The organism is Pseudomonas sp. GW821-FHT11D10, assembly GCF_058808435.1.
In genome coordinates, this window is the sequence record NZ_JBXARR010000001.1 from 1119556 (window position 1) to 1234898 (window position 115343).

Here is a 115343-nt window from a genome sequence, read left to right on the forward strand (position 1 = left end):
TTGCTGCGCGCTGTACAGGCTGCGCTGCGCATCAAGGGTATTGAGGAAGGTGTCGACGCCTTCTTGATAGCGGCTTTCGGCCAAGCGATAACTGCGCTCGTTGGCCTGCACCAGCAGGCTTTCGGCCCGGACTTGCGTGTCGAGCGAATCGCGCGCGACCAGTCCATCGGACACTTCGCGGAACGCCACCTGAATCGCTTTCTGGTAATTGGCCACTTCAATCGAACTCTGGACTTTCGCCGCATCCAGGTTGGCCTGATTGCGTCCCCAATTGAAAATCGGCAGGTTGATCGCCGGCACAAAGGTCCAGGCTCCCTGCCCTCCGGCAAACAATTGGCCGAGATCGGTACTGGCGGAGCCGGCAGAAGCCGTCAGGCTGATGCTCGGAAAAAACGCCGCCCGGGCTGCGCCGATGTTGGCGTTAGCCGCTTTCAACGCATGTTCGGCCGCGAGAATGTCCGGACGGTACGCCAATAGTTGCGACGGCAGGCCTACCGGCAACTCGGTCGTCACGCTCAAATCATCAAGGGTGATGGCCGCGAAGGTCGGTGCCGCCAGTGGTTTGCCCACTAAAAGCACCAACGCATTCTTGTCCTGCTCGACCAGGCGTTCATACCTCGATTGACTGGCTTCAGCAGTGCGCACGATGCTTTCGGCCTGGCTCAAATCCAGCTCGGTGGCGATGTCCATGTCGTATTGGCTGCGTACCAGGTCGTAACTGCTGCGCTGACTCTTCAAGGTCTGTTGAGCGATCGACAGTAACTGCTGATCCGCCTGCAACTGGTAATAACCGCTCGCCACTTGCGCTATCAACGCCAGCCGCACGCTGCGCTGGACTTCGATGATGCCCAGATAATTCTCCAGCGCCTGTTCGTTGAGGCTGCGCACTCGACCGAACACGTCCAGTTCGTACGCCGTGAAGCCAATGCCGGCGCTGTACTGGTGAGTGGTTCCGGTCGTGCCTGTCGGCGCTACATCACCCGGCAATCGTTGGGCTGTTCCTGATCCCGACGCATCAATGGAGGGCAACAGGTCGGAACGGGCAATGCGGTATTGCGCCTGCGCCTTTTCGATATTCAGGCTGGCAACGCGCAAGTCTCGGTTGTTCTCCAGGGCTTGAGCGATCAACTGGCGCAGCCCTTCATCATGGAAAAAGGCTTGCCAGCTGACCCGTTGCGCGTCCTGCAGCGTGGTGCCGGCCGGCGCTGTCCAATGGTTGTCTACCGGTGCTTCGGGACGCGTCACCGCCGGGGTGCGTTACGACGTGTTCGACGGCAATGCCGACGATCACCCGTTCGGCGCCGGACGCGATCGAACCCAACTGACGGGACTGGTCGAGGCCCTGATCTATTTCTAAGCCACAGGCGGCTGCGGTCGCCTCCCTCAACTCCATCGAGTCACAACCATGAATAACAATAAGCACACGTGGGATGTTCGTTACGAGTTCAAAGCGGTGGCCTTGCTGGCCCTGGGTTTCGGTCTGGTGGGCCTGGACCGGTTCATCATCCTGCCGCTGTTTCCGGTGATGATGAAGGACCTGGGCCTGAACTATCAGGATCTGGGCAACGTGACGGCAATCCTCGGACTGGCCTGGGGGATTTCGTCGATTTTCATGGGCCGACTGTCTGACCGCATCGGCAGGCGCAAAGTGTTGATCCCGGCGGTGCTGGTGTTTTCGCTGTTGGCGGGACTTTCCGGTCTGGCCACCGGGATCGGCGGGCTGATGCTGATTCGCGCGATCATGGGCATTTCCGAAGGCGCGTTCACGCCGACCGCGCTGGCGGCCACGGCAGAGTCGTCGCACCCGGCCCGGCGCGGCATGAACATCGGCATTCAGCAAGCGTTTTTCCCGATCCTCGGTTTGGGGCTGGCACCGATCCTCGCCACCCAATTGTTGTTGGTGGTGCCGTCGTGGCGCTGGGTATTTGTGATCGTTTCGCTGCCGGGTTTCCTGCTGGCCCTGGCGATGTACCGACACTTGAAGGAAACCCGTGCCCCTGCGCCACAGGAAAACCGCACTCAGAACACCGGCGATCAACCGCGCTGGCTCGATGCCCTGCGTTATCGCAACGTGTGGCTGAACATCGTCGGCATGTTCTGCATGCTGACCTGCCTGTTTGTCGTCAGCGTGATGATGCCCAATTACCTGATGGACCATTTGCATCTCGACGTGCAACAGATGGGCTTTGTCATGTCGGCTATCGGTCTGGGAGGGTTTCTCGGGCAGTTGATCATGCCGGCAGTGTCTGACCGCATTGGGCGCAAACCGGTGGTGCTCATCTCCTTCGTCGCCACGGGAGTTTTCCTGTGGCTGCTGATGGGCACGGGCGCCGAACCGATGAAGCTGTTCGCCCTGCTGTTCCTGACGATTTTCTTCAACTTCAGCATGATCTGCATGACGGTCGGGCCACTGACCAGTGAGTCCGTTCCGGCGGCGCTCACCTCCACCGCCACGGGGCTGGTGGTCGGCATTGGCGAGATTTTCGGTGGCGGCGTAGCGCCGGCCATCGCCGGTTACATTGCCCAGCACCACGGCATCGAAAACACGCTGTACCTGGCACTCGGCGCCGTTCTGGTCGGGCTGCTGGTCGCAACCTGTTTGTGTGAGACCGCCCCGGCCAGGGTGTCTGCATCTGCCGTCGAGGGTGCCGATAGCGTTTGAGCCATCACCCCCACCAGGGAGCGACAGGGTTTCGGATGCTGATGGTGCGCTGAAATCCGGGCTCGCTCCCCAGTGCCTTGCTCAGCGCGGTGATGGGCTCGTCCGTGCCGTGTGCGGCGTAAACAATTTATAGATCTCGGAAACCACCTGCATCGTAGCGCCTTCGATCGTTCCTTCATTACGGCACAAAACCCAGCCGTGATCGGCAGCCGCTTGCTCGAACATTTCCGTACACGCGACATGCTCTGCGTGTTTTTGAATCACAGTACCGCCCAGTCCTCTGGATCGGGTGGTTGCCCTGGCCCATGAAATATCCGGTGCGGTGACGACTCCGACATGCAGGTCTGGCACCCGCACGTTTCGCTCGATATTCAATTGGAGAATCTCTGCAAACGGGACGGTATGGCGAAACGCGGCGTCAGACGGATACCAGCGATCGATCAGGACAATGCTGCCCAGCGGCTGCTTAGTCAGCACGTGCCGGGAGATCCAGCTGCGGCTATCAGCAAAGCGCTGACACACCGCCCACTCCAGATCCCGGGAGGGACTTCTGGCAAGTTCGTTAACGAGGGCCATGGTGGCGCCCCGGTACGGATCGCTTTTTCTCTCGCAAAGCCGGATGACTTTCTTGTTGGCGGCCCTCAGTACTGCCGTAACCGCTTCCAGTAATGTGGTTTTGCCGGTTCCTTTTGGCCCATCCAGAGAAATAAACAGCGGACGATTCATTTTTCACACAACGATTGAGGCATTGATGACCACTCTATCCTCATTTCTGCAATTCAATCAGCTCATCCCTGCCCTTTGCCTAGACTTGCTTCCCAATGATGGTCGCCAGACCTTTTGACTGTCAGGGAATCACATAAGGAGCCACCCCATGTCAAAGCTATATCCCGGAATCGATCCTGAAGGGCTTATCGAGTACTCAGTGGTTTACACCGACCGCTCGCTCAACCACATGTCGCAGTCATTTCAGGCCGTGATGAAGAACATTTCCAAGACGCTGAAACAGGTCTACAACGCCGAGGCGGTTGCGGTGGTTCCGGGCAGCGGCACATTCGGCATGGAAGCGGTGGCACGGCAGTTCGCCACCGACCAGCAATGTCTGGTGATACGCAACGGCTGGTTCAGTTATCGCTGGAGTCAGATCCTTGAGACGGGCAACATCCCGGCGGCCACTACGGTACTGAAAGCCCGACCGGTCGAAACGGGTCGCCAGGCTGCCTACGCCCCGCCACCTCTGGACGAAGTGCTGGCAGCCATTGCGGCTTCGAGGCCGCAGATTGTCTTCGCTCCCCACGTTGAGACCTCATCAGGAATCATCCTGCCCGACGAGTACCTGCGGGCCGTCGGCGACGCCGTACATGCGGTAGGTGGCCTGTTCGTGCTGGACTGCATCGCTTCCGGCACGCTTTGGGTTGATATGCACAAATGCGCCGTCGACCTGCTGATCAGCGCGCCGCAGAAAGGCTGGAGCGCCTCCCCGTGCTGCGCCCTGGTGATGTTCAGTACTCTGGCCCTCGAACGCATCGAGCAGACGCAAAGCACCAGCTTCGCCTGCGACCTGAAAAAGTGGCTGCAGATCATGCAGGCCTACGAACAGGGCGGACATGCCTACCATGCGACCATGCCCAGCGATTCCCTCGCTCGGTTCAACGACGTAATGAAAGAGACGCAAGCCTACGGTTTCGACAGGATCCGCGGCGAACAACAGGTCCTGGGCGACCGGGTGCGCGCCATGTTGACCGGCAAAGGCTTCAAAAGCGTGGCCGCAGCCGGCTTTCAGGCCCCAGGCGTCGTGGTGAGCTACACCGATGATGCCGATATCAAAAACGGCAAGAAATTTGCCAGCCACGGCCTGCAGATCGCCGCCGGAGTACCGTTGCAGTGCGACGAACCGGCCGACTTCCAGACCTTTCGTATCGGTCTGTTCGGACTCGAAAAGCTGCACAACATCGAGCGTACGGTCAGCACCCTTGAGCAGGCACTGGATGAGGTGATGGTTAGCTAAGCTTTCATCTCGGCCGCAGCCAATACCGTTCCCGCCGATTCTGTTCGGCGGAAACCACCACTGATCAACCTGTCATAAATTCCATATCCGCTGGCAAATAGAAGACTTTTCCACCGTTTCAATAGTCCCTGAGGGTCCGCGAGGACAAGGCCAGCGTCGATCCGTCGCACCATTGAGCGCCAAAACACCTTTCATTCTGATTTAGTGATTTAACTAGGTAGTTACCTAACTATATAATGCCCTCCTCATTTCAACGGGACATTCAACGTGAAGCAGAGTCAACGCCTCTCGGGCATATCAACATTCATTCTGGTCGGGTTGGGCGTGATCATCGCCCTGCTCGGCCTGGCACTGGCCGCTGGCGGTGTGAAATTGGTCAGCCTGGGAGGCTCCTGGTACTTCCTGGTGGGTGGTCTGGCGATGGCCATTTCCGGGCTGCTGATCGCACGCCGCAAGCCTGCCGGCGCCTGGTTGTTCGCAGCGTTCCTGCTGGGGACGGCGATCTGGGCAGTGATCGATGCAGGGCTGGTGTTCTGGCCGGTGTTCTCGCGTCTGTTCATGTTCAGCGCCGTGGGCCTGGTGGTCGCGCTGGTCTATCCGCTGCTCAAACGCGCCAATGGCGGCGTTGCGGGTCGTGGTGCTTACGGTGTTGCCGCTGTTCTGGCGGTTGGACTGGCCGTGGCTGCTGGCAACATGTTCGTCGCGCATCCGACCGTCGCCCCTACCGGCACCGGCCCGGGCCTGACGCCGGTCGAGCCGGAAAAGGCGCAGAAAGACTGGGCGCACTACGGTAATACCGAGGGTGGCAGCCGCTTCGCCGCGCTGGACCAGATCAATCGCAGCAACGTCGACAAGTTGAAAGTCGCGTGGACCTACCACACCGGCGACATCGCCGAGAGCGACGGCAACGGCGCCGAAGACCAGCTGACTCCGCTGCAGATCGGCAACAAAGTCTTCATCTGCACCCCGCACAACAACCTGATTGCTCTGGATGCCGATACCGGTAAAGAACTCTGGAAAAACGCGATCAACGCTCAATCCAAAGTCTGGCAGCGTTGCCGTGGCATGGCGTACTTCGACGCCAGCGCAGCGGTCGCCAAACCGGCCAGTTCGCCAGTGACCGAGACCCCGGCCGCTCCTGCTGCCAACTGCACGCGTCGTCTGCTGACCAACACCATCGACGCCCGCCTGATCGCGGTCGATGCCGACACCGGCGAGTTCTGCCAGGGTTTCGGCAACAACGGCCAGGTTGATCTGAAGGCCGGTCTGGGTGATGTCCCGGACAGCTACTATCAACTGTCCTCCGCGCCGCTGATGGCCGGCACCACCGTGGTGGTTGGCGGTCGTGTGGCCGACAACGTGCAAACCGACATGCCGGGCGGCGTGATCCGTGGTTTCGACGTCATGACCGGCGCCATGCGCTGGGCATTCGACCCGGGCAACCCGCAGGATAAAAACGCACCGGCAGACGGCAGCACCTACGTGCGCAGCACTCCGAACAGCTGGGCGCCGATGTCCTATGACCCGGCGACCAACACGATCTTCCTGCCGATGGGCAGTTCCTCCACCGACATCTATGGTGTCGAGCGCAGCAAACTGGACCACACCTACGGCGCTTCGATCCTGGCGCTGGACGCCAACAGCGGCGAAGAAAAGTGGGTCTACCAGACCGTGCACAACGATCTCTGGGACTTCGACCTGCCGATGCAGCCAAGCCTGATCGACTTCACCAAGGACGGTAAAACCGTGCCGGCGGTGGTGATCGGCACCAAGGCCGGGCAGATTTACGTGCTCGACCGCGCCACCGGCAAACCTCTGACCGACGTTAAAGAAGTACCGGTCAAGGCGTCGAACATCCCGAACGAACCCTACTCGCCAACCCAGCCGAAATCGGTCGGCATGCCGCAGATCGGTGCCCAGCACCTGACCGAATCGGACATGTGGGGTGCCACGCCGTACGACCAGTTGCTGTGCCGGATCGACTTCAAGTCGATGCGTTACGACGGGCTGTACACCGCGCCGGGCACTGACAAATCCCTGAGCTTCCCGGGTTCGCTGGGTGGCATGAACTGGGGCAGCATCTCGACTGACCCGGTACACGGTTTCATCTTCGTCAACGACATGCGTCTGGGCCTGTGGATTCAGATGATCCCGTCGCAGAACACCGGCAAGGCAACCTCCGGTGGCGAAGCGTTGAACACCGGTATGGGCGCTGTGCCGTTGAAAGGCACGCCTTACGCGGTGAACAAGAACCGCTTCCTGTCGGTCGCCGGCATTCCGTGCCAGGCCCCGCCGTTCGGTACCCTGACCGCGATCGATATGAAAACCCAGAAAGTCGCCTGGCAAGTTCCGGTCGGCACCGTTGAAGACACCGGCCCACTGGGCATCCGCATGCACCTGCCGATCAAGATCGGTCTGCCAACCCTCGGCGGCACGCTGTCGACCCAAGGCGGCCTGATCTTCATCGCCGGCACCCAGGACTTCTACCTGCGCGCGTTCAACAGCGGCAACGGTGAAGAAGTCTGGAAAGCACGTCTGCCAGTCGGCAGCCAGGGCGGCCCGATGACGTATGTGTCGCCGAAAACCGGCAAGCAATACGTGGTCATCACCGCCGGCGGCGCTCGTCAGTCGACCGACCGTGGCGACTACGTGATGGCGTACGCCCTGCCGTAAACCGCAGCGCCCTCCTTCACTTCATTTGTGCGCGGCACCTTCGGGTGCCGCGTCGTTTCATGTCCTTCGCTCTGGATTTCAGCAATGTCATTGGCTGTTCGCTTTTCTCACGCCGGGGTCTTCACCGGCATGCTGTTCGGTCTCACCTGCGGCACTGCCCTGCCCGCCTTCGCCGATACCGATTCGAACGTGTTCACCCGCAACACCCTGACCGGCGACTGGGGCGGCTTGCGCCACCAGCTCGACGAAGACGGCATCAAGTTCACCGGCGACTACACCGGCGAAACCGCCTACAACGCCGACGGCGGCCTGCATCGCTCGGCGCGTTACTCGCAAAACATCAAGCTCGGTGCGCAGTTCGACCTGAGCAAACTGTACGGCGTCGACAACGCCGGCAAGATCCAGCTGAGCATCAACGACCGACGCGGCAATAGTGCTTCCGAAGATCTGGTCGGCAACCGTCTGCCCATCCAGGAAAACTACGGCGGCCTCTACACCCGCCTCACCGAGCTCAGCTACGAGCGTAGCCTGTTTACCCCGGCGCTGAACGTCAAACTCGGCTACATGGCCATGGGTAACGATCTCGGCGGGCTGGACAGCGGCATCCTCTGCAACTTCATGAACGCCGGTTTCTGCGGCCATCCGCTGAACATGTCCGGTGGCAGCGGCTGGACCAACTACCCCAACGCCCACCTCGGTGTGCGGGTGAAGTACGACCTCTCCCCAGCCTGGCAACTGCGCGTCGCCGCGTTCAATGTCGACCCGGAAAGCAACGGCAACTCCAGCCGTGCCTGGCACCTGGGCCCGAAACACACTACCGGCACCGTGGTGCCGATCGAACTGGTCTACAAGCAGGCAGGCAAACTGCCCGGCGAGTACAAGGTCGGTTATTACTACGACAGCTCCGACGTCAAACGCATTGGCAGTGACAAGGAGGTGTCCGGACGCGGCGGTCATTACGTCCTGATCGACCAAGCCGTCTGGGCTTCGGACGCCTCTGAAGGTCGCAGCCTGCACGCCTTCGGCCAATATTCGGCCGCCAGCGAAGCAGCTTCGCCGTTCAGCAAGTGGTATGGCACCGGCCTGGTGCTGTACAAACCGTTCGAAGGCCGCCCTCGCGACACCGTTGCCCTGGGCTACGGCCGCGCAGTACCGAACCCGCGCAGCCGCGATGTGCAGCAGGACGCCGCGCTGAACAATGGCGCAGCGTTTCCAAACCTGGACAGCGCCGAGCAATTGATCGAACTCGGTTACGGCTATCAGGCCACGCCTTGGCTGACGCTGCGCCCGAATATGCAGTACATCATCGAGCCCGGCGCGTTTTCCGGGAAGGACATCGACAATGCATTGGTGTTTGGATTGCAGGTGAAAGCCGCGCTTTGACGCCAACATTTGCCAATCAGGCGTTAAACAGGAAAAGCACCTTCGGGTGCTTTTTTTGTTCATGGATTATGGGGAAACTGACTCAGAAGATAATCATCGCCATGAATAATCATCTCGCAAGGGTTAAAAGACTCTCCGCGATTGAAAAAAAACAGCATAAAAAACGTAAATGATCGATTGTCAGACAGGCTTCTATAACCGTTTAGTGCCAAAGAACTTTTATCAACTTTCCTGACTGCTCGGCCAATAACGGCAGAAAAAATAACCCTCGCAGCCACCGTTCGGCCATTTCATTCAAACATGACTTTCTTATAAGCTTCGCCGCCTTAATAGCCCCTGGCCATCAATTCTGTGAAGACAGTGTTCTCTTGAAGAAAAAATCTGCGACACATCTCGCCCTGAAAAACGCCGGTACAACCCCGAACACTGAGTTCCCTTCCGCCCGATCCTGAACTGCCAGCCTGACACTTTCCGCATGGATGCTCACTATCGCCAACCCTTTCCTGGCTGTCCGGGACAGAGGAGGATTTTTTGCTTCGCAAGTTTGCACCGCCTCATGGTTTGAAAACGATCCTGACGACAGCACTGGTCTTTCAATGTGCAACGTTAGTGCTCAGCTTCTGGTTAGCGACCAGCAACCAATCCAGCATCGGAAACCTTTCAAGTGTGGCCGTCGACCAGGTCGATGCGGTAGCGGAAACCGTTCAGCATTTGATGGAAGCACGCCTCTCCCTGTCGCGCGCCAACACCCGCATCGCCCTGTTCAATACGGTTCCGCAGGACATGGTGCAACACGCCCGCATGGAATTGATCCTGGCGAACGAATCGTTCGATCGGTTTCTCACACGCACCCGGGTGGACGAAGAAAACCATGTGCGGGTCCAGGCATTGAAAGACGTGTATTCACGCTACGTGAACGTGCTCCATCGTCTGGTTCAGTACACGGGCGCTGGCGACGTGCAATGGGCACTTGCGCAGCCGGTACAGGAAATTCAGGAGCAACTTCTGCAGGAACAGAAGAACTTCATCAAGTATGGCAACAGCATCAGCCAGACTTCACTTCAGTCCATGGGCGATCGCTTCAGGATATACATCGCGGCAGCGGCGATGATACTTCTGCTGGTGTTGGCCACCACGTTCTTCCTGCTGTACGTGATCAAGAAAGTCGAGAAAAGCCGACTGCTGAAAATTGCCGTCAACCGGACGGACAGCGCCATCATCGTCACGGATTCAAACAGCGTCATTACCTACGTCAACGAAGGTTTTGTGCGCATGCTGGGTTATGAAACAGCCGATCTTGTGGGCAAGAAGCCAGACCAGGTGTTTTACGGCCGTCATACGGATACGCAAACGGTTCTCTCGTTCCGAAACAGCATCCAGAAGGGAGAAAGTCACACCACGGAGTTACTGGTCTACAACAAATCAAAACAACCGCTGTGGGTTCGCGTGGTCGCTAATCCGGTACTCGACCCGCAGGGTGTTCAGCAGGACGTGGTGGCCATTGTCACGGACATCACCGAAGCCAAGATGAATGACGAGTTGCAGTTCAAGGTACTAAGCGCCATGGCCCGCGAAGAACCTCTGGGCGATGTCATGCAGTTGTTGTGTCTGGAGATCGGCCGTATCGCGCCGGAAATCGGTGTTTCCATCCGCCAGTTTGATGAGCGCGGTTGCCTGCCGCTGATTGCCGAATTCAACTTGCCTGACGGACTGCTTCAGTCTTTGGAAAGTCTTGCCGAGCGCTCCATCCTGCAAAAAATGGATGCCAAAGAAAGCATCATGCTGAACTTCACCGACCCGGGATCTTACGACGGTGAATGCGTTGATCCGCATCTTTCGCAATCGCTGGGTTTCACGGCCGGCTGGGTCAACACCATTCGCTCCAACAACGGGCGGACACTTGGCACGTTCACTTTTTACTATCGCGAAAACCACCTCCCTGCGGCGCAACATCAACGGTTGCTGCAAACCAGTCTCAAGCTCTGCGCACTGGCTCTGGAGCGGGACAGTTTCATCCACGATATCGAACGGCTGGCCTATTACGACAGCCTGACCCTGCTGCCCAATCGACGGCTGTTGATGATGAAAGCCAACACGATGATCGCCAATGCCCAGCGCTCGCAATCATCCCTGGCCGTGTTGTTCATCGACATCAACAAGTTCAAGCAGATCAACGATTCCCTCGGGCATGCGGCCGGGGATCTGCTGTTGTCTGAAATCGCCAGAAGACTTCAGTCTTCCGTGAGGGGCAATGATGTTGTCAGCCGACTTTCGGGGGACGAGTTCGTCATTATTCTGTCCCCGTCCAGCGCCGAACAGGCGGTTGCCTTTTCGGAACGCATGCTCAGCCAGCTCTCGGAGCCGATGATGTTGGCCGATGTCAGTGTCTCGCCTTCCGCCAGTATTGGTATCGGCATTTACCCGGACCACGGCAATGATATTCAGGCGTTGCTGTTGCATGCCGACCAGGCGATGTACAAGGCCAAGTCCGCAGGTCGCCAGGCTATCGAAGTGTTTGATCCGGTGGTGGTTGACTCAACCGACGACGAACTGGCTTTGAGTATGGCGCTCAAGCAGGCGTTGGAGTCCGATCAGCTGACGCTGCATTACCAACCCCAGATGATGCTCGACGGCAACCAGCTGTTTGGTGTCGAGGCGCTGGCCCGCTGGTCTCATCCGGAGCTTGGAAACATCCCACCCAACCGTTTCATTCCGTTGGTGCGTGACACCCGAATGATGCCCAGGCTCAACCAATGGGTGCTCACCGAAGCCTGCCGGCAAATGGCGCAATGGCGCGGCGCCGGGGTCGAAGTGCCGCAGATCTCGGTCAACATTTTCCCCATCGCCTTTCGCGACCGGGCCATTATCGAACTCATCGAAACGCTGCTGGCACAGTACGGGCTCCCGCCCTCCTGCCTGACACTGGAAGTCACGGAGGACTTCATCCTCGACGCCACCGACACGGTCATTTCGGTGATCAGCGAAGTCCGTCAATCCGGTGTCAGCCTGTCCATCGACGACTTTGGAACCGGTTATTCCAGCCTGAGCTACCTGCTGCGACTGCCCGTCAACGCCATCAAGCTCGACAAGAGTTTTATCGACGATCTCGAAACCAGTGAAAGTGCACGGACGCTGGCCCAATCGATTGCCGGGATCTGCAAGAGCCTGCAACTGAACATCGTCGCCGAAGGGGTTGAAAGCGCCGGGCAACGGGACATTCTTCTAGCGCTGGGTTACCCGATAGCCCAGGGCAATGTGTTCTCCCGTCCTTTGGCCCCAGAGGATCTGGCGCAATGGGTGCGGGAGCGATCACGCTGATACGCGCCTGGCCTGCAAACGAAAAAAGCACCCGAAGGTGCTTTTTTTGTGCGTGCCGCCAACGGAATCAACCCGCGAAGTTGGCCCGCGCTGCGTGCAGTTTCTTGTAGCTCTCGATCAGACGCAGGTGCCGATCCAGCCCTTCCAGCTTCATGCTGGTCGGCGTCAGACCGTAGAAGCGCACGCTGCCGTTGACCGAGCCGATCGCCGCATCCATGCGTTCGTCGCCGAACATGCGGCGGAAGTTGGCTTCGTAGTCTTCCAGCTCCAGATCTTCGTCCAGCTCCATTTCCAGCACGACGTTGACCGCCTGATAGAACAAGCCGCGCTCGACGGTGTTGTCGTTGTATTGCAGGAAGGCTTCGACCAGATCCTTGGCCTGATCGTACTTCTGCAAGGCGAGGTAGATCTGCAGGCGCAGTTCGAGGATGGTCAACTTGCCCCATGGGGTGTTGTCGTCGAACTCGATGCCGATCAGCGTGGTGATGTCGGTGTAATCGTCCAGTTCGCTGTGTTCCAGGCCTTTGGCGAGGTTGCGCAGACCGACTTTGCTCAAGTTGTGCAGGTTGAGGATGTCGGCACGGAATTGCAGTGCTTTGTTGGTGTTGTCCCAGATCAGGTCTTCTACCGGATAGATCTCCGAATAGTCCGGCACCAGAATGCGGCAAGCCTTGGCGCCGATGTGCTCGTAGACCGCCATGTAGACTTCCTTGCCCATGTCTTCAAGGATGCCGAACAGCGTCGCGGCCTCTTCGGCGTTGGAGTTTTCGCCATTGCCGGAGAAATCCCACTCGACGAATTCGAAGTCGGCCTTGGCGCTGAAGAAGCGCCACGACACCACGCCGCTGGAATCGATGAAGTGCTCGACGAAGTTGTTCGGCTCGGTCACGGCCTGGCCCGAGAAGGTCGGCTGTGGCAGATCGTTGAGACCTTCGAAGCTGCGGCCCTGCAGCAACTCGGTGAGGCTGCGTTCCAGCGCCACTTCGAAGCTCGGGTGCGCGCCGAACGAGGCGAACACGCCGCCGGTGCGCGGGTTCATCAGCGTCACGCACATCACCGGGAATTCACCGCCCAGCGACGCGTCCTTGACCAGCACCGGGAAGCCCTGCTCTTCCAGCGCCTTGATCCCGGCGAGGATGCCCGGGTACTTCGCCAGCACCTCTTGCGGCACATCCGGCAGGGCCATTTCGCCTTCGAGGATTTCGCGTTTGACCGCCCGCTCGAAGATTTCCGACAGGCACTGCACCTGCGCTTCGGCCAGGGTGTTGCCGGCGCTCATGCCGTTGCTGAGAAACAGGTTTTCGATCAGGTTGGACGGGAAGTACACGACCTCGTTGTCCGACTGACGCACGAACGGCAGCGAGCAGATGCCGCGCTGGGTGTTGCCGGAGTTGGTGTCGTACAGGTGCGAGCCGCGCAGTTCGCCGTCGCGGTTGTAAATGCCCAGGCAATATTCGTCGAGAATTTCCGCAGGCAACTCATCCTTGGCGCCCGGCTTGAACCAGCGCTCGTCCGGGTAATGCACGAACTCGGCATTGGCGATGTCTTCGCCCCAGAACTGATCGTTGTAGAAGAAGTTGCAGTTCAGCCGCTCGATGAACTCGCCCAGCGCCGAGGCCAGCGCGCTCTCTTTGGTCGCGCCCTTGCCGTTGGTGAAGCACATCGGCGACTGCGCATCGCGGATGTGCAGCGACCAGACGTTGGGCACGATGTTGCGCCACGAAGCGATTTCGATCTTCATGCCCAGGTCGGCCAGAATCCCCGACATGTTGGCGATGGTCTGTTCCAGCGGCAGGTCTTTACCGGCAATGCAGGTGCCCGCGCCGGACGTGGAAGCCGGCATCAGCAGGGCCTGGGCATCCGCGTCGAGGTTCTCGACTTCCTCGATCACGAACTCAGGCCCGGCCTGCACCACCTTCTTCACCGTGCAACGGTCGATCGAGCGCAGGATACCCTGGCGATCCTTCTCGGAGATGTCTGCCGGCAGCTCGACCTGGATCTTGAAGATCTGGTTGTAGCGGTTTTCCGGATCGACAATGTTGTTCTGCGACAGACGAATGTTTTCGGTCGGGATATTGCGGGTGCTGCAGTACAACTTTACGAAGTAAGCCGCGCACAAGGCCGACGACGCCAGGAAATAGTCGAACGGACCCGGTGCAGAGCCATCGCCCTTGTAACGGATCGGTTGGTCGGCCACCACCGTGAAGTCATCGAACTTGGCTTCGAGTCGGAGGTTGTCGAGAAAATTGACCTTGATTTCCATGCGGGTTACCAGAATAGCGGGCTAAACAAATTGGCCGCCATTATCCGGCTTTTGAGCGTGAAGTCTTGTGCTTTGAGCAATCAATCCTCCGCCGGCCGCTGGAACACCAGCAGTTTCCCCGTCGCCCGCTGCACCACCTTGTCATGCTGGTTGCGCGTCTCCATCAACATCGTCACCACGCCCCTGTCCGCTTTCGAGGCCGAGTGGTCGATGGCCAGCACGGTGCAGTTCAAATGCAGCACATCGTCGGGATAAGTCGGCGTCGGCCAGGCCAGTTCGATGCCCAGACCGATGATGCCATTGCCCAGCGGCACGCTGGCCACCAGCATTTTCATGGTCAGCGCTGCGGTGTTCCAGCCGCTGGCGGCCAGGCCACGGAACAGGCTCACTTCAGCTTCGGCGGGGTCGAGGTGAAAAGGCTGCGGGTCGAACTCCCGGGCAAATGCCAGCATCGACTCGCGTTCGACGGTCACGGGGTCGCTTTCAAAGGTTTGTCCGACGCTCAAGTCATCCAGGTAGAGTTTTTCCCACTCATGAACGGTCATGATCTCGCCCTCTGGCGGTTTCCCTTGAGGCTAGTCCATGCCTCGGCGGGCAGGCGCGTTCCGTGACGTTTGGTCACAAATCAACTCAGCACATGCGCTCAATCACCAGAAGCCGATCCGCGTGACCATGGCGTCACCTTCCGCCAATGCTGGTCGCTGACTCATGATGGTTTTATCCACGCCGCGCCTCGCGCTGGCCTTACTGATTGGCGGGCTCGCCGATACCGCGTCCGCCAGCGGGTTTCTCGACGACGCCAAGACCGAAGTGCTCAGCCGCAACTTCTACCTGAGCAACGACTATCGCTCGCCCTCTCCGTCCGGGAAAAACTACAAACAGGAATGGGCTCAAGGGTTTATCGGCAATTTCGCATCTGGTTTCACCGTAGGAACCGTTGGATTTGGCCTCGATGCCCACGCCTTTTATGGTCTGAAACTCGATGGCGGCAAGGGGCATTCCGGCACGGGACTGTTGCCGGTGGACAGCGATGGCCGTAGCGAAAGCGACTATTCCAGCGCTGGCGGTGCGCTGAAATTGAAGACTTCGAAAACCACCCTCGCCTTCGGTGAAATGACCGTTGAAACGCCGGTGTTCGACACCTCGGACAAACGCCTGCAACCGGAATACGCCACGGGGTTTCTGCTCGACAGCCGCGAGATCGATAACGCGCGTCTTGTCGCCGGGCGCTTCACGGCGTTCAAGAACCAGGACAGCTCTTCCGGCAAAGGCGATTTTCAGGGCTATGGCGCCAGCACCCGGGGCGAAAGCATCAGTTTTATCGGCACCGACCTGTTCAGCGACAGCCCGGTGGGCGGCGCGTTATATGCGTCCGATCTGAGCGACACCTGGCGCCAGTACTACGCCAACCTGCATTTCAAACAGTCCGGTCTGTTGCTCGACGCCAACGTCTACCACACCCGCGACACCGGGCAGGCACTGGCCGGCGACATCGACAACACCGCGTTCAGCCTGTCGGGCAAATACACCTTTGGCGCCCATGCGGTGATGCTCGGCTGGCAGCGCATCAATGGCGACACGCCGTTCGATTTCGTCGGCGGCGACTCGATCTACCTGGCCAACTCGATCAAATACGCCGACTTCAACGGCGCCCACGAGCGCTCCTGGCAAGCGCGTTACGACCTGGATCTCGGCGCCTTCGGCATTCCCGGGCTGAACTTCATGACCCGCTACGTCGCCGGCAGCCATATCGACGGCACCCACGCGCCCAAGGGCGGCGCCTATAACCCGTTTGACGCGGACAGCGGGCAATACCAGCCGCAGCAAGGGGACGGCGGCAAACACTGGGAACGGGACATCGATCTGCGCTACATCGTCCAGTCCGGCGCGGCCAAGGATCTGTCGCTGCAGCTGTCCCATGTTTCGCACCGGGCCAACAGCGCCCAGGCCGGCGATGACATCGACCGGATCTACATGGTGATCCAGTACCCGTTGGGCTTTTGAGGGAAATTGGCGGAAGGCAGCCGGAGTCGAACCTGCCCGGGAACGGATGCCGTCCCCAACCGGGTTTGAAGCCCGGCCGCGCCACCGGGCGCGATTGCCTTCCTTGAACTCAGTCGGCGCCGGGGTTGGCCAGCGCACTGTCGGTACGGATTTGCCGGCCTTCGCCGACGCGCCGGGTCAGGCCCAGCCGATCGAAGTATTCGAGGATCTGAATACTGCGCTTGCGTCCCAAGCCTAGCGCATCGCGGAATGCCGTGACTTCGATCTGCGGATTTTCTTCGGCCAGGCGCAGCAGCACCGCCGCCATTTGCCGCAGCGTGATGTCGGTGACAAACAGGTCGCGCACCACTTGATGCATCACGCCAAGGCGCGCCAGTTTGCGCAGCAGCAAACGCACAGTCGCATCCTCCTGACCGACGACTTTCGCCACGTCGCGTACCCACGGCGGATCGAAGCCGGCCTGTTCGAACAACGGTTGCAACGCCTGCCACAGGGTTTCGTCGTCGGCGCTCAGGCGCACTTGATGGTCGGGCAAATGCAGCCACGGGCCGCTGGCGACCAGCGAGCCGGCGCCGAGCAGTTCTTCCAGCAGGCTGATAAAGGTCGCGCGTTCGAGGCTCAAACCGCTGAAACGCCGCAGACGGTCGCGATCCGGGCCCATCTGATCGGGCTCCAACTCATGAAAGCGCGCCAGTTGTTCCAGCAGGGTGAACTTGAGCATGCCCCAGCGCTGCGCATTGAACAGCACCGGACCCTGACGGGTTTCGATCAGGCGGACGTTGTCCGGCAGCGTCCAGCCCTCACGCGGACGATTGAACTGGCGTTCCAGGCGCTGCGGATCGAGGCCGCTTTCGCTGTATTCCAGCAGCGTCGGCAAGGCCTGTTCCAGCTCGGAGCTGATCGCCAGCACACGCAGTTGCGCCAGCCGTTCCGGGCTGCGCCGCTGGCGGGCCGGGGCAAAGGGATCGAGCACGCGACCACCGCCGAGCGTTCGCTGGGCGCTGGCGTCACGCAGGATCAGCGGATCACCGTGGACGCCGTGCACCGGGACGTTGGTCAGCAGTTGCGCAAACATGCGCTCGCCGGGTGCCAGGCTCGAACCCTCCAGCAAGGCGACCCGGGCGATCACGTCCTGAGTGCCGAGATGCAGGTGCACCGGCTGGAAATGCTCGAAAACCCGTTCGCCCGGCAATAGCCGGAAATCGATGTCCAGCCGCTGGGTCGGTGCGTGCAGCCATTCGGCGAGCAACCATTGGCCGCGATGGATCTGCCCGAGTTCCAGGCGATCCGCATTGATGTTCAGGGCCACGCGCTGGCCCGCGAAGGCTTGTTCGGCGGCCTGATTCTGCGCGTGCAGGCCCCTGGCCCGGACGATTTTGCCCGCCGGGCCGAGGCTGAGCTTGTCACCCACGGCGACCGAGCCCGAAAGCGCCGTCCCCGTCACCACGATACCGGCGCCAGCGACACTGAACGCCCGGTCGATGGCCAGGCGAAATCCGCCTTCGCGACTGCGCTCCTCGCCTTCTATCTGCAGCAACGCCTCGCGCAGCGCGTCGACGCCCTCGCCCGTCACGCTGGAAACCGTCAGCAACGGCGCCCCGGCGTAGGGTCCCGGCGCCAGAAGGCTTTCAACTTGCCGGCGAACCTCTTCCACCCTGCCCGCCTCGACCCGGTCGCATTTGGTGATCGCCACCAGCGCCCGTGGAATGCCCAGCAGCTCGACTATCGCAAGATGCTCGCGGGTCTGCGGCATCACGCCGTCATCCGCCGCCACCACCAGCAACACCAGATCGATGCCCTGCGCGCCGGCGAGCATGTTGTGGGTGAATTTCTCGTGGCCCGGCACGTCGATGAAACCGGTCAGCCCGGCGCCGGGCGCCAGTTCTGCGTACAGATAACCGAGGTCGATGGTCATCCCGCGTTCGCGTTCCTGCGGGCGGCGGTCGCCGGTTTGCCCGGTCAGCGCTTCGAGCAGTGACGTCTTGCCGTGGTCGATGTGCCCTGCCGTGCCGACGATCACGTTTGCAACTGCCCGAGTTGCGCCTGCCACGCCGGTTCATCGTCGAGTTGGCGCAGATCCAGCCACAACGCGTCGTCATCGATCCGCCCGAGCACCGGGATCGGCAAGGCGCGCAGCGCGGCTTCCAGGTTCAACAGGCAACGTCCGCGCAGGCGTTTCGATACTTGCGGGCGCAAACACAATGCCGCGCTTGGCAGACGCGCCACCGGTTGGCTTCCGCTGCCGATCATGCCCAACGCGGGCTCCGCCGTGACGGTCCAGTCCTCGCCCAACAATTCGGCCAAGGCCGGTTGCAGGCGTTCGGCCTGGGCCAGAATGTCGGCTTGCGGGCGGGTCAGCAGACGAAGGCTCGGCAAACGCTCGGCCAGCCGGTCCGGGTCGCGATAGAGCCCGAGCACCGCTTCGAGTGCGGCCAGCGTCAGTTTGTCGACACGCAATGCGCGCTTCAGCGGGTTCTTCTTGATCTTCGCGATCAAGTCCTTGCGCCCGACGATCACCCCCGCCTGGGGCCCGCCAAGCAACTTGTCGCCGCTGAAAGTGACGATGTCGGCGCCATCAAGCAGCGCCTGACGTACCGTCGGTTCCGCCGGCAAACCCCAGCGGGTCAGGTCCAGCAGACTGCCGCTGCCAAGATCTTCCAGCAACGGCAGGTCATGCCGATGAGCCAACACGGCCAGTTCGGAAGTCGGCACCCGGGCGGTGAAGCCTTCGATGCTGTAGTTGCTCGCGTGCACGCGCATGATCAGGCCGCTGCGTGGGCTGATTGCCGCTTCGTAGTCGCGGGCATGGGTGCGATTGGTGGTGCCGACCTCGTGCAGGCGCACGCCGGCGCGGCTCATGATGTCGGGGATGCGGAACGCGCCGCCGATCTCGATCAGTTCGCCCCGGGAAATGATGCCTTCCTTGCGCGCGCCGAGGCTGTTGAGGGTCAGCAGCACGGCGGCGGCATTGTTGTTGACCACCGTCACGGCTTCGGCGCCGGTCAGTTCGCGGATCAGGCCTTCGATCAGGTCGTCGCGGTCACCGCGCTTGCCGCTGGCCAGGTCGAATTCCAGATTCAAGGGATAGCGCGCCGCCAGTTGCACCGCTTCAATGGCTTCTTCGGGCAACAAGGCGCGGCCGAGGTTGGTGTGCAGCACCGTGCCGGTCAGGTTGAACACCCGGCGCACCTGACTGCGCTGCTTCAGCGCCAGACGTTCGGCAACCCTTCCGGCCAGCGCTTCAGGGCTGATTTCAACGGCGGTCAATTGCCCCGCCACCACCGCTTCGCGCAAGTCATCCAGTAACTGGCGAAACCCCGTCAACAGCGATTCGCGCCCGTAACGCTCGGCCAATGGCTGGCACGCGGGGTGGCGTAACAGGCTGTCAATCGACGGTAACCGCAGGGCAACACTCACGGACATCAGGCACTCCCGAAATCGAAATACGCCTGATGATGTTAGACCACCCTGCTTCTAGCGCAGCGCGGCCCTCTGAACCGGCACATAGGTTTGACTCAGGTCCGTCGCCCATCCATCGAGTACGGCTTTCACGTTATCGGGCTTCATGACCTGTTTGTCGTTCTCCAGCGGTATACCCTTGCCCTTGCGCACCACCTCGGCCACGACTTCCCCGGTCGAGCCGTCCTCGAAGGACACTTCCGTGGCAATCTCGCTGTCGCGGTCACGAATGCCGGTGGCGGTGCTCACGCCGGCCGCAACCAGCGTCACCGGCAGCCATTCATAAAAGCGCAGGCCCTGAGTACTGGCGGCGACCTGGGTGATGGCCGGTTTGACGATCAGCGTGTTCGGGCCGGGTTTCGACGCCAGCGGCAGCACCTTGCCCAGCTCCAGTCTGAGGGCAGCGTCGTAGTAGTGGGTCACGCCCGACAAGGTACTTTGGGGAATGCGCGGCGAAGGCTGGGGCCGTGGATAGAACTGGCTCGGCGCCAGATAAACCTGGGTGTAACGGCCTCTGGCCAGAGTCGGGCTGACCCAACTCAGAATCTTCTGCCCCGAAGCGGTCTGCCCTTCCTTGAGCACGCTGTAATCCCGGAGAAACCCGGCCTGCGGCTCGGTCGGAAGCTTCTTGCTGCTGCACGCCGACAGGCTGAGGGAGGCGGCAAACAACACGGCCAGTGAGCGATGGTTACTCATCGAGGGTGTTTCCTTTTTCAGGCGTGGACGTGGCTGTGCGGGGTGTTGTCGGAGCACTCGATGCGCAACTGGCCGTGGGTCATGATCCATTGGATGAATTCGGCGGTAGGAATCGTGTGCAGGTATTCGACCCAATGGGCCTCGGTCGGGCTGAACCGTTCGAAATAGCGGCGCAGGATCAACTGGCTCTGATCGTTGGCCAGCCCCAGGCACGTCTCCTGAAACAGGATCGGTGTATCAGGGCCCGGTGCGGTGGTGCGCTGGGTCAGGATCAACGGGCGCACGGCGCCATGGTCCCGGGTGATGTAGCCGCTGTTCATGTCCTTCATGTTGAGCCCCCTTGGTTGGAAGGCGTGCAGAGTGCCTGCGGATGTTTGCCCGACGATGTCCGGCTGATGTCGGCGCTGAAGGAATGTTGCAGGATTGAAATATATGACCGGCGCATCGAAATGGTTTTAGATGCGCTTCTTTTGGGTTCATGGATTGCGCAAACGTGAGCAGATTGCTGATCGTCGATGACGACGGGGAAATTCTGTCCTTGCTGAAGAAGTTCTTCGTTCAGCACGGCTATCAGGTCGATGTCGCCGCCCATGGCGAGGCCATGTGGGCGGCCATTGCGCAGGCACGGCCGGACACGATCATCCTCGACCTGATGCTGCCCGGCGAGGGTGGTCTGAGCCTGTGCCAGAAGGTCCGTGCGCAGATGGGCATCCCGATCATCATGCTCACGGCCATGGCCGAGCTGAGCGACCGGATCGTCGGCCTGGAATTGGGCGCCGACGACTACCTGACCAAGCCCTTCGCCCCGCAGGAACTGCTGGCCCGGGTGCGCGCCCTGCAACGTCGGGTCGGTGAGAGCACGCCGTCCGGCGCCGAGCCTTCACGGCCGGTCATGGCCTTCGCCGGTTGGCATCTGGACATTACCTGCCGTGAACTGCGCTCGCCCGAAGGCGTGATGATTCCGATGTCGGCCGGCGAATTCGACCTGTTGCTGGTGTTGCTCGAACATCCGCAACGCATCCTGACCCGCGAGCAACTGATCGACCTGACCCACGGCCAGGGCCACGACGCCTATGACCGCAGCATCGACGTGCAGATCAGTCGGCTGCGGCGCAAGATCGAACCGGACAGCAAGCGCCCGGACCTGATCCGCACCGTGCGCAACGGCGGTTACATGTTCACCGCCAAGGTCAGCCGCTCATGATCGGCCGAATGCTGCGGCGCGACACCCTCAGTCGGCGGATTGCCCTGACGATCGTGGCTGCCATGCTCGCTTCGCTGCTGCTCAATGCGCTGTTCGTTCAGGTCGCGGGGATCTGGGCCCGACCGCCGATCGAGCGCACCGGGTTGCTGGAACAGATCGCCGCCACCACGCGGGTGATCGAGGCTGCGCCGGCAAACTTGCGCCCGCAACTGGCCAGTGCCGCCAGCAGCCCGATGCTTGAAGTGTTATGGAAACCCCGTCGGGTCGACTTCGGTCTGCCGGGGGACGGCGAACAGGTCGAGGCCGGAAAAGTGCCGGCGCTGCGGCAATTGCTTGGCGATGACCGACAGATCGACGTGTTCAACCCCGACGACTGGCCCGCCGGCAGCCCTCGAGCGCATTACATGGCGCTGGTGCGGTTGGCGGATGACAGTTGGCTGTCGTTCACGCCGCCGGAGCGCAGTTGGGGCTTGAGCCTTAACGTACGGATTGCCGTGATCGTTGCTCTGGGACTGGTCGCCACGTTGCTGGTCGCCTGGCTGGCCACGCGGCAACTTGCCCAGCCGTTGCAGCGCTTTGCCCATGCGGCGCGGCGTTTCGGCGGGGACCTGAAAGCGCCGCCGATCCCCCTAGAAGGTCCGCACGAAATCCGTCAGGCCATCGTCGCCTTCAACACGATGCAGGCGCAGATCCAGCATTTCATCGGCGAACGCACCCACATGCTAGCCGCTATCTCCCACGACTTGCGCGCACCGCTGACCCGGATGCGCCTGCGCAGCGAGTTCATGGAAGACCTCGACCATCAGGGCAAACTGATCCGCGACATCGAGGAAATGCAATCGATGATCAACGCCGCCCTGGCGTTCTTCCGTGAAGACACTCACTTGGAGCAATCCACCGCGTTCGATCTGTCGGAGTTGCTGCAAACCATCGTCGATGACTACCGCGATCAGCACCTGGACATCGGTTTCATCGGTCCGGCGCATGTGGTGTACGACGGCAGGCCGCTGGGCATCAAACGGGTCATCGTCAATCTGCTGGATAACGCGGTGAAATACGGACAGCGCCCGAGCGTGGTGCTGAGCAGCGATGACACGTCGATCCGCATCGAGGTGATTGACGAGGGGCCGGGGATTCCCGAGGACGCGCTGGAGCGGGTGTTCGATCCGTTCTTCCGACTCGAGACCTCGCGCAACCGCGACACCGGTGGCGTCGGGCTCGGTCTTTCGGCGGCACGGGGAATCATTCGTGAACAGGGTGGCGAACTGAGTTTGCGCAATCGCCGCAGCGGCGGCTTGTGCGCACGGGTTGAATTGCCCCATCGCTGAGGCCTATTCGTCGCCGGGCTCCAGCAACAGATTTGGCGCCAGCCGCTGATAACCGTCTTGAGCCAGGCGCATGTCGAGCAACAGACTGCCCAGATCCGCCGACAGCGCCTCGCCCTCCCCGTCGTTCTCCAGATACAGCAACTTCAGGTAGCTGTTGCAGCCCGGACAGACTTCGGCGCGCAACGGCGCCTGATTGGCCGCGTGACGGTCATCCTCAAGGCTCAGGTATTCAAGCCCTTTGCTCTGCTCGCAATACACGCACTTGACCCGCACCACATGCCATTCGCAGGCGCACAGCGAACACACCAGATAACGCAGGCCGTTGTGCTTGCCGCGATGGCGGATCACTCCGGCCATGGCCGGCGAGCCACAGGCCGGGCACTGGCTGAGGCTGTCGCCGGGCGTCAGTTGCAGGTTCGGCGCACTGAGCAGCCAATGACTCCACGCCGCTTGCAGCGCCGCCCCGAGAAACGGCACCAGCGCCGCCGGCACCAGCGAATACTGGCCGCTGACCAGCGCCACGGCCCAGGCGCGCAACTGGCCGGGGCTGGCGATGCGCAGCGTGGTCACGGCCTCGACCACCGCCGGTTGCTCGGGGGCGACATAACGCTGGAGCAAAGCCTCGAGATACAGCTGCCAGGTGTCCTCGCGAATCAGGGTGTCGGCGGCGAACGGTGGCATGCCGTGTTGCCGGCAGACGTCCAGTCGCTGTTCATCAAGCGGCGCGGTCGAGGGCGGGTCGTCGAAGACCTGCTGCTGGACACGGCACAACCCGGCAATCAAATGCAGATAGTCGGCCAGCGGATGCCCTTCGGCCAGACGCTCAAGACGCTGAGCCCGCAACGTGAACAGGTTGTGCGGCGGCAGGTGCAGAAACGGCGGCGAACTGGCCGCCGCTTCGATTTCTCCGGGTTCGAGGATGGTTGGCAACTGTCAGCCCTTTTTCGTGACCGGTCGCTCTGGCGGATCTTTGCTGTCCACCTCGCGATACCAGAGTGCATGGTGTTTCCTGGCCCAGGCGCGGCTGACCCAGCCGTGCATCATCGCGTCCACCGAACCCTTGATCCAGATCCCGGCGTAGATGTGTACGATGATGCTCAGGATCAGCACAAACCCCGCCAGTGCGTGCAGCAACATCGCCCAGCGAATCGTGGTGATGCCGAAGTAATGACTGAAATACGCGCGCCAGATCACCAGCCCCGTGAACAACAGCCCGAGCATGCACAGCAGTAAAGTCCAGAACAGCAGCTTTTGCCCGGCGTTGTACTTGCCCACCGCCGGCACGGTTTCCTCGTCGTTTACCAGCACCCGGTCGATGCGTCGCAGCCATTTCCAGTCGTTGTCGATGAAGAAGTTCGAGCGCCAGAAGCGAAACACCAGGCCAAGGAAGAACACGAACATCAGCACGCCCATGAACGGGTGCAGGATCCGCGTCCACGGCCCGCCGCCGAACAGGTGGGTCAGCCAGAACATCGACGGATGAAACAGTGCCAGCCCCGATAGCCCGGCCATGAAGAACAGAATCGCCACCAGCCAGTGATTGGTGCGCTGGTTGGCGGTGTAGCGCAGGATCGTCTTGTTGCTCATGGCCGGCCCTCCCCGCGTGGGTCGAAGGTGTGCACCGCCGGATCGACGACGTGCACCGAGGTGTCGGGCGGTTCGGGATGTTCATCTTCCTCGACCCGGTTCGGGCCGATCCGCACGTAATGGAAGAACCCGGCCAGCACTGCCGCGCCCATGGCCAGCAACGCCAGCGGTTTGCTGATGCCCTTCCACAGGCCTACCAGAGGACTGATCTCGGGGTTGTCCGGCAGACCGGCGTAGATTTTCGGGGTGTCGGCGTGGTGCAGCACGTACATGACATGGGTGCCGCCGACGCCTGCCGGGTCATACAGGCCGGCGTTGTCGAAGCCACGGCTTTTCAGGTCGACGATGCGTTCGGCGGCGTGGGTCTTCATGTCGTCCTTGGTGCCGAACACGATGGCGCCGGTCGGGCAGGTTTTCACGCAGGCCGGTTCCAGCCCCACCGCCACCCGGTCGGAACAGAGCGTGCATTTGTAGGCCTTGTGATCCTTCTGCGAAATGCGCGGGATGTTGAACGGGCAGCCGGTGATGCAATAACCGCAGCCGATGCAGTGGTCCTGATCGAAATCGACGATGCCGTTGGCGTGCTTGATGATCGCGCCGGGGCTGGGGCACGCCGCCAGGCAACCGGGTTCGGCGCAGTGCATGCAACCGTCCTTGCGGATCAGCCATTCGAGGTTGCCGGCGTCGGTTTCATGCTCGGTGAAGCGCATCAGCGTCCATGAATCGGCGCTCAGATCCTGCGGATTGTCGTAGGTGCCGTGGTTGTGGCCAACCTCGTCGCGCAGCTCGTTCCATTCCGAGCACGCGACCTGGCAGGCCTTGCAGCCGATGCATTTGGTGGTGTCGATCAGCTTGGCCACCTGTTCCTGACCGCGTATCGAAGGCGCCGGGGTCGTGGTGGCCGAGCGGGCAATGATGTCTTGGCTGGCCATCTAAAGATTCTCCATCAGAGCTTCTCCACGTTGACCAGGAATGACTTGGATTCCGGGGTCTGTGTATTGCCATCGCCGAGGAACGGCACCAGGGTGTTGGTCAGGTAACCGTGGCGTGTCAGGCCGGTGAAGCCCCAGTGCAGCGGAATGCCGATCTGGTGCACCACCTGGTTGTTGACCTGCAACGGCCGGATCCTTTTGGTCACCACCGCCACCGCTTCAATGAACCCGCGCTTGCAGCTGACCCGCACCCGGTCGCCGGCAGCGATGCCCTTCTCCTTGGCCAGCACTTCGCCGATTTCCACGAACTGCTCGGGTTGAGCAATCGCGTTCAACTTGCAGTGCTTGCTCCAGAAGTGGAAATGCTCGGTCAGCCGGTAGCTGGTCGCTGCATACGGATAATCCTTGGCCACGCCGAGGCTGTCCCACACCGAATCGAAGATCCGCGCCGCCGGGTTGCTGGTGGCTTTCTTGTTGTCCGGGTGCAGCGGGTTGATGCCGATCGGCGTTTCGAACGGCTCGTAGTGCTCGGGGAATGGCCCTTCGTTCATCTTGTCGACGGCGAAGAACCGCGCCACGCCTTCGGGGTTCATGATGAACGGGTTCATCCCGGCTTCCGGCGGTACGTCGGCCTTGTAGTCCGGCACGTCGGTGCCGCCCCACGTCTTGCCGTTCCACCAGACCAGGCGTTTTTTCGGATCCCACGGCTTGCCGGCGACGTCCGCCGAGGCGCGGTTGTACAGAATCCGCCGGTTGGCCGGCCAAGCCCACGCCCAGCCCTGATGCTGGTGCATTCCGTAAGGGTCGTTATTGTCGCGGCGGGCCATCTGGTTGCCGGCTTCGGTCCAGCTGCCGCAGAAGATCCAGCAGCCAGACGCGGTGCTGCCGTCATCCTTGAGCTGAGCGAACCCGGCCAGTTGCGAATTGCCCTTGATCGCCGCACCCGTGGCGTCGGTGAAATCGGTGGTGGCGTAGCCGTTGACCTCTTTGGCGATTTCTTCCGGCGAGGGCTCTTCGGCGATCTTGTACGGCCACGACAGCTTCAACAGCGGATCGGCGAACTTGCCGCCCTCGGCCTGATAGCGCTCACGCAGGCGCAGGAACAGCGCGCTCATGATCTGCACGTCGGTGCGCGCTTCGCCGGGGCCGTCGGCACCTTTCCAGTGCCATTGCAGCCAGCGGCTGCTGTTGACGAGCGAACCGTCCTCTTCGGCAAAACAGGTGGTCGGCAGGCGAATCACTTCGGTCTGGATGTCGGCGCTCTTCACATCGTTGAACGGCCCGACGTGTTCCCAGAACTGCGAGGTTTCGGTGGCCAGCGGGTCCATCACCACCAGCCATTTGAGCTTGGCCAGCGCCGCCATCACCCGGTTCTTGTCCGGCAACGCGGCAATCGGGTTGAAGCCCTGGCACATGTAGCCGTTGACCTTGCCCTGCCCCATCAGATCGAACACCTTGAGGATGTCGTAGTTGGGGATGTCGAGTTTCGGCAGATAGTTGTAGGCCCACTGGTTCTCGGCGGTGGCATTGGCGCCGTACCAGGCTTTCATCAGGCTGACGTGGAACTTGCTGTAGTTCTGCCAGTAGGACAATTGCCCCGGCCGCAGCGGTACTTGCGTGCGTTTATGGATGTAGGCCGCGTAATCCTGCTCGGCGTCGGTGGGCAGGGTCAGGTAACCCGGAAGCGCGTTGGACAGCAGGCCGAGGTCGGTCAGGCCCTGGATGTTCGAGTGTCCGCGCAAGGCGTTGACCCCGCCGCCGGGCATGCCGACGTTGCCGAGCAACAGTTGCACCATCGCCGCGCTGCGGATGATCTGCGAGCCAATCGAGTGCTGAGTCCAGCCCAGCGCATAGAGAATGGTCATGGTCTTGCCCGGGATCGAGCAAGTGGCGATTTCCTCCCAGATTTTCTGCATCGCATCGACCGGCATCCCGCAGATCTGGCTCGCCAGGTCGATGTTGTAGCGGCTGTAATGCTGCTTCATCAGCTGATAGACGCAGCGCGGGTCCTGCAGGGTCGGGTCGACTTTGACGAAGCCGTCATCCCCCAGTTCGTAACCCCAGGTGGATTTGTCGGTGTAGCTGCGTTTGGCCGCGTCGTAACCGGTAAACAGTCCGTCCTCGAAGCCGAAACCGGCTTTGACGATGAACGACACGTCGGTGTAGTTGCGCACGTATTCGTGCTGGATCTTGTCCTCGGTCAACAGGTAGTTGATCAGCCCGCCCATGAACGCGATGTCGCTGCCGGTGCGAATCGGCGCGTAGTAATCGGCCACTGACGCGGTCCGGGTAAACCTCGGATCGACCACGATCAGCCGCGCGGCATTGTGCGCCTTGGCTTCGGTCACCCATTTGAAGCCGCAAGGATGGGCTTCTGCTGCGTTGCCACCCATCACCAGGATCAGATTCGCGTTGGCGATATCGGTCCAGGTGTTGGTCATGGCTCCACGGCCGTACGTCGGGGCAAGACTTGCCACCGTCGGGCCGTGTCAGACACGCGCCTGGTTATCGAACCCCAGCATGCCGAGACTGCGAACCACCTTGTGGGTGATGTAACCCGCTTCGTTGGACGCTGCCGACGCTGCGAGGAATCCGGTGGTCAGCCAACGATTCACCGTCTGGCCCTGGGCGTTCTGCTCGACGAAATTGGCGTCGCGGTCGGCCTTCATCAGGTCGGCGACGCGGTCGAGGGCTTCGTCCCAGGTGATTCGGGTCCATTCGCTGCTGCCGGGTTTGCGTACCTGCGGGTACTGCAAGCGGCCGGGGCTGTGAATGAAGTCCAGCAGGCCGGCGCCTTTCGGGCACAGGGTGCCGCGGTTGACCGGATGGTCGGCGTCGCCCTCGATATGGATGATGTTTTGCGCAACGTTCTTCGCGGCATCGCCCTGGCTGTACATGATCAAGCCGCAACCGACCGAGCAATACGGGCAGGTGTTGCGGGTTTCATGGGTGTGGGCAAGCTTGAAGTGGCGCACCTGCTCGGCGAAGGCCGGCGTCGGGGCCATGCCCAACGCGCCCAGGCTAGAGCCTGCAAGGCCGATACCGGTGACCTTGAAGAACTGACGACGGCTGAGATCCATCGTGCACTCCTGATCAGGTGGAACCCGGTACTTGAGCCGGGTTTGTTCTGGACAATCACGGTTGCGGCAAACGAATGCCGACCTTTTCACTGTAGACAACGCCCCCGCTGCCTGTGTGAAAACCGACCGTCGGCCACCCTCGGGTCACAAGTTCGCGCCCACAGGGGATGGGGGTTTATCATCGCCGGCACGACCCATCTCCGCCTTCAGAGACCGCGCATGACTTTCGATTTTGATCAGGTATTCGACCGCCACGACACCGGCAGCACCAAGTGGAGCCGCTATCCGGCCGACGTGTTGCCGATGTGGGTCGCTGACATGGATTTCGCCGCGCCGCCGGTGGTGATCGAGGCGCTGCAACGACGCCTGCTGCACCCATTGGTTGGCTACAGCGTGGCCCAGGACAACCTGCGCGAGGCCATCGTCGCCGACCTCTGGAACAAGTTCGCCTGGCGGGTCAAACCGCAAGAGCTGATCTTCCTGCCGGGTGTGGAATCGGGTTTCAACATGGCGCTCAAGGCGCTGGTGCAACCGCAGCAGAACGTCGTGGTGCAAACACCGAACTACCCGCCGCTGCGCCATGCACCGGGCCATTGGGGCCTGAACAAGGTCGAACTGGAATTCAACGCCCAGGCCGATGGCAGCTACGCCACCCCGCTGGACGCATTGCGTGAATCCCTGACCGGTGGCGGCGCCCTGCTCCTGAGCAACCCGCACAACCCGATCGGCAAGGTCTTTGGCCGTGAAGAACTGCAAGCCGTGGCGGACATCTGCGTGGCGCAGGACGCCTGGATCATCTCCGACGAGATCCACGCCGAGCTGTGCTACGACGGCCGCGTCCACATTCCGACTGCCTCCCTGAGCCCGGAGATCGCCCGCCGCACCATCACCCTGATGTCGGCCAGCAAGGCCTACAACATCGCCGGTCTCAAGACCTCGTTCATGATCATCCAGGACGCCGCATTGCGCGAACGCGTCAACCACGCCCGTTGCGGCATGGTCGACAGCGTCAACCCGCTGGGCATGGAAGCCACGCGCGTGGCCTACAGCGAAGCCGGCCCATGGCTTGAAGCGCTGAAACACTACCTGCAAGCCAACCGTGACTGGCTGGTGGACGCCGTGCGCAACCGCTTGCCCGGCGTGACCATCAATGTGCCGCAAGGCACATACCTGGCCTGGCTCGACTGCTCGGCGCTGGATCTGGACGACCCGCAAAAATTCTTCCTGGACCACGCCCGCGTCGGCCTCAGCCCGGGCCTGGATTTTGGCGATCAAAGCCAACAGTTCGTGCGCCTGAACTTCGGCTGCCCGCGTTCGATGCTCGAAGAAGGCATTGCGCGGATGGCGCGCAGCCTGGCCGAACGCAAGGCCTGACGCTGCCGTGATCTGAATGCGGAGGCTGTTCCAGACAGTGGCCGCAGGAAAAAGTGAACCGGCGCACCGGACGCGTCTCAATACATTCAAGGCCCCCAAACGGGTCGCGAGGGTGAGGACGGGCCGGCAACCATGACATTTATCATCTGGGTGGCAGTACTCGGCGCCGTGCTGCTGACCCTCGCCCTGACGTCGTCCTACCTGCGCTGGATGCCGGTGACGACGTCGGCGGTGTGTCTGTTGCTGGGTATCGGCATCGGTCCGGTCGGGCTCGATCTGCTGGAGTTGCCGCTGGATAAAGCCTCTAAGTGGATGGAGCACCTGACCGAAGTCGCGGTGCTGTTTTCCCTGTTCGTCTGCGGTTTGAAGTTGCGTTTGCCATTGCGCGACAAACGCTGGCGGATCGCATTCGGCCTGGCGGGCCCGGTGATGGTGCTGACCATCATCGGCGTGTGTCTGCTGTTGCACTTCGGCCTGCACATGCCTTGGGGGCCTTCGTTGCTGATCGGCTCGATCCTCGCCCCGACCGACCCGGTGCTGGCGGCGCTGGTGCAGGTCAACGATGCGCGGGACGTCGACAGCGTACGGTTCGGCCTGTCCGGCGAGGCCGGACTGAATGACGGGATAGCCTTTCCCTTCGTGATCCTCGGCTTGTTACTGCTTAACGGTGAAGGTTTTGCCGCCGAATGGCCCGACTGGGTGCTGCGCAGCCTGCTCTGGGCCGTGCCCGCCGGATTGCTTTGCGGTTACTGGATGGGCCGCGGCATCGGCCGCCTGACCTTGTCACTGCGCATCCGCAACGATGACAGCACCCTCAGCCCCAATGACTATCTGGCGCTGGCGTTGATCGCGCTGGCCTACGTGGTGGCGGAATCCATCGGTGGCTACGGGTTTCTGTCGGTGTTCGCCGCCGGCCTGGGGTTGCGGCAGGAGGAAGTCAAATCCACCGGCGCCCACCAACCGCCCGCCGAGCATCTGGTGCAACCGGTGGTCGGCCATCAGAACGTCGAGCCGCAGCATGCGGTGCACGGCGATACCGAACGACTGGAAGACAGCCAGGTGGCCGCCGGCATCATGATGGGCGACATGCTCGCCTTCGGCAGTCTGGTCGAGCGGGCGATGGAAGTGTTTCTGGTCACGCTGCTGGGCGTGGTGCTGGTCAGTCACTGGGATTGGCGGGCGCTGCTGGTCGGCGGCGTGCTGTTCTGTGTCATTCGCCCGGTCTGCGTGGGGTTGATGCCGTGGGGATCGCTGCTGGCTGGGCGCCAACGGTTATTGATCGGCTGGTTCGGCATTCGTGGAATCGGCAGTCTGTTCTACCTCTTTTATGCGCTGAATCATGGACTGGGCGACAGCGTGGGCACGCTGTGTACCGACCTGACCTTGTCGGTGGTGGCGCTGAGCATTCTGCTGCACGGCGTCAGCACCCAGCCAATTCTGGCCCGCTACGAGGGGCGTCAAAAACCGGGCAAAGCCGAAGAGCACGGTGGTGCTTCAGCTTCCCGGGTTGGTCACCTGAATGTAGAAGGCGTAACTGCCCAGCAACATCCAGAACGTGGCAAAGATCCACGGCGTACGAATGGAAAACAGCAGTGACTTGCGATACCCCTTGTGGCTCGACTCCATTTCGCTGAACAGCGGCGATTCGTCATATGCCAGGCCCATCAGGGGTTCGCTGCGCAGCAATTCACTCTGCTTGAAGTGCCAATGATCGATGATGTCGTAGGCGGCACGAATCCCCGGCCAGGCATTGAGCGAACTGAGCAGGCCGAGCAAGGCCAGGAACGGTGGCACCACCAGGGTGAACAACTTGCCCCACTCGGGGTTGAGGTTGGCCATGCAGGACGCGAAGGCAATCACCAGAAACGATTGCGCCGCCAGGTAGGCATCGGTGCGGTTGGCCAGGATGCTGGTTTCGTACTGGATTTCCCGTCGGTAGAAATCCAGCCGTTCCTTGGGTGAACCGAACATTTTGGCGTTATGTTCGTTCAGGGTCTCTTCGGCGGTCGGTTGGGTCAATATGCGTGGCACGATGGAACGCTCCGAAACAAAGCGTTTGGAGGCACCACGCCCCGGACAAGTTCAGCCCGATTGTGCCCCCCGGTTCACTTCATCGACTGGGCAATGATCTCCACCAGATTCAGCTGATTGAACGGTTTCGACAGTCGCGGCAACCCCGCTGCAAAGCCTTCGAGGCGTTCGGCATAACCGGTGGCGAGGATGATCGGCAGGTCCGGCTTGAGCAGGCGCACGGCGTGAGCCAGTTGCGCGCCGCTCATCTGCGGCATGGCCATGTCGGTGATCATCAGGTCGATGACCTCGCCCTGATCGAACAGCTCCAATGCCTTGGCGCCGGAACTGGCGCTGATCACCCGATGGCCGAGGTCTTCCAGCAGCAGGACCGTGCTGGTGCGCACCAGACTGTCGTCGTCCACCACCAGCACGCTGAGGCGCGGCACCGTATCGGTGGACACCATCGGGCCAAGCGGTTTGGCGACAACACCGTCGATGGCCACCGGCAACCACAGTTCAGCGGTGGTGCCCTGCCCCTGGGTGCTTTTCAAAATGAAGCGGCCACCCAGTTGCTCGATGAAGCCATGGACCATCGACAACCCCAGCCCGGTGCCCTTGCCCAAGCCTTTGGTGGTGAAAAACGGATCGGTCGCCGACGCCAGCGTTTCAGCATCCATGCCCTCACCGGTATCGGTCACCCGCAGACAGACATAGCGTCCTGCCGCCATCGTCGAATCGTGCTGTTCAAGCACCACTTCGGGTTCGGCACTGATGGTGACGCTGCCGCCCTCGGGCATGGCGTCGCGGGCGTTGGTCGCCAGATTGAGTACCGCCAGTTCGAGCTGGTTGCTGTCGGCCAGCACCGCTTGCAGGTCTTCGGGAAACTGCGTTTCGATGCGGATCCCCGGCCCCAGTGAGCTGCGCAACAGCCCGGTGATGCCCTGCACCAGTTTCGGGATTTCGATCGGTTCGGTCTTGAGCTCCTGACGCCGGGCGAAGGCCAGCATGCGTTGGGTCAGCGACACGCCGCGCAATGCGCCCTGCGTGGCGTTCTCCAGCAGTCGGCTGACTTTCGGGTCATCGCCCAGGCGCTTGCGCACGATTTCCAGGTTACCGAGGATCACCGTCAGCAGATTGTTGAAGTCATGGGCGATACCGCCGCTGAGTTGGCCGATAGCCTGCATTTTCTGCGCCTGGAACAGCGCTTCACGGGTTTTCTCCAGGGCCTGTTGCGCCTGGGTAGCCTCGGTCACATCTCGGGTGATCTTGGCAAAACCGAGCAAGGTGCCGGTGTCGCCGCGAATCGCATCGACCACCACATGCGCCAGAAACCGCGTGCCGTCCTTGCGCAGGCGCCAGCTCTTGTTCTCGAAACGGCCCTCGCGCACCGCGGTTTCCAGGGCACGCTGGGGTTCACCGGCCTCACGGTCTTCCGGGGTGTAGAACATCGAGAAATGCTTGCCGATGACCTCATCCGGCTTGTAGCCCTTGATCCGCTGCGCGCCTGGGTTCCAGTTGGTCACCCGGCCTTCGGGGCTGAGCATGTAGATCGCATAGTCGGTGACGCCCTGCACCAGCAGGCGAAACTGCTGTTCGCTCTGCTTGAGGGTTTCTTCGGCCATCTTGCGATCGGTCAGGTCGCGGGTGATCTTGGCGAATCCGAGCAGTTGCCCGCTCGGACTGAAAATCGGATCGATCACCACGTGGCACCAGAAATGCGTGCCGTCCTTGCGTACCCGCCAGCCTTCACCCTCGAAGCGCCCTTCGCGGATCGCCGTGTCGAGTGCCCGCTGCGGCAAACCGTTGGCACGGTCCTCATCGGTGTAGAACCGGGAAAAGTGTTCGCCGAGGATTTCGGCTTCTTCGTAACCCTTGAAGCGTTTGGCGCCGGAGTTCCAGCTGGTGATGATGCCCTCGGGGTCGATCATGTAGATCGCATAATCGACCACCGCATCGATCAGCAAACGAAAGCGCATCTCTTCGATCGCAGCGGACTTCTTGTTCTCGCTCATCAGGCTTGGCTCAAAGCAGGTTTTCAATGACTGGAGTATGCGTCAAACCGGCGGATTGGAAAGGTGCTTCTGCGAGATCGAGGTGCCACCAGCGCGGCAGCAATTGCCGGATGCGGCTTTCGGCAAAGCGATCATCGATCAGCATCACCACGCCGCGATCCTGCTGGGTGCGGATCACCCGTCCGGCGGCCTGCACCACTTTCTGCACGCCGGGGAACAGGTAGGTGTAGTCGTAACCGGCACCGAAGATCGCGGCCATGCGCCGCTTCATCTGTTCATTGACCGGGTTGAGTTGAGCCAGCCCGAGGGTGGCGATAAACGCGCCGATCAGCCGTGCGCCGGGCAGGTCGATGCCTTCGCCGAACGCACCGCCGAGCACGGCAAAACCGACACCCTGGCTGTCGGCGGTGAATTGATCGAGAAATTCCTGACGCGCTCCTTCGGTCATGCCTCGGGATTGCTGCCAGCGGGTGATATGCGGGTGCCGCTCGGCGAGCAGCTGCGCGACCTGTTGCAGGTAATCGAAACTGCTGAAGAACGCCAGGTAGTTGCCCGGACGTTCGCTGAACTGGCGGGCGATCAGCTCGACAATCGGCTCCAGCGACGCCTGACGGTGCGTGAAACGGGTGGAAATCCGGCTGACGATCTGCACCTGCAATTGTTCGGCGCTGAACGGCGACTCGACATCGATCCAGACCGTGTCGGCCGGGGTGCCAAGCAAATCCGCGTAATAGTGGCGCGGGCTCAGCGTCGCGGAAAACAGCACGCTGCTGCGCGCCGCCGTCAGGCGCGTGCCGATGAACGCCGCCGGCACCACGTTGCGCAGGCACAGTTGCGATAGCGGGCGTTTGCGCTCGAGGTCACGCTTGCTGATGTCGAACAGGTAATGCGCGTCGAACAGTTCCGCCACCCGGCCGAACTGCAGCATCTCGAAATAGAAGTTCTGCAACGCGCTGTCGAGCCCTTGCGGGTGATCGTTGAGGTAGTCGCCGATGCTCGCCGTGCAGGAAGAGAGCGCCTGCAACAGTTTTTCCGGCGCCTTGTCGTAGGCCTGATACGGCGCCAACTGGTCATTGTGCAGGGCGTTCCATTCGCGGTTGACCCGTTGCAACGACTTCTTCAAGGCCTCGGGGGCGGTTTTGCGCACGCTGCCCAGTGTCGCCTGATCGAGGGTGGCGCTGTACATCTGCCGCCCGCGCTCGACCAGGTTATGCGACTCGTCCACCAGCACCGCGACGTTCCATTGATTGAACTGGGCCAGACCGAACAGCATCGCGCTGAAATCGAAGTAATAGTTGTAGTCCGCCACCACCACATCGGCCCAGCGGGCCATTTCCTGGCTCAGGTAGTACGGGCACACCGCGTGCTGCGCCGCGACGTCTCGCAGTGCGGCCTGATCCAGCAGACGCAATTGGCTGGCGGCTTCGCGGGCAGCGGGCAAGCGGTCGTAAAAGCCTTGGGCCAACGGGCAGGATTCGCCGTGGCAAGCCTTGTCCGGGTGTTCGCAGGCCTTGTCCCGGGCGACCATTTCCAGCACCCGCAGGGGCAAGGTTTCGCTGTGATCGAACAGCACTTGCGCCGCGTCCAGCGCCAGTTTTCGTCCGGGGGTCTTGGCGGTGAGGAAGTAGACCTTGTCCAGCTGCTGCGGCGCCAACGCCTTGAGCATCGGAAACAGGGTGCCGAGGGTCTTGCCGATCCCGGTCGGGGCCTGGGCCATCAGGCAACGGCCGGTGCTGACGGCCTTGAACACCGATTCGGCGAGGTGACGCTGGCCGGGGCGAAACGCGGCATGGGGAAAACCCAGCTGCTGCGCCGCCCGGTTGCGCGCGTCGCGGTGGGCCATTTCCTGTTCGGCCCACGCCAGGAACAAACCGCACTGTTGTTCGAAAAACTGCCGCAGCGCATCGGCGCTGAACGCTTCGACCAGACAGGTTTCCTTTTCCGTGACGATGTCGAAGTACACCAGCGCCAGATTGATCTGCTCAAGCTGCAATCGACAGCACATCAACCAGCCGTAGATTTTCGCCTGGGCCCAATGCAGCGAACGGTGATTGGCCGGTTGCTTGTTCAGGTCACCGCGATAGGTTTTGACTTCTTCCAGGCAGTTCTGCGTCGGGTTGTAGCCGTCCGCCCGGCCCTTGACCTTTAATGGCCCGAATGCGCCCTCCAGTGCCACTTCGCTCTGGTACGCGTCGTAGCGCCGGGACGCCACGGTGCGATGCCCGGCAATCCCCTCCAGCGCGGTCGGTGACGGGGTGAAGCGCAAGTCGAGGTCACCGGTTTTCGCGGTGAACTCGCACAGCGCCCGCACCGCAATGCTGTAGCTCAAGCGCCCTGCTCCGCCCATTGCACGTAACACACGGCGACCGGCATCCGGTGCGTGTGGCAGAACTCCAGCCAGCGCAATTGGTTGTCCTGCAAGCGATCGCCCGGGCCTTTGACTTCGATCATCCGGTAGGTCTTGTGCTGCGGCCAGAACTGGATCAGGTCGGGCATGCCAGCGCGATTGGCCTTGATGTCCAGCAGCAGACGGCTGAACCAGTGCTTGAGGTGTTCGGCCGGCAGACAGGCCAAGGCCTGCTCCAGCAGTTCTTCATTGAGTGCGCCCCAGAACACGAACGGCGACTGCACGCCCCATTTACCGGCGAACCGCGCGCGGATAGTGTCGGCATAGCGGCCATCGTCGAGTTCGGCCAGACAGGCCTGAAACAGCTCGGCGCGACGGGGCTGGAAGTCCTCGTTGAGCAGATCCACCGGCCCGCGCTGGAACGGGTGAAAGAACGCGCCCGGCAACGGCGCGAAGATCGCCGGCCAGCACAGCAGGCCGAACAATGAATTGATCAGGCTGTTTTCCACGTAATGCACCGGGCCTGCTTCTTCGTGCAGGTGCGCCTGAACGTGATATTCCACCGACAACGCCGGATCGAGACGCGGCAGGTGCAGATCCAGCCGCTCCACCAGGCCGGGCGCCGTGCGTTTGATCGGGGGCCCGCCAAGCTTGCGCCGCAAGCGTGGCAACACCCGTTGCAGGCCCTGCTGTTCGGTGGCGGTTTCCGGCGCCTGCTCGGCAGTGACCGCCAGTTCCAGGGCCAGCGCATATTCGGTGCTGCGCTCCAGCACGCGGATCATCCGCAATCGGGCGCCGGGATAGGCGCAGTCGCGATAGATCTTCAGCGCCAGGGCGAATTCGCCGAGGCGCTCGCAGTATTGGCCGATCTGGAACAACAGCTTGGCGCGCCGCCGTTGCAGCCAAGGGTTGTCGAAATGCAGCGCCGCGACCTGTTCGACGATCGGCTCCAGCGGCTCGCCGGCTTCGAAATACAGCTGACAGTCGTGCAAAAACAGGCAGGCATCGACGTCGGCACGACTGCGCAAGCCCCTTGAGTCAGCGCTGAATTCGACTTTTTCGTAGGTGAAGATGCCGAGGTCGGCGAGCACGAACTCCGACCAATCCTGATAGAGGTTGCCGAAGAACATCAGGCGAAAACGGTCGCACAGGTCCATCAATGTCAGGCTGAACAGCCGATCCGCCAGCGTCGGGCACCATTGCAGGAAACTGCGGGGCTCGGGAAATTGTTCGTGCAGCAGCGGCAGCCAGTCGACTTTCTTGCCTTTAGGCTGATCGATGGCCGGGCCGAAGGCTTGCAGGATCTCGGCCTTGAGCAACACCTCGAACAGTTCTGTCATCGACAACGGCGCCTGTTCATCGAGCCAGCCCTGCTCCAGCAGCGGTTGCGCCGCCTCGGCGATGTCGCCGATTTCCGGATAACTCAGCTTGCCGGCACGAAAGTGCACGCCCTTGCGCATCACCATCCGCACCAGCAATCCCTGGGATCCGCGCGGCAGTGCCTTGAAATCGCGGATGAAGGCGTGCTCCGCTTCGTTCATGACATCGGCGTAGCGAAGCTCAAGCCAATCAAGCACCTGGCGGAAGTTGTTGAGGTAATAGAACGGATCGTCGAGGGGATTGGCAGTCACGGTAATTTCGGGGCCATGGCAAGCGAGTACTGGTTATGCGTACAGATACCAGCCTGCCCCGGCGGGCGCAAACGGAAAAAGATCAGTGGCACCTTCATTGCGGATTTTTTCAGGTGGCCATCGAACTTTTCCCGGCGTAATGGCACCAACCGCGTTAGAGGCCGACAATGGTCGAAATGAACAGGAACGCTGCTTATGAAAATCAAGACTCTCGGGATCCCGTTGGCTGTTGCAGCCCTGCTGACTCTGGCCGGTTGCTCGACCCCGACGGTGGTTACCCTGCAGAACGGCACCCAGTACCTGACCGAGGACATGCCCGATACCAAAAACGAGGACGGCTTCTACGAGTTCAAGGATATTTCCGGTGCCAAGATCCGCGTGCGTGCCGACGAAGTGGCCACGGTGCGCAAGGAAGACTGACGGTTACCCCATCAAAAAAAGGCTGCGTTCCTGTAGGAGCGCAGCCTTTTTTGCATTGATCAGCGGGGTAATGCCATGCCCGGGAGGGAGTCGTCGCAACTGAAGGGCCGCTCGCCCCGGCGAACCAGTTCTTCCTGCAAGCGCTGGCAACGCTGACGCTCCTGCTGCGCCATGCGGTCGATGCTCAGGTTGCCCGTCATCTCCGGCGTTTTGTCTTCGCCGATGCGAACGGTCACGAACGGTTGTTCGGGCTGAATATGAAAGCGGCTTTTTTCTTCGACGGGTTTGACGCCATCACTTTCAGCCGGCTTTGGCAGTTCATCGGTGGTGACGCCATAGCGACTCAGAATCGAGCTGTGAGGCAGATCGGCCCAGGCATTGGCCGACAGCAGCGCCAGTCCCGCAATCCCGATAAACCTCTTGAAACCTTTCACGTGTGAATCTCCTGTACTCGTTGGCGACCCTTACATGACGAACGTTGCCGTCATGGCTTTAGGCCGCATTTCCTGTTGGTGCAGGGATTGGAGTCAGGGAATGGCTGGTGAGTCACTTTTGATATGGGGAGGAGCGCGCCCCTCCCCACCCTTGCCGTCAGGCGATCACGATCCCGTCTGCACTCAGGCTGTTCAACGCAACCCCGACCAGCGTCACCGAATCAGCGCCGAACTTCAGCACCGTATCCTGCCCCACCGCCGTGGCATGGGCGCGGAAGTCTTCGTTGGGCAATACGCCCTGCACGCCGAGGAACACCAGTTTGTCGTTGGCGGTGTAACCCACCACGCGATCCTGGCCGAATGCGCCGCTGAACAGGAAGGTATCCGCCCCGCCGCCCGACTCCATCAGATCATTGCCGGCGCCGCCGACGAAGACGTCGTTGCCCGTCCCGCCGATCAGATGGTCGTTGCCGTCCAGGCCGAACAACCAGTCACCGCTGGCCTTGGCCTTGAGGGTGTCGGCGCCGCCGGTGCCCTTCACGCTCGATTCGTATTGAGTGACGTTGTTGCCGACCTTAAGACCGGTCGCCGTGACGCTGTGGGTCACGTCGTCCTTGAACAGGCCCCAGAGAAAGCCCGGCTCCTTGGTGACGATGCTGCCGATGTCACGGGTGATGCTGATCCCGCCGTTGGCATCGCGGATGTACAGGTTGCCGGCGCCGTCGTTGGCGAAGTCGAAAGTATTGACCGACTTCTGCAACTCCAGGGTGTTGTTGCCCGAGCCGCCGAGCAGGATGTTGTAGCCCCCGCCATCACGGAACGTGTCGTTGCCGGCGCGGCCTTCCAGATAGTCGTTGCCGCTGCCGCCCTGGATCAGGTCGTTGGCGTCGCTGCCGATGATGAAGGTGCTGCCCTTGTGGGTTTCGGCATTGCGGTTCAGGTCCTGCACCCAGGTGTTGGCCCGCGCCGGATCCGACAGGTTGGCGACGATAATCGTCGAGTCCTTGCTGGTCAGGTCGTAGAACTTTGACTCGATCACCCGGTTCATGCCGTCGCCATAAGCGGTCGGCAGGTGCGAGATCCAGGTCGGGATGTTGACGATCGAGAACGGCAGCACGTTCCACGCCGCCGAGGCGTAGTGGTCGTTGAAGCTGACGATGTTGTCGGTCGCCGACTCCTTGGGTGCGTCGTGCACGCCGAGCGAGGCCCCGGTGAAGGTCGAACCGTCGAGGGCGCGGAACACCGGATCGTTTTCGTAGCCGACGTTGAGCACCTTGTCGGTGCTGCTCTGGGTCGGCGAGGCGTAGGCGATGTAGTTGGAATCCTGGAAGAACCCGCCCCATTTGCTGGTGCTCAAGTCCGCCATGCTGTTGACCGCCAGCCCGCCGAGGCTGTGGCCGCTGACCAGCACGTCCTTGCCGGTCAGGCCGTTGGCCTTGGCGAACGCCACCACATCGTTCATCAGGTTGCCGAAGGCTTCGCCGACGTAGTTCTTGGCGTAATCCTTGGGCCCGAATGCGGCGAGCAAGTCGTTGATCACGTCACCGATGGAGTCGCCAATCAGGATTTCCCGTGGGCCGCTGGTGCCGCGAAAGGCGATGCCGATTTCCGTCAGATGGCCCTGCGCGTCGTATTTGCCGAGGATTTCCACCTGGGCGCTGGTGTAGCCGGCCTTTTCACCGAAAAAGGTGCCGCGGGCATCGGTCTTGCCCTCGTAACCCAGTTGCGAGGCGGTGATCGGGGTCCAGCCGGCTTTTTTCACCGCGTCGAGCGCGGCTTTTTCCGAATCGGGGTTCCACGGAATGCCGGGGATCACCCCCTGGGAATCCGTGCCGCCGATCAGCGCGGTCACCAGCGTGGCCGGCAAACCGAGGCCGAAGCCGTTGTGCTGATAACCGACGGCAAAGCCGTTATCGAGGTTGTGGTAGGAATACAGCGTAATGGCCATGGCGTCGCTGAACAGCGCCTTGGAATCCGCCGTACCGAAATTCTTGTAGTCATACACACCCATTGCTGTTGCCTCTCTCTTTGTTGGAATTGTTCAGAGATAGCTCACAACCAGAACGCCCATCCCGAGGCGCCCCGGAGCATTTCAGTACAACTTTCGTTTGTCAGGCGAAGACGAAACTCGAATCCGACAGGTTAGCCACACCCACCCCGACCAGTGTTACGGCAAAGTCGCCAATCTTCAGCACGGTATCGCTTCCGGACTGCGATGCGTGTTGCTTGTAGTCGTAGCCCTGACCCGCGCCCTCGACGCCCATGAACACCAGTTTGTCGCTGCCCTGGTAGCCATTGATCGCGTCGAAGCCGAAGGCGCCGCTGAACAGGAAGGTGTTGTTGCCACCCACCGCGCTCATCACGTCGTTGCCGGCGCCGCCGACGAAGGTCACGTGGGCCTTGTCGCTTTGCAGGTGATCGTTGCCGCCCAGGCCGAACAGCCAGTCGCCGTCGGCGGTGGCTTTGAGGGTGTCACCCATGGCGCCGCCGCTGAGCGAGTGGTTGTACTGGGTCAGTTCGGCACCGTTGGCCAGGCCTTTGGCGGTGACGGTCCAGGTGATTTCCTTGCTGCCCCACCACGAACCCGACTCCTTGCTCACCAGTGCGCCGATGTCGCGGGTCATGCTGATGCCGCCGTAGGCGTCACGCACGTACAGCGTGCCGTCGCCGTCGTTGGCGAAGCTGAAGTTCTGCAGCGGCTTTTGCAGCTCGAAGGTGTTGTGGCCCTGGCCACCAAGCAGGATGTTGAAGCCGCCGTCGTCACGGAAACGGTCATCGCCGCCCAGACCTTCGAGGAAGTCGTTGCCCGCCCCGCCCTTGAGCCAGTCCCCGCTGTCGGTGCCGATGATGAACGTGCTGCCGGTGTGCGGCTCGCCGCTGCGGCCCAGATCCTCGACCCAGGTCTTGCCCCGCGACGCTTCCTCAAGGTTGGAGACGATGATCGTCGAATCCTTGTGCGTCAGGCCGTAGAACTTCGACGCGATCACCCGATTCAGGCCGTCGGCATACCCCAGCGAGCTGTGGGCCGACCAGTTCAGCGGATTGGCGATGCTGAACGGCACCAGGTTCTGCGCGGTGGACGCGTAGTTGTCGTTGAAGTTGACGATGTTGTCGGTGGTCGAGTCGTGCGGCTTGTCGTGCTTGCCCATCGACGCGGTACTGAACGTGGTGCCGTCGAGCACGCGGAACACCGGGTCGTTCTCGTAACCGATGTTCAGCACGTTGGTGCCGGTGCTGCTCTGGGTCGGCGAGGCGAACGAAATGTAATTGGCGTCCTTGAAGAACCCGCCCCAGTTGCTCGCGCTCAACTCCGCCACGCTGTTGACCCCGAGGCCGCCGAGGCTGTGGCCGCTGATCAACACGTCCTTGGCCGCGATGCCGTGGGCGATGGCGAAAGCCGCCACCGATTTGAGCAGGTTGTCGAAAGCGTTTTTCGCGTACTGGGTGGCGTAATCCGTCGGGCCGATGGCGGCCAGCAGATTGTTTTTCATGTCGCCGAAGGTGTCGCTGTAACCCAGCCCGCCGGTGCCCCGAAAGGCCACGCCGATGCCGATCAGCTTGCCCCCGGCGTCGTACTTGCCGAGCACTTCGGCTTCGGCGCTGGTGAAGCCGTCCTTCTCGCCGAAGAACGTGCCCTGCGCCCCGACCTTGCCCTGATAGCCCAGCGCCGTGGCGCCGATCGGCTTCCAGCCGGTGCCGGGCAAAGCCTGCCCGGTCGGCGTGTAGGCATACAGCGTCAGGGCGATGGCATCGCTATACAGCGCTTTGCCGTCGGCATTTTTGTAATCGAACAATCCCATGTTGTGCTCTCTCTTCCTTTCAAAAACGGCAGTTCTCGAAAGAACTGCCGCTACCCCTTAGAACTGCCAGTCCAGCGTCAGGCCCACACCGTGGTCCTTTTCGTTGGAGCCGATCAGTCCGTTGTAGTCCAGGTTGACCCGGACATCGCGATTGAGCGCCAGCCCGGCGCGCACGCCGACCACCGCTGCATCTCGATCCATCGACACACTTTGCACGGTGAACGCACTGTTGCCATTGACGAAGGCCAAGTGACTGTCGGAATCCACGCTGCTCAAGTTGTGCTGCCAGCCCAGGCTTGCGCCCAGTTCCAGCTGGTGTTTCTCCGACAGGGCAAACGTGCGTTTGGCCCGCACACCGAGGGTCGACAACACCACATCGCGGTTGTCTTCGCCGCCCTTCAGTGCGGCGGCATCACCCTTCTCGGTGAAGCTGTCGCTGTTGAGGTGCACGTAGGCCAGATTGGCGAACGGCTCAAGGTTCATCGGTTGCAGGCCCAGGTCGTAGGCCGCTTCGGTGAACAGTTGCGCGGTGGTCGCATCGCGCTTGGTTTTCTGTTTGCCACTGACGCCACCGAACTGCAGGTCGCGTTTGACGTCGATGCGGTGCCAGCTGTAGGCCGCACCGGCGGTCAGACGCAGCGCATCGATCTGATGCCCCAGGTACGCGCCCAAGTGATAGCTATCGACCGAGGCGGACGAATGTGTACCCTCGCCCATGCTCAACGAGCTGTCGCTATAACCAGTAACGAAACCCAGACGGGTATCTTCAGCGATCAAGCCGTCGACACCGGCCAGCAGGCCGCCAATGGAACTGGTGGAATCGGCGTATTTCGCCCCGCCATCGCTCTTGCCCCAGGCGCCCAGCACTTTGAGCCAGGCATTGCTGCGGTCATCGGTCGGCGCGCCGGAATCGAACAGATCACGTTCGCGCAGACGTTCGCCCACGGCATCGCGCAGGTAGCGGCTGTCGTTGATCAGCAGCGTGCCGATGGCCGGGTGAATCTCGCCGGACAGTTGTTGGAAGGCATCCTGCGCAGCGGCCGCCGACGGCGACAGCAACAGGGTTTCGAACAACGCATTGCCGGCGCCGAGACGTTCGGCGGCAGCACCGACTGCACGCTGGTTCGGGGTCAGGCCGACGCTGGCGAACGAGGCGCCATTGCGGCCAACGTCCAGTTGCACACCGTTTGCCGTGTAAGCCAGGGTGCCGCCGAGGAACGCGTAGTCGGGCAGCACTTGTCCGAACTGCCCTTCAATGCCGCCCGCTGCCTGCAAGATGTTGAACTGGGTGCCGAGCAGGCTTTTCACTTCGTTTGTGGTCAACAGCGTCGGGCTGTTTTCCAGCGACATGGTTACGGTCGCGCCTTCGATCACCGCTTTGCCGCCGGCGACAATGCGGTCGCTGCTGGTCGGGGACACTTCCACCGCATAGGTCGAACCCGGCGCGAAGGTCACGTCACCCGCCACGTTCAAGGTGCCGATGGAATTGCCCGGCGCCACGGTGCCGCCGCTGTTGGCAGTCAGCGCCGCAATCCGGCCGTTACCGCCGAGGATGCCGCCGTCATTGACCGTGACCGCCGACTGCAGCGAGCCATTGATTGCCAGTCGCCCCTGATTGACCAGAGTCGGGCCGCTGTAGGTGTTGTTGCCGGTCAGCACCAGGGTGCCGATGCCTTGTTTGGTCAAGCCACCATGGCCGGAGATGTTGTTGCGCCAGGTGTCGAGCCCGCAGGTGATGTCGTTGCACACGCGCTCGGTGGGTTTGCCCGCATCGATGATCGCGCCGATGCCCGGCAGATCGGCCACGAACTGGCCGGAACCGTAGGCGCCCTGAATGCGGAATTCTTCGGGGATGTCCTGCTCGGTGACGAACATCGCCGGGCCGTCGATGCCCTTGCGCAGGTTGATCATGCCCCAGCCGTACAGGGCGTCGATGCCCGGTGCGCCGAGGTCGGTGGCCGTGGTGCGCAACACGCTGGCGACCTGATCGCCGGACATGTACGGGAAGCGCTCCATCAGCACCGCCATGGAACCGGCCACGTGCGGCGCGGCCATCGAGGTGCCGTTGTAGTTTTTGTAGCCGGTGGTCAGGTTGTCGGCGTTGGTGCCTTCGATGATCGAGCTGAAGATTTTCGTACCCGGTGCCGAAACGCAGAAACTCGCGGTGTAGCCGCAGCGCGAAGAGAACGTACTCATGATGTACGGATTGGCGCTGGCCAGATCCGGGTTCTTTTGCAGGGCGGCGACGGTGATCCAGTTCGGCGCGATGTCCGGGACGAAGTAACCGAGGCCGGCGATGGCGTCCGGGTTGTTCAGGTTGTAGTCGTTGCCCGCCGCGAAGATCGTCACGATCCCGCTGCGTGCGGCGGCGATTGCACCGTCGTAGGCGCCGCCGGGTTTGGTGCCCAGCAGTGTGCGGATTTCGTTGAACTGCACTTGCGCGTCGTTGACGGTGAAGTGCGGGTACGCCGGGTCACGGCCGCCGAGGTCGAAACGGTCAGTGATGCCGATGCCCCAGCTGTTGTTGATGATCCGCGCGCCACTGGCGATAAGCGCATCCCAACCGGCCTTGTACACCGCGCCGTCGTTGCCGCGCACGATGCCGTCTTCCGGGCCCGGGTCGCCGTTGTCGGCGCTGATGATCTGCGCGCCGAACGCCACACCGTGCATCGGCCCACCGTCACGGCTGCCGGCAGCGATACCGCCGACGTGGGTGCCGTGGGCGCCGAGCTTGCCGTCGGAGCCGACCGAGGGCGAGCCGTCATAACGGAACGCGTCCCCGGCTTTGACCGGGATGTACGGGTCGGTGTACTCGCGGATCCCCGAGGTCACCAGGGTGATGACCTTGTTGCTGCCGGAAAACTCCGGGTGCGCGGCGTAGACCGGCTGGTCGAAGATCCCCAGTTTCACGCCTTTACCGGTGTAACCGGCGGCGTAGGCGTGATCCGCGCCGATGGCGCCCAGGCCCCAGTCGGCCTGGAATTCGGCGCTGCGCCAACTGCCCGGATCCCCTGCCCGACCGCTTTCGACGTAGGGCGCCGCGTATGCGCTGCCCCAGGTGGCCATCGCGCAGAGCAAGGCGACGTTGAGAGTTTTCAGGCGAAAGCATCCACCCGATTGCGCGGGGGTGTTGTTGTTTTTCATCCAGCGACCTTCCTTAGTGATGTTGCGAAAAATCCGTCTATTGAAGTGATCGTTCCCACGCCTTCCCCGTTGATCGTTCCCACGCTCTGCGTGGGAATGCCTCTGGGGACGCTCCGCGTCCAGTGACGCGGAGCGTCACGGGCTGCATTCCCACGCGGGAGCGTGGGAACGATCATCTCTTGATGAGTCAGAACTGCCAGTTCAGGCTCAGGCCCACGCCGTGCTGTTTCTCGCGGCTGGCCAGTTGTCCGGTGTAATCGAGGTTCACCCGCACGTCGCGGGTCAGTGCCAGGCTGGCCTGCACGCCGATCAGCGCAGCGTCGCGCACCAGTGGCGAGCTTTCGACCGTGTACGGCGCGCTGCCGCTGGCGAAGCGCAAATGCTGTTCGGATTCGATGTCGGTCAGGCTGTGCTGCCAGCCCAGATGCCCGCTCACTTCCAGCTTCTGTGCGGACGGCAGGTCAAAGGTCTTGATCGCCCGCACGCCGAGGGTGCTGAGCACCGCGTCGCGCTGGTCGTCGCCGCTTTTCAGCGCAGCGGCATCGCCCTTCTCGGTGAAACCGTCGGTGTCCAGATGCACGTAGGCCAGGTTGGCGAACGGCTCCAGGGCCAGCGGTTGCAGGTTCAGTCGATAGGCCGCTTCGCCGAAAACCTGGGTGGTGGCGGCATCGACCTTGGCTTTCTGCTTGGCGCTGACGTTGCCGTACTGCAAGTCGCGTTTCACATCGGCGCGATGCCAGCTGTAGGCCGCGCCGGTGCTCAGGCGCCAGGCGCCGATGTCATGACCGGCGTAGGCGCCGAGGTGATAGCTGTCGACCTTGGCCGAAGAATGCGTGCCCGAGCCCATGCTCAGCGAGCTGTCGCTGTAACCGGTGACCAGACCGATGCGGGTCTGCTCGTCCAGCGCTCCGTCGACACCGGCCAGCAGCCCACCGATGGAGGTGCTGTAACCGGCGGTGTCGTGGCGCGAATCGGTGCTGCCCCAGGCGCCGAGGGCCTTGATCCAGCCGTTGCTTTGCGTGGCTTGGGCATCGTGCAGGCGTTCGCCGATGGCGTCGCGCAGTTGGCGGCTGTCGTTGATCAGCACCGAACCGAGGGCCGGGTAGATTTCACCGCTCAACTGTTGAAAGGCTTGTTGCGCATCACTGGCGGTGGCCGACAACAGCAGGCTTTCGTACACGGAATTGCCCGCGCCCAGACCTTCGACGGCAGTGGCCACGGAGCGCTGATTCGGAGTCTGGCCGACGCTGGCGAACGATGTCGCGTTGCGCTCGACATTCAAGCCGATGCCGTTACCGCTGTAGGCCAGGCTGCCACCGATGAACAGGTAATCCGGCAGCACCGCACCGAACCGACCCTGAATGCCGCCCGCCGCTTGCAGAATGTCGTACTGCCGGTCGAGCAGGCTCCTGGCTTCGGTGGTGCTGAGTAGCGTCGGGCTGTTTTCCAGCGACAGGCTCACAGTGGCGCCATTGATGGAGGCGGTGCCGCCAGCGACGATGCGGTCGCTGCTGGTGGGAGACAACTCCACGGCGTAGGTCGAACCCGGTGCGAAGGTCACGTCACCGGCAACGTTCAACGTACCGATCGAATTGCCCGGCGCCACGCGACCGCCGCTGTTGGCGGTCAGTGCGCCGATTCGCCCGGAGCCGCCGAGGGTGCCGCCGTCATTGACGGTCACGGCCGAGGTCAGCGATCCGCTCACCGTCAGCAGACCGCCATTGACCGTGGTCGGCCCGCGATAAGTGTTTTCACCGGTCAGAATCAGTCGCCCGTCGCCGGACTTGATCAGACTGCCTTGATAAACCCGAGCGGAAGCTGCTGCGTCACGGGCCATGCCCACGGCGTAATCGGTCTGGTCCTGTTGGCTGGCGCCGGCCGGCACGCCGTTCTGCCAGCCTTTGTTTTGCAGGGTTTGCTGCCAGGCGCTGTGTTCGGCAAGGTCTTCGCTCTGGCGCTGGATCAGCGCGTTGTCGCTGATGTCATTGCTCCAGACATCGCTTTGCCCGGCCGCCAGATGGGCGTCGAAAGCACCGAGCAATTGCCCCGGCCCGCGCATCGCCCGGTACAGGTTGGCCACGCCCCAGCCGACTCGCTCGGTCGGCGCGTCGGTCACCGAACCATCGAGTTGAGTGGCCGTGGTCAGCAGTACTTCGAGAGCCTGCTGATTGTTCATGTACGGGTAGCGCTCCATCACCAGCGCCAGTGCGCCGGTGGCGTGCGGCGCAGCCATCGAGGTGCCGGACTTGATCGCATAACCGCCGTCGGGAACGGTGCTGTCGATCTTCGCCCCCGGCGTGGTGATGCACCAGTATTTGGCGATGCCGCACTGGTTGTACTTCTGCTGATTGCTTTGATCGAGTCCCGAAACCGCCAGCCAGTGGCCTTCCAGATCCGGCTGAAAGTACGGCAGCGCCGAGCGCACGCTGGCATTCGGGTAGCCGCTGTTGCCGGCGCTGAACACGTTGATCACGCCGCGACGGGAAACGTCCGCCGCTGCATCCAGCCAGGTGCCTTTGTTCCAGTGCTGGGCGTAAGCAGCGTGCAAGTCCGCGAGGGTTCGATAGCTGACATCCGGCGGCTGGCTGCCCCAACTGTTGTTGATCGCCCGCACCCCGGCATCGGCCAGGGCGTCGTACACCGCTTTGAAGTAGCGCGGATCAGGGTTGGGGCCGAACAGGAAGCTGTCGTTCTTGTTGGTGTTGCCGACGTAGATCTGCGCGTTGTACGCCACGCCATGCATGCCGGTGCCGTCGCGGGACGCGCCCATGGTGCCGACCACGTGGGTGCCGTGGGAGTCGTTGTTCGGGTTGAGGGTGCCATTGACGTTGAACAGCGAGCCGTCGAGGTAACTGCCGCTGGCCAGTACCGGGTGATAACGGTCGCTGGCGAACTCGGGATGGGCGGCGTCGAAACCGGAGTCCAGCGCGCCGATTTTTACGCCCTTGCCAGTGATGCCGGCGGCATAGGCCTGATCCGCCTGCATCCGGCCCAGGCCCCAGTCACGCAGGAACTCGGTGCTGCGCCAACTGGCGGGATCGCCGGGTTTGCCGGCTTCGAGGTATTGGGCCTGAGCCTGGGTTGCAGAAATCACAAGCAGCAGGGTGCCGACCGAAACCGGCTTGATGCGTACGTCCATGTTCACCACTCTTTTTGTTGTTTTGGGTCGAAGCTTTTTGCGTGTTAATGCGTCCGTGGGCCTTGTCCGAAGGCCTCATCCACCCGCGCCAGATCCTGTTCGCTCAAGGTGCCCGCGTAGTAATGCAATTTGGTCCAGGCCATGAGGTAGTCATAGCGTGCCTGAGCCAAATCACGGCGGGTGGTAAATAGTTGTTGTTCGGCGTTCAGTGCGTCGAGGTTGGTTCGCTCGCCGCCGAGAATGCTTTGCTTGGTCGACACCACCAGTGCTTCGGCCGAGGCCAGGGCCTTTTGATAGGCGCGCAATTTGTTGACCCCGGACAGGCACGCACTGAACTGCCGGCGCAGTTCGATCAGCGTTTCGCGGGTCTTGCCGTCCAGTTCGTACTCGGCCTGTTCCATGGTACGGCTGGCCTGTCGGGTCGAGGCTGACACCCCGCCGCCGGCATACAACGGCACGCTGACTTCGAAACCGATGGTGTTGGTTTCGTAGCGCTGGTTGTAAGTGTTGCCGCTTTCCGATTCGTTCTGGCGCATCGTGGCGTAAGCGCTGACTTTCGGCAGGTGCCCGGCACGGTTGCGCTCGACCTCGTAACGCGCCACTTCCACCGCCTGACGCTGGGACGCGAGGTTCGGGTTGTTGCTGACCGCCAGCTCGTGCCAGGTGTCGTAATTGGCCGGCATCAAGGCGAATGTCTGGAAGTTCTGATCCAGCGGCGCCAGATCACTGATGTCCATCGCCGGCACGCCTACCAATGCGCCCAACTCCCGTAGCGCGGCGTCCTGCTCGTCGCGGGCCTCGATTTCCTCGGCGGTCGCCAGTTCGTAACGCGACTCGGCTTCGAGGATATCGGTGCGAGTGCCCTCGCCCTGCTTGAACATATGCTCGTTCTGCTGGAACTGCTGCTCGTACGCCTTCTTCTTGGCCTGCGCGATGTCGATCTGATCCTGGGCAAACAAGGCTTTGGTGTAGTTGTCGAGCACGCGAACCAGCAGTTCCTGGCTCTTGCCGCGAAAGTTTTCATCGGCAAACAGCGACTGGGCCACGCCCTTGCGATACGCCGCGTAGGCTTCGTAGTCGAGCAACGGTTGTTGCAGGGTCAGGCTCGAGCCGTAACTGCTGTAGTTGCGTTCATCAGTGCGATTGCGCGCGCGTTCGTCGAGGGAGGTGGCTTTCGACGAGTTGCGGCCCTTGTTGTAGTTGTAACCCAGTTTCGGCAACAGCCCGGCGCGGCCGATGGCGCGGTTTTCAAGGCCTGCGTCGCGCTCCTTGATCGCGCCGAGGAACACCGGGTCATTGCGCAACGCCTGTTCGTAGATCTCGAACGGCCCCATGGCCGCCACTGCACTGTTGCCCGCGAGCAGCGCGAACGCTGCCGCCAGCATGGAAAGCTTATTCATACAGCCGAACATCCTTATTCTTCGGTCAACGCGGAACCGGCGCGGTCGAGCAGCGGCTTGAACAGGTAGTTGAGGAGTGAACGTTCGCCAGTGCGCACGAACATTTCCGCCGGCATGCCGGGCTTGATCACCAGACCGTTGAGTTTTTCCATGGCCTGATCGCTGACGCTGCTGCGCAACACGTAGTACGGCACGCCGGTTTTCTCGTCGACCATCTGGTCGGCAGAAATCAGGCTGACTTCGCCGGGAACCCGTGGCGTCTTGCTCTGGTTGAACGCGGTGAACAGGATGTCGACCGGCAGGTGCGTGCCAACCTTGTCGATCAGGTTGATCGGCAGGTGCCCTTCGACTTCCAGGCGCGTGCCTTGCGGGACGATTTCCAGCAGGGTTTCGCCCTGACGGACCACGGCGCCCTCGGTGTGTACGCCGAGGTTGACTGCCACGCCGTCGGCGGTGGCGAGGATTTCGCTGTGTTGCAGGTCGAAACCGGCGGAAGTCAGTTGCTCCGACAGCGTGACGCTTTTCAGTTGCGCGTCGGCCAGCTGGGTGCGGACTTCCTTCTGATATTCCTCGCCGTGCTGTTGCAGTTTCAGGCGGGATTCAAGAATGCCCTGCTCCACCCGGCCACTTTCGCCGGTGTTCTCGGCCAGTTGCTGCTGAACCTGCGACAACTGACGCTGGTATTCCATCAAGCGGTTGCGCGGGATGTAGCCGTTGTCGGCCAACGGTTGCAGGTTGCGCAACTGCTGTTGCAGGGAGTCGGCCTGCGCATTCAGGTCAGTACGGGCGCGGCGCATGCCCGCCAGTTGCGCGGTGGCGCCTTCGATGCTGGCGCGCAGGGCAGCCTGCTCGCGGGAAAACGCTTCGCGGCGGCTGCTGAACAATTGCCGCTGGCCTTCCAGCACCAGTGCCAGGCGCGGATCGGCGTTGTCGCTCAGTTCTGCCGGAAACGTCACTTGCTTGAGGTTGTCACGCTCGGCCTGCCAACGTGCGAGGCTGGCCCAGGCCATGCGGTATTGCGCCTGCAGCGATTGCACGTCGGCGGCGACCTGGGTCTGGTCGAGGCGGAACAGCGGCTGTCCCTGCTTAACAATTTCGCCTTCGCGCACCAGAATCCGGCTGACCACGCCGCTGCTCATCGACTGCACGGCTTTGCGCTTGCCCGACACCACCACGGTGCCTTGCACCGGAATGCCTTGATCCAGCGGCGCCAATGCCGCCCAGGTGAAGAAACTGCCGGCGCCGACCAGCGCCAGAATCCAGCCCATGCGTGCGAAAAACTTCGCATCGCGCTCCGGGCGTTCGGTGATGTACGCGTGTTCCATCGTCGCTTCGTTTTGCGTGTTCATGTTCGCGCTGCTCATACACCGGAATTCCTTGTCGTCGGCTGATACTGTCGGCTCATGCTGAGCCCGGCCGGTGCTTGCGCAGGTTTTTCATTTTGTTGTGACGGGTTGCCGGGCTGATTGCCGGGCTGGTTTGCGGACAGCGCCTTGAGCACATCGTGGCTCGGGCCGAAGGCTTGCAGGCGACCGTCGTTGAGCACCAGCAGCTTGTCGGCCTGGGCCAGTACCGAAGAACGGTGGGTCACCAGCACGACGGTAGTGCCCTGTGCCTTGAGTTGCACGATCGCGCTGGACAACGCGGCTTCGCCGACGGTGTCGAGGTTGGAATTCGGCTCGTCCAGCACCACCAGGCTCGGGTTGCCGTACAACGCACGGGCCAGGGCCACGCGCTGTTTCTGGCCGCCGGACAGACCGCTGCCGTCCTCGCCCAGTTGTGTGTCGTAACCTTGCGGCATGCGCAGGATCAGTTCGTGCACGCCGGCCTGTTGCGCGGCGGCCACAACCTTTTGCGGATCGGCTTCGCTGAAACGGGCGATGTTTTCGGCGATGCTGCCGCTGAACAGTTCGATGTCCTGCGGCAGATAGCCGATGTAAGGGCCGAGCTGATCGCGGTTCCAGCGGTGAATGTCGGCGCCGTCCAGACGCACGGTGCCGCCAAGGGCCGGCCATACGCCGACCAGCACCCGCGCCAGAGTCGACTTGCCGGAGCCGGAGGCACCGAGCACGCCGAGCACTTCACCGGCCGCCAGGTTGAAGTTGACCATGTGCAGGGTCGCGGCGCGCTGACCCGGAGGGCCGGCGCTGACTTGTTCAAAGGTGATCTGGCCTTTCGGCGCCGGCAGCGCCATGGCTTCATCGCTCGGCGGGAAAGCTTGCAGCAACGCATCGAGGCGACGGTACGCCAGCTTCGCCCCGCTCCACTGCTTCCACACGGCAATCAACTGGTCGATCGGGCTCAGTACCCGGCCCATCAGAATGGAGCCGGCGATCATCATCCCGGCGGTCATATCGCCCTTGATCACCAGCAGTGCGCCGAGGCCCAGTACCAGCGATTGCAGGCACAGACGCAGGGTCTTGCTCAGCGAGCTGATCACCGCGCCGGTGTCGCTGGCCTGATTCTGCAGGCCGAGAAAGCGCGAATGCACCTGGAACCAACGCTTGCGCAAGGCACCGAGCATGCCCATGGCTTGAATGGTTTCGGCGTTGTGCAGGTGACTGGTGGCCAACTGGCTGGATTTCTGCGAGAAACCGGCGGCTTCGCCCAGCGGCTTTTTGGTCATGTATTCGTTCAGGCACGCCAGCGCGATCAGCAGCAGCGCACCTGCCGTGGCCAGTACGCCAAGCCAGACGTTGAACAGGTAAATCACGAACAGATAGACCGGGAACCACGGCGCATCGAAAAACGCGAACAGCGCAGGCCCGGTGACGAACTGGCGAATGTGGGTCAGGTCGCCCAGGGACTGCCCGGCGTTGCCCTCGCCCTTGAACAGGTTGCGCTCGAACGCCGCCTGATAGACCCGCAGATTGAAACGGCGCTCGAGCTGGCTGCCGATGCGGATCACGATGAAGCTGCGCACCACTTCCAGCAGCCCGATGAAAGCGAAGAAACCGACGACCATCAGCGACAGCATCGCCAGGGTGGTTTCATTCTGCGAAGACAGCACCCGGTCATAGACCTGAAGCATATATATGGAGGGCACCAGCATCAGCACGTTAATCAGTGCGGTAAAGCATCCGACGCTGATCAGAATGCTTTTATAGTCACCTAATGCCTTGAATAAGGGAGCGGTGGCTGGGGCCTTCGCCATCTTCATTGATTATTCCTGAAATGATATTTCCCGCCCTGCTTGGCGAGACTTCCAATTAATTGCCCGCGTTGAGCGGGGCACATACACCGTCAATACTTGCTTACACTTCAATAACAACTTCGGCGATTAAAGCGCGCCTGTGTGTTATTGCACTGTCGCTTATAACTGTAACGGGGTGCTTTATATTTAAACGGTCAGTCGGTTCCGGTCATTACGGCTACTGCGCAGCACGCTTGAGTGTAATCACCAGGCCCGATTTCAAAGTGCTCAGATAAAGCCCGTCATGTTGTCGGCTGAAAAACTGGATTCTTGAGCCTTCCTTGCCGGTAATCGACAGACCGTCCGGATCGGGGAACCAGCCAATGGCGGTGTCCTGCAACCACGCGCTCAGGCAATCGGCGCCCTTGCCCAAAGTCTGGTTGGCCTCGAGGTCGATCTGGCAGGTGTTCGACGGCTTGTCTTGCAGGGCTTGCGCTTCGGGGCTGTCACTGCGGGCGCTCAGGGTAGCGTGCCACTGCCCGGCAAATACCGATGGGTCTTCGAGTCTCAGGCTGCTTGCCATGGTTGTTTCTCCAGAAATCATCATCAGCACCGGCAACAGATACGCCGCCGCTTTGCGGGTAAAAGCGAATTGGATCATAGGAAATTTCACTCCGGCACGTAGCCTTGCTTACCGGCCATGGCGATGCAAGTAAAGAAAGCGGCGCATGAGGCGCCGCTTCCCGTGTTACATCACGCCACGATGTCGCTGGTGGCTGCTTGGCCAACGGTGCTGACCTGGAAATCAGCCACGCCGTGCCCGGAGAAGTCCACCGACAACAGGCTGTTGCCGCCCGAAGACGTCAGCACCGCATCGCCCGCCGCACCGGTGAAGGCGCTGACGAAGTGCAGGCCCGCGCCCTTGGTGATACCGGTCAGGTCGATTTTGTCCAGACCGCTGACGAAATCGAGGATCTGATCGATCGCACCCGGCTTGGAGTCGGAGCTGGCCGCGAACACAAAAGTGTCCGAACCCGCACCGCCCCACAGCTTGTCGGCACCGCCGGCGCCCCAGATGATGTCGTTGCCGGCACCGCCCTTGAGCTCGTTGGCCGCGCTGTTGCCGATCAGCAGGTCGTTGCCCGAACCGCCGATCGCGTTCTCGATGGTGACGCCCTTGGCGATGGACACGTTGCCCACCAGGCCGCCAACGTCGGAGAACGAGGCTTCATTGAGGTTGATCTTCTGGTTCTGGGTGAAACCCGAGAAGTCGAAGGTGTCCTTGCCGCCCGCATCCCACACCGAGAACACCAGCTTGTCGGCCGACGACGAGGCGCTGAGGAAATCGCGACCGGCGTTGGAGTTGAAGCCGTAGGTGGTGTCACCGGTACGGGTGGTCAGGTTGGCGCCGTAGAGTTTCTGGATTGCCGCAATATCATCCATCAGCGGGCCGGAGGAATAGGCTTCCACGCCGCCCTTGCTGAAGTTCTGGCTGGTATTGCTTTCGCTCCAGTAGCTCATGACGCTGTAGCCGCGGGTATCTTGCCCGTAGGTGGCGTCGTTGTAGGTCGGGTTGCCGTTGCCGGCGTTGTAGTCGCCCGGGTGCGCCAGGCCAAGGGTGTGGCCGATCTCGTGGGTCAGGGTCTGACGACCGTAGTTGTTCAGATCCGGGTTTTTGTTTTGCGTGTAGCCACTGTTGATCAGGTACCACGACGTGCCGTCGTAACCGGCGCCGGTGCCTGGCAGATAAGCGAACGCTGCAGCGCCGTCCTGGCCGCCGCTGTAGTTGCCGAAGGTCATGTGGCCGTCACCGCCCGAGGCTTTCTCGGTGAAAGTGACGTTGGCCACGTCAGCCCAGGATTGCATGGCGAGCACGGCCTGGGCTTTCTGTTGGGTACTGAACTGACTGAACCCGCTGATCCCGTGCTTGTACATCGTGCTGGACGATGCCGAAGTCAGGAACGTGTAGGTGAGTTCGATCTTGCCGCTGCCATCCTTGTCCTGGTAGGCAGCGCCGTCGCGCAGCAACTGGGTTGCGGCCTGGTCGACGGAAAAGGAGGGTTTGCCATTGACCGTGAGGTTGCCGCCACGATCGTACTGATGGCTGAAGCTATTGATCTGGTTATACGCCGTGCTGGTTGCCGCCAGCGGATCCGCCGCCGCGCCCAGCTGGAAAGCCTGTTCGGCGGTATCAATAGCGTTAGCTTTTACTTTCGACATAAACACACTTCCTTGTTTAGCAATGGAACAGTTTTTGTCCGATAGCGACAACCCCTGGCGAGATTGTCCTATCACTCGCCCAATGAAGGCGTAAGAAACCTGACACAATTTGAAATCTAACGTCTAGCGTTTTTTTGAGATCAAACTGAACTGTTCCGGGAAACTCCCGTAAACAAAGCGCGTGCCGCCGAAAGAAGTTTGTAAGTGTGGTGAGTTTGCCTAATTGTCTGACGATTTCTTATTTAAATATTAAATATCGGTAAGTTGTTTTTTGTTAGCAGCGTCTCACTTTGCTGCACTTTATTAGTGCGCTGCCAGTGTATTGACATCAAATAAATCAGACTGGAAATGCGAGGGCTGTAACGCCCTCGCCTTTTTTCTTCAGCTGCCAGTGCGAATCTTGTTCCACACCCGCGTGCGGATCCGGTCGATGTTCAGCGGCATCGCTTCCAGGGCGAACAGCTTGCCCATCATTTCCGGGCTCGGATAAACCTTGGTGTCGTTCTTGATCGCCGGGTCGATCAGGCTGTCGGCCTGTTCGTTGCCGTTGGCGTAATGCACGTAGTTGCTGATGCCGGCCATCACGTCGGGCTGCAGCAGGTAGTTCATGAACGCGTAGCCGGCCTTCTCGTCCGGTGCGTCGGCGGGCATGGCGACCATGTCGAACCAGATCGCGGCGCCTTCCTTGGGAATTTCGTAGCCGATTTCGATGCCGTTCTTCGCCTCTTTGGCGCGGTTTTCCGCTTGCAGGATGTCGCCGGAGAAACCGACCGCCACGCAGATATCGCCATTGGCCAGATCGCTGGTGTATTTCGAGGAATGGAAATAGCTGACATACGGCCGCACTTTCATCAGCAGCGCTTCAGCTTTTTTGTAGTCCTCGGGGTTCTTGCTGTGATGCGGCAACCCCAGGTAGTTGAGCGCTGCCGGCAGCAGTTCCGGGCCGTTGTCGAGGATTGCCACGCCGCATTTCTGCAGTTTTTCCATGTATTCGGGTTTGAAGATCAGGTCCCAGGAGTCCACTGGCGCGTTGTCACCCAGCACGGCCTTGACCTTGGCGACGTTGTAGCCGATGCCGGTGCTGCCCCACAGGTACGGAAAGCCGTGTTCGTTGCCCGGATCGTTGGTCTGCAAGGCCTTGAGCAACACCGGGTTAAGGTTCTTCCAGTTGGGCAACTGGCTCTTGTCGAGCTTCTTCAGCGCCCCGCCCTCGATCTGCCGCGCCATGAAGTGGTTGGAGGGAAACACCACGTCGTAACCGGATTTGCCGGTCATCAACTTGCCGTCGAGGGTTTCGTTGCTGTCGTAGACGTCATAGGTGACGCCAATGCCGCTGGCCTTTTCGAAGTTCTTGGCGGTGTCCGGCGCGATGTAGTCGGACCAGTTGTAAACCTTGACCGTATCCGCCGCCTGAGCGAGGGAGACGGCGAGCATCAAGGGTGCGAGCGCGAGGGTCTTTCGGATCATGGATCGATTCCTGTATTGGCTATTGTTGTTGGCAGGCAATCAAAAGGATCAAAACGTCAGAAAATCAGGACATAGGTCTTGCGCACAGTTTCTTCGATGTCCCAGATCCCGAGCGTGTTGGCCGGCAACATCAGTGCGTCGCCACCTTGTATGTGCAGGGTTTCGCCGCCGTCGTCCGGGGTGAACGTGCAGCGACCGGAAATGAAATGGCAGAACTCCTGAGCGGTGATCTGCCGACGCCAGCGACCGGGCGTGCATTCCCAGACGCCGGTTTCGACGCCGTCGTCGCGTTCGACGCTGGTGGTCGAGGCGATCGCCACCGGCGTGCCGAGCGGCACGGCCACCGGGTTGGATTCTTCCAGCTGCAACGTGGCGGTGTTCTTGAATTGGGTGATGCTCATGGCGTTACCTGTCTGGTAGTAAACAACGTTTAGTGCATGAAACCTTCCATGAACCCGGCCACCTGACTGGCAAGCTTGCGCCGCCAGGGCGCGGTCGCCGGGTTGGCCAGGGTCTGGTCTTCGTGGACGAAGCTTTTGATGATCGCGTTGTAGCCGAGCCAGCGGCACGGTTCCGGCTCCCAGGCCCGCAGCGCGTGGATCCCGCCGTCGGGCAGCACCCACGGTTGATGCGTCAGCTCGGTGTCACGCTCGAGAATCAGATCCGCAAGTGTCCGCCCGCCCAGGTTGGAAGCGCCGACACCCTCCCCGCCATAGCCGCCGGACAGCGCGATGCCGTTGGCCCGGTCACAGAGCATGTGCGGCTTGAAATGCCGGGACATGCCGAGGTTGCCGCCCCAGGCGTGGGTGATCTGCACATTTTTCAGTTGCGGGAACAGTTCGCCGAACAAGTAGCGGCGCAACTCGACTTCATCGCGGGTCAGGTCGAAGTTGTGGCGCAGCTTGCCGGCGAACTGATAACCGCCACGGGCGCCGAAGATCAGCCGGTTATCGGCGCTGCGCTGGCCGTAAGTGACCTGACGGCTGAACTCGCTGAAGGCCTGGCCCCGACTGAGGCCGATGGCGTCCCAGGTCGCGGCGGACAACGGCTCGGTGGCGACGATCAGGCTCTGCACCGGTAATTGATAACGGCCCAGCGGTGGCAGCGTGACGGAATAACCTTCGACGGCCGGGACAATCCAGCGGCTGCGCACGCTGGCCTGATCGGTACGAAGGCTGCCGGCCTGCCAATGGGTCACCGGGCTGTTTTCGTAGATCTTCACCCCCATGCCTTCAACGGTTCGCGCCAGGCCGCGCACCAGTTTCGCCGGGTGAATGGTCGCCACGTGCGGGGCGAAGATGCCGCCATACGGTTTGGCGATGCGGATCTGCTGCGCCAGTTGTTCGGGGCTGAGCCAGCGGTAATCGTCGTCGGTCAGGCCCTGAGCGTGGAGTTTTTTCAGGTAGTCGCGAAGACTGGCTTCCTGCTCGGGATAACGCGCGGCGCAGTACAGCACCCCGCCTTTGCGGTAATCGCAGTCGATGCCTTCGCGTTCGAGGACGACTTCTACTTCATCAGGAATGCCGTGCAACAGGTCGAACGAAGCGCGGCGTTGTTGTGGCGAGAGGCCCGCCAGCAAACGATCCTCGCCCAGCAGATTGCCCATCAACCAGCCGCCATTGCGACCGGACGCGCCGAACCCGGCGGTTTGCGCTTCGATGATGGCGATGTTCAGGTTGGGCGCCTGTTGTTTCAGGTAGTACGCAGTCCACAGCCCGGTGTAACCGGCGCCGATGATCGCCACGTCGACGTCCAGGTCCTGCGCAAGCGACGGGCGCGCGGTCAGCGGCTCGTCGAGTTGATCCATCCACAAACTGATAGTGCGCCACGCCGGCATGCAAGACTCCGCCAATCCAGGTTTCGATGGCGTCGATCCTAGAGGCAGAACTCAGGGATTGTCTTGCGCGCGTGTCCGCAAAGAAATTTGCTTCGCGTAGGCCTTGGGTGACTGGCCGGTGTGCTGGCGAAAGCAGCTATAGAAAGCCGACAGCGAATTGAAACCGGCGGCGAAGGCCAGTTCGTCGATGCGCAACGGCGGCGTGGCGTTGTCCAGCGACTGCAATAGATGTTGCAGACGCGCCTGATTGACGTAGCGGTAGAAGCTTTGCCCCAGCACCTGATTCAGCAAATAGGAAATCTGGTTGCGGCTGTACCCGCACTCCTTCGCCACCCGTTGCAGGTCGAGCTCGGGGTCGAGATACGGCTGCTGACGCTGGAAATACTGCTGCAAGTCATCGGCCATGAAGCTCAACTGACGCGGCGACAGGCCCAGTCGACTCACCGCCGGACGCTGGCTGCTTGCCGTCGGGCTGTCGGTCTGCTCGCGCACCAGCGAGGCATATTCGTTGACCCGCCAGATCTGCCCGTCCTTGACCGTGATCGCTTCGCTGGAGCGAAACGACACCAGCCCGTTGCCGCCGCGCAACGTCACTTCGTATTGAATGAAGGCGGTATTGCCGTCGATGCGGATGCGGTCGCAATGCTCCAGCGCTTCGTCGGATTCGCGCGGCATGCTGACCCGCACGTACTCGCGCAATTCGTCGAGGCCGAGCACGCGGTTCTGGAAGAAATCGTTGTACTGGATGTCAGGGTGGTACAGCGCCATCACGCCATCCAGGTCCCGGTGTTTCCAGCACAGGTGATAGCGCATGACCGTTTCGGCCGTGGCCCGCGTCTGTTCCGGGCCGTCATCATCGGCGTGCATAAGGGACTCTTGGAAAAAGAACCGAGCTTGCCCAACTTCTGGCGCTGCATCAACAACCCGTCGTGATGGCACTTTGGCGACGATTGGGATGGAGCGTGACTTACATCAAAAAAATCCGCGCAATCGCTAAATGAACTGAAAATTCTCACAGGAATTTCACATCCAGATGCTACTTTTAAAGGCAATCACCGGTTGGGCCAATGAAGGCTCTTCCCACCTACCATGAGCAAACGGAAGCGCTCGATGAAGAAGGCGGGCAACACATGAATAAAGGGTCAAGCAAGGTCACGTTCCCCAATGCCTGCCAGCTGATGCGCTGGCATTTTCATCCCATGGGTTTCGAGGCGACCATGGATGCGCCGGGCAGTCTGGTCGCGCGCCTGTTCGATCGGGCCAGCGGCGAAACCCTGATCGCGATCGCCGGCATTCCCTGTGCCACGGTGATGAACGCGGCGGATGTGGAGCGAATAATCGAAGCCGTTGAGGATGAGCTGGAAGCTTTCATTCCTCCGGAATCCCTCAAGAGTTACGCGTAACCAGCTGATTTGAAATAAAAAAGCCCGCTATTTGCGGGCTTTTTCGTGGGCGTCGGATTCAGGCTGTTTTCTTTTCCGGACGATGATCGACGAAGAACGGTTTGCTTTTGGTGACCCGGTCCGAAGCCCGAGGCATGTTGACCGCCTGCGTGTCTTGCGGCTCGACATACCAGTAGCAATGGCTGACTGCTCGGGTGATACCGACATAGGCCAGGCGCAGGATTTCGTCTTTCTGCGCGCTGTCGTACGGCTCGCTGTCGCCAGTCTTGCCCAGTCCGGCCATGCGATACACCTGATTCTTGTACGGTGAACTGGTCAGGTGCTGGCAATCACCCAGCAGGAACACCGTGTCGGCCTGCAGGCCTTTGGCGCTGTGATAGGTCAGTTGTTTCAGGCGCCGCGAGTCGTACGGCAAGCTCGAATCCACATTAACCACAGACTGAATATGCTGTTCTATCAATAGCTTATCGCTGCTTTTTCGATAGAGCATCAGGATTGAATCGCCCTTTCGATAATGTTCTGCCAGGCGCTGGCCGAGCGCCTGATCGTCGCGCTCCAGCACGTTGACCGGCTGCAACGGCTTCTCTTCGCCGCAGGCCTTGGCCTTCTTGCCGGGAATCGCCGGCGCCGCGCGAACGATGTGCTCCGCCGCGTCGATGATGTGCTGATGGCTGCGATAGTTGTCGCTGAGCATCACCCGGGTCGTGCTCGGCGACGGGAATTCCTTGTTGAATTCCATGAAGTAGCTCGGCGAACTGCCGCGCCAGCCGTAGATCGATTGCCAGTCATCGCCTACGCAAAGCAACGATGATCGCTGCGCGCCCCGTCCAACGTGCATGGCAGGACCTCGACTGCGGATTTCCGAGAGGCTGGCGCGGATCCACGAGACGATTTGCGGCGAAACGTCCTGAAACTCATCGATCATCAGGTGCGACATCGGCCGCAGCAACTCATCGCTGAGCAGCTTGAAGTTTTCCGGTGAGTGCTCGCTGAACAGCGCAAACATGCGGTTGTAGGTCATGACCGGCGGTTTCTGATCCAGCAAATGATCTTCCAGCGCTCGCCAGAACAGGCCTAAAGCTTCGAAGAAAAACCGGTCCGGATCGTCCTTGCCGAAGCTCATGCGGCCGACGGCGTCCGGCACGTCCAGCCCCAGGTTCTCGATGAAACCTGCGGCGGCGACAAAACAGTCGAGCAACGGTGCGGACGCCAGCTCACCCTTGACCTTGTAATCGAAGCCGGGGCCGGCACTGACATCACCTGCCAGCGTGGCCAATAAACGTTTTGAAGATTCGTAACTATCCAACCAAATCAACGGTTTACGACAAAAAGCTTGAAACAGGGTGCGCTTGACTGCCCACTCTGCACGCACCGTCAGTTTGGCGTTGGGACGGCAGACCTGCGGGTTTTCCCGAGGGTCGAAACCCAATACAACCCAGGCATCCAGGCTCGGAATGTAACCGTGGCAATGGAACGATGCGCCGTTGATTTCGAATGTCTGGCGGCTCGGTTCGATGCCCTTGATTGGCCAGGCGCCGGCGCGAAGCCACATGTCCTCGATCATGTCGCACAGCTCTTCATCGCGGCGAGCCGCCAGCTCCGTTACAGCGACGCGCTTTTGCACGTCCGGGTGATCGCGTTCCAGCTCCTTGAGCTGCAAGGCGTGCCGGGACAGCGGTTGGATCAGTTGCGCAAAGCGCGGGTCTTCTTTGTAGAGACGGTGGTAACAGGCGTTGAGCTGCTGGCGCTGCGCGTCGTTGATACGCAGATCGAACGGATTGCTGTCGACGTCTTCATCTGCACCCGGCGCGCGGTGGCTGAGGTTTTCGAATGCCTGCAAGCGCTCGAACCCCGGCAGACTGCGAACCATCGGCAAGATCCGCGAGTGAAAGGTGCGCACCAGATCCCGCGCGTCTTTCTGACTCAGTGCCCGGCCCCACAACGCGAACAGTTCGATCAGTTTGTTGATGAAGTCCTTGCGCGACTCGCGGGTGAAGGTCACCACAGTCATCGAATCGAGCTCGAAGCCCAGATAGTGAGTCAGCAGAAGGATCCGCAGCACCAACGTGGTCGATTTGCCGGCTCCGGCGCCGGCAATCACCGAGGTGGACGGGGTTTCGCTGAAAATCATCTTCCATTGCGCAACGCTCGGTTGGGCGTGCGCAGGCAGCAGGCGTGCGACGTCGGCTTTCATGCGCTTCTTCAATTCTGCGCTGAGTGGCAGGCGCCAGTCATCGAACAGGTGATTGTCGATACCCGGCGGGCGATGCTCGGTATTGCGGCTGTCGCGGATCAACAAGACCTGACGGCCCTCTTCCAGCCCGTCAGCCTTGCCTTCCTTGTACCCGTAATCCACGCCGGCGGTATGCCCGCTGCGAAAACCGTCGGCCTGGCCGTGCAACCACGAAGCCCGGTGCTGGGCGCGCAATTGCGTCAGACCGTGGCCAAGGAAACGCGCCGCCAGGCGTTTGAACCAGGGCATCTCGGCCAAGGGACGAAGTTCGGGAGGAAGATCGGGGGTGTGTTGCGCCACGCTGACGGACTCCGGATGTGAGGCTGTTGAGGGCTATGGTGTCTGCATTTGCTTTTTTGTTCTAGCGAAATGCTTACAGGTCATTGGTTTAGGTGATGAATTGAAGGTGGGATGAGACGGTTTCGAGCCTTTTTCACATCAATCGATTCGATGGGAATGCCGCACTTTTTACGCTTTTTCTCGATGATTGACTGATAGATGATGCCTGCCATCAATCACCGGTCTCGCTTCGTGGCTCAGGCATCACGCCCCATGACGAACCTTTTGAGGAGACGATCATGCTTGAACTCAGACCTTTCAGCTCGCTGGGCGGCGCCCATCACGGCTGGTTGGATGCCCATCACCATTTTTCGTTCGCCGAGTACTACGATCCGCAACGCATGAGCTGGGGCAACCTGCGCGTGTGGAACGACGACATCATTGCCGCCGGCACGGGCTTCCCTACTCACCCGCACCGCGACATGGAAATCATCACTTACGTGCGTGAAGGTGCGATCAGCCACCAGGACAACCTGGGCAACAAGGGCCGCACCGAGGCTGGCGACGTTCAAGTGATGAGCGCCGGCACCGGCATCGCCCACAGCGAATACAACCTGGAAGCCGCGGACACCAAGATTTTCCAGATCTGGATTCTGCCGACGGAAACCGGCGCACCGCCGTCCTGGGGCGCCAAACCGTTCCCGAAAGGCGATCGCGAAGGTTTCGTGACCCTCGCCAGCGGCAAGGACGGTGACGATCAAAGCCTGCGCATCCGCGCCGACGCACGTTTGGTGGCGGCCAATATCAAGGCCGGGGAAACGGCTGAATACCGTCTCGATGCCGGACGCCGTGCTTATCTGGTTCCCGCTACGGGTGTGATTGAAGTCAATGGCTTGCGCGCACAAGCTCGAGACGGTGTGGCGGTGGCTGATGAACAGGTGTTGACCGTCACGGCGCTGGAAGACAGCGAGATCGTGTTGGTGGATCTGGCCTGATCAGCGAATCGCGGGCACAAAAAAGGGCGACCTCAGGGTCGCCCTTTTCCGTTGCCTGGATTTATTGGGTGCTGATCGCACCGTCTACCAGGGTTTGCGCTTCAGCCACCAGTTGCTTGAGGTGGTCGTCGCCGATGAAGCTTTCGGCGTAGATCTTGTAGATGTCTTCGGTGCCCGACGGACGCGCAGCGAACCAGCCGTTTTCGGTCATCACTTTCAGACCGCCAATGGCCTGATCGTTGCCTGGAGCCTTACTGAGAATGCTCTGGATCTTCTCGCCCGCCAGTTCGGTCGAGGTGACCTGCTCCGGCGACAGCTTGCTCAGCAGCGCTTTCTGTTCCGGGTTGGCCTTGGCGTCGACACGCACCGAGAACGGTTCGCCCAGCTCGTCGGTCAGCGCACGGTAGGCTTGGCTTGGGTCGCGGCCAGTACGGGCAGTCATTTCAGCGGCCAACAGGGCTGGAATCAGACCGTCCTTGTCGGTGCTCCAGACACCGCCGTCCTTGCGCAGGAACGAGGCGCCGGCGCTTTCTTCTCCGCCGAAACCCAGCGAGCCGTCGAACAGGCCATCGGCGAACCATTTGAAGCCGACCGGCACTTCGTACAGGCGACGGCCGAGGCGCTTGGCCACGCGATCGATCAGACCGCTGCTGACCACGGTTTTGCCCACGGCTGCATCGGCACGCCATTGCGGACGATTCTGGAACAGGTAGTCGATCGACACCGCCAGGTAGTTGTTCGGTGCCAGCAGGCCGCCGGACGGCGTGACGATGCCGTGGCGGTCGTGATCCGGGTCGCAGGCGAAGGCCACGTCAAAGCGTTCCTTCAGACCGATCAGGCCTTGCATGGCATGGCTGGACGATGGGTCCATGCGGATCTGCCCGTCCCAGTCGACGGTCATGAAGCGGAACGTCGAGTCGACTTCCTTGTTCACCACGTCCAGGTCCAGACGATAGTGCTCGGCAATCGCCGACCAGTAGCGCACTCCTGCTCCGCCCAGCGGATCGACGCCCAGACGCAGTTTGGCGCCGCGAATGGCATCGAAGTCGATGACGTTGATCAGGTCGGCGACGTAGGTGTTGACGTAGTCGTGACGGTGGGTGGTTTCGGCCTTGAGCGCTTGCTCGTAGCTGATGCGCTTGACGCCGGCCAGCTTGTTGGCCAGCAGCTCGTTGGCCTTGGCTTCGATCCACTTGGTGATGTGGGTGTCGGCCGGGCCGCCGTTGGTTGGGTTGTACTTGTAGCCGCCGCTTTGTGGCGGGTTGTGCGACGGCGTGATGACGATGCCGTCGGCCAGACCGGTGGTGCGACCACGGTTGTAGCAAAGAATGGCGTGAGAAACCGCCGGGGTCGGCGTGTATTCATCGCCTTCGGCGATCATTACGGTCACGCCGTTGGCCGCCAGTACTTCCAAAGCACTGGCCCCGGCCGGGGTCGACAACGCATGGGTGTCGATGCCGACGAACAGCGGCCCGGTGATGCCCTGGGATTCGCGATACAGGCAGATCGCCTGGCTGATGGCCAGAACGTGCCACTCGTTGAAACTCAAATCAAAGGAACTGCCCCGGTGCCCGGAGGTGCCGAACGCCACGCGCTGGGTGGAAACCGAGGCGTCGGGTTGACCGGTGTAATACGCCGTAACCAGTCGCGGGATGTCGACCAACAGTTCTGCCGGTGCCGGTTTGCCCGCAAAAGGACTGAGTGTCATGCAAAACCTCTGAAATAGAGTGGTTCAGGAAATTACAGCGGAGTTTACTGGCAGTTTGTCCGGAGTGCGATGGGGTCTACTGCGTACACGCCGAGTGTTTTCGCGCATCTGCCCGCGGAGCCAGTCGCAACGCATCCCCAATCAGTCCGACAAGTCTTAACAACTCGTGTTCCGTGCCACCGATCGCGCTCAAACGCATGTGCTGCGCGTGCAACCCCTTGAGGCTGAACAACTCCCCCGGTGCAATCAGCACATGTTGCTTGAGCAGCCGTTGAAACACCGCGTCCATCGCAATCGGGCGTGCAGAGTGCAGCCAGATCGTTGCGCCGCCATCAGGTTCCACGATGTGCAGAAAGTCGCCCAGACGTTCACGTATCAAATCGATCCATCGCGTTCGACGCTCCCTGAGCAAGTGCTTGAGCACCGGCAGATGCTGGTCGACCCGCCCGCTCGCATAGAGTCGGGCAATGGCTTTCTGGCGGATCGGTGACAGGCGGAACGAACGTAACAGGAAGTGACGCTGCAGATCCGCACGCCATTGCCGCGACAGGATAAAACCGTAAGGTGCTTCGACCCCGATGATTTTTTCGAACATGGAAAACACCAACAGGTGGTCGGGATCCACCAGCTCGCGCAGCGGCTCCCCTTCGGCGTTGTCCAGCAACTCGCCATGACAATCATTCTCCAGCACCCAGGTGCCATGCTTCACAAGCAACTGCGCAATGGCCTGGCGGCTGGCCAGCGGGATACGGCTGCCATGGGGCATATTCAATCTGGAGGACAGCAGGATCAATCGCACCCGCTCGCTTTCAAGCAGTCTCTGGAGTTTCTGCGGATCGAATGCCCCGTCGGCCTGCAGCGGCAGCTCGATCACCCGAACTTCGGCGGACTGAAACAGGCGCAGGATCATCCAGTCACACGGCGACTCGATCACCACCGTTGCGTGGCGCAGCTCAAGGACAGCGATCAGAATCTCCAGCACCCCTCGCAAATCGGCACCGATGTAGACATCTTCGGCGTGCCAGCAATGGGCGGCCGATGAGGTGTAGCGGGCAGCCAGCAGCGTGCGCAGTTCCAGATCGCCGCAAGGCTGGGCCGGCGTCTGAAAGTGGCGGGGGTACTGGCGCAACAACTCTCGTTCAAGCATCAGCAAGGGGCGGTCCAAGGGCTGGATCGACGCTGGTTCATCGGCGCTCAATACTTGCATGCCGGAGCATCTGGCATTGACGTAAACCGTTTCAAGCAAATCACTGCCGCACCCGGGTGATATGACCATCGATGTCGGCTGCGCGAAATATCCGGATTTGGCCACTGAATAGACCCGGCCTTCTTTTTCCAGCAACGCATAGGCGTATTGAATGGTCGAAATCGACACGCTTAGCCGCTCGGCCAATTGTCGTAAGGATGGCAGTCGAATCGCTTCCTGATTGCCCGGTTCGCTGATCAGTTGCGTCAGGTAACGATAGACCGCCTGATAGGCAAAATCCGATTCTCTCGGCTCACTCATGAACGTACGTCCGCAGACTGGTCCCCGTGGCCGGACAATAAAACCCCACTCAACCTTCCGCCGAACGGTCGCCCAGAGTGACCTCGTGCTCGGGTAACTCTTGTGCTTTTGTGGCTTGTTCGCCCATCTGGACAGCCTCCATTGCATATAACCGGCCGATCAGTCGCAGGGGCAAGCCGCTGACATCGGTCATCCATTGCAAGACCTGCTCGGGAGCGTGCAGGCCTTGCATGGCACGATGCAGATCCGGTATGGCGACCAGCATCCCCGGATGACAGGTGCGCAGAAATCGCTCGAGGCCGGCGCCGGCATTGATGAAAGGCGCGAACAACAGGCAAACCAGTTGCGTTTCATTGAGGCCGAAATTCTTTTGCAGTGAGGCCGCCGCCAGCGATTGGTGCTCCGCGAGATCGGACAGATTGCCAAACGCGGATTCAAACCGCTCACAAACCTGCTCCGGCGTGTTCCTGCCACGCATTGTCGTCAGGCATTGCTGCAGATACTCCGAGACCCCGGCCTCATAGGTGCGCCCTTCTGCGTAAAGGGCCTGCAACCCTTTCAGGTAGGCGCCGACCAGGGGATCGGCACACTCGCCGGTACGCGCTTCAAGCATCAGATCGTCGGCCTGAAATCCGAGGAAATCACTGAGCAAGGGCCACCGCTCCTCCATCTTGCCCACTACCATATCGTCGATGCCGATATAGCTGGTGCGACGACAAGCTTCGAACTCGCCGATCGGACGCCACGGCACCCGATCGTCTTGTGAGTAGAGTTCGCGATAACAATCACTGCCGATGCTGTCGAGCAGACTGAACAGTTCATCAAACCCGCCGCCCTTTCGTGACAACTCGCCAATGCCGACCTTGTGCACCGCCCGCTCCAGCCCATCGAGAAACTGCTCCTGACGGCGCGCATTATCGCTACTGATCAAGGCATCGACGCCGTTGTTCCAGCGGGCGACCTGACCGTAGAACTCGGCGGTAGTCAGATACTGGTCATCCCACAGAGTCAGATCTTCATCCCAGCCACGGCGATGACCCACCATCAGCAGGTTGAGCCTGCCGGCTTCGCGCCCTTCATCGCAGACAGGCGCCAGATGGTTGAAAGGCTGGATCTCGCGATGATCGACCATCAACAACTCGACACGCGGGTCATCATGCAGGAACAGTGCACTGAAACTGCGATGCAGGTTGTGCAATACCGAACCCGGCACGCCATTGCATCGCAGGGTGGCGACACGCAACTGGAAAGTGGCCGGAGCGCGTCCTGCGATGCTCAATTGCGCCGCACGCAACAGGGCGAGGCTGTAGCTGCAGTCGCGTGTGCCGGACTGGATTGCCAGTACCTTGAATTCACCGATGCGATCCATGCCCCCGGCAGCGACCGCCAGGCGCTGGATCAACAGCTGCAATGCCGTGCGCTCTGCTCGGGAAAAGAAACTTAGCAGGCGTTGCAATACTTGCTGGTAGACATAATTCATTGCTTGATCATGGATCGTGCTCATCAGTACTTCACCCGGTATCAAAGGTTTTATATCGCGCGACCACAAATGGCGGACGCACAATCACTCTTCATTAATTAATAGACGCTGAAATGCTAACACTTAAGTTTTTGTAGTTATTTGAAACAGTTGAGCGCGTGGCATTTCAGAATCACGAGCGACATGGCTGAAAGCCGCGTGGTTGCGAGGCCATTTTCAGGATCGGGTTTTCCTAGGAAACTTCTTACAAGCCCCTGCACATAATGAGCACAAGAAAAAAAGAAGGGATTACATGGCACCCCTACAAACTTTAAACAGAAGTTTGAGGTGCACTGATAAACAGCCGATTGATACTGTACGGAACAAATAGAATGCACAGACATAGCTCATTCCTTGAGATGAAAGTAGTCATTCAATTATCAGCGTCTGGAGGGCAATTAGAAGATACAGATCGAGAGCAAAAACCAGTTCAGTTGCTGAACGTCCCCAGGCGTCTGGCCCAGGGGTTTCTCGATATCTGAAGGATTAAACGCACAAGAGTCCGTGGGGCCACGGACTCTGATTGGAAGGGTCAGGCAGTTTCGATTTGCAGGGCAACCCGCTCGCGGCATGGGCACTCGTCCATGTAGCGGTGTGCTTCGACAAACTCGTTGAACGGGAACACCCGCGTCTTGAGCGGCAGCAGCACACGGTCGGCAGTGAGCTGGTTTATATCACGCAAGGCACGCTGCAAGGCGACGTGATCCTGAATGATGCCGAGCTCCGGCTTGCCGGTGAAGTTGCCGATGCAATGCACGAAGAACTGAATGTTCTTCTGGAACGCTGCGCAGGCCGGGAATGGCGTCTGGTTGCCGCCCTGCAGGCCGTACAGCACCAGGCTGCCTCGAGGCGCCAGCACATCGCCGAGCAATGACATCTGCGGCCCGCCGAGACCGTCGAATACGACGTCGACGCCACGGTTGTCGGTGATCTTGTTGATCCGCATCAACAGATCTTCTTCTTCGGTGACGATCACTTTCTCGGCACCGAGAGACAGCAGGTACTCACGCTCCTCCGCGGTTTTGGTGGCAGCAATCACCCGCACACCCAGCGCCTTGCCCAACTGGACGAAGGACGGACCGGCACAGTGGCTGGCGTCGGTCACCAGAGCGAACTGCCCGGGTTTGACCCGTGCCAGATCAACGTAACCGAAATAGGCGATCAACAGCGGCGTGTAATGCACGCTGGCTTCAATCGGGCTGAGCACGTCCGGATAACGGGTCAGCGCGGTACGCGGCAGAACGATCAGTTCGCCGTAGACCGGGTAATCATTGGGGCTCTCGGCCGGAAAACTGGCCACCTTGTCGCCCACGGCCAGATCTTCGACGCCGTCGCCGATCGCCGTGACCACGCCGGCCATTTCATGACCGAGGCCGGAAGGCAGACGCGCCTGGGACGACGCCAGATTCTGGCGCCAGAGCGTGTCATACCAGCTGATGCCGATCGCCTCGACACGCACCTGCACTTCGCCAGGACCTGGCTGAGCAGCCGCATGCTCTTCGCATTTGAGCACCTCGGCTGGACCAAACTTGTGAAAACGGATCGTGCGGGACATCGCAAACCTCGTCAAAGTAACCTCTAATGCCCTGAACTCTATCTGGGCTTTCCAGCCAAGACTATCAGTGGCTATTAATAGTCGACATGCCTGTCATTGATTCCGCAGCATGGTCAGCATTGAGAAAATCCATGAAAAAACTGCTGCCGCCTTCTCAGTAAAGCTGAATTACCCGGTGCAGACTACCAGCCTTTCCCCGTAAGATTCATGCCGGCCATTGTTCTCATATGGTCGCTCTCGTCAAGCTTGATGACTCTGCCAGGACTCCAGATGAATCGTAATGACCTGCGTCGTGTCGACCTCAACCTGTTGATCGTGTTCGAAACGCTGATGCATGAGCGCAGCGTGACCCGTGCGGCGGAAAAGCTGTTTCTCGGCCAGCCGGCGATCAGCGCGGCGCTTTCACGCCTGCGCGGCCTGTTCGACGACCCTTTGTTTGTGCGCACCGGGCGCAGCATGGAACCTTCCGCCCGCGCGGTGGAAATCTTCGCCCTGCTCTCCCCGGCCCTGGACTCGATTTCGACGGCCGTCAGCCGCGCAGCCGAATTCGACCCGGCCACCAGCACGTCAGTATTCCGCATCGGCCTGTCGGACGACGTCGAATTCGCGCTGCTGCCGATGCTGCTCAAACGCCTGCGCGCCGAAGCACCCGGCATCGTGCTGGTGGTACGCCGCGTCAACTACATCCTGATGCCCGGCCTGCTCGCCTCCGGCGAAATCTCCATCGGCGTCAGCTACACCACCGACCTGCCGGCCAACGCCAAACGCAAGGTTCTGCGCCGCAGCGCCCCCAAACTGCTGCGCGCCGATACTGTGCCGGGGCCGTTGAGCCTGGACGATTACTGCGCTCGACCGCATGCGCTGGTGTCGTTTGCCGGCGACCTCAGTGGTTTCGTCGATGAAGAACTGGAAAAACTCGAGCGTAAACGGCATGTGGTCCTGGCGGTGCCGCAGTTCAACGGATTGGGTACGCTGCTGGCGGGCACCGACATCGTAGCGACCGTGCCTGATTACACGGCGGATGCACTGACGGCGGCTGGCGGTCTGCGCGCGGAAGATCCACCGTTGCCGACGCGCACTTTTGAACTGCATATGGCTTGGCGTGGGTCGCAGGATAATGATCCGGGCGAGCGGTGGTTGCGGTCACGGATTCAGATGTTTTTTGGGGATCCGGATAGCCTGGCATAGCCTTTGCCATAGCGGGTCATAGAGATTGTTGAATGTGGCAGTGGCTTGCGGCATTCTTCGCGACGAAATTTCCAGGGACGGTAAATTCCATGCGTGCTGCACGTATACAGACACCCGTGCCCTTCGCTTTTCGAACACCATCAAAGGTGATTGAAAGCGAACACGCGCAACCGTCGCAGTTGCTTGGTCTGAAATATTGAAACGGAACTTCACATGAGCGGAAAACCTGCTGCACGCCTAACAGATCCCACTAGCTGCCCTCTACCTGGACATGGAACAAATCCGATCGCCAGTGGCTCGCCCAATGTCAACTTTGACGGGCTTGCCGCAGCCCGGATGGGCGACAAATCCGCTTGCGGTAGTCCCATCACCGGAGGCGTCAGCGCAACGGTTTTCATCAATGGTTTGAACGCTGCAACGAAAGACAGCACGGGCGGGCACGGCAATGTGGTTGTGGGAGGTTCCGGAACAGTCATCATCGGAGACACATTCGTCTCCGCACCTTTCAGCGGCCTGCTGCCGATGCCTGTGCACTTCAGCGACAAGATCAAATTGATCGACGAAAGCACCGGTGAACCCATGCCCAATCATGGCTACGCGATTCAGCGTGCTGACGGCAGCTTCGAATACGGAACCAGTGATGCGTCGGGATTCACCCACGTCGTGAGTTCACACGTGGCGGAAACCATAAAACTGTTTTTGGAAGATTGACAACATGCCGGCAGAGCAAATCAAACTTCCCAATGGTAATACCGCAAGCCTGTCCGTCACACCGACGTTGACCGTCGTGAAAGATCAGACGGTAAAGACGGCCCCCGTTCCAGCAAAGAAGGCAATCGTCTTTTTCATTGGAGGAGCTGCCGACCAGGAGAAATACTATTTCCAGGGGGCTTTCCACAATATCGATGACGCCCAGAAACTGCTCGATGCGAGAATAGCCGGCAACGAAAAGCTGAAGACGAAATATACCGGACTCCCCAAAAGCTATAAGGACGCAAGGGGTTCCGGCGACATTCAGACTCACTTTATAGAGAACATACCCAGTAAATCCTGCCCGGTTTACATCGTCGGTCATAGCCTCGGTGGATGGAATGGCGCACATCTGTCGCAGATCCTGTCCGAGGCCGGTTACACCATTAAATTTTTGGTGACGCTCGATCCAGTGGGTGAAGGTTTTTTTGTATGGCTGGGTTCCGACATCTACTTTTCTGAACCAACACCTGTCGCTGAGACATGGATCAACATCCGGGCGAACGCCAGCAAGCCTGATAATTCTGATGGCGTCGCTGATTTCGGGGAGCGCTGGATAATCGAGGCAGGTCCGACCGTCAATAAAACCATTGATCGACACCATGCCTCGGCTGACTGGATGTTTATCGAGCCTGTCCAAGGGACCAAGTCCGCCTGCGATCTGATTTTTGACTCAATCAACGATATCTTCGGCCAATGAACAGAGTACGCGGTGTCATTTACCTTGCCTTGCTTCTCTGTAGTGGCTGTGTAAAAACGGCCAGTATTCCACCGGCCGATCTCACGTTATCGTCCTTCGGACTGGGTTCCAGTAATCTGTTCACGGCACACTTCAGCTCCACTGTGGATTTGCAGAGTGCTTTCAGTGATTACGAACAGTCCAATCAGCTCTCACCGACCCTGATTTGCTCCCTGAATCGGGACACGGAGTTCTCATCCGAGCATCCAATTGCCGTAAAAGCCGAAGGACGAGTAATCGCCAGCAGTCCAGCCAAACCCAATTACAATTTTTCCTCCGAACTTATCTTTTATTACACCAACCCGAATGGAACTCAACGCGACTTGAATGACTATGACGCCATCAAGCCGTTGCTCGAGTCGCAAAACTCGATCCCGTGCAAAGTTCGGATAACCGCCTATGGGTACGAAGCCTACTACTCGAATACGCTATTGATCCCGTCCAGGGTCATGATTGAGCAGATTTTCAGATAGACACCAATCGAAGGTCTATTGCCGACCCTGTCGCAAGGCAGGGTCGGCATTTTTAATCCTCGCGTAATCACCACCGTGCAGTTTCACACTCGACCTTTGCGTCACGGGTAACAGAGAATTGCCCTGAAACCAATTGATAGCCCCCTAACGAAAGCCGCATGCTAGAGGGCTTCGCTCGGGCTTATATCATTCCGAATGATAGTTACCTTCGTGTCATTCGATTCGTTTGCCATCTACCCGCCGAGCATCATCCGCCCATCTTCAATACATTGGCGGATGCATCCATGGAACAATCACTCAAACATTTGCGCTTCCCGTTGGCTATGTTGGCCGTGCTGGTGATGAGCGCCTGCGGCAAGACTCCGGAGACCGCCGCCACCATGCCTGCTGCCAAAGTCAGCGTGGCCAAGGTGCTGGAACAACCGGTCAACGAGTGGGACGAATTCACCGGGCGCCTCGAGGCGCCGGAAACCGTTGAAATCCGTCCGCGGGTCTCCGGCCAGATCGACGAAGTGGCCTTCACCGAAGGTGCGCTGGTCAAGAAAGGCGACCTGCTGTTCCAGATCGACCCGCGTCCGTTCCAGGCCGAGGTCCGCCGCCTCGAAGCTCTGGTAGCCCAATCCCGCGCCAATGCCACCCGCAGTGAAAACGAAGCCGGTCGTGGCGAACGCCTGCGTGCCAGCAACGCCATCTCCGCCGAACTGGCCGACTCGCGCACCAGCGCTGCACAAGAAGCCCGTGCTGCTGTCGGCGCGCTGCAAGCGCAACTGGATCTGGCCAAGCTGAATCTGAGCTTTACCCGCGTCACCGCGCCAATCAGCGGCCGCGTCAGCCGTGCCGAGATCACCGCCGGTAACCTGGTGACCGCCGACACCACTGCGCTGACCAGCGTGGTGTCCACCGACAAGGTCTACGCCTACTTCGACGCCGACGAGCGTGTATTCCTCAAATACACACAACTCGCCCGTCAGGGTCAGCGCGGTGCGACCACTCCGGTGTACATGGGCCTGTCCAATGAAGACGGCAACCCGCACCTGGGCCAGATGAACTTCGTCGACAACCAGGTCAACCCGAAAACCGGCACCATCCGTGGTCGCGCCGTGTTCGACAACAGCGACGGCACCTACACCCCGGGTCTGTATGCACGCCTGAAACTGGTCGGCAGCGGCACCTACAACGCCATGTTGATCAACGATGAAGCGGTCGGTACCGACCTCGGCAAGAAGTTCGTGCTGGTGATGGATGGCGACAACAAGACCGCCTACCGCGCCGTCGAACTCGGTCCGAAGATCGAAGGCCTGCGCATCGTACGCAGCGGCCTGAACAAGGACGACACAATCATCGTCAAGGGTCTGCAACGGGTTCGTCCTGGCTCCCCGGTTTCGCCTGAAGTGATCCCGATGGCCAGCGAGCAAACCATTGCCGCTCTCGCTCAACAACGACAAGCGCTGGAAGCCAGCAACCTGCCCAAAGTCGCACCTGCCAAAGGCGCGTCGGGATCGGTTGTGAAACTGGCTGCTGCGACCCCACGCGGTTAAGGGACGACAACTCCGATGAATTTTTCCCAATTCTTCATTTCACGGCCGATCTTCGCAGCGGTGCTGTCGCTGTTGATCCTGATCGCCGGTGCGATTTCGCTGTTCCAGTTGCCGATCAGCGAATACCCGGAAGTCGTGCCACCGACCGTGGTGGTGCGTGCCAACTTCCCGGGCGCCAACCCAAAAGTCATCGGTGAAACCGTGGCGGCTCCGCTGGAGCAGGCCATCACCGGCGTCGAGAACATGCTGTACATGTCCTCGCAATCCACCGCTGACGGCAAGATCACCCTGACCATCACCTTCGCCCTGGGTACCGACCTGGACAACGCGCAGGTACAGGTTCAGAACCGCGTGACCCGGACCGAGCCGAAACTTCCAGAAGAAGTGACGCGCATCGGTATCACCGTCGACAAGGCTTCGCCCGACCTGACCATGGTTGTGCACTTGACCTCGCCGGACAAACGCTACGACATGCTGTACCTGTCCAACTACGCAATCCTCAACATCAAGGATGAGCTCGCTCGCCTCGGTGGTGTCGGTGACGTACAGCTGTTCGGTATGGGCGACTACTCGCTGCGTGTATGGCTCGACCCGAACAAAACCGCTTCGCGCAATCTGACCGCGACCGATGTGGTGACCGCGATTCGTGAGCAGAACCGTCAGGTGGCCGCCGGCCAACTGGGCGCGCCCCCTGCCCCGAATGCCCAGAGCTTCCAGCTGTCGGTCAACACTCAGGGTCGTCTGGTCTCCGAGGAAGAGTTCGAGAACATCATCATTCGCGCAGGCGACAACGGTGAGATCACTCGTCTGAAGGACATCGCCCGCGTCGAACTGGGTTCCAGCCAATACGCCCTGCGTTCGCTGCTGAACAACCAGCCGGCCGTAGCGATCCCGATCTTCCAGCGTCCTGGCTCCAACGCCATCGAAATCTCGAACGAAGTTCGCGGCAAGATGGAAGAACTGAAGAAAAGCTTCCCGCAAGGCATGGACTACAGCATCGTCTATGACCCGACTATCTTCGTGCGCGGCTCCATCGAGGCGGTGGTTCACACACTCTTCGAAGCATTGATTCTCGTGGTCCTGGTGGTGATCCTGTTCCTGCAGACCTGGCGCGCCTCGATCATTCCGTTGGTGGCGGTACCGGTATCGTTGATCGGTACGTTTGCGGTGATGCACCTGTTCGGCTTCTCGCTCAACGCCCTGTCGCTGTTCGGCCTGGTACTGGCGATCGGTATCGTGGTGGACGACGCCATCGTGGTGGTGGAGAACGTCGAGCGGAACATTGAACTGGGGCTCAACCCCTTCGATGCGACCAAAAAGGCCATGGGCGAAGTGACCGGCCCGATCATTGCCACGGCGCTGGTGCTGTGTGCGGTGTTCGTACCGGCGGCATTCATCTCGGGCCTCACCGGTCAGTTCTACAAGCAGTTCGCACTGACCATCGCGATCTCGACCGTGATCTCGGCTTTCAACTCGCTGACCCTGTCGCCAGCGCTGGCCGCTGTGTTGCTTAAAGGTCATGACGCACCGAAAGACCGTTTCTCGCGAGTGCTGGACAAGATCTTCGGTGGCTGGCTGTTCCGTCCGTTCAACCGTTTCTTCGACCGTGCCAGTCATGGCTACGTCGGCACCGTGCGCCGGGTCATCCGTGGCAGCGGCATCGCCCTCTTCCTGTACGCAGGCCTGATGGTGCTGACCTTCTTCGGTTTCTCCAGCACGCCGACCGGTTTTGTACCCGGCCAGGACAAGCAATACCTGGTGGCCTTCGCGCAACTGCCGGACGCCGCGAGCCTGGACCGTACCGAAGACGTGATCAAACGCATGTCCGACCTGGCACTGAAACAGCCAGGCGTGGAAAGCGCCGTAGCGTTCCCGGGCCTGTCGATCAACGGCTTCACCAACAGCCCGAACGCCGGCATCGTGTTCGTGACCCTGAAACCGTTCGACGAGCGTAAAGACCCGAGCATGTCCGCCGGTGCGATTGCCGGTGCCTTGAACGGCCAGTACGCCGGGATCCAGGAAGCCTACATGGCGATCTTCCCGCCGCCACCAGTACAAGGTCTGGGCACCATTGGTGGTTTCCGCCTGCAAATCGAAGACCGGGGCAACCTGGGCTACGAAGAGCTGTACAAGGAAACCATGAACATTATTGCCAAGAGCCATAACGTTCCGGAACTGGCCAACCTGTTCACCAGCTACACCGTGAACGTGCCGCAGGTCGATGCCGCCATCGACCGGGAAAAAGCCAAGACCCACGGCGTGGCCGTCAGCGACATCTTCGACACCCTGCAGATCTACCTGGGTTCGCTGTACGCCAACGACTTCAACCGCTTCGGTCGTACCTATCAGGTCAACGTTCAGGCAGAGCAACAGTTCCGCCTCGAATCCGACCAGATCGGCCAGCTGAAAGTACGCAACAACAAAGGCGAAATGATCCCGCTGGCGACCTTCATAAAGGTCAGCGACACCTCGGGCCCGGATCGCGTGATGCACTACAACGGCTTCATCACCGCTGAAATCAACGGTGCCGCAGCCCCGGGCTACAGCTCCGGCCAGGCGGAAAAAGCCATCGAGAAACTGCTCAAGGATGAACTTCCGAACGGCATGACCTACGAGTGGACCGACCTGACCTACCAGCAGATTCTGTCCGGCAACACTGCGCTGTTCGTGTTCCCGCTCTGCGTATTGCTGGCGTTCCTGGTGCTCGCGGCTCAATACGAAAGCTGGAGCCTGCCACTGGCGGTGATCCTGATCGTACCGATGACCCTGCTGTCGGCCATCACCGGGGTGATCATCTCTGGCGGCGACAACAACATCTTCACCCAGATCGGCTTGATCGTACTGGTGGGACTTGCCTGTAAGAACGCGATTCTGATCGTCGAGTTCGCCAAGGATAAGCAGGAAGAAGGCCTCGATCCGCTGGCCGCCGTACTCGAAGCCTGCCGTCTGCGTCTGCGGCCGATCCTGATGACCTCGTTCGCGTTCATCATGGGTGTGGTGCCACTGGTGTTCTCCAGCGGTGCCGGTGCCGAGATGCGTCACGCCATGGGTGTGGCGGTGTTCTCCGGGATGCTCGGTGTGACCTTCTTCGGTCTGCTGCTGACCCCCGTGTTCTATGTGCTGATCCGTAACTTCGTGGAGCGCAGCGAGAAGCGCAAAGCGGCCAAGGCGCAAAATCTTCAAAAGCCACTGGAGGCGCACCAATGAGTCTGAAAGTCTTTCTGCCGAGCCTGCTGGTGCTGGCCCTGAGTGCCTGCGCCGTCGGCCCTGACTACAAGACCCCGACGACGGAGGCGGCGAACATCACGTCCGCCACCGACGGCGCCGCCGGCCAGAAGAACTTCGATCGTTCGAAATTCGAAGGCATCTGGTGGCAGCAGTTCGACGATCCGACCCTCAACCAGTTGGTGACTCAATCGCTGCAAGGCAACCGTGAACTGCGCGTGGCATTCGCCCGCTGGAAAGCCGCCCGGGCGATCCGCGACGACGCCAGCAACGATGCGATGCCAACCATCACCAGCCGCGCCAGCAGCGACTTGGCCAAAGGTCAGATCCCGGGCCAGACCACCAACCGGGTCAACAGCGAACGCTACGACCTGGGGCTGGACATGGCCTGGGAGCTGGACCTGTTCGGACGCATCCAGCGCAATCTGGAAGCCAGCGACGCCGACCAGCAAGCGGCCGAAGCCGATCTGTACCAACTGCAAGTCACCATGATTGCCGAACTGGTGGACGCTTACGGTCAACTGCGCGGCGCTCAATTGCGGGAAAAGATCGCCCTGGCCAACCTGAACAACCAGCAGGAGTCGCGCAAGATCACCATCAGCCTGCGTGACGCCGGCGTTGGCGATCAGCTCGATGTTGAACGGGCCGATGCCCGTCTGGCGTCGGTCGAAGCCAGCGTGCCGCAGTTGCAGGCGGAACAGGCCCGGCAGAAAAACCGCATCGCCACCCTGCTGGGTGAACGTCCGGACAAGCTGACCGTCGACCTGAGCCCGAAAGACCTGCCGGCGATTGCCAAGGCCTTGCCGATCGGTGATCCGGGCGAGCTGCTGCAGCGTCGTCCGGACATCCTCAGCGCCGAACGCAAACTGGCTTCGGCCACGGCGCGTATCGGTGTGGCCAAGGCCGACCTGTTTCCTCGGGTCAGCCTAAGCGGCTTCCTCGGCTGGACGGCCGGACGTGGTTCGCAGATCGGTTCCTCGGCGGCCAACGCCTGGGCACTGGGCCCAAGCATCACCTGGGCAGCGTTTGACCTGGGCAGCGTGCGGGCCCGTCTGCGCGGCGCCGATGCCGATGCCGAAGGCGCACTGGCGACCTACGAGCAGCAAGTCTTGCTCGCGCTGGAAGAGTCGGAAAACGCCTTCAGTGATTACGGCAAGCGTCAGCAACGTCTGATTTCGCTGATCCGTCAGAGCGAGTCGAGCCGCAAGGCTGCCGACCTCGCCGAGATTCGCTACCGCGAAGGCACCACCGATTTCCTGGTGTTGCTCGACGCCCAGCGTGAACGTTTGAACGCCGAAGACAGCCAGGCCCAGGCCGAAGTGGATCTGTATCGCGGCATCGTCGCGATCTACAAGGCCCTCGGTGGTGGTTGGCAGCCAGAAACGGTCGCCAGCAAGTAACAGGTTTTTAAAGAGCTCCTTTGGTTGGCCGCAACCAACCAAATTTTTTGCCCCGCGTATCATTCGGTCGCGGGGCTTTTTTGTACCTGTCTTTCATGGTTTTCCAGCACGGTGACCGTCGCTGTGGTGCCGGCTCTCAGTCGGTCCTTGCCTGCATAATCGGGATCGATGCCGATCCGCACCGGTACCCGCTGCGCCAGTTTCACCCAGGTGTAGCTTGGGTTGATGTTGGCCAGCAATCGACTGCCCGGCGCGTTTTCCCGGTCAGCAATGGCGAAGGCGATGCTTTGCACCGTACCGCCGAATTTTTCCCCGCTCATCAATTCGATCCGCACCCGGTCACCCTCCTCGATCCGTGGCAGTTTGGTTTCCTCGAAATAGCCGCTGACATAAAAGGAGCCGCTGTCCACCAGTGCCAGCAGGGCGCCACCGGCCACCGCGTAATCCCCCTGACGGGTCAGTAGATTGGTGACATAACCGCTGACCGGCGCTTCGACACGAGTGCGTTGCAGATCCAGTTCTGCCTGAGTCAATGCGGCAATCGCCAGTTGCACGTTGGCTTCGGCCAGACCGAGATTCGCCTGATTACGCAACAGATCCGCCTGGGCCACTGCCACGTCGGTACTGGACTTTTCCCACTCCTCCCCGGAAATCGCGAACCCTTGCTTGAGCGTACGTCGCCGGCGCTCTTCACTCTGGCGTTGTTTGAGCAGCGCTTCGCTCGCGACAATGGCCGCTTGCGACTGCCCAAGCGTGGCCTTCGAGACCTCCACCGAGCGTTTTGCATGCTCGACGGCGAGGCTGTAGCGCGCCGGATCGATCTCCAGCAGCAACTGCCCCTTGTCGACATGCTGGTTGTCCTGCACCGCGAGCGTGACAATGCGCCCCGAAACATCCGCCGACAGCGTCACCACATCCGCCCTCACCCGCGCATCCCGCGTCCACGGAGCCCGGGTGTAATGCTCCCATGCAAACCAGCCGAGCACGATTGCCAGCAGCACCACCGCCAATGTCGTCAATCGAGTGAGCAACGTCTTCAAGGTTTCAGGCTCCCATCAGCAAAATCAGTGCGGCGCATACACAGGCGTACAAAGCGCCTTCGAACAGCGCCTCGTGCCAGACAAAACGCAGGACGCCGAGCCGGCGCAAACCCCAGTCGAGCACCAGAAAAACCGGTATGCCCAGCAACAGGGCCTGAGCGATGGGAGGCAGGTAAACGCCGCCGATCTCGAAATCAATGGGCAAGGACGGGCTCTCCTTCAGAACGGTCGGGCTGCAAAGGCTCGCCATGTCGCTCCAGAAACGACACCACGATCAACAGGGCCACACGCATGCGAAACACCGACCACAAGTGTTCATGGGTGGCGACATGCAAGGCATCCAGCTCATCGCCAAGCGCATGCAGCGTAGTCAGCAACGGTGTCAGGTGCACATCCGGTCGGCCGGCGACGAAACGGCCGGTCTGACGCAACGCCGTCGATAGCTGCCGACCGAAAGCGTCCGTCAGCAATGTGTTGTTTTGTGCCTGTTGCCTGAGCTGGTGCATGGCCACGCCCAGCGCCACGCAGGCGAGACTGATTTCATACAGGCGCTGCATGTCCCGATCATTGGCGGCTGGCAACACGCCCAGCATCGAGGTCAGGCGATCTACCATGCGACTTTCGAAGGCGAATTGCTGTTCATCGGTAGCCGGGCTCTTGGTCAGTTGGTAGACCTGCTCCCGCGCCTCGTTATAAAAGCGCCTGATTCGAAAGGCCGGGCGGAACGGGAAGATCCAGGCATAGACAATCAGAGCCAACATCGCAGCACTGACGTAGGCACCGGCAAATTCGAACCATTGAATGGCGGTGTTTTGCCCGGTGCCGACGTTCTGCGGACCGAGCATCAGGAAACTCGACAGCCCCAGCCCCATGCCTATACCGGCGGTGGCCGGGCTGGACAGTCCGACCGCGATCACATACAGCAGCGGTGAAAGCAGCAAGGCCAACATTTCGAAATCACTGATCGCCGGGACCAGCATGAACTGATAGAACGCCGACACCACCAAGGCCAGTCCCAGCCCTCGGGCGTAACTCTGCGCGGCGATCAATGGGCGCGGAAACGTCGCCATCAACGAACACAGAATCCCCACCAGAATCATCCCGCCCCGCGCGCCGTCCCAAGCGGTTTCGATCCAGATCAGTCCGGCCACCAGCAACGCACTGAAGGCGCGGATGGCATTCATCGTCGCGAGGGTGAAATCCAGGTGCAAGGGGCTGGACTGGCCACGGAACATGCAGCTGGCCTCTCGTCCTTCCTGTATCGCGTCGCTCAGTTCGAGAATCTGCTCCAGTTGCTGTAACAGCCGCGCCTGCTCCCAGCGCAATGCCCATGCCAGCGAGCGCAGGGTTGCACTCATGTCTTCCGTCAGTTGTTCGGCCTTGTAGGCAAGCGCTTCGAATTGCTGTTGCAGCGCGACAAACTGGTGCCGAACCTCGGCCGGCAATGAGCGTCCTTGCTGTGCGAGCTGATCAAGAAGTGCCAGCTCCTCGGCGCGCAATTGCTGGATGTCCAGCGGCAGATCGCCCTCCCAGCGTTCGGTGAGCAATTCACGCTGGTGGCGTAATGCGGTCAGGCGCGATGTCAGCAGCATCAATTGATTGCCCAGCAACAACACCAGATTGTTGGCACTGCGCAGGCGCGGAGCATCGAAATACAGATGCCGGCGCAGGCCTTCGAGGGCGCTGATTTCCCCCAGCAGCTGCATTTGCCGACGCTGAAAGTCCGCTTCGCTTTCTTCGGTGCGCAGCACGGCGGCGGCATGGGTGGCGACTAGCTTGATCACCTGATCGACCTTCGCGAAATAGTTGCGCGATACCGCTTCGGGCCGCGCCGTCAGCAGACTGACCACGCATACGCATGCCACCGCCAGCAAGGTTTCGGTAACCCGGGTCACCGCCAGCAGAAAGGTGCCGTCCTGATCCGGAATCGCCAGCAGCGCCACCACCACGGCGGTATACCCGCTAAGCACGAACGCCTGGGAACTGGTGTAGCGCAGCAACGTGCCGCCGGCCGTGCACAGGGCCAGCCATAGCGCGAGCGTCGTAATGAACAGCAGCGGCGCCTGGGGGAAAATCGCCATCAGTACCACAGCCACCACCGCGCCGAGGGTCGTCCCGATGATTTGTCCGAAACTGCGTGCCAACGCCATCCCGGCCAGAGGCTGGCTGATGATCACCACGGCCATGATCGACCATTTCGGCTGGTCGAGATCGAACAGGAACGCCAGGTACAACGTCAGCAATCCGGCGGCAATGGTGCGCAAACCAAACAGCAGCACGGCCTGGCTGGGGTGGATCACCGCCTTGAAATAAATAAGCAGGGATTGCATGGGTAGCCTCTTCGAAACAACTTCTGCAAGCGTAGACACTGCATGGAGGGCATGACGGCGAACAGGGTCGACACGAGTTGTAGGTCGATTCAACGCCTGTAGTAGGCCATATCGGGCAGAGGGTTTGACTCACGGCGCGAGCTGACAGAAGCTTGCGACCTCCGCTACAAAACGAAAGTTTCGGAAATTCGCATGCCTCAGTCTCGCCGTTATTTGCTCATCAGCCTCGGCCTTGTGCTGATCCTCTTCGTGGGCTGGCTGTCATTGCGCAGTACCGCGCCCGTGGTGCCGGAAGCGATCAAGCATGGGTACAGCGAAGCGCTGGCCGCCGCTCGGGCTGGCCAACCGGGTGCCGCGCGGGTTTTGTATCAGCAACTGGGGCGTCCGGACCTGTCGGTCAAGCGGCGCGTCTGGCTGCATGCCGAGTTGCCCAATTACCCGAGCCCGCAGGCCCTGAAACTGGCGGATGCCGATCTGCAAAACGAATCGCCGGACGTGCGGCTGGCAGCGATCAAAAGTGTGACCGGCCTGGTGCCGGGCGGGCAGCGCAGCCTGCTGCTGGGTCCGTTGCTCGACGATGAAGATCAAACCGTACGCTTCGCCGCGATCAACGCCCTGCTCGGCTTGTCTCCAGATCAGTTGGGCCTGTATTTCGCCCCGCTCCAGCAAGGCATCGACGTGTGGGAGCAGGCGCTCAAGGCCCAGCCGGAAAGCGCCGCCAACTACGTGCAACTGGCGCGCCTGTATCTGCACAACGCCGAACTGAAACAGGCACAGGAAGCGCTGGAACAAACCCTGCGCCTGGACCCCGGCAACTTGCCGGCGCTGGTGATGCAGATCGAAGTGCTCGACCGTCAGGGCCAGAGCGACGCTGCGCGACAGCTGCTCGCCCGACAATTGAAGGCCCAACCCGATTCGGCTTATCTGCAACATGCCCTTGGCCTCTGGCTGCTGCATCACGATCAACGCGAGTACGCCCTGCTCGGTTTATCCAAAGCCGTGGAGCTCGAGCCCGACAACAAGGACTACCGCTACGACCTCGCCACCACCCTGCACAGCGCCGAAGAACTGGAAGCGGCGCAAAAGCAGCTGCAGGAAATCGTCCAGCGTCACCCTGCCGATCGCAAGGCGCGGGTGCTGCTGATCAATTACTGGAAAGAAAGCGGTCAGTTGCAGAACGTGCAGATCCTGCTGGCCCAGCTCGAACAGATGAATCCCGACGATCCTTCGCTTCAACAAGGTCTCTAGCGGCCTTCTCGACACATCCCGCAAGAAAATCGGAACCGCCGTCACGGCAAAAGGTCAAGTAATCAGGCAGTGCCAAAACGGCGTCCGGCGCCCGCTGCCTCGTTTCCCCTAGTCATGAGAGGGCATTTTTTGTCTACATCGAACGCGTTGATCAGTGCAAAAGCCGCCACCGGCATCGAGGGTCTCGACGATATCCTGGCCGGTGGTTTGTCCCGCAGTCATGTTTTCTTGCTGGAGGGCGAGCCTGGAACCGGTAAAACCACAGTCGCGTTGCATTTTCTGCTGGCCGGCGCCCGTGCCGGCGAACGTTCGTTGTACATCACGCTGTCCGAAACCGAGCGCGAATTGCGCCAGGGCGCGGCGTCCCACGGTTGGGAACTGAACGAAAACATCGAGATTTTCGAGCTGACGCCCCCGGAAAGCCTGCTCAACGCCGAGCATCAGCAGAGTCTGTTGTACTCCTCGGACCTTGAGCTGGGTGAAGCGACGAAGCAGATTTTCGAAGTGGTCGAGCGCTTCAAGCCCACCCGGGTGGTGCTCGACAGCCTCTCGGAAATCCGCCTGCTGGCGCAAAGCTCCCTGCGCTACCGTCGACAGATTCTGGCGATCAAGCATTACTTCGTGCGCTACGACGCCACGGTTTTACTGCTGGATGACCTGACCACCGAATCCCTCGACAAAACCGTGCACAGTGTCGCTCACGGCGTGATCCGTCTCGAAGAACTGACCCCCAACTATGGCGCGGAACGCCGTCGGGTGCGGGTGATCAAGTATCGCGGGCAGAAATACCGTGGCGGCTTCCATGACTTCACCATCATGGGCGATGGCGTACACGTCTTCCCGCGTCTGGTGGCAGCGGAGCACCGGGGCGATTACCCACGGCTGCAACTGTCCAGCGGCATCAAGGAAATGGACGCCCTGCTCGGTGGCGGTATCGAAACCGGCTCCAGCACGTTGATTCTGGGCCCGGCGGGCACAGGCAAATCCTTGATCACCATGATTTTCGCGGCCGCCGCCGTGGCGCGTGGTGAAAAGGCTGCCCTGTTCATTTTCGACGAAGAGCTGGGCCTGCTGTTCGAGCGCATGAAAAACATCGGCATCGACCTCAAGGCCCTGCAAGCTACCGGCAATCTGCTGATCGAACAGGTGGACGCCGCCGAGCTGTCTCCCGGTGAGTTCTCCCACCGGGTACGACGCTGCGTCGATGAAGGAGACATCAAGACCGTGGTGATCGACAGCATCAACGGCTATCAGGCCGCGATGCCGGAAGAGAACGCGCTGGTGCTGCATATGCACGAACTGTTGCTGTACCTGAACCGCAAGGGCGCCGCGACGTTCATGACCGTCGCCCAGCACGGACTAGTCGGCGACATGCAGGCCCCGGTCGACATCACCTACCTCGCCGACACGGTGATTCTGCTGCGCTACTTCGAAGCCCTCGGCAAGGTACGTCGAGCGATTTCGATCATCAAGAAACGCACCGGCAGCCACGAATCGACCATTCGCGAATATCGCATTTCCTCGCAAGGCATGACCATCGGTGAGCCGCTGGAAGCCTTCCAGGGCGTGCTGCGCGGCGTACCGACCTACCTCGGCGCGAGCAATCCGCTGCTCAAGGATGACAGCTTGTGACCGTCACCGTACCGCTGTCGGAACGGGCGCTGATCCTCGCGCCCCTGGGGCGCGACAGCCAGGTGGCGCTGATGATCCTCAACGAGGCCGGCTACGGTGGCCTGATCACGCCCGATCTCGCCACGCTGTGCAGCGAACTTGAGCCCGGCGCCGGTCTGCTTTTGATCGCGGCCGAGGCCCTGAATGGCCCGGAGCTTGAAGGCCTGCTGCTGTACCTGGAGCAACAACCGGCGTGGTCTGACTTGCCAATCGTCTTGCTCACCCATCACGGCGGATCTGAACAAGGGCCTTCGTCGCGGCTCAGCAAACTGTTGGGCAACGTGACGTTTCTTGAGCGCCCTTTCCATCCGGCGACGTTGATCAGCCTGATTTCCACCGCACTGCGCGGGCGACGACGACAGTACGAGGCCCGCGACCGCCTGATCGATCTGAGCAACAGCGAGCGGCGTCTGCAATCGACCCTCGAAACCCTCGAGCAGCAAGTCGAAGAGCGCACCGCGCAGCTGCGGCACAACGAAGAAGCCCTGCGCCAGTCGCAGAAAATGGAAGCGGTCGGCCAGCTCACCGGCGGGATCGCCCACGACTTCAACAACATGCTGACCGGGATCATCGGCAGCCTCGAATTGCTGCGCCGGCGACTGGCCCGTGGCCGCACCGACGACCTCGACAGCCTGATCGATCTCGGCGTGACCTCGGCCAACCGCGCCGCCGGCCTGACCCATCGTCTGCTGGCGTTTTCCCGTCGCCAGTCGCTGGACTCCAAAGCCGTGCAGATGAACGATCTGGTGCAGTCGATGGGCGAACTGCTGCAACGCAGCCTCAACGAAAGCATTCAGCTGGACATGCGCCTGCACGAACAATTGTGGGTGGCCGAGGCCGACCCCAATCAACTGGAAAGCGCCCTGCTCAACCTGGTGATCAACGCACGGGATGCGATGCCCGACGGCGGCAATCTGGTGGTCGAGACGGGTAATCAGGTGCTGGATCGCGACTACACCGCGACCTATAGCAATCTTGAGCCCGGTGATTACGTCGTGTTGAGCGTGACCGACAATGGCTGCGGCATGCCGGAGAGTGTCATCAATCGTGCGTTCGACCCGTTTTTCACCACCAAGCCGATCGGCCAGGGCACGGGGCTGGGGCTGTCGATGATCTACGGCTTCAGCAAGCAATCCGGTGGTCATGTGTCGATCGACAGCAAAATCGATCAGGGCACCACGGTCAAACTCTATCTGCCGCGCTTCCAGGGTGAATCACTGCCTCACGCACCCGCTGACGCGGAGCAGGCGCCGGACGCCGTGGAAGGCGAAACCGTATTGATCGTCGAAGACGACCCGGCCGTGCGCGTGCTGGTCAGCGCGGTATTGAGTGAATTGGGTTACGGGTTTGTCGAAGCCGGCGATGCTGACGGTGCCATGCCGATTCTGGATTCGGAGCAACGTATCGATCTGCTGATCAGCGACGTCGGTCTGCCTGGCATGAACGGGCGGCAACTGGCGGAAATAGGCCGGCAGTACCGGCCTGACTTGAAGGTCCTGTTCATCACCGGTTATGCCGAGCACGCGGCGGTGCGCGGCGGATTCCTCGACCCGGGCATGCAGATGATCACCAAGCCGTTCACCTTCGATCTGTTGACGGCGAAGGTGCGGGAAATGATCAAGAGCTGAGGCGGTTAACGCCTCAGGCCAGCAGTTCCTGAATCTTCTCCTGCAACACATCCAGATCGAACGGTTTTTCCAGGATCGGCGCCCGGCGGGTGATGGGGCTGCCGGTCTCGCGGATTTCCTGCGGATAACCGCTGATGAAGATCACCTTCAGATCCGGACGCAACTTGACGGCGGGTTCGGCGATCTGCACGCCGGAGATCCCGCCAGGCAGGCGGAAATCGGTAATCAACATGTCCAGATGCGGCTTGCTCGCCAGAATCTCGAACGCCTGCTCGCCGTTTTCGGCCTGCAATACGCGATAGCCCTGGCCTGACAAATAATCGGTCAGGACCATCAGGATCACCGGTTCGTCCTCGACGACGAGTACTACATCTTGTGCATCTACGCTCATGGGAAGCCTTTGTTCGGTCAATAGCTGCTGATACGACCGTGTGGTCACTCAGAGGTTGCGTTTGTTTTGCCGTTTTCCTGGAGCGGCAGACAAACGCGAAACAGGGCGCCCTCGTTGATCTTGCTTTCGACGACGATGGAGCCGCCATGGGCGGCGACGATCTGCTCGGAAATGAACAGACCCAGTCCGAGGCCGGCCACCACCGTCTTGGCGGAAACCCGTTCGAACTGTTGAAAAATGCGTTTCTGGTTCTCCTCGCTGATGCCGATGCCCTGATCCTGAACTTCGACCCGGGCTTCATTGCCTTCGCGATAAACCCGAACCTGGATCGGACTTTTACCGCCATAACGCAACGCGTTGGTCAGCAGGTTCGACACCACCTGCTCAATACGGAATTCGTCCCACTGCCCTTCCACCGGCTCGGTCGCGGTGAAGCTGACCTCGGTCTCGGCAGCTTCGATCTGCTGGGCGAAGTTCTCCAGCAGCGTGCCTACCAGTTGCGCGAGATCGAAGCGACTCGGTCGGATCGACAGCTTGCCGGTGCGGATCCGCGACACGTCGAGCATGTCTTCGATCAGGCGGATCAGACTTTTGATCTGGCGCTCGTCGCGGTCGACCATGGCGTGCATCTTGTCGAGGGTGAACGCGGCGGCGTTGTCCCGGGCCAGGTGCATCTTGCGCAGTTGGGTTTCGAGGATAAGGCCGTTGAGCGGCGTGCGCACTTCATGGGCGACGATCGACATGAAATCGTCGCGCATGCGCACCGCCTGCTCCAGTTCGCCCTGGGTGCTTTGCAGTTGCTGCAACAGCGCTTCCTGTTCGCGACGGCTCTGCTCGAGGGCTTCGACCTGTTGCTTCATCGCCTTGCTCTGGCGGTACAGGTCGACGAAGACGTTGACCTTGCTCTTCACCGCGTGGATATCCAGCGGCTTGTGCAGGAAGTCCACCGCGCCGCTTTCATAGCCCTTGAACGCGTAATTGAGTTCACGGCCGGCGGCGCTGACGAAGATGATCGGGATGTTCTTGGTTTTCTCGGTGCCGCGCATCAGCTCGGCCAGTTCGAAGCCGTTCATGCCGGGCATCTGCACGTCGAGAATGGCCATGGCAAATTCGTGTTGCAGCAGCAGCGACAGCGCTTCGTCCGCCGACAACGCTTTATAGACGGTGCGGTCTTCGCGTTTGATCAGCGCTTCGAGGGCCAGCAGGTTCTCGGGCAGATCGTCGACGATCAGCAGTTTTGCCTGGATATTACTCAGCATGCGATTCGTTCCAGCTCGACAAGCAGACGGCCGATGCCGTGGATGGGAAGAATGTAATCCGGTTGATGAATCTTCAGCGCAGCGCGGGGCATGGTCGCGACCTGCGCTTCGTCCGGGTCCTGCACGATGGTCAGCCCGCCCTGGCGTTTGACTTGCGCCAGGCCCCGCGCGCCATCGTGGTTGGCACCGGTCAACAGTACCGCGGCCAGCGCCGGCCCGTAGGCATCGGCGGCGGATTCGAACAGAAAGTCGATCGAAGGCCGCGAATGATGCAGACGGTCTTCAAGGCTCAGCGACAGGCTGAGGTCCTGCTCCACCGACAGGTGATAACCCGGCGTCGCGAAGTACACGGTGCCGGGCGCGATGTCCTGTTTGTCGATGGCTTCTGCTACCGGCAGCGCCAGTCGACGGGCGAACACATCGGCGAGCTGGCTGCGGCGCTCTTCCGGCAGATGCAGGACGATGATGATCGGCAGCCCGAACCCGGCACGCAGTGAACCGAGCATCGTCAACAAGGCCTCGACGCCACCGGCGGAAGCTCCGACCACAATCGCCTCGACCCGAGGCAAATCCGCTGCACTGTTCATGATTTGCGGTAGATCCGTTCTTGTTTCACCAGCGGCTCGAACTGGTTGGAGTAGCCGGAAAAATCCAGAGTTTCCTTGCTGCCCAATACCAGGAATCCACGGTGGCACAACGATTCATGGAACAACCCGAACGCTCGATCCTGAAGTTTTTTGTTGAAGTAAATCAACACGTTACGACACGAAATTAATTGAGTTTCGGAGAATACACTATCGGTCGCCAGGCTGTGATCGGCGAAGGTCACGTTCTCGCACAGGCTCTTGTCGAAAATCGCGTAGCCATAGGCAGCAGTGTAGTAGTCGGCGAACGAGCGCTGACCGCCGGCCTGCTGATAGTTGGCGGTGTAGGCGCGCACGTTCTCCATCGAGAAGATCCCCTGCTTGGCCTTGTCCAGCGAGCGCGGGTTGATGTCGGTGGCGTAGATGATCGTGCGGTCGAGCAGACCTTCTTCGCGCAGCAGAATCGCCATCGAGTAGACCTCCTCGCCGGTGCTGCACCCCGCGATCCAGATCTTGATCGACGGATAGGTCTTGAGCAGCGGCACCACCTCCTGACGGATCGCCAGGAAGTGCGACGGATCGCGGAACATCTCGCTGACCGGGATCGTCAGCAATTGCAGCAACTGCATGAACGCCGTCGGGTCATGCAAGACTTTCTCTTGCAAGGCCGAGATGGTCGCGCACTCGAACTGGCTCAGCGCATGTTGCACCCGGCGCTTGATCGAAGCGCCGGAGTAATCGCGAAAGTCATAGCTGTACTTGAGATAAATCGCCTCGATCAGCAACCGCAGTTCGATTTCACTGTTTCGTTCAACGGGATTACTGCGTTCCACTAAATGCGTTCCATCTTCGGTAACCACACGCGAATCAGCGAGAACAGGCGATCCAGGTCGATGGGCTTGGCCAGGTAATCATTGGCGCCCGCCTGCAGGCAGCGCTCCTGATCGTCCTTCATGGCCTTGGCCGTCACCGCGATGATCGGCAGCTTGCGCCAGCGCGGATCCTTGCGGATTTCCATGGTGGCTTCAAAACCATCCATTTCCGGCATCATCACGTCCATCAGCACCAGGTCGATGTCCTCGACTTCATTCAGTTTTTCAATCGCTTCACGGCCGTTACGGCCGATCACCACGACTGCACCCTTGGTTTCCAGCGCGCTGGTCAGGGCGAAGATGTTGCGCACATCGTCGTCCACCAGCAGCACTTTGCGACCTTCGAAGACCTTGTCGCGACTGCGGGCGGTCTTGAGCATCTTCTGCCGTTCATGGGACAACTGCGATTCGACTTTGTGCAGAAAGAGTGTGACCTCATCCAGCAGACGTTCCGGCGAGCGCGCACCTTTGATGATGATCGAGCGCGAATACTTGCGCAGGTCGGCCTCTTCGTCGCGGGTCAGGTTGCGTCCGGTGTAGACGATGACCGGCGGGAACGAGCAGATGTCCTCGGTGGACATGCGCTTGAGCAGATCGTTGCCGAGCATGTCCGGCAACTTCAGGTCGATGACCATGCAATCGAAGATCGTCGTGCGCAGCAGCTCCAGCGCGTCCTGTGCCAGGCCGACAGCGGTGATTTCGATGTCGTCATCGCCGATCAGGCGGGCGATGCTTTCCCGTTGCAGATCGTCGTCCTCGACCAGCAGCACGCGCTTGACCTTCTGGGTCAGCTTGGCCTCAAGACGAGCGAACACGTCCTTGAGCTCTTCGCGGGTGGTCGGCTTGACGGCGTAACCGATGGCGCCCATGTGCATCGCCGCTTCTACGCGGTCTTCCACGGAAATCACGTGTACCGGGATGTGCCGGGTTTCGGCGTGTTCTTTCAGGCGTTGCAGGACGGTCAGGCCCGAGTGGTCCGGCAGGCGCATGTCCAGCAGGATCGCGTCTGGCACGAACTCTTTCGCCAGGTCATAACCTTCATCGGCACCGTGGGCGACCAGGCACTGATAGCCCAGTTCATGGGCCAGGTCGTAAAGGATGTGAGCAAAATTCGGCTCGTCTTCCACCACCAGAATGCAACGGGTAGCGAACGGTGCCTTGTTGCGGTCATCGTTGAAGCGCGGGATGTCGACAGGCGCCAGAGGCGAAACCGCTGCGACAGGCGCGATGACCGGAGTAGAGGCCGGTGGACTGAAGGTCAGCGGCACAACCGGCGTGTCACCCGGCTCGCTGTATTGCTGCGGCAACACCAGGGTGAAGGCACTGCCCTGCCCCGGCGCGCTGCTGACGCTGATCGAACCGCCCAGCAACGTCGCCAGATCCCGGGAGATCGACAGGCCCAAGCCGGTGCCGCCGTATTTGCGGTTGGTGGTGCCGTCGGCCTGGCGGAAGGCTTCGAAAATGCTTTCCTGCTGGTCCTGCGCAATTCCGATCCCCGAGTCGCGCACGATGAAGGCGATGCGATCGTCCGGCTGGCCGGCGATGGTCAGGCTGACCGTGCCCTGCTCGGTGAATTTCACCGCGTTGGACAGCAGGTTCTTGATCACCTGCTCCAGACGCTGACGGTCAGTGAACAAGGTGATCGGTGCATCAGGCTGCAATTCGACGTTGAAGGTCAGCTTCTTGTCCGCCGCCAGCGGTTCGAACACGCTGCGCAAGCCATCGGCCAGACGCGCGACGCTGGTGTTTTCCGGCATCACTTCGAGTTTGCCGGCTTCCACCTTGGAAATGTCGAGAATATCGTTGATCAGGTTGAGCAGATCGTTGCCGGCGGAATAGATCGACTCGGCAAACTTGACCTGCTCGGCGCTGAGGTTGTCCTGCGGGTTTTCCGCCAGCAGCTTGGCCAGGATCAAGGAGCTGTTCAGCGGCGTGCGCAGCTCGTGGGACATGTTGGCGAGGAATTCGGACTTGTACTTGCTCGAACGCTGCAATTCTTCGGCGCGTTCTTCGAGCTGCACCTGGGCCTGATTGAGCTCGGTGTTCTTCTGATCCATGGCGTCGCGCTGCTCGGCCAGGGTCTGGGCCTGTTCGGCCAGTTGCTCGTTGGTCTGTTCCAGCTCGACTTGCTGGGTTTCCAGATGCGCCTGGGACTCCTTGAGAATCCGCGACTGTTCTTCCAGCTCTTCGTTGGCGGTTTTCAGCTCTTCCTGCTGCACCTGCAATTCTTCGTTGAGCTGCTGGGTTTCGGCCAGCACTTCCTGCAAACGCTGGCGATAACGCGCCGCTTCGATGGACGTGCCGATGTTGCCGGCAATCAGTTCCAGCAGCGCGACATCGCGGTCGGAGAGCGGACGCAGGAAACCCAGTTCGATCACGCCGTTGACCCGTTCGTCATCGCTGGTCGGCACCACCAGCACGCTGTGCGGCAGGCCTTCGCCCAGACCGGAACTAACCTTGAAGTAATCCGAGGGCACCGAGTCCAGACGAATCAGCCGCGCCTGCTGGGCAACCTGCCCGACAATGCCTTCATCGCTGTAGATCGACTGTTCCTGTTGTTCCTGTTCGCGGGAGAAACCGTAAGTCGCCACGCGTTTGAGGCCGCCATGTTCTTCGCGCACATACAGCGCGGCCACGGCGGTGCCAAGGTACTGGGCGCAGAACTGCAGAATGTTGCGCCCCAGCAGGTTGAGCGTCAGTTGCCCCAGGACCTGCTCGGCCAGCTGCGTCTGGCCGTTGCGCAGCCAGGCTTGTTGCTCCAGACGATGGGCGCTGGCCTCTTGCGCGGCCAGGGTCGCGCCATAGCTTTGCGAAAGGTTGAGCAGATCACGTCGACCGACATAGGCCAGCAGACCGCTGATGCCGGCCACAAACAGCAGATAAAGGCTGATGCTCCAGATCGTGGTGCGGCGCACGTCTTCATTGCGCGCGGCGCGCAGCAACTGTTCGGTTTCAATCACATCGTCAAACTGCTTGCGCACTTCATCGGTCAGGCGCTTGCCCTTCCCCGCCTTGACCGCGGCCTTGTAGTCACCGCTGGCGCGCTGCAGATCGATCATCGATTGCGCGTAGGTCGCCCACTCGGCTTGCAGCGCCTGAAGACGACGCAGACGATCGGTCTGCACCGGATTGTCGGCAGTCAGTTCGAGCAAGGTGTTCAGTGCCACAGCGATGCGCGGCTTGGCCGTCTCGTACGGGTCGAGGAAGTGTTCGTCGCCGCTGAGCAGAAACCCGCGCATGCCGGTTTCCAGGTCCACGGTGAGTTTCACCGCTTCGTTGGCGTTATTGATCACCCGGTCGGTGTGCTCCACCCACTGGATCACGGACAGCAGATAAGTGATCAGCGAAACGAAGAACACGGCACTGATCACGCCGACGCCCAACGGCAAACTGACGTTGCGGCTCAGGAGTTTGCGAAACCGTTGCTCATCAACCGAAGACGGAGAGGACATGTGGCAGCCTTGTCGAACTGTTGAAAACCAGGGAGTTTGCCCCAAAACAGTGGCATGGATCCATTTTTCTCACAGTGTTAGCACTGTTTTCCCACATTTGCCTGCGCCGAATCTCAGGCCAACGGTTATCCTTGCCCGCCCGTTTGCGCCTATTCTTTTTTGTATCCATTCGGGAACTTGTGGCTATGCGCCACTTACTCATGCAAGAGCCCGGCATTTTTGATCGACCGGCGCCCCTTTACCCATTCTTGAGAGCCGCCACTATGTCCAGCACCGCGTCCACCATCCTTGTAGTAGAAGACGACGCCATCGTGCGCATGCTGATCGTCGATGTGCTGGAGGAGTTGGAGTTCGAGGTTCTGGAAGCGGATGGCAGCGAACAGGCGCTGGAAATCCTCAAGGATGTGAATCAGCACATCGACCTGATGATGACCGACGTCGGCCTGCCGATCATGGATGGCCGTCAGCTGGCCACCGAAGCCCGCAACATTCGCCCGGCACTGCCGATTCTGTTTGCCAGCGGTTACGCCGAGACCATTGAAGTGCCGGCGGACATGCATGTGATCGGCAAGCCGTTTTCCATTGATCAACTGCGCGACAAGGTCAAATCCGTTCTGGAGCAATCCTGAGCACAAAACGTCAATGCCTGAGCAAGCTGTCACGGGCCCTGCCGGCGGCCTTCTTGCTCGGACTTGCCCGACGTATATCCGATAAAAACGGATCACTCGACACGTGGGTTATGGTCTAATCCGCGCGCCTTTTTTCCGTCACTTCGTCCCAGGAACCGTTTCTCATGAGTCAGCCCGCAACCAAAGTCCTCGTCATTGGTTACGTCTGGCCGGAACCCCGCTCCTCCGCTGCGAGCGGGCATGTGATGCAGATTCTCGAGACGTTCCTGCAACAGGGCTGGCAAATCACCTTTGCCAGCCCTGCCGGCACCGGCGAACACCGCGCCGACCTGACCGCACTGGGGATCCGCGAAGTCCCGATCGAACTGAATAACAGCAGTTTCGACACATTCATCAGCGAACTGATGCCGGATATCGTGCTGTTCGACCAGTTCATGATCGAAGAACAGTTCGGCTGGCGCGTGGAGAAACATTGTCCCGACGCCCTGCGCGTTCTGGAAACCTCGGATCTGCAAAGCCTGCGGCATGCACGGCATCAGCGTTTGAAGGATCGGCTGAAGCACAGCGATGACGCCAACGACTTCGCTGAGCTGTTTGCCCCGGCGCTGGCTGAAGAGTTCGAATTGATGGCTGACACCGACCTGGCCAAGCGCGAGATCGCCGCGCTGTATCGCTGCGACCTGAACCTGATGATCTCGCAGGTGGAAATCGAGTTGCTGGTGCAGCAGTTCAAATTGCCACCCGAGCTGTTGCACTGGTGCCCTTTGATGGTCGAGCCACCGAACACGCCAGCGAAACCCTTCGAGGAGCGCGCGCATTTCCTCAGTATCGGCAACTTCCGTCACGCGCCGAACTGGGACGCGGTGTTGTGGATGAAATCCACCGTCTGGCCGCTGATCCGCGAGCAGCTGCCCAAAGCCCAATTGCACCTCTACGGCGCCTACACGCCGCCCAAAGCAGCGGCCCTGCACAATGCCGCCCAGGGTTTTCACATCATGAACTGGGCCGAGGATGCGTTGCAGGTCATGTCTGATGCACGGATCTGCCTGGCGCCCTTGCGTTTTGGTGCCGGCATCAAGGGCAAACTGATTGATGCGATGCTGTGCGGTACGCCAAGTGTCACCACGCCGATCGGCGCTGAAGGCATGCACACTGATCAGCCGTGGCCTGGCGCGGTTTGCCGTACGGCGCAGGATCTGGCCAATGCTGCGGTTGAGCTGTATCGCGACGAAGCCCGTTGGCACGCCGCCCAGTCCCATGGGCAAACACTGCTCAAGGATGTTTATCAGCAAGCCATCCATGGGCCGGCGCTGATCAAAAAACTGCAGGACTGTCGCCAAAACATTGTCCAGTCGAGGCGCAACAACTTCACCGGCAGCATGTTGCGACATCATTCGCACAAGAGCACGCAGTACATGGCTCAATGGATTGAAGCGAAAAACTCGAACAAGTAATTCGATCTGGAAATGTATAAACACAACAGCCAACAACTTGCATCACTCAACCAATAGCCAGTAAAAACGCTCAACCTTATAAACATCCTGCACGCGCCAAGCTTCTGGTTCGAGGTGGCGCGATTCACCCACTAATGCAGGATGCATCCATGAGCGATACCAATAACTACGCGCTGCATAATTGGATGGCGGCGACACCGTCCATTGATTCCCTTTCCATCTGCAATCTGACGCTACCGGGAACCCACAACGCCGGCAGTGACTGGCGCGCCACCTATCCGGTACTCGGCCCGCCCCGCCATTGGCTGGCCTGTCAGCATGATTCGTTTCATGCTCAGTTACACCACGGCGCAAGGGTGCTGGACGTCCGTCTGGCCTACGAGCCAAAGGCAGAGGGCGTCGGCAAGTTCGTTGCTCACCATGGCGGACACCGCAACTCCAGAACATTGGGAAACCTGATCACCGACGTCGAAAACTTCCTGCGGCAAAGCCCGGACGAGTTCATTGTCCTGGACTTTCACAGCCTTGATGGCGACGATTTCGATTATGAATACTTCCATAAAATGGTGGTTCACTTGCTGGGGCACCGTCTGATTCCAAGTCGATACCTGACTTCAAGCCTTGGCCAACTTAAACACCTCAGCAGCGAGCAGCGTGTATTCATCGCTGCCCGCCCACACTGGCAACTTGATCGCTACGTGTACATTGATTAAATCAATCATCAATGGTCGGGCAGCGACTTGACTTCAACCCAGGAGTTGAAGCAGTTCATCGGCAATACTCTGAAGTCCCCACCGGGTTCCTGGAATCCCTGGTCACTGTCTGCCACCAGTTTCACCGCGCTGGGCGGGCCGGTTGATATTCATAAGGAATTGAACGAGTGGTTCGACCCGAACAACAGTGACTGGGCGATGAAGTGCAACATCATCAACGTCGACTTCCTTGAAGAGTCCAATATCGTGTCGTTCTGCCGTGCCGTGAATCAGACCAAGGCCCACCAGCACTCGTATGATCGCAAACTGGCGTAACGGGCGCGCAAAGAGGCATGATCGCCGGGCGATAACAAAAAAAGCGCCCGACCATGACTCGAACAGCCCGCGTCACCGACCCCTCTTATGAACTGATGGATGACCACAACGGGTTGTCCATCATCTACCGCCAGCACGGTTTCCCCTGCCCGCTGGTGCGCTGGCATTTTCACAAGGAGTACGAGCTGCACCTGATCGTGGCCAGTTCGGGCAAGGTGTTCATTGGCGACTACATCGGCAACTTCTACCCGCAGACGCTGTTCCTGACCGGCCCCAATCTGCCGCACAACTGGATCAGCCAGGTGGCCGAAGACGAGGTGGTCGAGAAGCGCGACATGCTGGTCAACTTCACCGATGAGCTGTTCGAAAGCGGTCATCAGGTGTTCGCCGAACTCAAGACCCTGGCGCCGCTGCTGGAGCGTGCGCAGTACGGCATCGAATTCCGTTGCCCGCGCACGATTCGCCAGGCCATGAACCTGATGCAGAAGATTGCCGACACCAAGGGCATCACCCGCCTCGGGCACTTTTTCATCCTGATGGAGTTGCTGGCCGCCACCGACGACTACCAACTCCTGTCCGGCGCAACCACCCCGCAACTGGCGGACGAGCATAACATCGACCGCACCAACCGCGCGGTGGATTACATTTTCGCCCACTACGCTCGCGAACTGCCGCTGGAGGAAGTCGCCGAGCACCTTGGCATGAAACCCACCTACTTCAGCCGCGTGTTCAAGCAGGCCACCGGGCGCAACTTCATCGAATTCGTCAATCGCCTGCGCATCAGCAAATCCTGCGAATTGCTGGCGGACGGCGACAAACCGGTGACCGAGGTCTGTTTCGAGTCGGGCTTCAACAATATTTCCAACTTCAATCGGCGCTTTCAGCAGCTCAAAGGCATGACGCCGTCGCATTATCGGCGGCTGGTGGTGCAGCGCCTGACCGAGCAAAACCACGGCTGACGCCTGAAAACCTGTACGGATTCATGCCTGCCGCCCTTCTGAAACGCCCTTGCCTGCGTTTATCGCGCCAATCCCGAGTGCAAAAAAGTATCGATTCAAGTGCTAGGGATGATTTGTCAGCCCTGCGTTAGAAGGCTGTAATCAGTGCACATTCTTCCCCCGCCGGAAGAACACAAAAACAATAACTGTCCTTCTGCCCCCACCGGGTGCAGAAAAGGAGTGCACGATGCAACCCACTGCAAAAGCTCTGCTGGCCCTCACCTGCATGACCCTCAGCAGCGTCAGCCTTGGCGCCCAGACCCTGACCATCGCCACCGTCAACAACAGCGACATGATCCGCATGCAAAAGCTCTCGAAAACCTTCGAGACCGAGCATCCGGACATCAAGCTCAATTGGGTGGTGCTGGAAGAAAACGTTCTGCGTCAGCGCCTGACCACCGACATCGCCACCCAGGGCGGTCAGTTCGATGTGTTGACCATCGGCATGTACGAAGCCGCACTCTGGGGTGCAAAAGGCTGGCTCGAACCGATGAAGGATCTGCCGGCCAGCTACGCCCTCGACGACGTGTTCCCGTCGGTGCGTGAAGGCCTGTCGGTCAAGGGTTCGCTGTACGCCCTGCCGTTCTACGCCGAAAGCTCGATCACCTATTACCGCACCGACCTGTTCAAGGACGCCGGCCTGACCATGCCGGAGCGTCCGACCTGGGAACAGATCGCCGGCTTCGCTGAAAAACTCACCAACAAGGACAAGGAACAGTACGGCATCTGCCTGCGCGGCAAGGCCGGCTGGGGCGAAAACATCGCGCTGATCACCACCGTGGCCAACGCCTATGGCGCGCGCTGGTTCGATGAGCAATGGAAACCGGAATTCAGCGGTCCTGAATGGAAGAGCGCGCTGAACTTCTACGTCGACACCATGAAGAAGTCCGGCCCGCCGGGCGCCTCCAGCAACGGTTTCAACGAAAACCTCGCCCTGTTCAACAGCGGCAAATGCGCGATGTGGGTCGATGCCAGCGTCGCCGGCTCGTTCGTCACCGACAAGACTCAAAGCAAGGTCGCCGATCACGTCGGCTTCACCTACGCGCCGCATCAGGTCACCGACAAAGGCTCGGCGTGGCTGTACTCGTGGGCGCTGGCGATTCCGACCAGCTCCAAGGCCAAGGACGCCGCCAAGCAATTCAGCGCCTGGGCCACCTCCAAGGAATACGGTGAACTGGTCGCCAAGACCGACGGCATCGCCAACGTTCCGCCGGGCACCCGCGCCTCGACCTACAGCGACGCGTACATGAGCGCCGCGCCGTTTGCCAAGGTCACGCTGGAATCGCTGAAAGCGGCTGACCCAAGCAAACCGTCCCTCAAACCTGTGCCGTACATCGGCATCCAGCTGGTGACCATTCCTGAATTCCAGGGCGTGGGCACCCAGGTCGGCAAGCTGTTCTCGGCGGCGCTGATCGGCCAGACCACGGTCGACCAGGCGTTGACCGCTGCCCAGCAAACCACCGAACGCGAGATGAAGCGCGCGGGTTATCCGAAGTAATCCTGCGAAAGCCTCTCCTGCCTCCTGCGGGAGCGAGATTGCTCGCTCCCGCACGGGATCTCCATAGGTCTGTATGACTCGGTTGTGATCACCATGAATACTTCAACTGCCAAAGCCCACATCGACCTGTCGCAGCCCCGGCGCAAAAGCCGTGTGGCCAATCCCGGCTGGTTTCTGGTCAGCCCTTCGGTGGCCCTGTTGCTGCTGTGGATGATCGTGCCGCTGGGCATGACCGTCTATTTCTCGATGATCCGCTACAACCTGCTCGACCCGAGCACCAACGAATTCGTCGGGCTGGAAAACTTCACTTACTTCCTGACCGACTCCGGCTTCATGCCCGGCGCCACCAACACTTTACTGCTGGTGGGCAGCGTGCTGCTGATCAGCGTGGTGTTCGGCGTATTGATCAGTGCGCTGCTGGAGGCCAGCGAGTTCTTCGGTCGCGGCATCGTGCGGGTGATGCTGATTTCTCCGTTCTTCATCATGCCCACGGTCGGTGCGCTGATCTGGAAGAACCTGATTTTCCATCCGGTGTCCGGGATCCTCGCCTACATCTGGAAACTGTTCGGCGCGCAGCCGGTGGACTGGCTGGCCCACTACCCGCTGCTGTCGATCATCATCATTGTCTCGTGGCAATGGCTGCCCTTCGCGATCCTGATCCTGATGACCGCCATGCAGTCCCTCGACCAGGAACAGAAAGAAGCCGCCCGCCTCGACGGCGCCGGCCCGATCGCGATCTTCTGGCACCTGACCCTGCCGCACCTGGCGCGCCCGATCGCTGTGGTGGTGATGATTGAAACCATCTTCCTGCTGTCGGTGTTCGCCGAAATCTTCACCACCACCAACGGCGGCCCCGGCTACGCGTCGACCAACCTCGCCTACCTGATCTACAACCAGGCGCTGGTGCAGTTCGACGTCGGCATGGCCTCGGCCGGCGGCCTGATCGCCGTGGTCATCGCCAACATCGCCGCGATCATTCTGGTGCGGATGATCGGCAAAAACCTGACTGACAAAGCCTGAGGCCTGCCATGACTCTTCAACAATCCCGCCGGCTGCAAAGCCTGCTGCTCGGCACGCTGGCCTGGGCCATCGCGATCATCATTTTCTTCCCGATCTTCTGGATGGTGCTGACCAGTTTCAAGACCGAAATCGACGCCTTCGCCACGCCGCCGCAGTTCATCTTCACGCCGACGCTGGAGAACTACCTGCACATCAACGAGCGCAGTGATTACTTCAGTTTCGCCTGGAACTCGGTGGTGATTTCCTTCAGCGCCACGGCTCTGTGCCTGCTGATTGCGGTGCCGGCGGCCTACTCGATGGCGTTCTACGAAACCCAGCGCACCAAAGGCACGCTGCTGTGGATGCTCTCCACCAAGATGCTGCCGCCGGTGGGCGTGCTGATGCCGATCTACCTGCTGGCCAAGAGTTTCGGCCTGCTCGACACGCGCATTGCGCTGATCGTGATCTACACGCTGATCAACCTGCCGATCGTGGTCTGGATGGTTTACACCTACTTCAAGGACATCCCCAAGGACATCCTCGAAGCCGCCCGCCTCGACGGCGCCACCCTCGCCCAGGAAATGCTCCGCGTGCTGCTGCCGATCGCCAAGGGCGGCCTGGCTTCGACCGTGCTGCTGTCGCTGATCCTGTGCTGGAACGAGGCGTTCTGGTCGCTGAACCTGACCTCGTCCAAAGCCGCGCCGCTGACCGCGTTGATCGCCTCCTACTCAAGCCCCGAAGGATTGTTCTGGGCCAAGTTGTCGGCCGTCTCGACCCTGGCCTGCGCGCCGATCCTGATCTTCGGCTGGATCAGCCAGAAACAACTGGTGCGCGGCCTGTCGTTCGGCGCCGTGAAATAAGAATTCGTAAGAGGAGCGCCACCATGGCCAACCTGAAAATCAAGAATCTGCAAAAAGGCTTCGAAGGTTTCTCCATCATCAAGGGCATCGACCTTGAGGTGAACGACAAGGAATTCGTGGTATTCGTCGGCCCGTCGGGCTGCGGCAAATCCACCCTGCTGCGACTGATCGCCGGCCTTGAAGAAGTCAGCGGCGGCACCATCGAGCTGGACGGACGCGACATCACCGAAGTCAGCCCGGCCAAGCGCGATCTGGCGATGGTGTTCCAGACCTACGCGCTGTACCCGCACATGACCGTGAAGAAAAACATGTCGTTCGCCCTCGACCTCGCCGGCGTACCGAAAGCTGAAGTCGAGAAGAAAGTCGGCGAAGCGGCGCGGATTCTGGAACTGGGCCCGATGCTGGAACGCAAGCCGAAGCAACTGTCCGGCGGCCAGCGTCAGCGCGTGGCCATCGGCCGGGCGATCGTGCGCAACCCGAAAATCTTCCTGTTCGACGAACCGCTGTCCAACCTCGACGCCGCCCTGCGGGTGCAGATGCGCCTGGAACTGCTGCGCCTGCACAAGGACCTCAAGGCGACGATGATCTACGTGACCCACGATCAGGTCGAAGCCATGACCATGGCCGACAAGGTCGTGGTGCTCAATGGCGGCAAGATCGAACAGGTCGGCTCGCCGCTGGAGCTGTATCACAACCCCGCCAACCTGTTCGTTGCCGGTTTCCTCGGCACGCCGAAAATGGGTTTCCTCAAAGGCCAGATCGTGCGGATCGATGGCGCGAGCTGCGAAGTCTCGCTGGACGCCGGCACCCGCATCACCCTGCCGTTCAACGCGTCGAACCTGAGCGTCGGCAGCGCCGTGACCCTCGGCATTCGCCCGGAACATCTGGAGCTGGCACAAGCGGGCGATTGCACCCTGCAAGTCACCGCTGACGTCAGCGAACGGCTGGGCAGCGACACCTTCTGCCACGTCAAGACCAACGCCGGCGAAGCCCTGACCATGCGCGTGCGCGGTGATCTGGCGAGCCGTTACGGCGAACAACTGAACCTGCACCTGGACGCTGCCCACTGCCATCTGTTCGATGCCGACGGCGTGGCGCTGACCCGCCCGTTGCGCGCGGCCGCCTGATTTCGAGACTGACCCGATGAAACTGAACAAGCAAAACCTCAACCGCCTGGCCGCCGAAGTGAAACTGCCGGCCTACAGCCTCAGCGACACACGCCAGGGCATCGCCCACATTGGCGTCGGTGGCTTCCACCGCGCGCATCAGGCGTATTACACCGATGCACTGATGAACACCGGCGAAGCGTTGGACTGGGCGATCTGCGGCGTCGGCCTGCGCGCCGAAGACCGCCGTGCCCGGGACGATCTCAAGGAGCAGGACTACCTGTTCACCCTGTTCGAACTCGGCGACAACGACGACACTGAAGTCCGTGTCATCGGTGCGATCCGCGACATGCTGCTGGCCGAGGACAGCGCCCAGGTGCTGATCGACAAACTCGCCGACCCGCAGATTCGCATCGTTTCGCTGACCATCACCGAGGGCGGTTACTGCATCGACGACAGCAACGGCGAGTTCATGGCGCACCTGCCGCAGATTCAGCACGACCTGACGTACCCGCAACAGCCGAAAACCGTGTTCGGTTTCCTCTGTGCGGCGCTGGCCAGACGTCGTGCGGCGGGCACTCCGGCATTCACGGTGATGTCCTGCGATAACCTGCCGCACAACGGCGCGGTCACCCGCAAAGCGCTGCTGGCGTTCAGTGCATTGCTTGACCCGGACCTGCGCGACTGGATCGACGCCAACGTCAGTTTCCCGAACGCCATGGTCGACCGCATCACACCGATGACCAGCACCGCGCATCGCCTGCAACTGGCGGACAAACACGCCGTCGACGACGCCTGGCCGGTGGTCTGCGAGCCGTTCGTGCAATGGGTGCTGGAAGACAAGTTCGTCAACGGCCGCCCGGCCTGGGAAAAGGTCGGCGTGCAGTTCACCGACGATGTTTCGCCCTACGAAGAGATGAAGATCAAACTGCTCAACGGCAGCCATCTGGCGCTGACTTATCTGGGCTTTTTGAAGGGTTACCGCTTCGTTCACGAGACCATGAACGACCCGCTGTTCGTGCGCTACATGCGCGCCTATATGGACCTGGACGTGACCCCGCAACTGGCGCCGGTGCCGGGGATCGACCTGACCGAGTACAAGGACACGCTGGTGGCGCGGTTTTCCAATCAGGCGATTGCCGATCAGCTTGAGCGTGTTTGCTCGGATGGTTCTTCGAAGTTTCCCAAGTTCACCATTCCGACGATCAATCGGTTGATTGCCGATGGGCAGGAGACCAAACGGGCGGCGTTGGTGGTGGCGGCCTGGGCGCTTTATTTGAAGGGTGTGGATGAGAATGGCGACACTTATTCGATTCCGGATCCTCGGGCGGCGTTCTGTCAGGCGTTGGTAGCGGAGGATGCGCTGATTACTGAGCGGTTGTTGGGGGTTGAGGAGATTTTTGGGGTGGCAATACCGCGTTCGAAGGAGTTTGTGGCGGCGTTTGAGTGGTGCCTGAACAGCTTGCGAGAAGAAGGCGTAACACGAACTCTCGAACACCTGTTGACCTGATCGTTCCCACGCTCCGCGTGGGAATGCATCTATGGACGCTCTGCGTCCGCTGTTGAATGGGGACGCGGAGCGTCCCGGGCTGCATTCCCACGCAGAGCGTGGGAACGATCTGTCGATCTTTGTGGAGCGCACATGACAACCCAACAACTCTTCCTCGGCATCGACTGCGGCACCCAAGGCACCAAAGCCATCATCCTCGACGCCACCAGCGGTCAGGTATTGGGCCAGGGCGCCGCCGCTCACACGATGATCAGCGGCGCCAACGGCCGTCGCGAGCAAGACACCTCGCAATGGCTGGAAGCCTTCGCCCTCGCCACCCGCCGCGCTTTATTGGCGGCAAATGTCGACGGCCAGTCGATCCTCGGAATAGGCGTTTCCGGCCAGCAACACGGCCTGGTGCTGCTCGACGACCAAGGCCAGGTCCTGCGCCCGGCCAAGCTCTGGTGCGACACCGAAACCACGGCTGAAAACGACCGCCTGCTGGCTCATCTGGGCGGTGAACAAGGCTCGCTGGAACGCCTCGGCGTGGTCATCGCGCCGGGCTACACCGTGTCCAAACTGCTGTGGACCAAGGAACAGCATCCGGACGTGTTCGCCCGCATCGCACGGATCCTGCTGCCCCACGACTACCTGAATTTCTGGCTCACCGGCCGTTCGTGCAGCGAATACGGTGACGCATCCGGCACCGGCTATTTCAACGTACGCACTCGCCAATGGGATTTGCAGCTACTGCGCGACATCGACGCCAGCGGTCGTCTGCAATCCGCGCTGCCGGAGCTGATCGACGCCCATCAAGCGGTCGGCACGATCCTGCCCGCAATCGCCGAACATCTGGGCATCAACCCCAACGCACGGGTGTCCAGCGGTGGCGGCGACAATATGATGGGCGCCATTGGTACCGGCAATATTCAGCCGGGCGCGATCACCATGAGCCTCGGCTCTTCCGGCACGGTGTACGCCTACGCCGAAGCGCCGAAGGTCAGCCCGGACGCGTCGGTCGCGACCTTCTGCTCGTCCAGCGGTGGCTGGTTGCCGTTGATCTGCACCATGAACCTGACCAATGCCACCGGCGCGATCCGCGAACTGTTCGACCTCGATCTCGACGCCTTCAACGCCTTGGTGGCCCAGGCGCCGATCGGTGCCGAGGGCGTGAGCATGCTGCCGTTCCTCAACGGCGAACGCGTGCCTCCCCTGCCCCACGCCACCGGCAGCCTGCATGGCCTGACGATCGATAACCTGACGCAAGCCAATCTGTGCCGCGCCGCCGTCGAAGGCACCACCTTCGGCCTGCGTTTCGGACTGGATCTGTTGCGCCAGAATGGTTTACAAAGCCGCAGCATTTGCCTGATCGGCGGCGGTTCGAAAAGTGCGGTGTGGCGGCAGATCGTCGCCGACATCATGAACACCCCGGTGATCTGCACCGAGCAAAGCGAAGCCGCAGCCCTGGGCGCGGCGATTCAGGCGGCGTGGTGCAAGTCGTGGTCGAACGGCCACGAAGACACCCTGGCGGACTTGTGCCAGCGCTGCGTGAAGCTCGACCTGAACAGTGAAACCCTGCCGGTTGCCGCCAATGTCGCGGCCTTCCAGCAGGCCTATGAACGCTATCGACTGCATGTCGCAACCTTATAAAGAGCAAACAACTATGTACCTGGTGTGTGGCGAAGCACTGTTCGATTTCTTCAGCGAAGACGATGCCGGCGGACAGGCATCGAAAGTCAATTTCAAGGCGATTGCCGGTGGCTCGCCGTTCAACGTGGCGGTGGGTTTGCGCCGACTGGGCGTGGATTCGGCGCTGTTTGGCGGGTTGTCCACCGACTACCTCGGCCGGCGTTTGCAGCAAGTGCTGCAGGATGAAGGCGTACGTCCGGATTACCTGGTGGACTTCGCGGCGCCGACCACGCTGGCGATGGTCGCGGTGGGCGCCAATGGCTCGCCGCACTACAGCTTCCGCGGTGAAGGCTGCGCTGACCGCCAGTTGAGCCTGGCGCACCTGCCAACGCTGGGCCCTGAAGTGCGCGGCTTGCACTTCGGTTCCTTCTCGCTGGTGGTGCAGCCGATTGCCGATACCTTGCTTGCGCTGGTGCAGCGTGAAAGCGGCAAGCGCCTGATCAGCCTCGACCCGAACGTGCGCCTCAACCCCGAGCCGAACATCGACCTGTGGCGCGAACGAATCGCTACGCTGGTGCCGTTGGCGGACCTGATCAAAGTCAGCGACGAAGACTTGAGCCTGCTGTATCCCGAGCAGGATCCGCAGCGCGTCATCGAAGGCTGGTTGCAGCATCGCTGCCAGGTGGTGTTCCTGACCCGTGGCGGTGAAGGCGCGACCGTGTTCAGCCGTGCCCATGGTTCATGGTCGGTGCCGGCAAGCTCGGTGAAGATTGCCGACACCGTCGGCGCCGGCGATACCTTCCAGGCCGCGTTGATCACCTGGCTGACAGAGCACGAACTGGATTCGGTGGAAGGCGTGCAGCACCTGAGCCGCGAACAGATCGACGGCATGCTCGGGTTTGCCGTACAGGCCGCCGCCCTTACATGCAGTAAAACAGGTCCGGATTTGCCTTATCGCCACCAGTTGACCTGACCGCGTAGACTGGCGCCCTTTTTTGCACGACGGGATGACGGCTTTTGAATTCGGGGCGCACGGTTGGTCTGTTGGTAATGGCGGCACTGTTGAGCGGCTGCGGAACATCGCCGCCGCGTTCGCCGGAAAACCTCTGCGAGATTTTCCGCGAAAAAAGTGATTGGTACGACGCAGCGCAAGTCACGCAAAAGCGCTGGGGCGTACCGATCCAGGTGCCGTTCGCGATCATGTATCAGGAGTCCGGCTACCGCTACGACGCCAAGACGCCGCGCAAATACCTGCTGTGGGTGATTCCGTGGGGTCGCGTCACGACGGCCTCGGGTTATGCGCAGGCCAAGGATGAAGTCTGGTCCGACTACCAGAAAAGCACCGGAAGGTATGGCGCCGATCGCGAAGACTTCGACGACGCCATCGACTTTGTCGGCTGGTACATGGACAAAACCACCTCGATCAACGGCGTGTACAAATACGACGCCTACAACCAGTACCTCAACTACCACGAAGGCTGGGGCGGTTTTCGCCAGAAGACCTACGCCAGCAAGGCGTGGCTGCCGCCGGTGGCGCGCAAGGTGCAGAACCGCTCGGACATGTACGGTCAGCAATACGCGGCGTGCAAGGATGATCTGAATCGCGGGTTCTGGAGCCGGTTCTGGCACTGGCTCTGATCGCAGGCTAAAAAAACCATCACGAGTTAACTCGCGATGGTTTTTTTTCGGGCTGGATTTACAACACCGAAAAGTTGTAACTCACAATCAACCGGGTCTCATCCACGTCCCGGGCAAACTTCTCGTAGTTGGTGCGGTAAGTCGCATTACGCAACCTCAGGCTGACGTCCTTGAACGTCCCGGTCTGAATCACATACTTCAACTCGCTGTCGCGTTCCCACTCTTTGCCTTCCTGATCGCTGCCCGGGACCTTGATGTGATCGCCGTTCACGTAACGGGTCAGGAAGCTCAGGCCGTTGATGCCGATCGCCTTGAAGTCATAGTCATAACGCAGCTGCCAGGAACGTTCCTGCGCGGCGGCGAAATCGTTGACCTGCACGTAGTTCACCAGGTACGGGTTGCTGCCATCCAGATACGGCATCGAGTTGTCGCCGTTCATGCGCTGCCAACCGGCACTGAAGGTATGACCGCTGATGCCGTAGGACAGCATGCCGCTCAAGGCGCGGTTGTCGATGGAACCGGCTTTCGCATCACCGCTGTCGGCGCTTTTCAGCAAACGCAGATCGGCTTTCAGCACGCCGTCACCCAGCGGCTGATTGGCCAGCAGCCCCACGAAGTGCTGGCGATAGATGTCTTCCAGCTCGGCGTAGTGGTACTGCGCGGTCAGGCGATCATTGATCTTGTAGTCGAAGCCGTACATGTCGAAATGATCGGCGGTGGTGTTGCACGCATAACGCTTGTTCTTGCAGTGCACGCGGATGTCTTGCGAATCGGTCGAATCCCGGGCGGTGTATTTGTCCAGCCGCGCGGCCATGAAGGTCAGATCCTTAACCTCTTTCGAGGTCAGCATCGCACCGTTGAACATGGTCGGCAGCAGACGACCGTCGTTGTACTTGAGCAGCGGCAGATCCGGCAGCAGCGCGCCGTATTTCAGCACGGTGTCCGAGACTTTTACCTTGGCGGTCAGCCCCATCTTCGCGTACTGACCTTTCGAACCGCGCGGGTTGTCGCCGCTGGACGGCAGCAGGCCGCTGTTGCTGCGATCCGGGCTGGAATCGAGCTGGAAACCCGCCATGCCCAGTGCATCGATCCCGAAACCGACGGTGCCTTCGGTGTAGCCCGATTGCAGATTAAGAATGAAGCCCTGCGCCGACTCTTCGCGCTTGGACGCGCCCTGATCACTGGAGGTGTGCCCGTCACGGAAATCGCGGTTGAAGTACACCGTGCGCGATTCGATCTTCGCCGTGGTGTCTTCGAAAAAACCGCTGGCCTGAACCTGCGCGGTAAAACCCGCGCACAGCACAAAGGCTCCGAAGCCAAGCGACTGGCGCGGGGTGATGAGGGGAAATGGGGGACGCATTGAAAACTCCAACAGAACAACGATTGCGCAGGGGCGCAAACAACCAGAAATAGCTCCCGTCCCGGAACAGTGATGAACCGTGAGGAAGTGAATACGCGGGGGTGTGAAAGGCAATGATGGCAGAAGGCTTTGATGTGCTGAAGGCGACTTTAGTCTGAAACTGACTGGCTGTTCTCCAGCGGCAAATTCAATAACGGTCGAATATCTGTCAGCCGTAAGTTCCGGTTTTACTGGGCAAAACTGTGGTTCTAAGGGTTTTCCCTATGCCGCCGGACCACCGCCTCTACGGCATTTGCGCCTTGAACGAGGCGGTTTAATCCTGCACCATCCGCCCACGCTAATCCAAAGGACGGAAAACAAGGCATGCTGGACGCCAATGCTACCCACATTACCCTCACGCTCGAAGGCGCTTCCGCCGACCTGCAAGTCCTCAGTTTCACCGGTCGCGAAGCCCTCAACGAACCGTTCCGTTTCGACCTCGAACTGGTCAGCGCCCGTCCCGACCTCAATCTTGAAGAACTCCTGCACAAGCCTGGCTGCCTGACCTTCGGCGCCACTGGCGAGGGCACGATTCATGGCCTGGTGTATCGCATCGAACAAGGCGATTCCGGCAAGACCCTGACCCGTTACAGCCTGAGCCTGGTGCCGCAACTGGCCTACCTGCGGCACAACCATGACCAGCAGATTTTCCAGAACCTCACCGTGCCGAAGATCATTGCCCAGGTGCTGGAAGAACGCGGCATTCTGGGCAACGCCTACAGCTTCCAGCTCGGCGCCGAATACCCGGAACGCGACTACTGCGTGCAGTACGACGAATCCGACCTGCACTTCATCCAGCGCCTGTGCGAAGAGGAAGGCATTCATTTCCACTTCCAGCACAGCAGCGGCGGCCACAAACTGGTGTTCGGCGACGACCAGACCGTGTTCCGCAAACTGAAACCGGTCAACTACCAGCAAGACTCCGGCATGACCGCCGACAAACCGGTGATCAAGCGCTTCAACCTGCGTCTGGAAACCCGTACCAGCCGCGTAAGCCGCCGCGACTACGATTTCGAAAAACCGAAGATCCTGCCCGAAGGCGCCGTCAAATCCGAGTTCATGCCGGACCTCGAAGACTACGACTACCCCGGTCGCTTCACCACGCGCGAGCGCGGCAAGTTCCTCTCGACCCGCGCGCTGGAACGCCATCGCAGCGACTACAAACTCGCCGAAGGCAAAGGTGACGAACCGACCCTGACCAGCGGCCACTTCATGACCCTGGCCGAACACCCACGCGCCGAATGGAACGATTTGTGGTTGTTGCTGGAAGTCTTCCACGAAGGCAAACAGCCGCAAGTGCTGGGCGAAAACGTCACCAGCGACGTCACCGACAACAAGAGCGATTTCCACCAGGGTTACCGCAACTCGTTCGTGGCCACCCCGTGGGACGCCCACTACCGCCCTGCCCTCGAACACCCGAAACCGAAAGTGCTCGGCAGCCAGACCGCCATCGTCACCGGTCCCGCCGGTGAAGAAATCCACTGCGACCAGTACGGCCGCGTGAAAGTGCAATTCCACTGGGACCGCGACGGCCAGGCCGACGACAAGACCACTTGCTGGCTACGCGTCGCCAGCGGCTGGGCCGGCGCAGCCTACGGCGGCATCGCCATTCCACGGATCGGCATGGAAGTGCTGGTGACCTTCCTTGAAGGCGACCCCGACCAGCCATTGGTGACCGGTTGCCTGTACCACAAGGAAAACGTCGTCCCCTACGCCCTGCCGGCGAACAAGACCCGCAGCACCTTCAAGACCCTGAGCTCACCGGGCGGCAAGGGCTACAACGAATTCCGCATCGAAGACAAGAAAGGCGTCGAACAGATCTACATCCACGCCCAGCGCGACTGGGACGAGAACATCGAGCACGATCAGAAGATTCGCGTCGGCAACGAGCGGCATGACACGGTTGAAGCCAACACCTACAGCGAGTTCAAGGTCGAAGAACACCGCATCACTCACCTGAATCGCATCAGTGAAATGCGCGCCAACGATCACCTGACCGTCGCCGTGACCCAGCACCTCAAAGTCGGCACGGCGCAACTGGTCGAAGCGGGAACCGAGATCCACTACTACGCCGGCCAGAAAGTCGTGATCGAAGGCGCAATGGAACTGACCGCCAAGGCCGGCGGCAGCTTCGTCAAAGCCGATGCCGGCGGCGTGACCATCAGCGGCGCCGAAGTGAAGATCAACACCGGCGGCGCGCCGGGCGTGGGGACACCGGCAGCACCTTTGTTGCCGGGGCCGATGAAGGTGGTGGATGCGGATAAGGCCGGGAAAGCACCGCTGCCCGCCCGCCTGAACGAATCAGGCATCACGCCGCTGTGCGGAAAACAGAGTAACGGCGCTTGCAGCCGTAAGGATTGCACATGCATGTAAAAGCGCTGAGTGCTTTGCTGGAAGAGCCTCGCTACAACTTCTCGGACCTGCCGGCAGCGAACCCATCGCTGTGTTTCATCATCGACCAGGGGCTTCAGCCACAAGCCATGAGCCGGCTCTACCGGGTGGGTGAGCCCGTAGTTTGCGAAGGGCTGTTTTTCCGGACGGAATTCGTCGAGATACCCGATGGTCCCTTGTGGCTGGTCGCCCCCCGAGGCAGCAAACTGGCTGCAGAAGCTGCAAAACTCTGTGAAGAACACTTTTCGGGAATTGCGATCTCGACACCTGACCCGGAAAAAGCCCTGGCTCATGCACGCTGGCTGCTCAAAGCCAACGACGGTTCCGGGGGGCAAAGTTTGCTGAGCTACCACAAGCCGAGCCTGTGGGCAGCACTGGCCTATACCGCTGAAAAGACTTTCGATCAGTTGTTGGGTTGCTGGTCGGCCGTTTACGCCCCCGCGCCAGGAAACTTTGGCCAGCAACGTGGTCCATGGTTAGCCTGGGTGGCTAACGCGGAATCGACATGGTCGGGTGACCAGGCGGCATTCAACCTTCCGATGGCGGCCGCGCAAGTTCAGGCGCGCCTCGGATGGGTGTATTGGGTGGATGAAGAGTACGAGGCGTTTGGCGAACCCGGCGATGATCGTTTGAACGATATTGCTGACAATCTCGACCTGCTGCTCAACAACAACATTTATGACGGCGACCACCTGCTCAAACTGGGTCATGCCGTAAACGGTCCACTGTTTGAAACACAGCCTGAGATCATGGCGATCCTGCAATCAAAGGACGAGTCGTTTATCAAAGTAGATCGGCTCCTGGAATCAGCCGCCGTCGCCCAACGTTAACGGCGACGCGACAACAGAACGGAATCACCATGGAAATCACGAATCACGCCGTCATGCCCGGCGAAACCCTTGCCCAGATTGCCTCGCGCTACAACAGCACCGTGGCGCAACTGCGCCAACTCAATCCCTTCATTACCAATCCGGACAACGTCAAGGTCGGATGGAATCTGAGCGTACCGAAAAGCGCCCAAGCCGCGTCAGCCAAACCGGCCGCTCAGGCACCCGCTGCTTCTCAAACGCCTGCCCAGGCATCTCCCGATGCGCCAGCTCAGTGTACGGCTGAGGACCTGGTTGAACTGGACCCCGTCAAGGACGCTCCAGACAAAGCCTCGAAGACCTTCAAACCGCACGCCCCTCCTTGCAGCAAAACCTTTGCCAGCGCCATTTATGCAACAGAGGAACAAGAGTTCTGGCTGCTGCCCGAGCGTGCAGTGTCTTCCATTAAAGAGTCGATGCTCACTCTGGAGAAAATGATTGCGCCGAACAAGGCCCGCGATGCGCGCCTCAACGGGCTGCAAGAGTCAGGTCTGCTCGAGTACTTCCTCGAACCCAAGTTGAGCAACTTCCTCACAGGCGCAAAGCGTGCCCGCATGGAAGAGTTCGAAGCGATGGGCGATGAGATCGAAATAGATCCCGCCACCGCCAAAAAGAGACAGAACGAAGCCAATCGAAACAAACCCGCGGCCGCTCCCGCGCAACCTCCTCAGGAAGACACTGCGCAGTCTCGTATGGACCGTTTGAATGCGGACATCGCAGGTCAGGAAAGTATCCGCAAAGAATTTGTCGACTTTCACAAACGGCGAGCTGAGTGGCTTGCACTGAAAAAAGAGGCTGTAGCGGCTGCAAAGCTTGAAGGCTACTCCTACGAAAGCGGGACGTTGTACTCCAAGGATGCCATTGAAGCCCGCGCCCGCGTGCAAGCGTATCTCGAGGCCCGGAAAAAGCTATTCGCCAATAAAGACTTCAAGCAGGTGTCACTCGAAGATGTCGCCAAGGCCCTCGCTGAGAAGAAAAAAAGTTACGAGAACATCTGCACCGGCATGACCGACTGCACCGCCGACCTCGTCGCTTACGCTTACACGTTGCACAAGAACGCCGACGCGCTGAATTACCACGATTACACCGAATCCATTATCAGAGTTTCAGAATACGGTATCGCGCTTCCAGAGTTCGCGCTGATCAGTGACGGCCTGCCATCGGGCATTGCGCAATTCAAGTTGTACATGGACACCGAGAAGAAACAGGCGGAAATAACCGCACAGCTCCAGGAAAAATACAAACGCTGGATCGAAGCCACCGGGCAAAATGCCCAGGCACCGGCGGGCCTGGTTGATGTCGAGCGAGCCGAGTGGGATCGCCTGCAGAAAATCAAGGACGACTTGCAGGCAACAGCCCAGCGGAATGTGATCGCCGCCAAACCGGGACGCCATCTGATCTGGGAACCGGAAGAGTTCCAGCCCAAACCCGTCGACCGCATGGTTAAACCCGGGTTTCCTTTGCGTGAAGTCAGCCTCTCCGATTCCAAGGGCACGCCCTTGGGCTGGTTCAGCATGACGAACCTGAAAGACTTCAAGAAAATCATCAAGGAAGATGGAAAAAAAGCCCTCCTCTCCCCCAAGAAGATCGGCGAAAGCTTACCGACCGATGCCACAGAAGATTCGGATAAAAACAGCGAAACCAGCTCGTTCCGCCAATGGCTTCTTGCGCAGGGTGCGATCAAGTTCAATGATCAGGTAGGTGATTGTTTTGATAATAAAGGCTGGTTCAAGGCCAATGACTTTTACGCTTATCTGAAAAAGCAGGGCTACAAGGTCACTGAGCTCGAGAACAGTGCAACATTGACCAGTTGGGGGGAACACCTTCAACAACTGGTCTTCCAAAAAAGTATTCGCGGCAAAGTCAGGCTGTTCGACAACAGCCCGCAGGCTCAATTCGTCCGCTGTCTGACCCCTCCCCAGCCAAGCATTCACGGTGAACTGAAGCTGGAAGGCCCGAAAATGAGCGCCGCCGAAGGCTTTCAGATGTCGGCCAACATGGGTTTGAGCCTCGACCTGGCTCGCGGCGAAGTGCAGTTGATGAAAGTCGACATGCCCGCCAAGGAAAGCGCCAAAGACATCACACTGGATTACCTTCTGGACGGCAAAGCCCAGCAGATGAGTTTTGGCCGATTCTCCTTTCACTTTGGTGTGAAGGCCTGGGGCTACGCTGGCGCGTCGCTGTTGCTGGCCGGTACCGTCGAGTTGAACCCTATCCTCGGCAACGTCAAATACGGAGCATCCCTCAGCCCCGTCAAACGCGCACAGCGCGAGGACGCCTCGGCCAAAGAAGAACGTGCAGATCACGATGCGGCCAAGAAGGCCAAGGCCGACAGCGGTGACAACAGCCCTACTCCCGATCTTGAACACAAGTCAAAGTCCGGCACCTATGTCGATACCAAAAGCTCGGACCAGGTACTCACCGGCAAAAAAGCCAATGTGCAAATTGAAAACGGGGCAAAGGCCACCTTCAACGTTTTCGGAGGTCTGCAAGCGGCCATCGAACTCACCGGCGCATTGAACTGGGCCCCACCCAAAGACCTCGTCGCACTGCGCACAGCACCCACCATGGGTATCGGCAGTGACAAAGACGCGAAAAAAACCAACCCATGGCTGACCCTCGCCAAGCTGAGTGGGTCTGTAGGGGTTGCGCTGGGTGCGGGATTCCAGGGAACCGCGCAGATATCACTCGATAACGGGCGCTTTATTCTCAACCTGAAAGCGGCAGTGGTACTGGGGCCTGGTGCTAACGGCAGCTTTAAGTTCGAGATTGGGTATGAGGCGGTGGTTGACATCATCAACTTGTATCGAAAAGAACTGCATAAAACCAAAGGCCGTAAAGTCGAATGGATGGACCCTGAAGCGAGCGAATATGCTTCAGCGCTTAATGCATTGGGCGCTGCTGGGTTGAATGTGGCGATGGCGTACATGATGCGTTGGGATGTTGTGATGAGTCTCTATGAAGCGTTGACTCGGAGTGGCAAAGGGGGAGCGATCGCGGATGCGGTTGTTGAGTACGGCAACCAGAGCGAGCTAGAAGATTGGTGTATTAACGCAATCCCTAGTGCATTGGGCCCACTACTTAGAACGCTAATTAGCCCACCTGAAGCATTTACTGTAAATGGCGAAGGATCAAAACGAACATACTCTCAATCGGAAGCTCATGCGCTTCAACAGAAAGCAATTGAGCGAATTCTAGGTTGGATAGTTAAAAATGCAGAAAGCAGCAACACTATTGACAAAGCACAAAGTCAGTTTGAGATAGCATGTATGTCGATGAATGAGTTTGGAATAAAGGCCACAGACTCAGAGCAAGACTACTGCAAGAATCGATTTGCTCTGGATAGCTTCATGGCAGAGGGTGTTCAGAATTTACTAGACAAACAAAGCAACAGCGCGAGAGAG

84 protein-coding genes and 1 tRNA gene (1 of these 85 running past the window's edge) are annotated in these 115343 nt (G+C 60.5%); 40 read left to right on the top strand and 45 right to left on the bottom strand.

What is annotated here, in order from left to right; translation table 11 throughout:
- Positions 1-1245 (bottom strand): efflux transporter outer membrane subunit (locus AC1RT4_RS05210; protein WP_493084046.1); only part of this gene is annotated, 1245 nt, incomplete at its 3' end.
- Between AC1RT4_RS05210 and AC1RT4_RS05215 the strand changes: the two genes are divergently transcribed.
- Together AC1RT4_RS05215 and AC1RT4_RS05220 are read left to right on the top strand one after the other, a co-directional pair.
- Positions 1217-1357, top strand: a complete 141-nt coding sequence (locus AC1RT4_RS05215; protein WP_493084048.1) for a hypothetical protein — start codon at positions 1217-1219, stop codon at positions 1355-1357. The genes AC1RT4_RS05210 and AC1RT4_RS05215 overlap by 29 nt on opposite strands.
- A gap of 48 nt (positions 1358-1405) precedes the next feature.
- Positions 1406-2662: an MFS transporter gene (locus AC1RT4_RS05220; protein ID WP_493084050.1), complete on the top strand. Its 1257-nt coding sequence runs from the start codon at positions 1406-1408 to the stop codon at positions 2660-2662.
- 81 nt (positions 2663-2743) lie between these two features.
- Here AC1RT4_RS05220 and AC1RT4_RS05225 read toward each other — a convergent pair whose 3' ends face one another.
- Positions 2744-3388 carry a dTMP kinase gene (locus AC1RT4_RS05225; RefSeq protein ID WP_493084052.1) on the bottom strand — a complete coding sequence of 215 codons (645 nt, stop codon included), beginning with the start codon at positions 3386-3388 and terminating at the stop codon, positions 2744-2746.
- 148 nt (positions 3389-3536) lie between these two features.
- Here AC1RT4_RS05225 and AC1RT4_RS05230 point away from each other — a divergent pair, with 148 nt between their 5' ends.
- The 4 genes from AC1RT4_RS05230 to AC1RT4_RS05245 all read left to right on the top strand — a co-directional run bounded on the left by AC1RT4_RS05230 (position 3537) and on the right by AC1RT4_RS05245 (position 12044).
- Complete coding sequence (locus tag AC1RT4_RS05230; RefSeq protein WP_493084054.1) at positions 3537-4670, top strand: aminotransferase class V-fold PLP-dependent enzyme; 1134 nt, start codon at positions 3537-3539, stop codon at positions 4668-4670.
- Positions 4671-4937: 267 nt separating this feature from the next.
- Positions 4938-7343, top strand: a complete 2406-nt coding sequence (locus AC1RT4_RS05235; protein WP_493084056.1) for a glucose/quinate/shikimate family membrane-bound PQQ-dependent dehydrogenase — start codon at positions 4938-4940, stop codon at positions 7341-7343.
- A gap of 84 nt (positions 7344-7427) precedes the next feature.
- Positions 7428-8726: a carbohydrate porin gene (locus AC1RT4_RS05240; protein WP_493084058.1), complete on the top strand. Its 1299-nt coding sequence runs from the start codon at positions 7428-7430 to the stop codon at positions 8724-8726.
- A gap of 531 nt (positions 8727-9257) precedes the next feature.
- Positions 9258-12044, top strand: a complete 2787-nt coding sequence (locus AC1RT4_RS05245; protein ID WP_493084060.1) for an EAL domain-containing protein — start codon at positions 9258-9260, stop codon at positions 12042-12044.
- A gap of 67 nt (positions 12045-12111) precedes the next feature.
- Here AC1RT4_RS05245 and AC1RT4_RS05250 read toward each other — a convergent pair whose 3' ends face one another.
- Together AC1RT4_RS05250 and AC1RT4_RS05255 are read right to left on the bottom strand one after the other, a co-directional pair.
- Positions 12112-14307, bottom strand: coding sequence for an OsmC domain/YcaO domain-containing protein (locus AC1RT4_RS05250; RefSeq protein ID WP_493084062.1), 2196 nt, complete (start codon positions 14305-14307; stop codon positions 12112-12114).
- Positions 14308-14387: 80 nt separating this feature from the next.
- Positions 14388-14852: a MaoC family dehydratase gene (locus AC1RT4_RS05255; RefSeq protein WP_085683671.1), complete on the bottom strand. Its 465-nt coding sequence runs from the start codon at positions 14850-14852 to the stop codon at positions 14388-14390.
- A gap of 163 nt (positions 14853-15015) precedes the next feature.
- Here AC1RT4_RS05255 and AC1RT4_RS05260 point away from each other — a divergent pair, with 163 nt between their 5' ends.
- Positions 15016-16311, top strand: a complete 1296-nt coding sequence (locus tag AC1RT4_RS05260) for an OprD family porin (protein ID WP_493084064.1) — start codon at positions 15016-15018, stop codon at positions 16309-16311.
- 7 nt (positions 16312-16318) lie between these two features.
- Here the strand turns inward: AC1RT4_RS05260 and AC1RT4_RS05265 are convergent.
- From AC1RT4_RS05265 to AC1RT4_RS05285, 5 genes are all read right to left on the bottom strand, one after another.
- Positions 16319-16414 (bottom strand) — tRNA-Sec (locus AC1RT4_RS05265).
- Between the two features lie 6 nt (positions 16415-16420).
- Positions 16421-18331: a selenocysteine-specific translation elongation factor gene (gene selB / locus AC1RT4_RS05270; RefSeq protein ID WP_493084465.1), complete on the bottom strand. Its 1911-nt coding sequence runs from the start codon at positions 18329-18331 to the stop codon at positions 16421-16423.
- Positions 18328-19734, bottom strand: a complete 1407-nt coding sequence (gene selA, locus AC1RT4_RS05275) for an L-seryl-tRNA(Sec) selenium transferase (RefSeq protein WP_493084066.1) — start codon at positions 19732-19734, stop codon at positions 18328-18330. The genes selB and selA overlap by 4 nt, the downstream gene beginning before the upstream one ends.
- 51 nt (positions 19735-19785) lie before the next feature.
- Positions 19786-20466 (bottom strand): DUF3313 domain-containing protein, encoded by a 681-nt coding sequence (locus tag AC1RT4_RS05280; RefSeq protein WP_493084068.1) that lies wholly within the window; start codon positions 20464-20466, stop codon positions 19786-19788.
- A 17-nt stretch (positions 20467-20483) separates the two neighbouring features.
- Positions 20484-20795: a hypothetical protein gene (locus tag AC1RT4_RS05285; protein WP_011334117.1), complete on the bottom strand. Its 312-nt coding sequence runs from the start codon at positions 20793-20795 to the stop codon at positions 20484-20486.
- 149 nt (positions 20796-20944) lie between these two features.
- Here AC1RT4_RS05285 and AC1RT4_RS05290 point away from each other — a divergent pair, with 149 nt between their 5' ends.
- Positions 20945-21670, top strand: a complete 726-nt coding sequence (locus tag AC1RT4_RS05290; RefSeq protein ID WP_074690605.1) for a response regulator — start codon at positions 20945-20947, stop codon at positions 21668-21670.
- Positions 21667-22998 (top strand): ATP-binding protein, encoded by a 1332-nt coding sequence (locus tag AC1RT4_RS05295; protein WP_493084071.1) that lies wholly within the window; start codon positions 21667-21669, stop codon positions 22996-22998. The genes AC1RT4_RS05290 and AC1RT4_RS05295 overlap by 4 nt, the downstream gene beginning before the upstream one ends.
- Positions 22999-23001: 3 nt before the next feature.
- Here the strand turns inward: AC1RT4_RS05295 and fdhE are convergent, their stop codons facing one another.
- Genes fdhE through fdnG form a run of 4 tightly spaced genes read right to left on the bottom strand, consistent with a single transcriptional unit; the run spans position 23002 to position 28597 of the window.
- Complete coding sequence (fdhE, locus tag AC1RT4_RS05300; protein WP_493084073.1) at positions 23002-23928, bottom strand: formate dehydrogenase accessory protein FdhE; 927 nt, start codon at positions 23926-23928, stop codon at positions 23002-23004.
- 3 nt (positions 23929-23931) lie between these two features.
- Complete coding sequence (locus AC1RT4_RS05305) at positions 23932-24585, bottom strand: formate dehydrogenase subunit gamma (RefSeq protein WP_102716835.1); 654 nt, start codon at positions 24583-24585, stop codon at positions 23932-23934.
- Positions 24582-25517: a formate dehydrogenase subunit beta gene (gene fdxH / locus AC1RT4_RS05310; protein WP_236188551.1), complete on the bottom strand. Its 936-nt coding sequence runs from the start codon at positions 25515-25517 to the stop codon at positions 24582-24584. Before fdxH ends, AC1RT4_RS05305 begins: the two co-directional genes overlap by 4 nt.
- A gap of 14 nt (positions 25518-25531) precedes the next feature.
- Positions 25532-28597 (bottom strand): formate dehydrogenase-N subunit alpha, encoded by a 3066-nt coding sequence (gene fdnG / locus AC1RT4_RS05315; protein WP_493084076.1) that lies wholly within the window; start codon positions 28595-28597, stop codon positions 25532-25534.
- A gap of 219 nt (positions 28598-28816) precedes the next feature.
- Between fdnG and AC1RT4_RS05320 the strand changes: the two genes are divergently transcribed.
- Positions 28817-29971, top strand: coding sequence for a MalY/PatB family protein (locus tag AC1RT4_RS05320; RefSeq protein WP_493084078.1), 1155 nt, complete (start codon positions 28817-28819; stop codon positions 29969-29971).
- A gap of 132 nt (positions 29972-30103) precedes the next feature.
- A complete protein-coding gene (locus AC1RT4_RS05325; protein WP_493084079.1) occupies positions 30104-31567 on the top strand; it encodes a cation:proton antiporter in 1464 nt (487 codons plus the stop codon).
- Here the strand turns inward: AC1RT4_RS05325 and AC1RT4_RS05330 are convergent.
- The 4 genes from AC1RT4_RS05330 to AC1RT4_RS05345 all read right to left on the bottom strand — a co-directional run bounded on the left by AC1RT4_RS05330 (position 31466) and on the right by AC1RT4_RS05345 (position 37974).
- Positions 31466-32002: a hypothetical protein gene (locus AC1RT4_RS05330; RefSeq protein WP_007951411.1), complete on the bottom strand. Its 537-nt coding sequence runs from the start codon at positions 32000-32002 to the stop codon at positions 31466-31468. The two genes, AC1RT4_RS05325 and AC1RT4_RS05330, sit on opposite strands and share 102 nt — an antisense overlap.
- 74 nt (positions 32003-32076) lie before the next feature.
- The gene (locus AC1RT4_RS05335) at positions 32077-33996 is read right to left on the bottom strand and encodes a hybrid sensor histidine kinase/response regulator (protein ID WP_493084081.1); all 1920 of its coding nucleotides are present in this window, start codon (positions 33994-33996) and stop codon (positions 32077-32079) included.
- A 10-nt stretch (positions 33997-34006) separates the two neighbouring features.
- Positions 34007-36325, bottom strand: coding sequence for an ATP-dependent DNA helicase (locus AC1RT4_RS05340; RefSeq protein ID WP_493084083.1), 2319 nt, complete (start codon positions 36323-36325; stop codon positions 34007-34009).
- Positions 36322-37974 (bottom strand): VRR-NUC domain-containing protein, encoded by a 1653-nt coding sequence (locus tag AC1RT4_RS05345; protein ID WP_493084085.1) that lies wholly within the window; start codon positions 37972-37974, stop codon positions 36322-36324. Before AC1RT4_RS05345 ends, AC1RT4_RS05340 begins: the two co-directional genes overlap by 4 nt.
- Before the next feature lie 195 nt (positions 37975-38169).
- Here AC1RT4_RS05345 and AC1RT4_RS05350 point away from each other — a divergent pair, with 195 nt between their 5' ends.
- Entirely contained in the window at positions 38170-38394 is a 225-nt protein-coding gene (locus AC1RT4_RS05350; RefSeq protein WP_007951417.1) for a YgdI/YgdR family lipoprotein, read from the top strand.
- Between the two features lie 59 nt (positions 38395-38453).
- Here AC1RT4_RS05350 and AC1RT4_RS05355 read toward each other — a convergent pair whose 3' ends face one another.
- The 14 genes from AC1RT4_RS05355 to AC1RT4_RS05420 all read right to left on the bottom strand — a co-directional run bounded on the left by AC1RT4_RS05355 (position 38454) and on the right by AC1RT4_RS05420 (position 59835).
- Complete coding sequence (locus AC1RT4_RS05355; RefSeq protein WP_493084088.1) at positions 38454-38828, bottom strand: hypothetical protein; 375 nt, start codon at positions 38826-38828, stop codon at positions 38454-38456.
- A 157-nt stretch (positions 38829-38985) separates the two neighbouring features.
- Positions 38986-40839 carry a polyurethane esterase gene (locus AC1RT4_RS05360; protein WP_493084090.1) on the bottom strand — a complete coding sequence of 618 codons (1854 nt, stop codon included), beginning with the start codon at positions 40837-40839 and terminating at the stop codon, positions 38986-38988.
- A 100-nt stretch (positions 40840-40939) separates the two neighbouring features.
- Positions 40940-42628, bottom strand: a complete 1689-nt coding sequence (locus tag AC1RT4_RS05365; RefSeq protein ID WP_493084092.1) for a polyurethane esterase — start codon at positions 42626-42628, stop codon at positions 40940-40942.
- A gap of 57 nt (positions 42629-42685) precedes the next feature.
- Positions 42686-45772: an autotransporter domain-containing protein gene (locus AC1RT4_RS05370; protein WP_493084094.1), complete on the bottom strand. Its 3087-nt coding sequence runs from the start codon at positions 45770-45772 to the stop codon at positions 42686-42688.
- Between the two features lie 187 nt (positions 45773-45959).
- Positions 45960-48911: an autotransporter serine peptidase EprS gene (eprS, locus tag AC1RT4_RS05375; protein ID WP_493084096.1), complete on the bottom strand. Its 2952-nt coding sequence runs from the start codon at positions 48909-48911 to the stop codon at positions 45960-45962.
- Positions 48912-48955: 44 nt separating this feature from the next.
- Positions 48956-50323, bottom strand: coding sequence for a TolC family outer membrane protein (locus AC1RT4_RS05380; protein ID WP_493084098.1), 1368 nt, complete (start codon positions 50321-50323; stop codon positions 48956-48958).
- 2 nt (positions 50324-50325) lie between these two features.
- Complete coding sequence (locus tag AC1RT4_RS05385; RefSeq protein ID WP_493084100.1) at positions 50326-51675, bottom strand: HlyD family type I secretion periplasmic adaptor subunit; 1350 nt, start codon at positions 51673-51675, stop codon at positions 50326-50328.
- Positions 51672-53471: a type I secretion system permease/ATPase gene (locus tag AC1RT4_RS05390; protein ID WP_493084102.1), complete on the bottom strand. Its 1800-nt coding sequence runs from the start codon at positions 53469-53471 to the stop codon at positions 51672-51674. The genes AC1RT4_RS05385 and AC1RT4_RS05390 overlap by 4 nt, the downstream gene beginning before the upstream one ends.
- Before the next feature lie 211 nt (positions 53472-53682).
- The gene (locus tag AC1RT4_RS05395; RefSeq protein ID WP_493084104.1) at positions 53683-54105 is read right to left on the bottom strand and encodes an AprI/Inh family metalloprotease inhibitor; all 423 of its coding nucleotides are present in this window, start codon (positions 54103-54105) and stop codon (positions 53683-53685) included.
- A 92-nt stretch (positions 54106-54197) separates the two neighbouring features.
- Positions 54198-55664 carry a serralysin family metalloprotease gene (locus tag AC1RT4_RS05400; protein ID WP_493084106.1) on the bottom strand — a complete coding sequence of 489 codons (1467 nt, stop codon included), beginning with the start codon at positions 55662-55664 and terminating at the stop codon, positions 54198-54200.
- A 381-nt stretch (positions 55665-56045) separates the two neighbouring features.
- Positions 56046-57131 carry a polyamine ABC transporter substrate-binding protein gene (locus AC1RT4_RS05405; protein WP_273899461.1) on the bottom strand — a complete coding sequence of 362 codons (1086 nt, stop codon included), beginning with the start codon at positions 57129-57131 and terminating at the stop codon, positions 56046-56048.
- 56 nt (positions 57132-57187) lie between these two features.
- The gene (locus AC1RT4_RS05410; RefSeq protein ID WP_102686193.1) at positions 57188-57532 is read right to left on the bottom strand and encodes a cupin domain-containing protein; all 345 of its coding nucleotides are present in this window, start codon (positions 57530-57532) and stop codon (positions 57188-57190) included.
- Between the two features lie 29 nt (positions 57533-57561).
- Positions 57562-58968 (bottom strand): NAD(P)/FAD-dependent oxidoreductase, encoded by a 1407-nt coding sequence (locus AC1RT4_RS05415; protein WP_493084109.1) that lies wholly within the window; start codon positions 58966-58968, stop codon positions 57562-57564.
- A 51-nt stretch (positions 58969-59019) separates the two neighbouring features.
- On the bottom strand, positions 59020-59835 hold the full coding sequence (locus AC1RT4_RS05420; protein WP_493084111.1) for a helix-turn-helix domain-containing protein: 816 nt from the start codon (positions 59833-59835) through the stop codon (positions 59020-59022).
- A gap of 263 nt (positions 59836-60098) precedes the next feature.
- Between AC1RT4_RS05420 and AC1RT4_RS05425 the strand changes: the two genes are divergently transcribed.
- The gene (locus tag AC1RT4_RS05425; RefSeq protein ID WP_011334086.1) at positions 60099-60371 is read left to right on the top strand and encodes a DUF1652 domain-containing protein; all 273 of its coding nucleotides are present in this window, start codon (positions 60099-60101) and stop codon (positions 60369-60371) included.
- Positions 60372-60429: 58 nt separating this feature from the next.
- Here AC1RT4_RS05425 and AC1RT4_RS05430 read toward each other — a convergent pair whose 3' ends face one another.
- Positions 60430-62904, bottom strand: coding sequence for a UvrD-helicase domain-containing protein (locus AC1RT4_RS05430; protein WP_493084113.1), 2475 nt, complete (start codon positions 62902-62904; stop codon positions 60430-60432).
- Between the two features lie 278 nt (positions 62905-63182).
- On the opposite strand from AC1RT4_RS05430, the gene AC1RT4_RS05435 reads away from it, so the two are divergent.
- Positions 63183-63878, top strand: a complete 696-nt coding sequence (locus AC1RT4_RS05435; protein WP_493084115.1) for a pirin family protein — start codon at positions 63183-63185, stop codon at positions 63876-63878.
- A 61-nt stretch (positions 63879-63939) separates the two neighbouring features.
- On the opposite strand, the gene pgm is transcribed toward AC1RT4_RS05435, so the two are convergent.
- The 4 genes from pgm to AC1RT4_RS05455 all read right to left on the bottom strand — a co-directional run bounded on the left by pgm (position 63940) and on the right by AC1RT4_RS05455 (position 70167).
- Positions 63940-65586 (bottom strand): phosphoglucomutase (alpha-D-glucose-1,6-bisphosphate-dependent), encoded by a 1647-nt coding sequence (gene pgm, locus AC1RT4_RS05440; protein ID WP_493084117.1) that lies wholly within the window; start codon positions 65584-65586, stop codon positions 63940-63942.
- A gap of 76 nt (positions 65587-65662) precedes the next feature.
- On the bottom strand, positions 65663-67093 hold the full coding sequence (locus AC1RT4_RS05445; RefSeq protein WP_493084119.1) for an aminotransferase-like domain-containing protein: 1431 nt from the start codon (positions 67091-67093) through the stop codon (positions 65663-65665).
- A 49-nt stretch (positions 67094-67142) separates the two neighbouring features.
- Positions 67143-68597, bottom strand: coding sequence for a hypothetical protein (locus AC1RT4_RS05450; protein ID WP_493084121.1), 1455 nt, complete (start codon positions 68595-68597; stop codon positions 67143-67145).
- 547 nt (positions 68598-69144) lie between these two features.
- Entirely contained in the window at positions 69145-70167 is a 1023-nt protein-coding gene (locus AC1RT4_RS05455; protein ID WP_064381679.1) for a zinc-dependent alcohol dehydrogenase family protein, read from the bottom strand.
- 270 nt (positions 70168-70437) lie between these two features.
- Between AC1RT4_RS05455 and AC1RT4_RS05460 the strand changes: the two genes are divergently transcribed.
- The 7 genes from AC1RT4_RS05460 (at position 70438) to AC1RT4_RS05490 (ending at position 79480) form a co-directional block, all read left to right on the top strand.
- On the top strand, positions 70438-71355 hold the full coding sequence (locus AC1RT4_RS05460; RefSeq protein ID WP_258713577.1) for a LysR family transcriptional regulator: 918 nt from the start codon (positions 70438-70440) through the stop codon (positions 71353-71355).
- Positions 71356-71568: 213 nt separating this feature from the next.
- Entirely contained in the window at positions 71569-72066 is a 498-nt protein-coding gene (locus AC1RT4_RS05465; RefSeq protein ID WP_493084124.1) for a PAAR domain-containing protein, read from the top strand.
- Between the two features lie 4 nt (positions 72067-72070).
- Positions 72071-72805 carry an alpha/beta hydrolase gene (locus AC1RT4_RS05470; RefSeq protein ID WP_493084126.1) on the top strand — a complete coding sequence of 245 codons (735 nt, stop codon included), beginning with the start codon at positions 72071-72073 and terminating at the stop codon, positions 72803-72805.
- A complete protein-coding gene (locus tag AC1RT4_RS05475) occupies positions 72802-73317 on the top strand; it encodes a hypothetical protein (RefSeq protein ID WP_493084128.1) in 516 nt (171 codons plus the stop codon). The genes AC1RT4_RS05470 and AC1RT4_RS05475 overlap by 4 nt, the downstream gene beginning before the upstream one ends.
- A gap of 284 nt (positions 73318-73601) precedes the next feature.
- On the top strand, positions 73602-74855 hold the full coding sequence (gene mexE, locus AC1RT4_RS05480; protein ID WP_480402152.1) for a multidrug efflux RND transporter periplasmic adaptor subunit MexE: 1254 nt from the start codon (positions 73602-73604) through the stop codon (positions 74853-74855).
- 15 nt (positions 74856-74870) lie between these two features.
- The gene (locus AC1RT4_RS05485; protein ID WP_493084130.1) at positions 74871-78062 is read left to right on the top strand and encodes an efflux RND transporter permease subunit; all 3192 of its coding nucleotides are present in this window, start codon (positions 74871-74873) and stop codon (positions 78060-78062) included.
- Complete coding sequence (locus AC1RT4_RS05490) at positions 78059-79480, top strand: efflux transporter outer membrane subunit (protein WP_127798089.1); 1422 nt, start codon at positions 78059-78061, stop codon at positions 79478-79480. Before AC1RT4_RS05485 ends, AC1RT4_RS05490 begins: the two co-directional genes overlap by 4 nt.
- A gap of 59 nt (positions 79481-79539) precedes the next feature.
- On the opposite strand, the gene AC1RT4_RS05495 is transcribed toward AC1RT4_RS05490, so the two are convergent.
- Genes AC1RT4_RS05495 through AC1RT4_RS05505 form a run of 3 tightly spaced genes read right to left on the bottom strand, consistent with a single transcriptional unit; the run spans position 79540 to position 82850 of the window.
- Positions 79540-80520, bottom strand: a complete 981-nt coding sequence (locus AC1RT4_RS05495) for an HlyD family secretion protein (protein WP_179695058.1) — start codon at positions 80518-80520, stop codon at positions 79540-79542.
- Between the two features lie 4 nt (positions 80521-80524).
- Positions 80525-80725, bottom strand: coding sequence for a DUF1656 domain-containing protein (locus AC1RT4_RS05500; RefSeq protein ID WP_493084133.1), 201 nt, complete (start codon positions 80723-80725; stop codon positions 80525-80527).
- Positions 80715-82850 carry an FUSC family protein gene (locus tag AC1RT4_RS05505; RefSeq protein WP_493084135.1) on the bottom strand — a complete coding sequence of 712 codons (2136 nt, stop codon included), beginning with the start codon at positions 82848-82850 and terminating at the stop codon, positions 80715-80717. Before AC1RT4_RS05505 ends, AC1RT4_RS05500 begins: the two co-directional genes overlap by 11 nt.
- Before the next feature lie 192 nt (positions 82851-83042).
- On the opposite strand from AC1RT4_RS05505, the gene AC1RT4_RS05510 reads away from it, so the two are divergent.
- From AC1RT4_RS05510 to AC1RT4_RS05520, 3 genes are all read left to right on the top strand, one after another.
- Entirely contained in the window at positions 83043-84098 is a 1056-nt protein-coding gene (locus tag AC1RT4_RS05510; protein ID WP_493084137.1) for a HEAT repeat domain-containing protein, read from the top strand.
- Between the two features lie 129 nt (positions 84099-84227).
- Positions 84228-85730 (top strand): ATPase domain-containing protein, encoded by a 1503-nt coding sequence (locus AC1RT4_RS05515; RefSeq protein WP_493084139.1) that lies wholly within the window; start codon positions 84228-84230, stop codon positions 85728-85730.
- Positions 85727-87397 (top strand): ATP-binding protein, encoded by a 1671-nt coding sequence (locus AC1RT4_RS05520; protein WP_493084143.1) that lies wholly within the window; start codon positions 85727-85729, stop codon positions 87395-87397. Before AC1RT4_RS05515 ends, AC1RT4_RS05520 begins: the two co-directional genes overlap by 4 nt.
- 13 nt (positions 87398-87410) lie before the next feature.
- Here the strand turns inward: AC1RT4_RS05520 and AC1RT4_RS05525 are convergent, their stop codons facing one another.
- The 5 genes from AC1RT4_RS05525 to AC1RT4_RS05545 are packed head-to-tail and all read right to left on the bottom strand — an operon-like array spanning position 87411 to position 93955.
- Positions 87411-87788, bottom strand: a complete 378-nt coding sequence (locus AC1RT4_RS05525; RefSeq protein ID WP_007954537.1) for a response regulator — start codon at positions 87786-87788, stop codon at positions 87411-87413.
- Between the two features lie 44 nt (positions 87789-87832).
- The gene (locus AC1RT4_RS05530; RefSeq protein ID WP_085603811.1) at positions 87833-89047 is read right to left on the bottom strand and encodes a hybrid sensor histidine kinase/response regulator; all 1215 of its coding nucleotides are present in this window, start codon (positions 89045-89047) and stop codon (positions 87833-87835) included.
- On the bottom strand, positions 89041-89634 hold the full coding sequence (locus AC1RT4_RS05535; protein WP_493084145.1) for a chemotaxis protein CheB: 594 nt from the start codon (positions 89632-89634) through the stop codon (positions 89041-89043). Before AC1RT4_RS05535 ends, AC1RT4_RS05530 begins: the two co-directional genes overlap by 7 nt.
- Positions 89631-90464, bottom strand: a complete 834-nt coding sequence (locus AC1RT4_RS05540; RefSeq protein ID WP_085603817.1) for a CheR family methyltransferase — start codon at positions 90462-90464, stop codon at positions 89631-89633. Before AC1RT4_RS05540 ends, AC1RT4_RS05535 begins: the two co-directional genes overlap by 4 nt.
- Positions 90464-93955 (bottom strand): response regulator, encoded by a 3492-nt coding sequence (locus AC1RT4_RS05545; protein ID WP_493084147.1) that lies wholly within the window; start codon positions 93953-93955, stop codon positions 90464-90466. The genes AC1RT4_RS05540 and AC1RT4_RS05545 overlap by 1 nt, the downstream gene beginning before the upstream one ends.
- Positions 93956-94218: 263 nt before the next feature.
- On the opposite strand from AC1RT4_RS05545, the gene AC1RT4_RS05550 reads away from it, so the two are divergent.
- From AC1RT4_RS05550 to AC1RT4_RS05610, 13 genes are all read left to right on the top strand, one after another.
- A complete protein-coding gene (locus AC1RT4_RS05550; RefSeq protein WP_493084149.1) occupies positions 94219-94584 on the top strand; it encodes a response regulator in 366 nt (121 codons plus the stop codon).
- Between the two features lie 164 nt (positions 94585-94748).
- The gene (locus tag AC1RT4_RS05555; RefSeq protein WP_493084151.1) at positions 94749-96038 is read left to right on the top strand and encodes a glycosyltransferase; all 1290 of its coding nucleotides are present in this window, start codon (positions 94749-94751) and stop codon (positions 96036-96038) included.
- A gap of 149 nt (positions 96039-96187) precedes the next feature.
- Positions 96188-96751 carry a phosphatidylinositol-specific phospholipase C domain-containing protein gene (locus AC1RT4_RS05560; protein ID WP_493084153.1) on the top strand — a complete coding sequence of 188 codons (564 nt, stop codon included), beginning with the start codon at positions 96188-96190 and terminating at the stop codon, positions 96749-96751.
- A gap of 27 nt (positions 96752-96778) precedes the next feature.
- A complete protein-coding gene (locus AC1RT4_RS05565) occupies positions 96779-97066 on the top strand; it encodes a hypothetical protein (protein ID WP_493084155.1) in 288 nt (95 codons plus the stop codon).
- A 53-nt stretch (positions 97067-97119) separates the two neighbouring features.
- Complete coding sequence (locus AC1RT4_RS05570; RefSeq protein ID WP_273899427.1) at positions 97120-98025, top strand: AraC family transcriptional regulator; 906 nt, start codon at positions 97120-97122, stop codon at positions 98023-98025.
- Between the two features lie 226 nt (positions 98026-98251).
- Entirely contained in the window at positions 98252-99562 is a 1311-nt protein-coding gene (locus tag AC1RT4_RS05575; protein WP_493084157.1) for an ABC transporter substrate-binding protein, read from the top strand.
- A 93-nt stretch (positions 99563-99655) separates the two neighbouring features.
- Positions 99656-100582 carry a carbohydrate ABC transporter permease gene (locus AC1RT4_RS05580; RefSeq protein ID WP_493084159.1) on the top strand — a complete coding sequence of 309 codons (927 nt, stop codon included), beginning with the start codon at positions 99656-99658 and terminating at the stop codon, positions 100580-100582.
- An 8-nt stretch (positions 100583-100590) separates the two neighbouring features.
- Positions 100591-101421 carry a carbohydrate ABC transporter permease gene (locus tag AC1RT4_RS05585; protein WP_007957423.1) on the top strand — a complete coding sequence of 277 codons (831 nt, stop codon included), beginning with the start codon at positions 100591-100593 and terminating at the stop codon, positions 101419-101421.
- Between the two features lie 23 nt (positions 101422-101444).
- The gene (locus tag AC1RT4_RS05590) at positions 101445-102548 is read left to right on the top strand and encodes an ABC transporter ATP-binding protein (protein WP_179695072.1); all 1104 of its coding nucleotides are present in this window, start codon (positions 101445-101447) and stop codon (positions 102546-102548) included.
- 16 nt (positions 102549-102564) lie between these two features.
- Positions 102565-104037: a mannitol dehydrogenase family protein gene (locus AC1RT4_RS05595; protein ID WP_493084162.1), complete on the top strand. Its 1473-nt coding sequence runs from the start codon at positions 102565-102567 to the stop codon at positions 104035-104037.
- A gap of 132 nt (positions 104038-104169) precedes the next feature.
- A complete protein-coding gene (gene xylB / locus AC1RT4_RS05600; RefSeq protein WP_493084164.1) occupies positions 104170-105666 on the top strand; it encodes a xylulokinase in 1497 nt (498 codons plus the stop codon).
- Positions 105667-105679: 13 nt separating this feature from the next.
- Entirely contained in the window at positions 105680-106618 is a 939-nt protein-coding gene (locus tag AC1RT4_RS05605) for a carbohydrate kinase family protein (protein ID WP_493084166.1), read from the top strand.
- A gap of 77 nt (positions 106619-106695) precedes the next feature.
- A complete protein-coding gene (locus AC1RT4_RS05610; protein WP_493084168.1) occupies positions 106696-107283 on the top strand; it encodes a transglycosylase SLT domain-containing protein in 588 nt (195 codons plus the stop codon).
- A 58-nt stretch (positions 107284-107341) separates the two neighbouring features.
- Here the strand turns inward: AC1RT4_RS05610 and AC1RT4_RS05615 are convergent, their stop codons facing one another.
- Positions 107342-108643 carry an OprD family porin gene (locus AC1RT4_RS05615; protein ID WP_064381736.1) on the bottom strand — a complete coding sequence of 434 codons (1302 nt, stop codon included), beginning with the start codon at positions 108641-108643 and terminating at the stop codon, positions 107342-107344.
- 363 nt (positions 108644-109006) lie between these two features.
- Here AC1RT4_RS05615 and AC1RT4_RS05620 point away from each other — a divergent pair, with 363 nt between their 5' ends.
- The 3 genes in view from AC1RT4_RS05620 to AC1RT4_RS05630 are tightly spaced (at most 29 nt apart) and all read left to right on the top strand, a layout consistent with a single transcriptional unit that may run on beyond the window.
- A complete protein-coding gene (locus AC1RT4_RS05620; RefSeq protein WP_493084170.1) occupies positions 109007-111055 on the top strand; it encodes a type VI secretion system Vgr family protein in 2049 nt (682 codons plus the stop codon).
- Positions 111046-111903, top strand: a complete 858-nt coding sequence (locus tag AC1RT4_RS05625; protein ID WP_474730241.1) for a DUF4123 domain-containing protein — start codon at positions 111046-111048, stop codon at positions 111901-111903. The genes AC1RT4_RS05620 and AC1RT4_RS05625 overlap by 10 nt, the downstream gene beginning before the upstream one ends.
- Before the next feature lie 29 nt (positions 111904-111932).
- Positions 111933-115343 carry the 5' portion of a LysM peptidoglycan-binding domain-containing protein gene (locus tag AC1RT4_RS05630; RefSeq protein WP_493084172.1) on the top strand. The gene runs 120 nt beyond the window's last position, so 3411 of the gene's 3531 nt are visible here — the first part of the coding sequence; its start codon is at positions 111933-111935; the stop codon falls past the right edge of the window.

Coding starts and splice junctions, on each gene's coding strand:
- AC1RT4_RS05220 (WP_493084050.1), top strand. CDS start 1,406: ATGAATAACAATAAGCACACGTGGGATGTTCGTTACGAGTTCAAAGCG.
- AC1RT4_RS05225 (WP_493084052.1), bottom strand. CDS start 3,388: ATGAATCGTCCGCTGTTTATTTCTCTGGATGGGCCAAAAGGAACCGGC.
- AC1RT4_RS05230 (WP_493084054.1), top strand. CDS start 3,537: ATGTCAAAGCTATATCCCGGAATCGATCCTGAAGGGCTTATCGAGTAC.
- AC1RT4_RS05240 (WP_493084058.1), top strand. CDS start 7,428: ATGTCATTGGCTGTTCGCTTTTCTCACGCCGGGGTCTTCACCGGCATG.
- AC1RT4_RS05250 (WP_493084062.1), bottom strand. CDS start 14,307: ATGGAAATCAAGGTCAATTTTCTCGACAACCTCCGACTCGAAGCCAAG.
- AC1RT4_RS05255 (WP_085683671.1), bottom strand. CDS start 14,852: ATGACCGTTCATGAGTGGGAAAAACTCTACCTGGATGACTTGAGCGTC.
- AC1RT4_RS05260 (WP_493084064.1), top strand. CDS start 15,016: ATGATGGTTTTATCCACGCCGCGCCTCGCGCTGGCCTTACTGATTGGC.
- selA (WP_493084066.1), bottom strand. CDS start 19,734: ATGTCCGTGAGTGTTGCCCTGCGGTTACCGTCGATTGACAGCCTGTTA.
- AC1RT4_RS05280 (WP_493084068.1), bottom strand. CDS start 20,466: ATGAGTAACCATCGCTCACTGGCCGTGTTGTTTGCCGCCTCCCTCAGC.
- AC1RT4_RS05285 (WP_011334117.1), bottom strand. CDS start 20,795: ATGAAGGACATGAACAGCGGCTACATCACCCGGGACCATGGCGCCGTG.
- AC1RT4_RS05290 (WP_074690605.1), top strand. CDS start 20,945: ATGGATTGCGCAAACGTGAGCAGATTGCTGATCGTCGATGACGACGGG.
- AC1RT4_RS05295 (WP_493084071.1), top strand. CDS start 21,667: ATGATCGGCCGAATGCTGCGGCGCGACACCCTCAGTCGGCGGATTGCC.
- AC1RT4_RS05305 (WP_102716835.1), bottom strand. CDS start 24,585: ATGAGCAACAAGACGATCCTGCGCTACACCGCCAACCAGCGCACCAAT.
- fdxH (WP_236188551.1), bottom strand. CDS start 25,517: ATGGCCAGCCAAGACATCATTGCCCGCTCGGCCACCACGACCCCGGCG.
- AC1RT4_RS05320 (WP_493084078.1), top strand. CDS start 28,817: ATGACTTTCGATTTTGATCAGGTATTCGACCGCCACGACACCGGCAGC.
- AC1RT4_RS05325 (WP_493084079.1), top strand. CDS start 30,104: ATGACATTTATCATCTGGGTGGCAGTACTCGGCGCCGTGCTGCTGACC.
- AC1RT4_RS05335 (WP_493084081.1), bottom strand. CDS start 33,996: ATGAGCGAGAACAAGAAGTCCGCTGCGATCGAAGAGATGCGCTTTCGT.
- AC1RT4_RS05350 (WP_007951417.1), top strand. CDS start 38,170: ATGAAAATCAAGACTCTCGGGATCCCGTTGGCTGTTGCAGCCCTGCTG.
- AC1RT4_RS05360 (WP_493084090.1), bottom strand. CDS start 40,839: ATGGGTGTGTATGACTACAAGAATTTCGGTACGGCGGATTCCAAGGCG.
- AC1RT4_RS05365 (WP_493084092.1), bottom strand. CDS start 42,628: ATGGGATTGTTCGATTACAAAAATGCCGACGGCAAAGCGCTGTATAGC.
- AC1RT4_RS05370 (WP_493084094.1), bottom strand. CDS start 45,772: ATGAAAAACAACAACACCCCCGCGCAATCGGGTGGATGCTTTCGCCTG.
- eprS (WP_493084096.1), bottom strand. CDS start 48,911: ATGGACGTACGCATCAAGCCGGTTTCGGTCGGCACCCTGCTGCTTGTG.
- AC1RT4_RS05380 (WP_493084098.1), bottom strand. CDS start 50,323: ATGTTCGGCTGTATGAATAAGCTTTCCATGCTGGCGGCAGCGTTCGCG.
- AC1RT4_RS05385 (WP_493084100.1), bottom strand. CDS start 51,675: ATGAGCAGCGCGAACATGAACACGCAAAACGAAGCGACGATGGAACAC.
- AC1RT4_RS05390 (WP_493084102.1), bottom strand. CDS start 53,471: ATGAAGATGGCGAAGGCCCCAGCCACCGCTCCCTTATTCAAGGCATTA.
- AC1RT4_RS05395 (WP_493084104.1), bottom strand. CDS start 54,105: ATGATCCAATTCGCTTTTACCCGCAAAGCGGCGGCGTATCTGTTGCCG.
- AC1RT4_RS05400 (WP_493084106.1), bottom strand. CDS start 55,664: ATGTCGAAAGTAAAAGCTAACGCTATTGATACCGCCGAACAGGCTTTC.
- AC1RT4_RS05405 (WP_273899461.1), bottom strand. CDS start 57,131: ATGATCCGAAAGACCCTCGCGCTCGCACCCTTGATGCTCGCCGTCTCC.
- AC1RT4_RS05410 (WP_102686193.1), bottom strand. CDS start 57,532: ATGAGCATCACCCAATTCAAGAACACCGCCACGTTGCAGCTGGAAGAA.
- AC1RT4_RS05415 (WP_493084109.1), bottom strand. CDS start 58,968: ATGCCGGCGTGGCGCACTATCAGTTTGTGGATGGATCAACTCGACGAG.
- AC1RT4_RS05420 (WP_493084111.1), bottom strand. CDS start 59,835: ATGCACGCCGATGATGACGGCCCGGAACAGACGCGGGCCACGGCCGAA.
- AC1RT4_RS05425 (WP_011334086.1), top strand. CDS start 60,099: ATGAATAAAGGGTCAAGCAAGGTCACGTTCCCCAATGCCTGCCAGCTG.
- AC1RT4_RS05435 (WP_493084115.1), top strand. CDS start 63,183: ATGCTTGAACTCAGACCTTTCAGCTCGCTGGGCGGCGCCCATCACGGC.
- pgm (WP_493084117.1), bottom strand. CDS start 65,586: ATGACACTCAGTCCTTTTGCGGGCAAACCGGCACCGGCAGAACTGTTG.
- AC1RT4_RS05445 (WP_493084119.1), bottom strand. CDS start 67,093: ATGAGTGAGCCGAGAGAATCGGATTTTGCCTATCAGGCGGTCTATCGT.
- AC1RT4_RS05450 (WP_493084121.1), bottom strand. CDS start 68,597: ATGAGCACGATCCATGATCAAGCAATGAATTATGTCTACCAGCAAGTA.
- AC1RT4_RS05455 (WP_064381679.1), bottom strand. CDS start 70,167: ATGTCCCGCACGATCCGTTTTCACAAGTTTGGTCCAGCCGAGGTGCTC.
- AC1RT4_RS05460 (WP_258713577.1), top strand. CDS start 70,438: ATGAATCGTAATGACCTGCGTCGTGTCGACCTCAACCTGTTGATCGTG.
- AC1RT4_RS05465 (WP_493084124.1), top strand. CDS start 71,569: ATGAGCGGAAAACCTGCTGCACGCCTAACAGATCCCACTAGCTGCCCT.
- AC1RT4_RS05470 (WP_493084126.1), top strand. CDS start 72,071: ATGCCGGCAGAGCAAATCAAACTTCCCAATGGTAATACCGCAAGCCTG.
- AC1RT4_RS05475 (WP_493084128.1), top strand. CDS start 72,802: ATGAACAGAGTACGCGGTGTCATTTACCTTGCCTTGCTTCTCTGTAGT.
- mexE (WP_480402152.1), top strand. CDS start 73,602: ATGGAACAATCACTCAAACATTTGCGCTTCCCGTTGGCTATGTTGGCC.
- AC1RT4_RS05485 (WP_493084130.1), top strand. CDS start 74,871: ATGAATTTTTCCCAATTCTTCATTTCACGGCCGATCTTCGCAGCGGTG.
- AC1RT4_RS05490 (WP_127798089.1), top strand. CDS start 78,059: ATGAGTCTGAAAGTCTTTCTGCCGAGCCTGCTGGTGCTGGCCCTGAGT.
- AC1RT4_RS05505 (WP_493084135.1), bottom strand. CDS start 82,850: ATGCAATCCCTGCTTATTTATTTCAAGGCGGTGATCCACCCCAGCCAG.
- AC1RT4_RS05510 (WP_493084137.1), top strand. CDS start 83,043: ATGCCTCAGTCTCGCCGTTATTTGCTCATCAGCCTCGGCCTTGTGCTG.
- AC1RT4_RS05525 (WP_007954537.1), bottom strand. CDS start 87,788: ATGAGCGTAGATGCACAAGATGTAGTACTCGTCGTCGAGGACGAACCG.
- AC1RT4_RS05530 (WP_085603811.1), bottom strand. CDS start 89,047: ATGCTGAGTAATATCCAGGCAAAACTGCTGATCGTCGACGATCTGCCC.
- AC1RT4_RS05535 (WP_493084145.1), bottom strand. CDS start 89,634: ATGAACAGTGCAGCGGATTTGCCTCGGGTCGAGGCGATTGTGGTCGGA.
- AC1RT4_RS05545 (WP_493084147.1), bottom strand. CDS start 93,955: ATGTCCTCTCCGTCTTCGGTTGATGAGCAACGGTTTCGCAAACTCCTG.
- AC1RT4_RS05550 (WP_493084149.1), top strand. CDS start 94,219: ATGTCCAGCACCGCGTCCACCATCCTTGTAGTAGAAGACGACGCCATC.
- AC1RT4_RS05555 (WP_493084151.1), top strand. CDS start 94,749: ATGAGTCAGCCCGCAACCAAAGTCCTCGTCATTGGTTACGTCTGGCCG.
- AC1RT4_RS05560 (WP_493084153.1), top strand. CDS start 96,188: ATGAGCGATACCAATAACTACGCGCTGCATAATTGGATGGCGGCGACA.
- AC1RT4_RS05570 (WP_273899427.1), top strand. CDS start 97,120: ATGACTCGAACAGCCCGCGTCACCGACCCCTCTTATGAACTGATGGAT.
- AC1RT4_RS05575 (WP_493084157.1), top strand. CDS start 98,252: ATGCAACCCACTGCAAAAGCTCTGCTGGCCCTCACCTGCATGACCCTC.
- AC1RT4_RS05580 (WP_493084159.1), top strand. CDS start 99,656: ATGAATACTTCAACTGCCAAAGCCCACATCGACCTGTCGCAGCCCCGG.
- AC1RT4_RS05585 (WP_007957423.1), top strand. CDS start 100,591: ATGACTCTTCAACAATCCCGCCGGCTGCAAAGCCTGCTGCTCGGCACG.
- AC1RT4_RS05590 (WP_179695072.1), top strand. CDS start 101,445: ATGGCCAACCTGAAAATCAAGAATCTGCAAAAAGGCTTCGAAGGTTTC.
- AC1RT4_RS05595 (WP_493084162.1), top strand. CDS start 102,565: ATGAAACTGAACAAGCAAAACCTCAACCGCCTGGCCGCCGAAGTGAAA.
- xylB (WP_493084164.1), top strand. CDS start 104,170: ATGACAACCCAACAACTCTTCCTCGGCATCGACTGCGGCACCCAAGGC.
- AC1RT4_RS05605 (WP_493084166.1), top strand. CDS start 105,680: ATGTACCTGGTGTGTGGCGAAGCACTGTTCGATTTCTTCAGCGAAGAC.
- AC1RT4_RS05610 (WP_493084168.1), top strand. CDS start 106,696: ATGGCGGCACTGTTGAGCGGCTGCGGAACATCGCCGCCGCGTTCGCCG.
- AC1RT4_RS05615 (WP_064381736.1), bottom strand. CDS start 108,643: ATGCGTCCCCCATTTCCCCTCATCACCCCGCGCCAGTCGCTTGGCTTC.
- AC1RT4_RS05620 (WP_493084170.1), top strand. CDS start 109,007: ATGCTGGACGCCAATGCTACCCACATTACCCTCACGCTCGAAGGCGCT.
- AC1RT4_RS05625 (WP_474730241.1), top strand. CDS start 111,046: ATGCATGTAAAAGCGCTGAGTGCTTTGCTGGAAGAGCCTCGCTACAAC.